The organism is Rhodococcus sp. NBC_00294, from assembly GCF_036163995.1.
In the GTDB taxonomy this organism is placed as follows: Bacteria; Actinomycetota; Actinomycetes; order Mycobacteriales; family Mycobacteriaceae; genus Rhodococcoides.
Map to the genome: position 1 here is coordinate 518,181 of NZ_CP108043.1, position 112,689 is coordinate 630,869.

General features: G+C 68.7%; 118 protein-coding genes, 1 tRNA gene, 1 pseudogene and 1 riboswitch (1 of these 121 cut by a window edge). Of the genes and pseudogenes, 46 read left to right on the forward strand and 74 right to left on the reverse strand.

Features of this window, described 5'->3' with window-relative positions; all coding sequences use genetic code 11:
• The 6 genes in view from OHB23_RS02390 to OHB23_RS02415 are tightly spaced (at most 18 nt apart) and all read left to right on the forward strand, a layout consistent with a single transcriptional unit that may run on beyond the window.
• On the forward strand, positions 1 to 196 hold the end of the coding sequence (locus OHB23_RS02390; protein ID WP_328811573.1) for a metal ABC transporter solute-binding protein, Zn/Mn family. 716 nt of this gene lie to the left of the window's left edge; 196 of the gene's 912 nt are visible here — the last part of the coding sequence; the start codon falls outside the window, past its left edge; the stop codon is at positions 194 to 196.
• A complete protein-coding gene (locus tag OHB23_RS02395; protein WP_222633162.1) occupies positions 193 to 996 on the forward strand; it encodes a metal ABC transporter ATP-binding protein in 804 nt (267 codons plus the stop codon). The genes OHB23_RS02390 and OHB23_RS02395 overlap by 4 nt, the downstream gene beginning before the upstream one ends.
• Before the next feature lie 2 nt (positions 997 to 998).
• Positions 999 to 1,868 (forward strand): metal ABC transporter permease, encoded by an 870-nt coding sequence (locus OHB23_RS02400; protein WP_027506439.1) that lies wholly within the window; start codon positions 999 to 1,001, stop codon positions 1,866 to 1,868.
• A gap of 18 nt (positions 1,869 to 1,886) precedes the next feature.
• Positions 1,887 to 2,642 carry a LamB/YcsF family protein gene (locus tag OHB23_RS02405; protein WP_442973012.1) on the forward strand — a complete coding sequence of 252 codons (756 nt, stop codon included), beginning with the start codon at positions 1,887 to 1,889 and terminating at the stop codon, positions 2,640 to 2,642.
• 2 nt (positions 2,643 to 2,644) lie between these two features.
• Entirely contained in the window at positions 2,645 to 3,232 is a 588-nt protein-coding gene (locus tag OHB23_RS02410) for a 5-oxoprolinase subunit B family protein (RefSeq protein WP_374197690.1), read from the forward strand.
• Positions 3,232 to 4,077, forward strand: a complete 846-nt coding sequence (locus tag OHB23_RS02415; protein WP_328810800.1) for a biotin-dependent carboxyltransferase family protein — start codon at positions 3,232 to 3,234, stop codon at positions 4,075 to 4,077. The genes OHB23_RS02410 and OHB23_RS02415 overlap by 1 nt, the downstream gene beginning before the upstream one ends.
• Here OHB23_RS02415 and OHB23_RS02420 read toward each other — a convergent pair whose 3' ends face one another.
• From OHB23_RS02420 to OHB23_RS02455, 8 genes are all read right to left on the reverse strand, one after another.
• A complete protein-coding gene (locus OHB23_RS02420) occupies positions 4,078 to 4,707 on the reverse strand; it encodes an SOUL family heme-binding protein (RefSeq protein ID WP_328810801.1) in 630 nt (209 codons plus the stop codon). It lies immediately after the preceding gene.
• A 46-nt stretch (positions 4,708 to 4,753) separates the two neighbouring features.
• Positions 4,754 to 5,590 (reverse strand): DUF4436 domain-containing protein, encoded by an 837-nt coding sequence (locus OHB23_RS02425; protein ID WP_056443607.1) that lies wholly within the window; start codon positions 5,588 to 5,590, stop codon positions 4,754 to 4,756.
• 19 nt (positions 5,591 to 5,609) lie between these two features.
• Positions 5,610 to 6,158: a dihydrofolate reductase family protein gene (locus OHB23_RS02430; RefSeq protein ID WP_328810802.1), complete on the reverse strand. Its 549-nt coding sequence runs from the start codon at positions 6,156 to 6,158 to the stop codon at positions 5,610 to 5,612.
• A gap of 216 nt (positions 6,159 to 6,374) precedes the next feature.
• Complete coding sequence (gene rlmB, locus OHB23_RS02435; RefSeq protein ID WP_027506446.1) at positions 6,375 to 7,331, reverse strand: 23S rRNA (guanosine(2251)-2'-O)-methyltransferase RlmB; 957 nt, start codon at positions 7,329 to 7,331, stop codon at positions 6,375 to 6,377.
• Positions 7,331 to 8,737 carry a cysteine--tRNA ligase gene (cysS, locus tag OHB23_RS02440; protein WP_027506447.1) on the reverse strand — a complete coding sequence of 469 codons (1,407 nt, stop codon included), beginning with the start codon at positions 8,735 to 8,737 and terminating at the stop codon, positions 7,331 to 7,333. Before cysS ends, rlmB begins: the two co-directional genes overlap by 1 nt.
• A gap of 11 nt (positions 8,738 to 8,748) precedes the next feature.
• On the reverse strand, positions 8,749 to 9,261 hold the full coding sequence (gene ispF / locus OHB23_RS02445; RefSeq protein ID WP_222638871.1) for a 2-C-methyl-D-erythritol 2,4-cyclodiphosphate synthase: 513 nt from the start codon (positions 9,259 to 9,261) through the stop codon (positions 8,749 to 8,751).
• 10 nt (positions 9,262 to 9,271) lie between these two features.
• Entirely contained in the window at positions 9,272 to 9,952 is a 681-nt protein-coding gene (gene ispD, locus OHB23_RS02450; protein ID WP_056443597.1) for a 2-C-methyl-D-erythritol 4-phosphate cytidylyltransferase, read from the reverse strand.
• A 7-nt stretch (positions 9,953 to 9,959) separates the two neighbouring features.
• Entirely contained in the window at positions 9,960 to 10,448 is a 489-nt protein-coding gene (locus OHB23_RS02455; protein ID WP_027506450.1) for a CarD family transcriptional regulator, read from the reverse strand.
• Between the two features lie 259 nt (positions 10,449 to 10,707).
• On the opposite strand from OHB23_RS02455, the gene OHB23_RS02460 reads away from it, so the two are divergent.
• From OHB23_RS02460 to disA, 3 genes are all read left to right on the forward strand, one after another.
• On the forward strand, positions 10,708 to 11,292 hold the full coding sequence (locus OHB23_RS02460) for a hypothetical protein (protein ID WP_056443593.1): 585 nt from the start codon (positions 10,708 to 10,710) through the stop codon (positions 11,290 to 11,292).
• A 53-nt stretch (positions 11,293 to 11,345) separates the two neighbouring features.
• Complete coding sequence (gene radA / locus OHB23_RS02465; RefSeq protein WP_328810803.1) at positions 11,346 to 12,767, forward strand: DNA repair protein RadA; 1,422 nt, start codon at positions 11,346 to 11,348, stop codon at positions 12,765 to 12,767.
• Between the two features lie 121 nt (positions 12,768 to 12,888).
• Entirely contained in the window at positions 12,889 to 13,980 is a 1,092-nt protein-coding gene (disA, locus tag OHB23_RS02470) for a DNA integrity scanning diadenylate cyclase DisA (protein WP_056444293.1), read from the forward strand.
• Positions 13,981 to 14,152: 172 nt separating this feature from the next.
• Here disA and OHB23_RS02475 read toward each other — a convergent pair whose 3' ends face one another.
• Together OHB23_RS02475 and OHB23_RS02480 are read right to left on the reverse strand one after the other, a co-directional pair.
• Positions 14,153 to 14,866, reverse strand: a complete 714-nt coding sequence (locus OHB23_RS02475; protein ID WP_056443587.1) for a hypothetical protein — start codon at positions 14,864 to 14,866, stop codon at positions 14,153 to 14,155.
• Between the two features lie 42 nt (positions 14,867 to 14,908).
• Positions 14,909 to 15,601: a carbonic anhydrase gene (locus tag OHB23_RS02480; protein ID WP_051613514.1), complete on the reverse strand. Its 693-nt coding sequence runs from the start codon at positions 15,599 to 15,601 to the stop codon at positions 14,909 to 14,911.
• Between the two features lie 69 nt (positions 15,602 to 15,670).
• Here OHB23_RS02480 and OHB23_RS02485 point away from each other — a divergent pair, with 69 nt between their 5' ends.
• Positions 15,671 to 16,543 carry an A/G-specific adenine glycosylase gene (locus OHB23_RS02485; RefSeq protein WP_328810804.1) on the forward strand — a complete coding sequence of 291 codons (873 nt, stop codon included), beginning with the start codon at positions 15,671 to 15,673 and terminating at the stop codon, positions 16,541 to 16,543.
• On the opposite strand, the gene OHB23_RS02490 is transcribed toward OHB23_RS02485, so the two are convergent.
• On the reverse strand, positions 16,475 to 17,263 hold the full coding sequence (locus tag OHB23_RS02490) for an alpha/beta fold hydrolase (RefSeq protein WP_222633169.1): 789 nt from the start codon (positions 17,261 to 17,263) through the stop codon (positions 16,475 to 16,477). The two genes, OHB23_RS02485 and OHB23_RS02490, sit on opposite strands and share 69 nt — an antisense overlap.
• Before the next feature lie 36 nt (positions 17,264 to 17,299).
• Here OHB23_RS02490 and OHB23_RS02495 point away from each other — a divergent pair, with 36 nt between their 5' ends.
• Positions 17,300 to 17,626, forward strand: coding sequence for an antibiotic biosynthesis monooxygenase family protein (locus tag OHB23_RS02495; RefSeq protein WP_027506456.1), 327 nt, complete (start codon positions 17,300 to 17,302; stop codon positions 17,624 to 17,626).
• Positions 17,627 to 17,709: 83 nt separating this feature from the next.
• Positions 17,710 to 19,125: a serine hydrolase gene (locus OHB23_RS02500; RefSeq protein ID WP_328810805.1), complete on the forward strand. Its 1,416-nt coding sequence runs from the start codon at positions 17,710 to 17,712 to the stop codon at positions 19,123 to 19,125.
• On the opposite strand, the gene OHB23_RS02505 is transcribed toward OHB23_RS02500, so the two are convergent.
• The 23 genes from OHB23_RS02505 to dacB form a co-directional block, all read right to left on the reverse strand.
• Positions 19,122 to 19,559, reverse strand: coding sequence for an OsmC family protein (locus tag OHB23_RS02505; RefSeq protein WP_027506457.1), 438 nt, complete (start codon positions 19,557 to 19,559; stop codon positions 19,122 to 19,124). The genes OHB23_RS02500 and OHB23_RS02505 overlap by 4 nt on opposite strands.
• 76 nt (positions 19,560 to 19,635) lie before the next feature.
• Positions 19,636 to 20,388, reverse strand: a complete 753-nt coding sequence (locus tag OHB23_RS02510; protein ID WP_222633171.1) for a VOC family protein — start codon at positions 20,386 to 20,388, stop codon at positions 19,636 to 19,638.
• A 103-nt stretch (positions 20,389 to 20,491) separates the two neighbouring features.
• A complete protein-coding gene (locus tag OHB23_RS02515; protein WP_027506459.1) occupies positions 20,492 to 23,026 on the reverse strand; it encodes an ATP-dependent Clp protease ATP-binding subunit in 2,535 nt (844 codons plus the stop codon).
• A 388-nt stretch (positions 23,027 to 23,414) separates the two neighbouring features.
• Positions 23,415 to 23,768: a histone-like nucleoid-structuring protein Lsr2 gene (locus OHB23_RS02520; protein ID WP_222633172.1), complete on the reverse strand. Its 354-nt coding sequence runs from the start codon at positions 23,766 to 23,768 to the stop codon at positions 23,415 to 23,417.
• A 112-nt stretch (positions 23,769 to 23,880) separates the two neighbouring features.
• Positions 23,881 to 25,413 carry a lysine--tRNA ligase gene (lysS, locus tag OHB23_RS02525; RefSeq protein ID WP_328810806.1) on the reverse strand — a complete coding sequence of 511 codons (1,533 nt, stop codon included), beginning with the start codon at positions 25,411 to 25,413 and terminating at the stop codon, positions 23,881 to 23,883.
• A gap of 22 nt (positions 25,414 to 25,435) precedes the next feature.
• Positions 25,436 to 25,882 (reverse strand): rhodanese-like domain-containing protein, encoded by a 447-nt coding sequence (locus OHB23_RS02530; protein ID WP_027506462.1) that lies wholly within the window; start codon positions 25,880 to 25,882, stop codon positions 25,436 to 25,438.
• Entirely contained in the window at positions 25,882 to 26,418 is a 537-nt protein-coding gene (locus OHB23_RS02535; RefSeq protein ID WP_235579015.1) for a cysteine dioxygenase, read from the reverse strand. Before OHB23_RS02535 ends, OHB23_RS02530 begins: the two co-directional genes overlap by 1 nt.
• A gap of 139 nt (positions 26,419 to 26,557) precedes the next feature.
• Positions 26,558 to 27,352, reverse strand: a complete 795-nt coding sequence (locus OHB23_RS02540) for a type III pantothenate kinase (protein WP_027506464.1) — start codon at positions 27,350 to 27,352, stop codon at positions 26,558 to 26,560.
• Positions 27,352 to 27,792 (reverse strand): aspartate 1-decarboxylase, encoded by a 441-nt coding sequence (gene panD, locus OHB23_RS02545; RefSeq protein WP_328810807.1) that lies wholly within the window; start codon positions 27,790 to 27,792, stop codon positions 27,352 to 27,354. Before panD ends, OHB23_RS02540 begins: the two co-directional genes overlap by 1 nt.
• 103 nt (positions 27,793 to 27,895) lie before the next feature.
• Positions 27,896 to 28,825 carry a pantoate--beta-alanine ligase gene (gene panC, locus OHB23_RS02550; RefSeq protein WP_027506466.1) on the reverse strand — a complete coding sequence of 310 codons (930 nt, stop codon included), beginning with the start codon at positions 28,823 to 28,825 and terminating at the stop codon, positions 27,896 to 27,898.
• 10 nt (positions 28,826 to 28,835) lie between these two features.
• Entirely contained in the window at positions 28,836 to 29,762 is a 927-nt protein-coding gene (locus tag OHB23_RS02555; protein ID WP_027506467.1) for a Rossmann-like and DUF2520 domain-containing protein, read from the reverse strand.
• A 156-nt stretch (positions 29,763 to 29,918) separates the two neighbouring features.
• Positions 29,919 to 31,040 (reverse strand): DUF6779 domain-containing protein, encoded by a 1,122-nt coding sequence (locus OHB23_RS02560; protein WP_328810808.1) that lies wholly within the window; start codon positions 31,038 to 31,040, stop codon positions 29,919 to 29,921.
• Positions 31,041 to 31,119: 79 nt separating this feature from the next.
• A complete protein-coding gene (locus OHB23_RS02565) occupies positions 31,120 to 31,587 on the reverse strand; it encodes a DUF3180 domain-containing protein (protein WP_027506469.1) in 468 nt (155 codons plus the stop codon).
• A complete protein-coding gene (folK, locus tag OHB23_RS02570; protein ID WP_027506470.1) occupies positions 31,584 to 32,111 on the reverse strand; it encodes a 2-amino-4-hydroxy-6-hydroxymethyldihydropteridine diphosphokinase in 528 nt (175 codons plus the stop codon). Before folK ends, OHB23_RS02565 begins: the two co-directional genes overlap by 4 nt.
• Complete coding sequence (folB, locus tag OHB23_RS02575; RefSeq protein WP_328810809.1) at positions 32,108 to 32,473, reverse strand: dihydroneopterin aldolase; 366 nt, start codon at positions 32,471 to 32,473, stop codon at positions 32,108 to 32,110. Before folB ends, folK begins: the two co-directional genes overlap by 4 nt.
• Positions 32,470 to 33,297, reverse strand: coding sequence for a dihydropteroate synthase (gene folP / locus OHB23_RS02580; protein ID WP_051613538.1), 828 nt, complete (start codon positions 33,295 to 33,297; stop codon positions 32,470 to 32,472). Before folP ends, folB begins: the two co-directional genes overlap by 4 nt.
• A gap of 45 nt (positions 33,298 to 33,342) precedes the next feature.
• A complete protein-coding gene (gene folE, locus OHB23_RS02585) occupies positions 33,343 to 33,969 on the reverse strand; it encodes a GTP cyclohydrolase I FolE (protein ID WP_027506473.1) in 627 nt (208 codons plus the stop codon).
• A gap of 103 nt (positions 33,970 to 34,072) precedes the next feature.
• Complete coding sequence (ftsH, locus tag OHB23_RS02590; protein WP_328810810.1) at positions 34,073 to 36,685, reverse strand: ATP-dependent zinc metalloprotease FtsH; 2,613 nt, start codon at positions 36,683 to 36,685, stop codon at positions 34,073 to 34,075.
• Between the two features lie 204 nt (positions 36,686 to 36,889).
• On the reverse strand, positions 36,890 to 38,236 hold the full coding sequence (locus OHB23_RS02595) for an amidase (RefSeq protein WP_328810811.1): 1,347 nt from the start codon (positions 38,234 to 38,236) through the stop codon (positions 36,890 to 36,892).
• A 4-nt stretch (positions 38,237 to 38,240) separates the two neighbouring features.
• Positions 38,241 to 38,795, reverse strand: a complete 555-nt coding sequence (hpt, locus tag OHB23_RS02600) for a hypoxanthine phosphoribosyltransferase (RefSeq protein ID WP_027506476.1) — start codon at positions 38,793 to 38,795, stop codon at positions 38,241 to 38,243.
• A 10-nt stretch (positions 38,796 to 38,805) separates the two neighbouring features.
• The gene (gene tilS, locus OHB23_RS02605) at positions 38,806 to 39,801 is read right to left on the reverse strand and encodes a tRNA lysidine(34) synthetase TilS (protein ID WP_222633179.1); all 996 of its coding nucleotides are present in this window, start codon (positions 39,799 to 39,801) and stop codon (positions 38,806 to 38,808) included.
• A gap of 13 nt (positions 39,802 to 39,814) precedes the next feature.
• Complete coding sequence (locus tag OHB23_RS02610) at positions 39,815 to 40,837, reverse strand: zinc-dependent metalloprotease (RefSeq protein ID WP_027506478.1); 1,023 nt, start codon at positions 40,835 to 40,837, stop codon at positions 39,815 to 39,817.
• Between the two features lie 34 nt (positions 40,838 to 40,871).
• Positions 40,872 to 42,260, reverse strand: a complete 1,389-nt coding sequence (dacB, locus tag OHB23_RS02615; RefSeq protein ID WP_328810812.1) for a D-alanyl-D-alanine carboxypeptidase/D-alanyl-D-alanine endopeptidase — start codon at positions 42,258 to 42,260, stop codon at positions 40,872 to 40,874.
• Between the two features lie 182 nt (positions 42,261 to 42,442).
• Between dacB and OHB23_RS02620 the strand changes: the two genes are divergently transcribed.
• A complete protein-coding gene (locus OHB23_RS02620; protein WP_027506480.1) occupies positions 42,443 to 42,934 on the forward strand; it encodes an inorganic diphosphatase in 492 nt (163 codons plus the stop codon).
• 109 nt (positions 42,935 to 43,043) lie between these two features.
• Positions 43,044 to 43,496, forward strand: a complete 453-nt coding sequence (locus OHB23_RS02625) for a histidine kinase (protein ID WP_027506481.1) — start codon at positions 43,044 to 43,046, stop codon at positions 43,494 to 43,496.
• Positions 43,497 to 43,520: 24 nt separating this feature from the next.
• Here OHB23_RS02625 and OHB23_RS02630 read toward each other — a convergent pair whose 3' ends face one another.
• Entirely contained in the window at positions 43,521 to 44,351 is an 831-nt protein-coding gene (locus OHB23_RS02630) for a crotonase/enoyl-CoA hydratase family protein (RefSeq protein WP_222646831.1), read from the reverse strand.
• A gap of 68 nt (positions 44,352 to 44,419) precedes the next feature.
• On the opposite strand from OHB23_RS02630, the gene OHB23_RS02635 reads away from it, so the two are divergent.
• Complete coding sequence (locus tag OHB23_RS02635) at positions 44,420 to 44,911, forward strand: YbaK/EbsC family protein (protein ID WP_056443532.1); 492 nt, start codon at positions 44,420 to 44,422, stop codon at positions 44,909 to 44,911.
• 3 nt (positions 44,912 to 44,914) lie between these two features.
• Here OHB23_RS02635 and OHB23_RS02640 read toward each other — a convergent pair whose 3' ends face one another.
• Positions 44,915 to 45,331, reverse strand: coding sequence for a hypothetical protein (locus tag OHB23_RS02640; RefSeq protein WP_037186306.1), 417 nt, complete (start codon positions 45,329 to 45,331; stop codon positions 44,915 to 44,917).
• 132 nt (positions 45,332 to 45,463) lie between these two features.
• Positions 45,464 to 46,717, reverse strand: a complete 1,254-nt coding sequence (locus tag OHB23_RS02645) for an aminotransferase class V-fold PLP-dependent enzyme (protein ID WP_328810813.1) — start codon at positions 46,715 to 46,717, stop codon at positions 45,464 to 45,466.
• A gap of 63 nt (positions 46,718 to 46,780) precedes the next feature.
• A riboswitch (SAM riboswitch) is annotated at positions 46,781 to 46,896 on the reverse strand.
• A gap of 163 nt (positions 46,897 to 47,059) precedes the next feature.
• Here OHB23_RS02645 and OHB23_RS02650 point away from each other — a divergent pair.
• Both OHB23_RS02650 and OHB23_RS02655 read left to right on the forward strand, forming a co-directional pair.
• Entirely contained in the window at positions 47,060 to 50,920 is a 3,861-nt protein-coding gene (locus tag OHB23_RS02650) for a Pls/PosA family non-ribosomal peptide synthetase (protein ID WP_328810814.1), read from the forward strand.
• Positions 50,920 to 52,218, forward strand: coding sequence for a M1 family metallopeptidase (locus OHB23_RS02655; protein ID WP_328810815.1), 1,299 nt, complete (start codon positions 50,920 to 50,922; stop codon positions 52,216 to 52,218). Before OHB23_RS02650 ends, OHB23_RS02655 begins: the two co-directional genes overlap by 1 nt.
• On the opposite strand, the gene OHB23_RS02660 is transcribed toward OHB23_RS02655, so the two are convergent.
• From OHB23_RS02660 to OHB23_RS02700, 9 genes are all read right to left on the reverse strand, one after another.
• Positions 52,201 to 53,412 carry an MFS transporter gene (locus OHB23_RS02660; RefSeq protein ID WP_328810816.1) on the reverse strand — a complete coding sequence of 404 codons (1,212 nt, stop codon included), beginning with the start codon at positions 53,410 to 53,412 and terminating at the stop codon, positions 52,201 to 52,203. The genes OHB23_RS02655 and OHB23_RS02660 overlap by 18 nt on opposite strands.
• Positions 53,413 to 53,422: 10 nt before the next feature.
• Positions 53,423 to 54,079: a GntR family transcriptional regulator gene (locus tag OHB23_RS02665; RefSeq protein ID WP_328810817.1), complete on the reverse strand. Its 657-nt coding sequence runs from the start codon at positions 54,077 to 54,079 to the stop codon at positions 53,423 to 53,425.
• A 287-nt stretch (positions 54,080 to 54,366) separates the two neighbouring features.
• On the reverse strand, positions 54,367 to 56,145 hold the full coding sequence (locus OHB23_RS02670) for an acyl-CoA dehydrogenase (RefSeq protein ID WP_328810818.1): 1,779 nt from the start codon (positions 56,143 to 56,145) through the stop codon (positions 54,367 to 54,369).
• A gap of 19 nt (positions 56,146 to 56,164) precedes the next feature.
• Positions 56,165 to 56,737, reverse strand: a complete 573-nt coding sequence (locus OHB23_RS02675) for a methylated-DNA--[protein]-cysteine S-methyltransferase (protein ID WP_328810819.1) — start codon at positions 56,735 to 56,737, stop codon at positions 56,165 to 56,167.
• A complete protein-coding gene (locus OHB23_RS02680; RefSeq protein ID WP_027506491.1) occupies positions 56,734 to 57,201 on the reverse strand; it encodes an RNA polymerase sigma factor in 468 nt (155 codons plus the stop codon). Before OHB23_RS02680 ends, OHB23_RS02675 begins: the two co-directional genes overlap by 4 nt.
• Before the next feature lie 192 nt (positions 57,202 to 57,393).
• Complete coding sequence (locus tag OHB23_RS02685) at positions 57,394 to 58,245, reverse strand: esterase/lipase family protein (RefSeq protein WP_328810820.1); 852 nt, start codon at positions 58,243 to 58,245, stop codon at positions 57,394 to 57,396.
• A 47-nt stretch (positions 58,246 to 58,292) separates the two neighbouring features.
• Positions 58,293 to 59,078 carry a M23 family metallopeptidase gene (locus OHB23_RS02690; RefSeq protein ID WP_231476416.1) on the reverse strand — a complete coding sequence of 262 codons (786 nt, stop codon included), beginning with the start codon at positions 59,076 to 59,078 and terminating at the stop codon, positions 58,293 to 58,295.
• A 62-nt stretch (positions 59,079 to 59,140) separates the two neighbouring features.
• Positions 59,141 to 60,856, reverse strand: a complete 1,716-nt coding sequence (locus tag OHB23_RS02695) for a flavin monoamine oxidase family protein (protein ID WP_328810821.1) — start codon at positions 60,854 to 60,856, stop codon at positions 59,141 to 59,143.
• On the reverse strand, positions 60,853 to 61,425 hold the full coding sequence (locus OHB23_RS02700) for a helix-turn-helix domain-containing protein (protein WP_056443515.1): 573 nt from the start codon (positions 61,423 to 61,425) through the stop codon (positions 60,853 to 60,855). Before OHB23_RS02700 ends, OHB23_RS02695 begins: the two co-directional genes overlap by 4 nt.
• Before the next feature lie 75 nt (positions 61,426 to 61,500).
• On the opposite strand from OHB23_RS02700, the gene speB reads away from it, so the two are divergent.
• Positions 61,501 to 62,442: an agmatinase gene (gene speB, locus OHB23_RS02705; protein ID WP_222638891.1), complete on the forward strand. Its 942-nt coding sequence runs from the start codon at positions 61,501 to 61,503 to the stop codon at positions 62,440 to 62,442.
• Here the strand turns inward: speB and OHB23_RS02710 are convergent.
• Positions 62,406 to 63,059 carry a DedA family protein gene (locus tag OHB23_RS02710; RefSeq protein WP_051613522.1) on the reverse strand — a complete coding sequence of 218 codons (654 nt, stop codon included), beginning with the start codon at positions 63,057 to 63,059 and terminating at the stop codon, positions 62,406 to 62,408. The two genes, speB and OHB23_RS02710, sit on opposite strands and share 37 nt — an antisense overlap.
• 40 nt (positions 63,060 to 63,099) lie before the next feature.
• On the opposite strand from OHB23_RS02710, the gene OHB23_RS02715 reads away from it, so the two are divergent.
• Together OHB23_RS02715 and OHB23_RS02720 are read left to right on the forward strand one after the other, a co-directional pair.
• On the forward strand, positions 63,100 to 63,558 hold the full coding sequence (locus tag OHB23_RS02715) for a hypothetical protein (RefSeq protein WP_222633190.1): 459 nt from the start codon (positions 63,100 to 63,102) through the stop codon (positions 63,556 to 63,558).
• 200 nt (positions 63,559 to 63,758) lie between these two features.
• Entirely contained in the window at positions 63,759 to 64,571 is an 813-nt protein-coding gene (locus OHB23_RS02720) for a GAF and ANTAR domain-containing protein (RefSeq protein ID WP_056443510.1), read from the forward strand.
• Here the strand turns inward: OHB23_RS02720 and OHB23_RS02725 are convergent, their stop codons facing one another.
• Positions 64,572 to 65,318 (reverse strand): 3-hydroxybutyrate dehydrogenase, encoded by a 747-nt coding sequence (locus OHB23_RS02725; RefSeq protein WP_027506496.1) that lies wholly within the window; start codon positions 65,316 to 65,318, stop codon positions 64,572 to 64,574.
• Positions 65,319 to 65,399: 81 nt separating this feature from the next.
• Between OHB23_RS02725 and OHB23_RS02730 the strand changes: the two genes are divergently transcribed.
• From OHB23_RS02730 to OHB23_RS02740, 3 genes are read left to right on the forward strand one after another with little or no spacing between them, the layout of a single operon-like run.
• A complete protein-coding gene (locus tag OHB23_RS02730; protein ID WP_027506497.1) occupies positions 65,400 to 65,915 on the forward strand; it encodes a polyketide cyclase in 516 nt (171 codons plus the stop codon).
• The gene (locus OHB23_RS02735) at positions 65,912 to 66,463 is read left to right on the forward strand and encodes a DUF2231 domain-containing protein (protein WP_027506498.1); all 552 of its coding nucleotides are present in this window, start codon (positions 65,912 to 65,914) and stop codon (positions 66,461 to 66,463) included. The genes OHB23_RS02730 and OHB23_RS02735 overlap by 4 nt, the downstream gene beginning before the upstream one ends.
• Positions 66,460 to 66,636 carry a hypothetical protein gene (locus OHB23_RS02740; RefSeq protein ID WP_155957085.1) on the forward strand — a complete coding sequence of 59 codons (177 nt, stop codon included), beginning with the start codon at positions 66,460 to 66,462 and terminating at the stop codon, positions 66,634 to 66,636. Before OHB23_RS02735 ends, OHB23_RS02740 begins: the two co-directional genes overlap by 4 nt.
• On the opposite strand, the gene OHB23_RS02745 is transcribed toward OHB23_RS02740, so the two are convergent.
• The 7 genes from OHB23_RS02745 to OHB23_RS02775 form a co-directional block, all read right to left on the reverse strand.
• Positions 66,617 to 67,504 (reverse strand): polysaccharide deacetylase family protein, encoded by an 888-nt coding sequence (locus OHB23_RS02745; RefSeq protein WP_056443505.1) that lies wholly within the window; start codon positions 67,502 to 67,504, stop codon positions 66,617 to 66,619. The genes OHB23_RS02740 and OHB23_RS02745 overlap by 20 nt on opposite strands.
• A complete protein-coding gene (locus tag OHB23_RS02750; RefSeq protein WP_027506500.1) occupies positions 67,504 to 68,073 on the reverse strand; it encodes a hypothetical protein in 570 nt (189 codons plus the stop codon). The genes OHB23_RS02745 and OHB23_RS02750 overlap by 1 nt, the downstream gene beginning before the upstream one ends.
• Before the next feature lie 35 nt (positions 68,074 to 68,108).
• Positions 68,109 to 69,236 (reverse strand): TDT family transporter, encoded by a 1,128-nt coding sequence (locus tag OHB23_RS02755; RefSeq protein WP_328810822.1) that lies wholly within the window; start codon positions 69,234 to 69,236, stop codon positions 68,109 to 68,111.
• Between the two features lie 74 nt (positions 69,237 to 69,310).
• Positions 69,311 to 70,198 carry a LysR family transcriptional regulator gene (locus OHB23_RS02760; RefSeq protein ID WP_056443500.1) on the reverse strand — a complete coding sequence of 296 codons (888 nt, stop codon included), beginning with the start codon at positions 70,196 to 70,198 and terminating at the stop codon, positions 69,311 to 69,313.
• Between the two features lie 208 nt (positions 70,199 to 70,406).
• The gene (locus tag OHB23_RS02765; RefSeq protein WP_328810823.1) at positions 70,407 to 71,939 is read right to left on the reverse strand and encodes an AMP-binding protein; all 1,533 of its coding nucleotides are present in this window, start codon (positions 71,937 to 71,939) and stop codon (positions 70,407 to 70,409) included.
• Position 71,940: 1 nt separating this feature from the next.
• Complete coding sequence (locus OHB23_RS02770; protein ID WP_056443486.1) at positions 71,941 to 73,068, reverse strand: DUF5938 domain-containing protein; 1,128 nt, start codon at positions 73,066 to 73,068, stop codon at positions 71,941 to 71,943.
• Between the two features lie 57 nt (positions 73,069 to 73,125).
• The gene (locus tag OHB23_RS02775) at positions 73,126 to 73,929 is read right to left on the reverse strand and encodes an SDR family NAD(P)-dependent oxidoreductase (protein ID WP_042574244.1); all 804 of its coding nucleotides are present in this window, start codon (positions 73,927 to 73,929) and stop codon (positions 73,126 to 73,128) included.
• Between the two features lie 150 nt (positions 73,930 to 74,079).
• Between OHB23_RS02775 and OHB23_RS02780 the strand changes: the two genes are divergently transcribed.
• The 4 genes from OHB23_RS02780 to OHB23_RS02795 all read left to right on the forward strand — a co-directional run bounded on the left by OHB23_RS02780 (position 74,080) and on the right by OHB23_RS02795 (position 76,937).
• Positions 74,080 to 74,724, forward strand: coding sequence for a TetR/AcrR family transcriptional regulator (locus tag OHB23_RS02780; RefSeq protein ID WP_027506507.1), 645 nt, complete (start codon positions 74,080 to 74,082; stop codon positions 74,722 to 74,724).
• A complete protein-coding gene (locus OHB23_RS02785; protein ID WP_328810824.1) occupies positions 74,702 to 75,913 on the forward strand; it encodes an MFS transporter in 1,212 nt (403 codons plus the stop codon). The genes OHB23_RS02780 and OHB23_RS02785 overlap by 23 nt, the downstream gene beginning before the upstream one ends.
• Positions 75,910 to 76,419: a GNAT family N-acetyltransferase gene (locus tag OHB23_RS02790; RefSeq protein WP_328810825.1), complete on the forward strand. Its 510-nt coding sequence runs from the start codon at positions 75,910 to 75,912 to the stop codon at positions 76,417 to 76,419. The genes OHB23_RS02785 and OHB23_RS02790 overlap by 4 nt, the downstream gene beginning before the upstream one ends.
• A gap of 116 nt (positions 76,420 to 76,535) precedes the next feature.
• Positions 76,536 to 76,937, forward strand: coding sequence for an ASCH domain-containing protein (locus OHB23_RS02795; protein WP_027506510.1), 402 nt, complete (start codon positions 76,536 to 76,538; stop codon positions 76,935 to 76,937).
• Positions 76,938 to 77,100: 163 nt separating this feature from the next.
• On the opposite strand, the gene OHB23_RS02800 is transcribed toward OHB23_RS02795, so the two are convergent.
• Positions 77,101 to 77,997 carry a hydroxymethylglutaryl-CoA lyase gene (locus OHB23_RS02800; RefSeq protein ID WP_222646861.1) on the reverse strand — a complete coding sequence of 299 codons (897 nt, stop codon included), beginning with the start codon at positions 77,995 to 77,997 and terminating at the stop codon, positions 77,101 to 77,103.
• Positions 77,998 to 78,134: 137 nt separating this feature from the next.
• Between OHB23_RS02800 and OHB23_RS02805 the strand changes: the two genes are divergently transcribed.
• The 6 genes from OHB23_RS02805 to OHB23_RS02830 all read left to right on the forward strand — a co-directional run bounded on the left by OHB23_RS02805 (position 78,135) and on the right by OHB23_RS02830 (position 85,020).
• Complete coding sequence (locus tag OHB23_RS02805) at positions 78,135 to 78,800, forward strand: GntR family transcriptional regulator (protein ID WP_328810826.1); 666 nt, start codon at positions 78,135 to 78,137, stop codon at positions 78,798 to 78,800.
• The gene (locus OHB23_RS02810; protein ID WP_328810827.1) at positions 78,797 to 80,002 is read left to right on the forward strand and encodes a CaiB/BaiF CoA transferase family protein; all 1,206 of its coding nucleotides are present in this window, start codon (positions 78,797 to 78,799) and stop codon (positions 80,000 to 80,002) included. Before OHB23_RS02805 ends, OHB23_RS02810 begins: the two co-directional genes overlap by 4 nt.
• 38 nt (positions 80,003 to 80,040) lie before the next feature.
• Positions 80,041 to 82,095 carry a hydantoinase/oxoprolinase family protein gene (locus OHB23_RS02815; protein ID WP_307109596.1) on the forward strand — a complete coding sequence of 685 codons (2,055 nt, stop codon included), beginning with the start codon at positions 80,041 to 80,043 and terminating at the stop codon, positions 82,093 to 82,095.
• A gap of 35 nt (positions 82,096 to 82,130) precedes the next feature.
• Positions 82,131 to 84,020, forward strand: coding sequence for a hydantoinase B/oxoprolinase family protein (locus OHB23_RS02820; RefSeq protein WP_037186312.1), 1,890 nt, complete (start codon positions 82,131 to 82,133; stop codon positions 84,018 to 84,020).
• Positions 84,017 to 84,643 carry an isochorismatase family protein gene (locus tag OHB23_RS02825; protein WP_222633202.1) on the forward strand — a complete coding sequence of 209 codons (627 nt, stop codon included), beginning with the start codon at positions 84,017 to 84,019 and terminating at the stop codon, positions 84,641 to 84,643. Before OHB23_RS02820 ends, OHB23_RS02825 begins: the two co-directional genes overlap by 4 nt.
• A 239-nt stretch (positions 84,644 to 84,882) precedes the next feature.
• Positions 84,883 to 85,020: a hypothetical protein gene (locus OHB23_RS02830; protein WP_197027823.1), complete on the forward strand. Its 138-nt coding sequence runs from the start codon at positions 84,883 to 84,885 to the stop codon at positions 85,018 to 85,020.
• Between the two features lie 58 nt (positions 85,021 to 85,078).
• On the opposite strand, the gene OHB23_RS02835 is transcribed toward OHB23_RS02830, so the two are convergent.
• A complete protein-coding gene (locus OHB23_RS02835) occupies positions 85,079 to 86,317 on the reverse strand; it encodes an AGE family epimerase/isomerase (protein ID WP_328810828.1) in 1,239 nt (412 codons plus the stop codon).
• A gap of 95 nt (positions 86,318 to 86,412) precedes the next feature.
• Here OHB23_RS02835 and OHB23_RS02840 point away from each other — a divergent pair, with 95 nt between their 5' ends.
• Complete coding sequence (locus OHB23_RS02840; protein WP_328810829.1) at positions 86,413 to 86,838, forward strand: SRPBCC family protein; 426 nt, start codon at positions 86,413 to 86,415, stop codon at positions 86,836 to 86,838.
• A 6-nt stretch (positions 86,839 to 86,844) separates the two neighbouring features.
• Here OHB23_RS02840 and OHB23_RS02845 read toward each other — a convergent pair whose 3' ends face one another.
• Positions 86,845 to 87,519 carry a hypothetical protein gene (locus tag OHB23_RS02845; protein WP_328810830.1) on the reverse strand — a complete coding sequence of 225 codons (675 nt, stop codon included), beginning with the start codon at positions 87,517 to 87,519 and terminating at the stop codon, positions 86,845 to 86,847.
• A complete protein-coding gene (locus OHB23_RS02850; RefSeq protein ID WP_328810831.1) occupies positions 87,516 to 87,992 on the reverse strand; it encodes a hypothetical protein in 477 nt (158 codons plus the stop codon). The genes OHB23_RS02845 and OHB23_RS02850 overlap by 4 nt, the downstream gene beginning before the upstream one ends.
• A gap of 74 nt (positions 87,993 to 88,066) precedes the next feature.
• On the opposite strand from OHB23_RS02850, the gene OHB23_RS02855 reads away from it, so the two are divergent.
• From OHB23_RS02855 to OHB23_RS02865, 3 genes are all read left to right on the forward strand, one after another.
• Positions 88,067 to 88,561: a hypothetical protein gene (locus OHB23_RS02855; RefSeq protein ID WP_328810832.1), complete on the forward strand. Its 495-nt coding sequence runs from the start codon at positions 88,067 to 88,069 to the stop codon at positions 88,559 to 88,561.
• A complete protein-coding gene (locus OHB23_RS02860) occupies positions 88,558 to 88,947 on the forward strand; it encodes a transcriptional regulator (protein WP_222650631.1) in 390 nt (129 codons plus the stop codon). Before OHB23_RS02855 ends, OHB23_RS02860 begins: the two co-directional genes overlap by 4 nt.
• A 271-nt stretch (positions 88,948 to 89,218) precedes the next feature.
• A complete protein-coding gene (locus OHB23_RS02865; protein WP_328810833.1) occupies positions 89,219 to 89,788 on the forward strand; it encodes a TIGR03086 family metal-binding protein in 570 nt (189 codons plus the stop codon).
• A gap of 9 nt (positions 89,789 to 89,797) precedes the next feature.
• Here OHB23_RS02865 and OHB23_RS02870 read toward each other — a convergent pair whose 3' ends face one another.
• Positions 89,798 to 89,956 (reverse strand): hypothetical protein, encoded by a 159-nt coding sequence (locus OHB23_RS02870; RefSeq protein WP_200933861.1) that lies wholly within the window; start codon positions 89,954 to 89,956, stop codon positions 89,798 to 89,800.
• Between the two features lie 129 nt (positions 89,957 to 90,085).
• Here OHB23_RS02870 and OHB23_RS02875 point away from each other — a divergent pair, with 129 nt between their 5' ends.
• Positions 90,086 to 90,871, forward strand: coding sequence for an SDR family oxidoreductase (locus tag OHB23_RS02875; RefSeq protein ID WP_328810834.1), 786 nt, complete (start codon positions 90,086 to 90,088; stop codon positions 90,869 to 90,871).
• Positions 90,872 to 90,882: 11 nt separating this feature from the next.
• Here OHB23_RS02875 and OHB23_RS02880 read toward each other — a convergent pair whose 3' ends face one another.
• Entirely contained in the window at positions 90,883 to 91,710 is an 828-nt protein-coding gene (locus OHB23_RS02880) for an IclR family transcriptional regulator (protein WP_197027824.1), read from the reverse strand.
• Positions 91,711 to 91,772: 62 nt separating this feature from the next.
• Positions 91,773 to 91,931, reverse strand: coding sequence for a hypothetical protein (locus tag OHB23_RS02885; RefSeq protein ID WP_328810835.1), 159 nt, complete (start codon positions 91,929 to 91,931; stop codon positions 91,773 to 91,775).
• Positions 91,932 to 92,178: 247 nt separating this feature from the next.
• Between OHB23_RS02885 and OHB23_RS02890 the strand changes: the two genes are divergently transcribed.
• The 3 genes from OHB23_RS02890 (at position 92,179) to OHB23_RS02900 (ending at position 94,001) form a co-directional block, all read left to right on the forward strand.
• On the forward strand, positions 92,179 to 92,535 hold the full coding sequence (locus OHB23_RS02890; RefSeq protein WP_328810836.1) for a nuclear transport factor 2 family protein: 357 nt from the start codon (positions 92,179 to 92,181) through the stop codon (positions 92,533 to 92,535).
• Positions 92,536 to 92,590: 55 nt separating this feature from the next.
• The gene (locus OHB23_RS02895; RefSeq protein WP_328810837.1) at positions 92,591 to 93,103 is read left to right on the forward strand and encodes a MarR family winged helix-turn-helix transcriptional regulator; all 513 of its coding nucleotides are present in this window, start codon (positions 92,591 to 92,593) and stop codon (positions 93,101 to 93,103) included.
• Between the two features lie 238 nt (positions 93,104 to 93,341).
• Positions 93,342 to 94,001 (forward strand): sigma-70 family RNA polymerase sigma factor, encoded by a 660-nt coding sequence (locus OHB23_RS02900; protein WP_328810838.1) that lies wholly within the window; start codon positions 93,342 to 93,344, stop codon positions 93,999 to 94,001.
• 8 nt (positions 94,002 to 94,009) lie between these two features.
• Here the strand turns inward: OHB23_RS02900 and OHB23_RS02905 are convergent, their stop codons facing one another.
• The 5 genes from OHB23_RS02905 to OHB23_RS02925 form a co-directional block, all read right to left on the reverse strand.
• A complete protein-coding gene (locus OHB23_RS02905) occupies positions 94,010 to 95,509 on the reverse strand; it encodes an alpha/beta fold hydrolase (protein ID WP_328810839.1) in 1,500 nt (499 codons plus the stop codon).
• Between the two features lie 23 nt (positions 95,510 to 95,532).
• Positions 95,533 to 97,476 (reverse strand): S9 family peptidase, encoded by a 1,944-nt coding sequence (locus tag OHB23_RS02910; protein ID WP_328810840.1) that lies wholly within the window; start codon positions 97,474 to 97,476, stop codon positions 95,533 to 95,535.
• 55 nt (positions 97,477 to 97,531) lie between these two features.
• Positions 97,532 to 98,173 (reverse strand): DUF3159 domain-containing protein, encoded by a 642-nt coding sequence (locus OHB23_RS02915; RefSeq protein ID WP_328810841.1) that lies wholly within the window; start codon positions 98,171 to 98,173, stop codon positions 97,532 to 97,534.
• A 154-nt stretch (positions 98,174 to 98,327) separates the two neighbouring features.
• The gene (locus tag OHB23_RS02920) at positions 98,328 to 99,848 is read right to left on the reverse strand and encodes an alpha/beta hydrolase (RefSeq protein ID WP_328810842.1); all 1,521 of its coding nucleotides are present in this window, start codon (positions 99,846 to 99,848) and stop codon (positions 98,328 to 98,330) included.
• A gap of 38 nt (positions 99,849 to 99,886) precedes the next feature.
• Positions 99,887 to 100,531 (reverse strand): hypothetical protein, encoded by a 645-nt coding sequence (locus tag OHB23_RS02925; protein WP_261781762.1) that lies wholly within the window; start codon positions 100,529 to 100,531, stop codon positions 99,887 to 99,889.
• Between the two features lie 153 nt (positions 100,532 to 100,684).
• On the opposite strand from OHB23_RS02925, the gene OHB23_RS02930 reads away from it, so the two are divergent.
• The 4 genes and pseudogenes from OHB23_RS02930 to OHB23_RS02945 all read left to right on the forward strand — a co-directional run bounded on the left by OHB23_RS02930 (position 100,685) and on the right by OHB23_RS02945 (position 104,358).
• Positions 100,685 to 101,290 carry a TetR/AcrR family transcriptional regulator gene (locus OHB23_RS02930; protein WP_328810843.1) on the forward strand — a complete coding sequence of 202 codons (606 nt, stop codon included), beginning with the start codon at positions 100,685 to 100,687 and terminating at the stop codon, positions 101,288 to 101,290.
• A 152-nt stretch (positions 101,291 to 101,442) separates the two neighbouring features.
• Positions 101,443 to 103,059, forward strand: coding sequence for an MFS transporter (locus OHB23_RS02935; protein WP_222638929.1), 1,617 nt, complete (start codon positions 101,443 to 101,445; stop codon positions 103,057 to 103,059).
• 95 nt (positions 103,060 to 103,154) lie between these two features.
• Positions 103,155 to 103,975, forward strand: a pseudogene (locus tag OHB23_RS02940) (alpha/beta fold hydrolase).
• The gene (locus OHB23_RS02945) at positions 103,972 to 104,358 is read left to right on the forward strand and encodes a VOC family protein (protein ID WP_328810844.1); all 387 of its coding nucleotides are present in this window, start codon (positions 103,972 to 103,974) and stop codon (positions 104,356 to 104,358) included. Before OHB23_RS02940 ends, OHB23_RS02945 begins: the two are co-directional and overlap by 4 nt.
• Positions 104,359 to 104,422: 64 nt before the next feature.
• Here OHB23_RS02945 and OHB23_RS02950 read toward each other — a convergent pair.
• The 3 genes from OHB23_RS02950 to OHB23_RS02960 form a co-directional block, all read right to left on the reverse strand.
• Positions 104,423 to 104,498, reverse strand: a tRNA-Thr gene (locus OHB23_RS02950).
• A gap of 62 nt (positions 104,499 to 104,560) precedes the next feature.
• Entirely contained in the window at positions 104,561 to 105,748 is a 1,188-nt protein-coding gene (locus OHB23_RS02955) for a DNA polymerase III subunit delta' (protein ID WP_285187260.1), read from the reverse strand.
• 11 nt (positions 105,749 to 105,759) lie between these two features.
• Positions 105,760 to 106,713, reverse strand: coding sequence for a DUF808 domain-containing protein (locus OHB23_RS02960; RefSeq protein ID WP_222638931.1), 954 nt, complete (start codon positions 106,711 to 106,713; stop codon positions 105,760 to 105,762).
• 31 nt (positions 106,714 to 106,744) lie between these two features.
• On the opposite strand from OHB23_RS02960, the gene OHB23_RS02965 reads away from it, so the two are divergent.
• On the forward strand, positions 106,745 to 107,872 hold the full coding sequence (locus OHB23_RS02965) for a type IV toxin-antitoxin system AbiEi family antitoxin domain-containing protein (RefSeq protein ID WP_328810845.1): 1,128 nt from the start codon (positions 106,745 to 106,747) through the stop codon (positions 107,870 to 107,872).
• Here the strand turns inward: OHB23_RS02965 and OHB23_RS02970 are convergent.
• From OHB23_RS02970 to OHB23_RS02985, 4 genes are all read right to left on the reverse strand, one after another.
• A complete protein-coding gene (locus OHB23_RS02970; protein ID WP_056443410.1) occupies positions 107,869 to 108,417 on the reverse strand; it encodes a mycothiol transferase in 549 nt (182 codons plus the stop codon). The genes OHB23_RS02965 and OHB23_RS02970 overlap by 4 nt on opposite strands.
• 62 nt (positions 108,418 to 108,479) lie before the next feature.
• Positions 108,480 to 111,428 (reverse strand): type I DNA topoisomerase, encoded by a 2,949-nt coding sequence (gene topA / locus OHB23_RS02975; RefSeq protein WP_222633345.1) that lies wholly within the window; start codon positions 111,426 to 111,428, stop codon positions 108,480 to 108,482.
• Between the two features lie 167 nt (positions 111,429 to 111,595).
• The gene (locus tag OHB23_RS02980) at positions 111,596 to 112,183 is read right to left on the reverse strand and encodes a hypothetical protein (protein WP_328810846.1); all 588 of its coding nucleotides are present in this window, start codon (positions 112,181 to 112,183) and stop codon (positions 111,596 to 111,598) included.
• Between the two features lie 128 nt (positions 112,184 to 112,311).
• A complete protein-coding gene (locus OHB23_RS02985) occupies positions 112,312 to 112,515 on the reverse strand; it encodes a cold-shock protein (RefSeq protein WP_005248460.1) in 204 nt (67 codons plus the stop codon).
• Positions 112,516 to 112,689 lie beyond the last annotated feature (174 nt).

The following is a 112,689-nucleotide window of genomic DNA, read 5'->3' on the forward strand; positions in this document are numbered from 1 at the left end:
CACCGGCAAGGGCGTCGACGTGCTGGTCTACAACATCCAGACGGAGGACGCCGTGACCGAGGACGTGCGCCGCATCGCCGAGGAGAACGGCATCCGCGTCGTCGAGGTCACCGAGACCCTGCCCGCAGGGCAGGACTACGTCTCCTGGCAGCGCACGGCGGCGCAGGATCTCGCCGACGCGCTGGGGGTCGTGTGACCGCTGTCCGACTGACCGGAGCCACCCTCGCCTACGGCGACCGGGTGCTCTGGTCCGATCTCGACCTCGAGGTCGCACCGGGCGAGTTCGTCGCCGTGCTGGGCCCGAACGGCTCCGGCAAGACGTCGCTCCTCAAGGTGCTGCTCGGGCAGGCCCACCTCACCGCCGGCACCGCGACCATCGCCGGCGGTCGATCCTCCGTCGGCTACATCCCCCAGCAGAAGGCCATCGACGAGGGCGTTCCGCTGCGCGGGCGCGACTTCGTCGGCCTGGGGTGGGACGGACACCGCTGGGGCATCGGCTTCCGTGGGCGCCACGCTCGTCGCGAGGCCGTCGACATCGCCGTCGCCTCGGTCGGTGCGGACGCGTTCGCCGACGCGCCGCTGGGGCAGATGAGCGGCGGTGAGCAGCAGCGGCTCCGCGTCGCGCAGGCACTCGTCGGCGATCCGGACGTGCTGCTCTGCGACGAACCGCTGCTGAGCCTCGACCTCGCCAACCAGCAGGTCGTCGCGCACCTGATCGACCAGCGTCGGCGCTCGCACCGCACCTCGGTGGTGTTCGTGACGCACGAGCTCAACCCGATCCTGCCGATCGTCGACCGGGTGGTCTACCTCGTCGACGGCAAGTTCCGCATCGGCACCACCGAGGAGGTGATGACCTCCGAGGTGCTCTCCGAGCTGTACGACACCGACGTCGAGGTCCTGCGCGTCCGCGGGCGGCTGGTGGTCGTCGGTACCGGCGACGCCATGGACGCCCTCGGGAGCGCCGGCGGCATGCACCACGTGGACGAGTCGGAGTAGGCATGGACAAGGTTCTCGACGCCCTGAGCAAGGCATTCGACTTCGGTACGACGGCCGATCTCCTCACCTACGACTTCGTGCAGCAGGCGCTGATCGCCGCGGCGATCCTCGGTGTTCTCGCCGGGGCGCTCGGCCCCCTCATCGTCAGCCGACAGTGGTCGTTCGCCGTCCACGGCTCGTCGGAGCTGTCCCTCACCGGTGCGTCCGCGGCGCTGCTGGTGGGGTTGGCCGTCGGGGTCGGCGCCATCCTGGGATCCGTCATCGCGGCCGTCCTGTTCGCCCTGCTGGGCCGTCGTGCGCGCGAACGCGACTCCGTCATCGGCGTCATCATGAGCTTCGGGCTCGGCCTGTCGGTGCTCTTCCTGTGGGCGTATCCCGGCCGCACCGGCACCAGTTTCTCGCTGCTGGTCGGGCAGATCGTCGGTGTCGGCAGCACGGGTCTCGGCCTGCTGCTCGCGGTGGCGCTCGTCGTCATCGTCGTGCTCTTCGTGGTCTACCGGCCCCTGCTGTTCGCCAGCACCGATCCCGAGGGCGCCGAGGCGCGCGGCGTACCGATGCGACTGCTGTCCATCGTGTTCGCGATCCTCGTCGGTGTCGCGTGTGCGCTCGGCGTCCAGATCGTCGGCGCCCTGCTGGTGCTCTCGCTTCTCATCACGCCCGCGGCAGCGGCGTCCCGCGTCACCGCCAACCCCGTCACGGCGACGTGGCTCTCGATTCTCTTCGCCGAGGTCGCGGCCGTCGGCGGCATCCTTCTCTCGCTCGCTCCCGGGGTGCCGGTCTCGACCTTCGTCACCACCATCTCGTTCGTCATCTACCTCGTCTGCCGGGCGGTCGGTCGACGCACACCGTCCCGCACCGTCGTCCACGCCTGACCCGATACGCTCTTGTGGATGGTCGATCTGAACTCCGATCTCGGCGAGGGTTTCGGCACCTGGACGCTCGGTGACGACGCGGCGATGCTGCGTCTGGTCACCAGCGCCAACATCGCGTGCGGCTTCCATGCGGGTGATCCGGCCACGCTGCTGCGGACGTGCGCCGACGCCGTCCGGTCCGACGTGCGTATCGGCGCCCAGGTGGGGTACCGGGACCTCGTGGGCTTCGGCAGGCGCTTCCTCGACATCACCGCGGAGGACCTGCGCGCCGACGTGATCTACCAGATCGGGGCTCTCGACGGCCTGGCCCGCTCCGTCGGCGGACGCGTGCGGTACGTCAAACCACATGGAGCGCTGTACAACACGATCGTGCACCACCGAGTACAGGCACAGGCGGTCGTCGACGCCGTCGCCGCGTACGACCCCGGCCTGCCCGTCCTGGGGCTGCCCGGCTCGGCCTTCCTCGAGATCGCCGCGCGGGCGGGCCTGCGGACCGTCACCGAGGCGTTCGCCGATCGCGGCTACACGGCAGCGGGAACCCTCGTCTCCCGCCGCGACCCCGGTGCGGTCCTGTCCGACGTCGACGCCGTGGCACGACGCGTGCTGCGGATGGTCACCGAGGGTGTCGTGGACTCCGTCGACGGGGTGACGGTGCCGGTGAACGCCGACTCGGTGTGCCTGCACGGCGACACCCCCGCCGCGGTGGACATGGCCCTGGCCGTGCGTGCGGTGTTGTCCCGCAACGGCGTCACCCTGACCCCGTTCGTGTCGTGAGGATCGCCCCGGCGGGCGACCGCGCCCTGCTGGTCGATCTCGACGACGTCCGCACGGTCGCGGCGCACCACGCCGGGTGGGCCGTCGGGCACCCGGGAATCGCCGAGATGATCCCCGCCGCCGCCACCGTGCTGGTGATCCTCACCGAGGACGCGGAACCCGCACGGGTGTCGGCGTGGCTCCGCGAGACGCCACCGGCGCAGGTGCTCGGCCGCTCCGGTGAGACGATCACGATCGACGTCCGATATGACGGGCCCGATCTCGACGAGGTCTGTGCGACAACGGGACTGGACATCGTCGCCGTACACATCGGTCAGGTGTGGACCGCCGCGTTCTGCGGCTTCTCCCCCGGCTTCGCCTACCTGGTCGGATCCGATCCGTTGTCGATCCCGCGCCGCGCCGATCCGCGCACCTCGGTGCCGGCGGGATCCGTGGCGCTGGCCGGCGAGTACACCGGGGTGTACCCGACCTCGTCGCCCGGCGGGTGGCAGATCATCGGCAGCACCGACGCGGCGCTGTGGGACGTGAACCGGGACGACCCCGCGCTGCTCGCGCCCGGCACGCGCGTGCAGTTCCGCGCGGTGACGTGATGCTCCAGGTACTGGCGACCGGGCCGCTCACCACGGTGCAGGACCGCGGACGCACCGGGTGGTCCTCGCTGGGCGTCGGCACGTCCGGCGCTGCCGATCGACGCTCGCACGACGCAGCGAATCGGTTGGTGGGGAACATGATCGACGCCGCGACGCTCGAGGTGACGCTCGGCGGACTGGTGCTGCGCGCACGCACCGAGGTGGTTCTGGCGGTCACGGGGGCTCCGACCCCGTTCACGGTGGACGGCGTACCGCAGGGGCACGGCGCCGTGGTCGTGGTGGGGTCGGGCGCAGAGATCCGCCTCGACTGGGCACCGGTGGGACTGCGCACGTACGTCGCCGTCCGCGGCGGCATCGACGTGCCCCGGGTTCTGGGGAGCCGATCGACCGACTCCCTGTCCGGTATCGGACCCGAGCGAGTGGCGCCCGGCGCCCTGCTGCCGATCGGTCACGACGCCGAGGACTGGCCTCGGGCTGACGTGAATCCGTACCCGTTCGAGCACCGGACGACCCTGCGGGTGATTCCCGGCCCGCGCGCGGACCGGTTCACCGACGACGCGCTCGACCTGCTGCTCGCCCAACCTTGGACGGTGCGGACGGATTCGGACCGCGTCGGCATGAGACTCCAGGGCGCCGAGCCACTGTCGCGATCGCGGGAGGACGAACTCCCGAGCGAGGGCATGGTGACCGGTGCACTGCAGGTGCCGCCGTCGGGACTGCCGGTGCTGTTCCTCGTCGACCATCCGGTGACCGGCGGCTACCCGGTGATCGCCGTCGTGGCGTCGGCGGATCTCGGATCCGCGGCGCAGTGTGCGCCGGGACAGACGATCCGCTTCAGTGTCTGATCATCGGGAGACAGGAACGGCGATCTCGTTGCGGCGGCGGAACGACACCGTCCAGGGCGGGTCGTAGAACCAGGACATCGGCTCGCCGGTCGTGTCGATGCCGCGGGACTTCAGGATCTCCAGCAGCTCCGTGGTGCGCTCGGCCACGGCCTGCGCACCGCGGTCACCGCTGAACCGCAGCACCGCCACCGTCTCGGCCGGCACCTCCACCAGGCGCACCCGATCGTCCTTCGGCGCCGGCAGAGTGTCCATCGTCCATCGCGACGGCATGAAGAACCGGACGACCCATCCCTCGTCGCTCGCGGCGCGCGACACGGGTGCGGTCATCGCGATGGTCTGCCCGCGCGACGCCGACTGCCCAACGGGAGCCGTCATCGCGATCCTGTCGGGTCCCTGATTGCCCCCGAAGATGTACCCGGCCAGCCGGCGGAAGCCTTCGTTACGGGCGCGTTCCTCGTCGGCGTCCACGACGGTCTCCGCCGCGATCCGGGGTTCGTATCGGCGAATCTCGACCGCCCCCGTGAGCGACTCGGTGGTGTGGGGTGGTTCCTCGGTACCCACCCGAACCCCCACGATTCCCAGTGCGGCCTCGGCCACCTGTGTCACCGTCGTCCTCAGCCGTTCGATCATGACTCGACGGTACGCGCGGACGAGCCCCACCCCGGTCGCGCTCGACCTAGGGACCCTGGCGCCACCACGCGACGACGTAGAGCACCATCGCCGTCACCAGACCCGCCACCACCCACAGCACCACGGTGTAGTCGACCCACGACCCGATCGGCGGGGCGCCGGGGAACAGGTTGCGGATGGGCAGCACCGCGAAGAGCGTCACCGCGAACCACGTCATGATCGGCGGCAGGAACTGCTTGCGGCGGCGCAGCGTCTGGATCGACACGAACAGCGTGCACGACGGCAGGACGACGAGCACGACACAGATCGCGATGTCGAAGATCGTGGTACCCACCGTGCGCGCGACGCGGATGTCGAAGGCCTGCGCCGACGAGGAGTCGATGTCGACGGCCTCCACCGCCCAGGACGTGAGCGAGTCGGTCACCACGATCTCGGCGGGTACGGGCTGCCGGTCCGCGCCGGCGCCGGAGAACACCCGCACCTGGATCGACGACGCGTCGTAGGTGTCGAACGGCCATCGCCGGATGTCGCCGTCCGCGTACAGGGAGACCGGGAGCGGGCCTACACGGGTCCCGCTGGGGAACGTCAGGGTGCCGGCACTCGCGGTCGGCGTCACGTCGACGATCAGGTCGTCGACCAGGTTGCCGTCGGCATCGGTCAACTCGGTCCCCGGATACACGGACACGCGGGCGTCGAGCGAGAAGTTCTCACCGGAGACGGTGTCCACGTCGAGGTAGACGAGCGCGGCGTCGGGTGCGGCCTCACGGAGGTCGGGTCCGTTCGGCGGGCTCCCCAGCGCGTAGGTGAGCACCACCGCGACGTACGCGGCGATCACCACGGCCACCAGGACCACACCGCGCACTCTGCGACCCGCCGCTGTCATGGACAGATGATGACAGGACTCAGGTCTGCGCGTGCGGTTCCACGACGTCGTACTCCGCGCAGAGGAACGCGCCGTTGCGCGCGAAGTCCACGAGTCGGAGATCGAACCGACGCGGGAACAGCGGCCTGCCGGCGCCGAGGGTGACCGGCGCGATCGAGACGACGATCCGATCCAGGTGGCCGGCCTCGGCGAACTGTGCTGCCAGGTCACCGCCACCCACGATCCAGACGTCCTTGCCGCCGGCGGACTCCTCGATCGCCGGCCACAGGTCGGCCACGTCTCCGGCGGCGAATCGAACGTCGTGCTCGGAGTCCGCGAAGTCTCGATGGGTCACCACCCACGCCGGCATGTCGTACGACCACGCCTCCCCGGTCGACTCGTTGTGGTCGAGGACCCAGGCGTAGGTCGTGGCCCCCATGACGATGGCGCCGATGGCCGCGATGAAGTCGCCGTAGTTCATCGGGCCGTGCTCGTCGATGTCCTGACGGAAGAGCCACTCGAGAGAGTCGTTCTCGTCGGCGAGGTAGCCGTCGAGGGTGCTGGCGGTGAAGTAAGTGCTCCGGGTCACAGGACGATTCTGCACCCGACCACCGACACCGATCGAGCTTGCGGCCGGGCACGTTGCGGGGGGTGTGCACACCCTCTCCGGTGAGCGCACACCCCTCACCGCCGACTGCACAGGGTGTGCGGTTCAGGCAACGGGTGTGCGCACCCCATCCGACCCAGATTGGAGCTCAGCTGCCGACCCCGTTCATCGAGTCGGTCCGCGTCCACTGAGCCGGGTTCAGCCCCGGCGCTGCCGTGCGATGCCCGCGAGCACGACACCCGCTGCGACGGACGCGTTGAGCGACTCCACCGGACCGGCCATGGGGATCGACAGGATGCTGTCGCAGTTGTCGCGGACGAGGCGGGACAGACCCTTGCCCTCGGACCCGACGACCACCACGATCGGCCCGGTGCCGTCGAAGTCGTCCAGCGAGGTATCGCCGTCGGCGTCGAGACCGACGACCATGACACCCTTGTCGGCCCAATCCTTCAGCGTCCGAGTCAGATTGGTCGCACGGGCGACGGGGAGACGCGCTGCCGCGCCGGCACTGGTGCGCCACGCGACGGCCGTGACACTCGCGCTGCGTCGCTGCGGGATGACCACGCCGTGTCCACCGAATGCTGCGACCGACCGGACGACGGCACCGAGGTTGCGGGGGTCGGTGATGTTGTCGAGAGCGACCAGCAGCGGCGGCTCCTGACGCTGGCGCGCCTGCGAGAGGAGATCGTCGGGGTGGGCGTACCGGTACGGCGGCACCTGGAGCGCGATGCCCTGGTGCATGCCGTTGGCACTCATCCGATCGAGATCGGTGCGGGAGACCTCCAGGATCGAGATGCCCTTGTCCGCGGCGATCTGGACGCTCTCCTTCAGCCGATCGTCGGCCTCGGTGCCCGACGCGACGTACAGCGCCGTCGCCGGCACTCCCGCGCGCAGGCACTCCAGCACCGGGTTGCGGCCCAGCACGTTCTCCGGACCGTCCTCGGTCTTGCGGACCGGTGGACGGCCGCGACCTGAACCGGACGCGTCCCGGCTGGTCGGCCGTGCGCGCCGGGCGTGCTTGGTGCGCTCGGCCGCCGGCGGGGTCGCGCCGCGGCCCTCGAGGCCCTTGCTGCGCTTGCCGCCGGACCCGACGGTCTGGCCCTTCTTGGTGCCGGTCTTGCGCACCGCTCCGCGTCGACTCGAATTGCCTGCCATTACTTCTCCGTGCCTTCCGGCTGTGCGATCGACCATTCCGGGCCGTTCGGGGTGTCGGTGACCTCCACGCCCGCGCGGGCGAGGCGGTCACGAATACGGTCGGCCGTCGGCCAGTCCTTGCCTGCCTTGGCGGCGCTGCGCAGCTCGAGGTCGTCCGCGATGAGCAGATCGAGCGCCGCCCGTTCCGCCGACGCGTCGGCCGAGCCGGACGCCCAGTGCGGATCGAGGGGATCCACGCCGAGGATCGACGTCATGGCGCGGACGGACGACGCGGCCTCGACGGCCTCGTCCAGCTTCCCCGCGGCCAACGCACTGTTGCCCTCGCGGCGGAGTCCGTGAATCTCGGCGAGCGCCTTGGGCACCGAGAGATCGTCGTCGAGCGCCTCGGCGAACGCGGGCGTCCAGGTACCGATCGGCACCTCGCCCGCGCGCTCCGCGGTCTTCGTCACGAACGCCTCGATGCTCCGGTACGCCGATGCCGCTTCCTGCAGTGCCTCGGCGGAGTACTCGAGCATCGACCGGTAGTGCGCGCTGCCGAGGTAGTAGCGCAGTTCCTGCGGACGCACGGTCTCGAGCATCGTCGGGATGGAGACGACGTTGCCGAGCGACTTCGACATCTTCTCGCCGCTCATGGTGACCCAGCCGTTGTGCAGCCAGTACTGCGCGAAACCGTCCCCCGCGGCGCGGGACTGGGCCAGCTCGTTCTCGTGGTGCGGGAACACCAGATCCAGTCCACCACAATGGATGTCGAACGCGGACCCGAGGTAGGTCTCCGCCATCGCAGAGCACTCGATGTGCCACCCGGGCCGGCCGGGTCCCCACGGGGTGGGCCACGACGGCTCGCCGGGCTTGGCCGTCTTCCACAGCGTGAAGTCGCGCGGATCGCGCTTGCCCGCACCGACGCTCTCACCCTGGTGGACGTCGTCGAGCCTGTGCCCGGACAGAGCGCCGTACTCGCCCCAGCTCCGCACGTCGAAGTAGACGTCGCCGGCGGCCGCGTACGCGTGACCCGCGTCGATCAACCGACCGATCAGCTCGACCATCTGCGTGATGTGACCCGTGGCGCGCGGTTCGGCCGACGGGGGAAGCACACCGAGGGCGTCGTAGGCCGCGGTGAAGGAGCGCTCGTACGTCGCCGCCCACTCCCACCACGGACGGCCGGCGTCGGCGGCCTTGTTCAGAATCTTGTCGTCGATGTCGGTGACGTTGCGGACGAAGGCTACGTCGTAGCCGGCGGCCGTCAGCCATCGCCGAAGAACGTCGAACGCGACGCCGCTGCGCACGTGACCGATGTGGGGATGTCCCTGGACCGTGGCCCCGCACAGATACACCGAGGCGTGTCCGGGGGCCAGCGGAGTGAACTCACGCACGGCCCTGGTCGCGGTGTCGTAGAAGCGCAGGGTCACGACGGCCGATCCTACCGGGGATTCGACTCGCCCTGTACCACGCGAGCGTCGTCCGGGACCGCACTCTCCAGCACGAGAGCGGTGGCGATCGCGGCCACACCCTCGCCGCGGCCGGTCAGGCCGAGCCCGTCGGTCGTGGTGGCCGAGACGGAGACGGGCGCCCCCAGGATGTTCGTGAGCAGTGTCTGCGCCTCCACCCGACGTGGGCCGACGCGCGGACGATTGCCGATGACCTGGACCGCGGCGTTGCCCACGCGCATCGACTGCTGCGCGAGCAGTTCGCGCACGTGCATGAGCATGGTGGCGCCGCTGACGCCGTCCCATTCGGGGCGACCCGTGCCGAACACCGAGCCCAGATCTCCCAGACCGGCCGCGGACAGCAGCGCGTCGCAGAGTGCGTGCGCCGCGACGTCGCCGTCGGAATGCCCGGCACAGCCGTCGGCGTCCTCGAACAACAGTCCGGCGATCCAGCACTCACGCCCCACCTCGACGGGGTGGACGTCGGAACCGATCCCTACGCGCATGGTCTCCCTCTCACGACTGTGTCCGGCGGGCGACGAGTGCGCGAGCCAGGACCAGATCCATCGGGGTGGTGATCTTGAAGGCCTCAGCGTCGCCGACGACCGTGTGCACGTCGACTCCCAGACGTTCGACCAGGCCGGCGTCGTCGGTGGCCGTATCGGGAAAGGAATCGTAGGCACGCCTCAGGGTCACCCCGTCGAATCCCTGCGGCGTCTGCACCGAGCGCAGCGTGGCCCGGTCGACCGTTCCGGTGACCACACCGTCGGCATCGACGGACTTCATCGTGTCGACGACGGGCAGCACCGGCACCACGGCCGACGCACCGGCGCCGACCGCCTCGACGACGCGGGTGATCAGGCTCGGCGGCGTCAGGCAGCGTGCGGCGTCGTGCACGAGCACGATGTCCGCCGCACCGGCCACTGCCAGGCCGGCCCGCACCGAATCGGTGCGCTCGGCTCCGCCGACGACGACGTCCACCGGCAGGACGCAGGACTCGACCAGACGAGAGGTCGTGTCCTGCAAGATGTTCGGGACCACCACGACGACACGAGAAAGGGCGCCGGAGGCCGACAGGCCGTCCAGCGCCCACTCGAGCAGAGTGCGTCCCGCGAGTTCCACGAACGCCTTGGGCATGTTCTCCCCGAGGCGTACGCCCGATCCGGCTGCCGGAACGAGCGCGACGACGTCCGTCACACGCGCGTCAGGACGCCGCGGCCAGAACCTCGTCCAGCATGGAGTCCGCCCTGACCTCGTCGGTTCCCTCGGCGAGTGCGAGCTCGCCGACCAGGATCTGACGTGCCTTCGCCAGCATGCGCTTCTCACCAGCGGACAGGCCGCGGTCCTGCTCACGACGCCACAAATCGCGCACGACCTCGGCCACCTTGTTCACGTCACCCGACGCGAGCTTCTCCAGGTTGGCCTTGTACCGGCGCGACCAGTTGGTGGGCTCCTCGGTGTGCGGCGCGCGGAGAACCTGGAACACCTTGTCCAGACCCTCCTGGCCGACGACGTCCCGGACACCCACGTACTCGGCGTTGTCGGCAGGAACTCGAACGGTGAGATCACCCTGGGCTACCTTGAGAACGAGGTATTCCTTGGCCTCGCCCTTGATGGTGCGTGTCTCGATATTTTCGATCAGCGCCGCTCCGTGGTGCGGGTAAACGACGGTGTCTCCGACCTTGAAAATCATGTGTTCGGTGCCCCTTTCGATATGGCCAGTTTAACACGCCTCCGATCCGGGGTCGTTCCAACGGTGCAGGTCAGGGGCACAGGGCTGGTGGGGACGCTCTTGACAGGGGGCGGGATACATGTATCGAGCAGGCTGTTCGGCCCGCTCCGGCACCGACTGGCGTCACCCGATCCACACGTCCGGACGGCGAACTACTACGCTGCGTGGTGGTGGCCGCCCGTCGGCACAACTCTCGATGACGACCAGTGGAGGACGACCAGTGACCGCATCTACCGCCCGGATCCGGCCGGCCCGAGTCGCGACCGGCGTCGCGCTCGCTCTCGGCACGGTGATCAGCCTCTCCGCGTGCAGCGCCGGGCAGATCTCCCAGACGGCGACGCAGGTCGCCGCGGTCAACGGTAACGGCGCGGACCAGGGCACCGTCTCCCTGCGCAACGTGCATGTCGCCTACCCCTCCTCCGACGAGTTCGTGCTCGAGCCCGGTGGCCGCGCGGAGCTGATCTTCACGGCGATCAACACCAGCGAGACCACACCGGACCGCATCACCGGCATCGAGACCGAGGGTGCCGCCGAGGTCGTCGTCACCGGTGCCACCGGTGGCACCTCCATCGAGATCCCGGCGCAGGCGTCCGTCGCGTCCGGAGTGCCCGCGGACCAGGACCCCACCGCCCCCGAGGGGTCGCAGTCCATCACCGCCGTGATGGAGGACCTCTCCGAGAACGTGCGCCCCGGACTCACCGTCCCGGTCACCTTCACGTTCCAGCAGGCCGGCGACGTCACCGTCAGCGTGCCCGTCGATCCGGGCCCCGTCACCCCGCGCCTCGACGAAGAGGCCAACGGCTGACGGTCCCCCGTCGGCCGAGCATTCCTGTCGGTAGACACCTCTAGTCTTCGCGAGTGGCCAAGACTCGTACCAGTTATCGCTGTTCGGCCTGTCAGCACACCGTGGCCAAGTGGGTCGGCCGCTGCCCCGAGTGCGAGACGTGGGGCTCGATGGACGAGGTCACCCTCCTCGCCTCCGTGTCGTCCCGCCCGGGTGCGAGCGCCGTTCGGGCGGGCGGCGCGTCGATGATCCCGACGTCGCCGGCACTTCCGCTCACACAGGTCTCCAGCACGTCCTCCATCGCCCGTCCCACCGGGGTCGACGAGCTCGACCGCGTGCTCGGCGGCGGCATCGTGCCCGGCTCGGTGGTGCTGCTCGCGGGTGAACCGGGCGTCGGCAAGTCCACCCTCCTGCTCGAGGTGGTCAAGCAGTGGGCCGAGCGCAGCCCGCAGGACATCGCGCTCTACGTCACGGGTGAGGAGTCGGCGGGGCAGGTGCGTCTGCGCGCCGACCGGACAGGCGCCGTGCACGAGCGCGTGTTCCTCGCCGCGGAGAACGACCTGGCCACCATCTTCGGCCACGTCGACCAGGTCGCGCCCACCCTCGTCGTCGTCGACTCCGTGCAGACCATGCAGGCGTCCGACGTGGACGGCGTCATCGGCGGCGTCACCCAGGTCCGTGCCATCACCTCGGCGCTGACGTCCCTCGCCAAGGGCAGCGGCACGGCCGTCATCCTCGTCGGCCACGTCACGAAGGACGGCGCGGTCGCCGGGCCGCGCTCGCTCGAGCACCTCGTCGACGTCGTCCTGCACTTCGAGGGCGACAAGCACTCCACCCTGCGCATGGTCCGGGGCGTCAAGAACCGCTTCGGCGCCGCCGACGAGGTGGGCTGCTTCGAACTGCGCGAGGGCGGCATCCACGGCGTCAGCGATCCGTCCGGCCTGTTCCTGCACCACCGCGCCGACTCGGTCCCCGGCACCGCCGTCACCGTCACGATGGACGGCAAGCGGGCCCTGCTCGCGGAGGTCCAGGCGCTCGTCGCGCCGTCGCACATGCCCACGCCCCGCCGGGCCGTCAGCGGTCTGGACGCAGCCCGGGTGTCGATGATCCTCGCGGTCCTCGAACGTCGCTGCGGCGTGCAGCTCAGCAGCCGGGAGGTCTACGCCGCCACCATCGGCGGTATGCGGACCACCGAGCCCGTCGTCGATCTCGCGTTGGCACTCGCGGTCGCCTCCGCGGCCCGTGACACCGCCCTGCCCCCGGGAATGGTGGTGCTCGGCGAGGTGGGGCTGGCCGGGGAGGTCCGGCGCGTGGTCGGCGTCGACCGGCGCCTCGCCGAGGCCGCGCGGCTGGGGTTCACCTCCGCGATCGTCCCGTCCGACCATCGTCGCGGCGTGAAGGACGACACGGCCGGAGATCCACCGGGCATGCGGGTCGTCCGGGTCACCGACGTCGCCGGCGCGATGCAGGGAGCCTTCGAGCGACGACGGAAGTAGACCACTCGACCCGCGGACGGAACGCCGGTGCGGTGAGTACCGGTACCCTGACTCTGCACCACCGGCAACCGGGAACGACGTGGGAGGGGGACCAGTGACCGACACCGTGACGACTCCGGACATCTCCCTCGGCTTCCCGGTACCCCACTCGTCCCTGCGTGACGCCATCGCCGACCTCGCCCCGGGCACCACGTTGCGCGACGGTCTCGAGCGCATCCTGCGCGGCCGCACCGGCGGACTGATCGTCCTCGGGTACGACGAACAGGTCGAGAGCATCTGCGACGGCGGCTTCGATCTCGATGTCGAGTTCGCCCCCACCCGGCTCCGCGAACTGTCCAAGATGGACGGCGCCGTCGTGTTGTCCACCGACGGTTCGCGCATCGTCCGCGCCAACGTGCAGCTCGTCCCCGACCACACCATCCCCACGGTCGAGTCCGGTACCCGCCACCGGGCCGCCGAGCGCACCGCGATCCACACCGGCTACCCCGTGGTGTCCGTCAGCCAGTCGATGAGCATCCTCAGCGTCTACGTCGGCGGAACCCGGCACGTCATCGAGGGTTCCGCGACCATCCTGTCCCGCGCCAACCAGGCCGTGGCCACCCTCGAGCGGTACAAGGCGCGCCTCGACGAGGTCAGCCGTCAACTGTCCGTCACGGAGATCGAGGACTCGGTGACGTTGCGCGACGCGCTCACCGTCGCGCAGCGCCTCGAGATGGTCCGGCGCGTGTCCGTCGAGATCGAACAGAACGTTCTCGAGCTCGGTATCGACGGGCGCCAGCTCGCCCTGCAGCTCGAAGAACTGGTGGGCGACAACGACTCTGCGCGCCAACTCGTCGTCCGCGACTACCTCGCCGGCAACGACACACCCACCACCGCGGCCGTCGAACGCTCCCTCGCGGCACTCGACCGGCTCACCGACGTCGACCTGCTCGACCTCACGGTGATCGCTCGTGCCTTCGGCTACCCCGGCACCATCGAGGCGCTCGACGCACCGATGAGTCCCCGCGGGTACCGGTTGCTCACCCGCGTTCCGCGGCTGCAGTTCACGCAGATCCACCGACTGGTCGGGCACTTCGGCACCCTGCAGACACTGCTGGCCGCCACCGCAGCCGACCTGCAGTCCGTCGAGGGCATCGGTGGGCTGTGGGCCCGGCACATCAGAGAAGGCCTGTCCCGCATGGCCGAAGCCAGCATCTCGGGGCCCTTCGATTAATCGGCCGGCCTCCGGCCTTCCCGTTCGACCAGTCGGCCGGCCTCCGGCCTTCCCGTTCGATTGATCGGCCGGCCTTCCCGGAGGGGTTTCGTGTTCGCGCTGCGACTGCAGCACCTGCCGGAACGCGGAACTGCCGCGGGAACCGACCTCGCTGAGGCGGAACGGACGTGCGCTACGTGATGTTGAACGTCTCCGGCGCGCTGCGCAGCTGGCCGAGCTGGCCGACCACGCTGTATCCGCCGGGTCCCACCGGGTTCCGCGGCGCCGCGCACCCGGGCTCGGAGGTGGTCGCGGACCACTTCACGGCGAACGGCGCCTGCTCACCGGGCTGCAGCGTGCGGATGTCGGGAGTCGTGGTGGGGAAGCAGTCGACGTTCGACCAGAGTCGCTGACCCTCCAGCGTGTAGACCAGCACCTGCTGCAGGCCCGAACCCAGATCGCGCTCGCACGCCGAGGTTCCGATGTTGGTGACGACGACGGTGAACGCCGGCTCCTGCCCCGCGGGGTAGGACGGCTGATCGGGCGAGGCCTTCACGGCGAGAGACTGATCAGCGCACTGACCGGGAGCGACGGGCGCAGAGGACGTCGTGGCGGACGTGGACGTCGCCGACGACGAGGACGCGGCGTCTCCGCCCCCGCCGCCACCACCGGAACCTCCTGCCGGAGCGGAGCCTCCGGTCGCGGACGCGTCGGGGCGGTACGTCGTGGCAGCGGACGGTGCGAGCGAGGCGGACGCCGCGGTGGACTCGGAATCCTGCGACCCGCCACCGGCGAGCGACACCACCAGCCACACCACGAGTCCGATGACCACCACTGCGCCACCGATCGCGAGCGCGCGGCGTCGCCAGTAGATCTCGGGAGGCAAGGGTCCGTTCGGCTCGAGCACAGGTCAACCGTATGTGCCGACGCGGTGACCGAGCGGCACCTACTACGGCGTGTCGCTCGCCGTCGCCGACGAGGTGAGCAGATCACTCGCATCGGTGCGGTCGGTCGACCCCATCTCGACGTGTCCGATGTCGCCCAGCGCGCCCTGGAACTCCACCTTGCCCTCGGCCAGCTTGTACGTCAGGCCGACGATGGCGAGTTTTCCCGCGGCAACGCGCTTCTCGAGGATCGACGACCGATCGATCAGCAGCTTTCCGGTCTCGAGGACGTGGCGCGCCTCGACGTCGTCGGCGCGCGTGTACCCCAGCCGGTGGGCGTTGAGGACGGACGGCGTGACCCGCTCGACGATGTCGCGGATGAAGCCACCGGGGACGGTGCCCTCGTCCAGCGCGTTGATGGTCGCCTTGACGGCGCCACAGCTGTCGTGGCCGAGAATGACGATCAGCGGCGCTTCGAGGACCTCGGCGCCGAACTCCAGGGAACCCAGAACAGCCGAGTCGACGACCTGGCCGGCCGTGCGGACGACGAACATGTCGCCGAGGCCCTGGTCGAAGATGATCTCGGCTGCCACCCGGGAATCGGAGCACCCGAAGACGATCGCGGTGGGGTGTTGACCGTCGACGAGCGACGCGCGGTGATCCACCCCCTGGCTGGGATGCTCCGGGCGGCCGTCGACGAAACGGCGATTACCCTCGACGAGTGCGTTCCATGCTGAGCGGGGACTCGAATTAGGCATGGACTCATTGTTACCGAAACATGAGTCACCCGCCGGTGGCGGCCCCGACTTCCGGGAAGGATCACAGACATGGACAGCGAGGTTCTGGTCTCGTGGTACCGACGCGAGGCCAGGGATCTGCCGTGGCGCCGTAGCGGTGTCAGCGGGTGGCAGATCCTGATGAGCGAGGTGATGCTGCAGCAGACTCCGGTGGCGCGGGTCGCTCCGATCTGGGTCGAGTGGGTACAGCGATGGCCGGTGCCGTCCGCCATGGCCGCGTCATCGCGGGCCGACGTCCTGCGGGCCTGGGGCAAGCTCGGCTATCCCCGTCGGGCCGCACGCCTGCACGACTGCGCCGCCGTCCTCGCCGAGCACCACGGCGACGAGACGCCGTCGGATGTCGAGACGCTGCTGACCCTGCCGGGTGTCGGGGCGTACACCGCGCGCGCCGTCGCCTGCTTCGCCTACGGGCAGCGGGTCCCCGTCGTCGACACCAACGTGCGGCGCGTCGTCGCCCGTGCGGTCCACGGCCGCGCCGAGCCCGGAAACCCCAGCACCACACGAGATCTCGCAGACACCGAGGCCTTGCTACCCGAGGACGTCGCCACCGCGGCCACTCTGTCGGCGGCACTGATGGAGCTCGGCGCCGTCATCTGCACCGCACGCAATCCCGCCTGCGCGGACTGCCCGCTCCCGTCGTGCGCGTGGGTCGAGGCCGGTCGGCCGGCGCACGACGGACCGCCGAGGAAGGTGCAGAAGTTCGCCGGAACCGACCGGCAGGTCCGCGGAAAACTGATGGACGTGCTGCGCTCCACGATGGGTCCGGTGGAGAAGTCCGAGCTCGATCTGGTGTGGACGACCGATCCCGGCCAACGTGACCGTGCCCTGAACTCGCTACTGGTCGACGGGCTCGTCGAGCAGACGTCCGCCGGCACCTTCGCGCTCGCCGGGGAGGGCTCGTAGGAACGACTCGACAGCGCGCCGGTACTCCCCCGGTCGATCGTCGTGCACAAGATGCCCGGCGCCGGCGACCACCTCGTATGTCGAGTCGTGATGCAGTGCAGCCATTCTCGCCATCTGACCCGCTGGAGTGACCGTGTGCTCCGCCTCGAGCAGCAGCGCGGGAGCACGCACTGCTCGCCACTCGTCCCAGAAGTCGCGTCGTCCCCATTCGTCCGAGATCGCCGCGAACGTGTCCACGTCTCCGTGCAGGTGCAGCCCGTCCGGCGTCCGCTCGAAGGAGTCGAGGAAGTACTGCCCCGCGACGTCACCGAAGTACGCCAGAACCGCGGCCTCGTCGGGGAACGGCTGGGGCCACGCACGGATGACGGCGGCCCACCCGTCGGAGGTGCGACCGCGGAAGTCGGGAGCCATGTCCTCGACGACGATCCCGCGCACCCGCTCCGGTTCGCGCGCCGCGAGGCACCACGCGTGGAGCGCGCCCATGGAGTGACCGATCAGGATCACGGACTCGAACGGCGCCAGCGCCTCGCGCAGCTCGTCGACGAACGCCTCGGTGGTGAGGGTCGCCGGAGCAGCACGCCCGTGTCCCGCCGCCCGGGCGGCGAGCACGTGGCCGTGCTCCCGCAACCAGGGCACCTGCCGCCGCCACGTGTCCGGGCCGCCCATCAGGCCGTGCAGCAGCACGAGGGGCACTCCGGAGCCGCCGTGGTCGTCCAGCATCGCTCGACCGTAACCGTCGCAGGTAGCCTCGGGTCCATGCCAGTGGTCAAGATCAACGCCATCGAGGTGCCCGAGGGCGCCGGCCCCGAACTCGAGAAGCGCTTCGCCGCCCGCGCCGGATCGGTCGACGGCTCACCCGGTTTCCTCGGTTTCCAGCTGCTCCGCCCGGTCAAGGGCGAGAGCCGCTACTTCGTCGTCACGCAGTGGGAGGACGAGGAGTCGTTCCAGGCCTGGTCGGGTGGACCGGCTCGCGAGGCCCATTCCGGTGAGCGGGCGAAGCCGGTCGCCTCGGGTGCCTCGTTGCTGGAGTTCGACGTCGTCCTGGACGTTCCGGCCCGTCGAGACGGACCGGCCGACCGGTAAACCCGGACATGGCTGTAGGTAAGGTCGGTTCTTCACGGCAGTTCGAGCCACAGCAGTTCGAGCGGGAACGAGGTCGGCGACACATGCCCACGTCACGCAGGTACGCCATTCTGGCCGCTGCCGTCACCGCGACTCTCACGCTCGCCGGATGCTCCGCAGGCGTCGATCCGCTGCTCGAGTCGGGAGCCGCGCGCGGCGACGGATCCACGACGGAACCCGCCGACACGACCGCTGCCCCGGCCGCCGGCGCGCCGATCACGGCGGTCACCGACACCGTCCTCGGTTGGATCACGACGCCGGACCCCACCACGCTCGACCCGGCCGCGATCGACTCCTTCGCGGCGCCCGAGCTGGCGCAGGCACTGGCTCAGGTCGGCGGGCTGCTCGGTCCCGTCGCGCAGATCCTGGCGAGTGGCCCCCTCACCGTGGGCGAACGAACCGAGGACGGCCTCGAGTCCACCGTGCGACTGAGCACCGGCCGGAACGCGCCCGTGACGCTGCGACTGCGCGCCACCGAGGACGGCCTGCTGTCCGGGATCCAGGCTCTGCCCGACACCGAGGGCGTCGACTCCTTCGCCTCGTCGGACGCTGCGCTCACCGCTCTCGGTGCCCGCACGTCCTACGTCGCCTCCCGCGTCACCGACGGCACCTGTACTCCCGTTCACAGCCTGAACGCGGACGACTCCCTGCCGCTCGCCTCCGTCGCGAAGCTGTACGTGCTCGGCGCGGTCGCGCGGGCCGTCGACAACGGGACGCTGTCGTGGGACGAGCAGTTGACCGTGACCGACGCACGCAAGTCGGCCCCGTCGGGACAGTTGCAGTTCGCTCCCGAGGGAACACCGGTGACGGTGCGCGAGGCGACCGACGCGATGATCGCGATCAGCGACAACACGGCCACCGATCTGCTGATGGATCGCATCGGACGGGACGCGGTCGAGTCCGAGGTCACCATCATGGGCGCCGCGAATCCTGCGGCGCTGACGCCCTTTCCGACGACACGCGAGTTCTTCGTGCTCGGGTGGGGACGGCCGGACCTGCGGGCGCAGTGGCGCGACGCCGACACGCAGACCCGCCGCGACATCCTGGCCGGAATCGAGAATCGCACCATCGACAGCGAACCCGTCGATCCGGTGACCGCCGACCTCGACTACCAGGGCATCGCGACGAGGCCCGGTACGCCGGACGGAGTCGAGTGGTTCGGCAGCGCGAACGACATCTGCCGCGCGTACGCGGCACTGATCACGGGTCCGCAGAGCGACGTCGTGCGCCAGGTCCTCGCGCTGAACCCCGGCGCCGAGGTCGATCCCGCTCGCTGGCCGTACGTGGGCTACAAGAACGGCAACGCCGCGGGCGACGTGTCCGGGTCGTGGTTGCTGACGGATGCGACGGGCCAGGACTGGGTGGTGGCCACCCAACTGCAGTCCGACGAGGCGATCGGCCCCCTGGACAACGCGTACGCGTTCGCCGTCGTCCAGGGGACGTTCGAGCTGCTGCGTTAGCTCTCGAGAGCAGCGTCGAGCGTGATCTCGACGCCCGTCAGAGCCTTGCTCACCGGGCAGGTCTCCTTGGCGTTCTGCGCTGCCTTCGCGAAGCCGTCGGCGTCCAGACCGTCGACCTCACCGCGCACCGTGATCGTGATGCCGGTCAGCTTGAAGCCGACCTCGTCCGGTCCGAGCGACACCTCGGCGGTGACGTCGAGGCTCTGCGGAGTGCCACCGGCCTCGGCGATGACGGCCGAGAGCTGCATGGCGTAACAGGACGAGTGCGCTGCGGCGATGAGCTCCTCGGGGCTGGTAGTGCCGCCCGCGTCGTCCGCCGCACGCTTGGGGAACGACACGTCGTACGTGCCGACCTTCGAGCTGGAGAGCTCGACCTGTCCCGAGCCTTCCTCGAGTGAACCGTTCCATGCTGTCCGTGCTGTACGAGTAGGCATCAGCCATCCTTGTCGCTGGGGAACTCTTGACTCGTTCAGAGTATCCAGCGGCTGTCGACTTCGAACCGATGCCAGGTCAGACGCTCGGGTCGACGGCGATCACCGCAAGGACGTTGCCGGACGGGTCGGTGAACCACGCGATGTCCGGGCCGTTCCCCCGCATGACACCCTTGTCGTCCTGCGGTGCCCCGTCGTATCGGACGAACTCGACACCTCGCGCTGTGAGGTCGGCGACCGTGGCGTCGATGTCACGCGTCGGGATGTTCAGCACGGTGTGCGTGGCCGGTACGTGATCCGGCTTGGGGTAGGCGAGCATGCTGGTGCGTCGGTCGATGCGAATCCAGGAAGTACCCATCTCGGACGGCAGTACGCGCATGCCCAGGACATTGCGGTAGAAGCGCGTGGTGTCCTCCATGTCTCGGACCGCGATGCCGGAGAACGGCGTCGTCGGAGCGCCCATCTGCGCTTCCATCTCGTCCCGCAGACGGACCAGCTGGATCCAGTTGCCGTCGGGATCCTTCGCGGTGGCGAACAGGTCCCCGTCGCGGCTCTCGAGGGGACTCACCCACTCGCCGCCAAGCGCGTCGATTCGACCGGCGACCGCCTCCGGGTCGTCCGGTTCCACGTTCAGGACGACGCGCGCACCCTCTCGATTCGGGCCCGTCACGTCATCACGCTTGTCGAACATGACGAAGAAGCCGTCGAGGTCGATCACGGTGTACGGGCCCATCGACATCGGCGGCGCCTCGAACACCTCCCCGTACCACCGGGCGAGCGCTTCGGGATCGGGGCTGGACAGGAGCATCGAGTTCACGGTTGCAGTAGCCATACCGGTACAGACCGGGCGGTGCGGCCGAACTCATCGCGAGAGACACCACGAACGCAGAACGGGCGAGACCCGTGAGGGTCCCGCCCGTTGCCGTGCGTACGTACTACTCGGAGCTCTCGCCCGACTTCGCCAGGTCGACGGTCAACTCGTCGGGAAGGCTGATCGGCTTCTTCTCGCCGCGGAAGGTGAAGACTGCGTCCTCGCCCTGTCCTTCGCCGTCCCAGTTGTCGACGTCGACCAGCACGATCTGACCCGGCTCGATCTCGCCGAACAGGATCTTCTCGGACAGCTGGTCCTCGATCTCGCGCTGGATCGTGCGACGCAGCGGACGCGCACCCAACACCGGGTCGAATCCACGCTTCGCCAGGAGCGCCTTGCCCTTGTCCGTGACCTCGATGGCCATGTCCTTGTTCTTGAGCGCAACCTCCACTCGCGCCAGCATGAGATCGACCATCTGGATGATCTCGTCCTTGGTGAGCTGGTGGAAGACGACGATGTCGTCGATGCGGTTCAGGAACTCGGGGCGGAAGTGCTTCTTCAGCTCGTCGTGCACCTTGAGCTTCATGCGCTCGTAGTTGGAGCCACTGCCCTCACCCGAGGAGAAGCCCAGCCCGACGGCCTTGGAGATGTCCGACGTACCGAGGTTCGAGGTGAAGATCAGCACGGTGTTCTTGAAGTCGACCGTACGACCCTGACCGTCTGTGAGACGGCCGTCCTCGAGCACCTGCAGGAGCGTGTTGTAGATCTCCTGGTGAGCCTTCTCGATCTCGTCGAACAGCACCACGGAGAACGGCTTGCGGCGCACCTTCTCGGTGAGCTGGCCACCCTCTTCGTAGCCCACGTATCCGGGGGGCGCACCGAACAGACGCGATGCGGTGAACCGGTCGTGGAACTCGCCCATGTCGATCTGGATGAGCGCGTCGTCCTCGCCGAACAGGAAGTTCGCCAGAGCCTTCGACAGCTCCGTCTTACCCACACCGGACGGGCCGGCGAAGATGAACGAGCCGGACGGACGCTTCGGGTCCTTCAGTCCTGCGCGGGTACGGCGGATGGCCTTCGAGACCGCCTTGACCGCCTCGACCTGGCCGATGATGCGCTTGTGGAGTTCGTCCTCCATGCGCAGGAGACGCGTGGTCTCCTCCTCGGTCAGCTTGAACACGGGTATGCCGGTCCAGTTGCCCAGGACCTCGGCGATCTCGTTGTCGTCGACCTCGGCGATGACGTCGAGGTCTCCGCTACGCCACTGCTTCTCGCGCTCGGCGCGCTGCGCGACGAGCTGCTTCTCCTTGTCGCGCAGGTTGGCAGCCTTCTCGAAGTCCTGCGCGTCGATCGCGGACTCCTTCTCCCGACGAGCATCGGCGATCTTGTCGTCGAAGTCGCGCAGGTCCGGCGGCGCCGTCATCCGACGGATGCGCATACGCGCGCCCGCCTCGTCGATGAGGTCGATCGCCTTGTCCGGCAGGAAGCGGTCGTTGATGTACCGGTCGGCCAGGGTCGCGGCCGCCACGAGTGCGCTGTCGGTGATCGAGACGCGGTGATGCGCCTCGTACCGGTCGCGCAGACCCTTGAGGATCTCGATCGTGTGATCGACCGACGGCTCGCCGACCTGCACCGGCTGGAAGCGACGCTCGAGGGCCGCGTCCTTCTCGATGTACTTGCGGTACTCGTCGAGCGTGGTGGCACCGATGGTCTGGAGCTCACCACGAGCGAGCTTCGGCTTCAGGATGGAGGCCGCGTCGATCGCGCCCTCGGCAGCACCGGCTCCGACGAGCGTGTGCAGCTCGTCGATGAACAGGATGATGTCGCCGCGGGTGTTGATCTCCTTGAGCACCTTCTTCAGGCGCTCCTCGAAGTCACCGCGGTACCGGCTGCCGGCGACGAGCGAGCCCAGGTCCAGCGTGTAGAGCTGCTTGTCCTTGAGCGTCTCGGGAACCTCGCCGTTGACGATCGCCTGCGCGAGGCCCTCGACGACGGCGGTCTTGCCGACGCCGGGCTCACCGATGAGCACCGGGTTGTTCTTGGTACGGCGGCTCAGCACCTGCATGACGCGCTCGATCTCCTTCGCGCGTCCGATGACCGGGTCGAGCTTGCCCTCGAGTGCGGCCTGCGTGAGGTTGCGGCCGAACTGGTCGAGCACCAGCGACGTGGACGGTGTGCCCGCCTCGCCGCGGCTGCTGCCGGACTCGCTGGGCTCCTTGCCCTGGTATCCGGACAGGAGCTGAATGACCTGCTGGCGCACGCGGTTGAGATCGGCGCCGAGCTTGACCAGCACCTGCGCAGCCACACCCTCGCCCTCACGGATGAGGCCGAGCAGGATGTGCTCCGTGCCGATGTAGTTGTGTCCGAGCTGCAGCGCCTCACGCAGGCTGAGCTCGAGGACCTTCTTGGCACGCGGAGTGAACGGGATGTGCCCGGACGGTGCCTGCTGGCCCTGGCCGATGATCTCCTCGACCTGGCTGCGTACACCTTCGAGGGAGATCCCGAGCGACTCCAGAGACTTCGCCGCCACGCCTTCACCCTCGTGGATGAGACCCAGCAGGATGTGCTCCGTGCCGATGTAGTTGTGGTTGAGCATCCGGGCCTCTTCTTGGGCCAGGACGACGACGCGCCGTGCGCGGTCGGTGAACCTCTCGAACATCGCTCTCCCTCACACTGATGACGGGGCAGGCGTCGGACCCTCTAGTCCGAACCTCGAGCCCGACTCTCACTCTAGTTGCCGTGACCTTCGAGTGCCGCTCCGCCGGGGAAGTTCATCCGACGGCGAACGGTGGCTCCCACGCCCTCGGCGCGTCCATCGGGACGACACCGGCACCCTTGTATGCAGTCACAACGCACTGCACCGGAGATTCGTTACCACGAGCGACAGCGGATTCACCGTTCCCGCCTTCGCCCGCAGCGAACGGCCTACTCCTGATCGGCACCCACGGCAATGGGTCGGCGTGATGAGACGTGACGGACATTCCGCCCATCCATTGGAGTCATTGTCATTCGATCGAATGACAATGACTCCGACAGACAGGACAGAATCACGAAGAAAGTTCCCAGGCCCGCACGATCTCGGACGATATGCGGCCCCGCGCGCTGATCTCGAAACCTTGCGTGCGCGCCCATTCCCGTATTGCAGCACTGCGCGCCCGATCGGCCGCTCCGCGTGTCCGCGTGCCCCCGGACGAGCTCGCGGCCGACCCTCCCCCGGTCGTCCGCGTCGACACCCGCCGCGCGTGCTGGATCCACTGATCCATGACTTTCCGCAGCTCATCGGCGTTCGAGTTGGACAGATCCAACTCGAACCACGTGCCGTCCAACCCGATCGACACCGTCTCGTCAGCCGGCACGTTGTCGACGTCGTCGACCAGCGTGACCGTCACCTTCTTGACCATTCGACGCATTCCCCCCTCCGAACACAGCGACACTTTTCGCCGAGCAGGATCGATAATAGCGCGCATTACCGAGGCCTTGCAGCGTACCGAGTGGAATGTTCTATTTCGGGCGTCAGCCGCGGTCGGGACGCACCAATGGAAAGAGGATGGTCTCGCGAATACCCAGCCCTGTGAGCGCCATCAGAAGGCGGTCGATGCCCATTCCCGTACCCGTTGTGGGCGGCATCGCGTACTCCATGGCGGTGAGGAAGTCCTCGTCGAGGACCATGGCCTCGTCGTCGCCGGCCGACGCCAGCCGGGCCTGATCGACGAAGCGCTCGCGCTGCACGACGGGATCGACGAGCTCCGAGTAACCGGTGGCGAGCTCGAAGCCCCGCACGTAGAGGTCCCACTTCTCCACCACACCGGGGATGCTGCGATGGGCCCGGACCAGGGGCGACGTCTCCACGGGGAAGTTGCGGACGAACGTCGGAGTGTGGAGCTGGTCCCCGCAGCTGTGCTCCCACAGCTCCTCGACCAGCTTGCCGTGGCCCCACCCCTTGTCCGTCGGCACGGCGAGACCCACCCGATCGGCCAGCGCACGCAGGTCGCCCGGGCTCGTCTCCGGTGTCACCTCGATACCGACGGCGACCGACAACGACGGGTACATCTCGATGGTGGTCCACTCGCCCGCGAAGTCGTACGCGGAACCGTCCGCGAGGGTGACCTGGAGCGACCCGTACACGGCCTGGACGACTTCCTGCACGAGCTCGCGCGTCATCACTGCGGAGTCGTCGTACGTGCCGTAGGCCTCGTACGTCTCGAGCATCGCGAACTCCGGGGAGTGCGTGGAGTCGATGCCCTCGTTGCGGAAGTTGCGGTTGATCTCGAAGACCCGGTCGATGCCGCCCACGACCGCCCGCTTGAGAAACAGTTCGGGAGCGATGCGGAGGAACAGGTCGATGTCGAGCGCGTTCGAGTGCGTCGTGAACGGTCGGGCCGCGGCGCCGCCGTGCAGCGTCTGGAGCATCGGGGTCTCGATCTCCAGGAATCCGCGGCGCTCGAGCCCGTCACGCAGTGCGCGCAGCGCGGCGACGCGGCGGCGGGCGTTCTCCCGCGCCTCGGGACGCACGATGAGGTCGACGTACCGCTGGCGGACGCGGGACTCCTCGTTCATCTCCTTGTGGGCGACGGGCAGGGGCCGCAGCGACTTGGACGCCATCTGCCACTCGTCCGCCATGACGCTCAGCTCGCCGCGTCGGGAGCTGATCACCTCGCCGTGCACGAAGATCATGTCGCCGAGATCGACGTCCGACTTCCACAGCGCCAGCGCGTCCTCGCCGACACCGGCGAGGGAGATCATGGCCTGGAGCTGCGTGCCGTCCCCGTCCTGCAGCGTCGCGAAGCAGAGCTTGCCGGTGTTGCGCAGGAAGATGACGCGACCGGCCACCCCCAGCTGCTCGCCGGTGTGCGTGTCCGGCTCGAGCGCGGGATGCGCAGCCCGGACCTCGGCCAGCGAGTGCGTCCTCGCGACCGACACCGGATACGCCTCGCGCCCAGACTCCAGCAGCCGGGCGCGCTTCTCGCGGCGGATGCGCACCTGTTCCGGGGTGTCGTCGGTGGGAACGGCGGCGGGGTCGGTGTCTGCTCGTGGTGTCTCGGTCACGACTGCCCAGCCTATAGAGAGGTCAGTGCGCGACGAGAGTGCGCCCTTCGCGCAGGCAGTGCCGTGCGCTCCCCACGACGCCGGTGAGCCCGGCGTCGACGATGGCGCGGTACCCACCGATGACGTCGGACGCTCGCGTGAGCCCCAGTTCCTGCAGCGCCGCGGCGGCCAGCGAGGAGGTGTAGCCCTCGGAGCACAGCACGATCCACTCGACGTCGTGATCCACCGCGATGGCCAGGCGTGCGCTGCTCGTGGGGTCGCACCGCCACTCGAGGACGTTGCGCTCGACGGCCAGTGCCCCCGGCATGGTCCCCTCCAGCGCGCGCTGTGCCTGGGGGCGGATGTCGACGAGCACCGCGCCGCGGGCGACGGCATCGGCCAGCTCGGAGACGTCCGTGCGGCGGTACGTGGACCGTGCGCGCTCGAGCATGTCGTCGATGCTCGATCGGGTGGTGGGTCGAGTCGTCATCACGCGTCTCCCTCGGGCAGGTCGGTCAGGACGGACCGGGTGCGGCGCAGAGCACCGCGCTCGCCGATCTCGTAGTAGGACATGGCCGTCAGCGGCGGCGAGTACGCGTGCACGCTCAGTGTCGGACCGCTCACGGTCACCGGGTCCGATGTCGGGGCCGGTGCGTGGGTGACGTCGTGGACCCACCCCAGCGGGAAGGACGCCTGATCACCCGCATCCAGGCGGCGGTGATGCAGACCCTCACCGTTCCAACGGTATTCGCTGAGCGAGCCGCTCAGGACGGTCAGCGCGCCGAGCGATCCGGCGTGGTCGTGCAGTTCGGTGGACTTGTCCGGCACCCAGCTGATGAGCCACAGGTCGACCAGATCGTCCGAATGTAGACGGGCACACCACCGTTCACCGGCTGGAAACACTCCACCGGGCGGGAGGAGCGCATCATGGCGACCGTCGAGCACGTCCGCCGCACCTTGATCGGTGAGGCGCAGCAGATCGGCGGGACGCAGAGAGGTGGGGGCGACAGCAGAGAGCGAGAGCACGACAGGACTCCAGGGAGGTGTGATGACAGTCAGGGCAGGCGTCAGCCCCGACAACACTCCCGAGCACCCGTGCGATCAGTCACCCCGAAAGTGTGGCACACCGTTCGGCAGCACGCCACCTCGACCGTCGTGGCCTCGATCAGCGGCGACGGGCCTGATTGCGCTCGTAGACCAGCCGCAGTCCCGCCAACGTGAGGTCCGGCTCGATGCGATCGATCGACGAGGAGTCGTCCATGACGAGCGACGCCGTGTCGCCGGTGGCCACCACGACGACGTCGTCGCCGTCGAAGCCGGGCACCTCGCGGCACACCCGGTCGACGATGCCGTCGACGAGGCCGGCGAAGCCGAAGATCGCACCCGACTGCATGGCCTCGACGGTGTTCTTGCCCAGAACACCTCGGGGCCGGACCAGTTCGACCTTGCGCAGCGCCGCCGAGCGGGACGCGAGCGCGTCCATGGAGATCTCGAGTCCGGGTGCGATCGATCCGCCCAGGAACTCCCCCTTCGCCGACACGACGTCGACACACGTGGACGTCCCGAAGTCGACGATGATGCACGGGGCGTCGTACAGGTGGTGAGCCGCGAGGCTGTTGACGATGCGGTCGGCGCCCACCTCCTTCGGATTGTCCACCAGCAGAGGCACTCCCGTGCGTACACCGGGCTCGACGACCACGTGGGGAACGTGCGACCAGTACCGCCCCAGCATCGTCCTGATCTCGCGCAGCACCGACGGGACCGTCGACAGCGCCGCGACACCCGTGATGGTCTCCACGTCGGGACCGAGGAGACCGCGGAACGTCAACGCGAGCTCGTCCGCCGTCATCGACGCGTCCGTCCGCATCCGGCGTTGCCGCGTCAGCCGCGCGTGGTCACCGCTGCCGGTGAACACGCCCAACACGATGTTGGTGTTGCGGACGTCGACGGTGAGCAGCATCAGACCGAGACCGTGTCACGCGTGTCCGCGGTGAGTGTGCGCGGCGAGATCAGTCCGGAGCCGGCCGGGCTGTCCGCCGGATCGGTGCCCACCTGGACGGGGCGGTTGTCGGCGTCGACGAACACCACGTTCGGCGCGTACTCGGCGACCTCGGCCGGATCGAGGATGCCGTAGGCGATGATGATCACCAGATCACCCGGATGCACGAGATGCGCTGCGGCGCCGTTAATCCCGACCACTCCCGAACCACGCTGCCCCGCGATGACGTAGGTCTCGAGCCGAGCACCGTTGTCGATGTCCACGATGGTCACCTGCTCACCCTCGAGCAGCGCGGCGGCGTCGAGCAGGTCCTGATCGACGGTCACCGACCCCACGTAGTGCAGATCGGCGTGGGTCACGGTGGCGCGGTGGATCTTCGAGGTCATCATCGTGCGGAGCATGGTGGGTCCTTACCTGTCTGGAGCCGGGCGGAGTTGCGGGCAGGCCGGAGGCCGGTCGGTTGGGCGGGCGGGCCGGTCGGTCGGTCGGTCGGTCGGAGTGGAGTCAGGAGTGGCCGAGATGGCGTTGTCCGGCTGCGGATTCCGGATCGCGACCCTGGAATCCGGTACCGAGAGCGACGCCCACGTTGTCGAGCAGGCGCGTGGTGCCCACGCGGGCGGCGACCAGCAACCGGCCGTCTCCCTCCTCGGGTGCGTCACGGAGATCGGCTCCGCGTACCTCGAGGTAGTCGACGTCCACCTCCGGCACCGTGTCGAGCACCGACTGTGCCGCCGCCAGAACGGCATCCGAACCACCCTCGGCAGCATGGGTGCCGGCGATCAGCGCTGCCGACAGGGCCACCGCGAGGGACCGCTGGTGCTCGTCGAGGTACCGGTTGCGCGAGGACAGGGCCAGACCGTCGGACTCGCGGACGATGGGGACGCCGCGGATCTCGACGTCGATGTTCAGGTCGCGCACCATCTGGTCGATGAGGACCAGCTGCTGGTAGTCCTTCTCCCCGAAGTAGGCCGTGGTGGGTGCGACGATGCCGAGCAGCTTCGCGACCACCGTCAGCATCCCGGCGAAATGGCCGGGCCGCGAAGCGCCTTCGAGTTCGGCACCGAGCGGACCGGGGTGCACCGTCGTCCGGGGACCGTGCGGGTACATGTCCTGCACACTCGGGACGAAGGCCAGTTCCACCCCGGCTGCGCGCAGCACGTCCAGGTCGGCGTCGAGGGTGCGCGGGTACGCGTCGAGATCCTCCCCCGCCCCGAACTGCAGCGGGTTGACGAAGATCGACACCACGACGACAGCGCCGCTCCGCTTCGCCATCTCCACGAGCTGGACGTGACCGGCGTGCAACGCACCCATGGTGGGCACGAGCGCGACTCGGCGTCCCGCCGAGCGCAGGGCTCGGGTGACCGAACGGACCACATCGGGTGCGTGATGCACCGTCAGTTCACCCGGTGTGTACGCGCCGTCGAGTGCACTCACGGCTGCCTCCTCATTCGTTGTCCCGCAGGACGTTCATCACGGTGTCGTCCGCGCCGGTCCGCTCGGCCGTACGCAGTGACATCGCGCGATAGCCCGCGGCGATCCGCGGGTCGAGATCGGTCAACGCGTCGAGATGCCTGGACACCGTCGCCCCGTCGCCGCGCGCCACCGGACCGGTCAACGCGCCCTGTCCGCTGCGCAGCACGTTGTCCAACGCCGCCGACAGCAGTGGCGCCAGAACCCGCTCCGCCACACCACCGGGACGCTGTTCCACCGGCTGCTGGCCGGGAAGTTCCTCGTGGGCCAACGCGTCCCGCAGCGCGTCGAGGGCGTCGACGACCAGAGTGACCAGGTGGTTCGACCCGTGGGCGAGCGCGGCGTGGTACAGCGTGCGCGCCTCCTCGGGCACACCCACGGGCTCGCCGCCGATCTCGAGCACCAGTCCCTGCGCGATCGCGAGGCCGATCTCGTCGGCCGCCGTGATGCCGAAGCACGCGGTCGCCAGACGGTCGGTGTCCTCGGGTTTGCCGCTGAAGGTCATCGCGGGGTGCACGGCCATCGTCACCACTCCTCGGCCCGCCAGCGGCGCGAGGATGCCGACACCGTTGGCGCCGGACGTGTGCAGCACGAGAGTTCCGGGCGACACCGCATCGGTGCGCGCCAACCCGCGGACCAGCGCGTCCAGTTCCTGATCCGGCACCGCGAGGATCAGCAGTTCACTGCGCCGAGCCACATCCGTGGCCGGCATGATCTCCGCGTCGGGGAGGCGGGTCTCGGCGCGGCGCCGGGACGCGTCGGAGACGGCGGCGCAGCCGAACACGACGTGGCCGACGCGTTCGAGCGCCTCACCCAGCGCGGTACCGACTCGGCCTGCGGACACGACACCGACGGACAGGCGCGCCGGGGCGGGGTCGGACGTGACTCGATCGGGGGACAAGAAGGGTCCTCTCGGGGATACAGTTCCAGTCCCGCTCGGCGGGTACCGGACTCATCGACGCCCACACTAGTGTCCGGCGTCGACCGACCGCCATGCGACGCCGGTCACACCCGCGGCGCAGATCTCACTCGGCGAAGCTCTCACTCGGCGCGGTGTCTACTCGGCACGGCGGCGCCGGCGACCCGATCCTGTCGACGCGTCCGCGGTGCCCATCCCCGCGAGGATGTCCGCGACGGAGCGCCCACTCGAATGTGCTCCCGACCCTGCGTCGACCGGTGCGTCGGACTCGTCGTCCGGATCCGCAGCGCGTCGTCGACCGCCCGACTGCACGGGTGCGACGGGCGCGGGTTCCGGAAGCTCGGGCTCTTCCGGCTCGGGTTCGGGCTCGACGTCCAGGGTCGGCAGCGGATCGGGTTCGGGCTGCGGCTCGGGTTCGGGAAGCGGCTCGGGTTCCGGCAGGGGTTCGGGCTCGGGTTCGGGTTCCGGCAGCGGTTCAGGCTCGGGCTCGGGTTCGGGTTCCGGCAGCGGTTCCGCCTCGGGGGCGACGGGAATGCTGTCGGCGCGGTGACTCGACGGGTTCCACTCGGGGGTGCGCGGCGACTGCGGTGCGGGTGCCGGATGGAAGGTGCCGTCGTGATCGAACTCGCCGCCGATGACCGACGTCTCCGCCGTGACCGGGTCGTCGAAGGGAGTGGCAAAGCCGGGCCGGGAGTAGGTCGGATCGGGGGCGAAGCTCGGCGGGCGGGTGCGCGATCCGGGAACGTACAGACCGGACGGCGCCGGCTCGTAGCCGCTGTAGGAGCGCTCGGCCAGCTCCCGCATCCGCATCGCCTCGCCGGCGATGGCAGCGCGGTCGTCCGGCAACTCGCCGTCGAACAGCATCTCGAGGCTGCGGCGCAGCGACGCGAGTTCCGCTCGGAGAGCACGCATCTCGTCTCCGTCGGCACCGATCTCGGCGCGTACCCGCGACTCGACGCCGAGCTCGTACTCGCGGCGCGCGGCAATCTCCCGCTCCAGCTGGAGCTCGTAGACGGTCTGCAGATCGCGCGCCTTCATCTGATCCACCGCGGCGTCGCGGCGGTACTTCGTCATCGCGAACGCGCCGAGAACGGCGGCCCACAGCGCTGCCACGATGCCCACGCGCAGCAGCGGAACGCTGTCGCTGAGGATCATCAGAACGCTGGCCACCACGCCCAGCAGAACCAGACCGGCGAGAGCCGTGTGGTTGCCGCCGCGTTTCGTGCGACGGTTCGCCTTGCTCCTGCCGGTGTCCGTCATGAATCCCAGGGTAACGGCTCGGGCGGCTGTCGCACTTCACCATGCACGGACGGGGTGTCCGAGGACGGCCGCGATCGGGTCAGTGGGCGGGCTCGTCGGCTCCGTCGTCCGGTGTCCGGCAGCAGTGCTCGAGCCACAGGGCAGCGGCCACGGCGACGATCCCGGCGACGAGGCCGATCAGCGCTCCCGGCGTGTCCTCCGACGCCGCGCGCACCGAGGACCGCAGGGGCAGCAGATGGATCAGCAGACCGGCCCACACTCCCGCCGCCGCTGCACCGACGAGGGCCGCGGCCTTCGCCAGCGCGACGGCGCGCGCGACCGTGATCGGATGCAGCTGGCCGGGCCCGGGGCCGATCCTGCGGGTGCGCAATCGGGACCGCACCAGCAGACCCACGACCACGAGGACGACCGCCACCGGATACAGCGACGCTCCGGCGAACGTCGAGATCGGCGGAACAGACCCGTAGAACGAGGACGCGAGGATCCAGGTGGCCACCACGGCGAACGCCGCGAGCGCGACGAGGTCGCGCACGCGCGTCGGGCTCACGTGGAGTCACCGCCGGCCCGCCCGCAGCGCACCGGGTCCCACAGCCGTGTCTCGGTACGACGCACACCGGCACGTTCGGACTCCGGCAGCTCGGCCAGCAGGTCGCGCACCGATCGGCCACGCAGCACGGCGTCGGGATCGGCGTCCAGCCACGGTGCGAGGACGAAGGCGCGCTCGTGCGCCAGTGGGTGCGGAAGAATCAGCTCGGGGTCGTCGCTGACGACGTCGTCGCACACGACGATGTCCACGTCGACGGTCCGCGGTCCCCAGCGCTGCACCCGCTCGCGGTGAGCGGCCGTCTCCAGTTGCTGTCCCCGTCGCAACCAGCCCCGGCAGTCGGTGTTCTCGTCGTCCACGATCACGACGGCGTTGAGGAAGTCCTGCTGGTCGATGCCGCCCCACGGGGCGGTGGCGAACACGGTCGACACTGCGACGACGGCGTCACCGAGACCCTCGACCACGGCCCGCAACTGCTGTTCGCTGTCCCCGATGTTGCTCCCGATCGAGAGCACCGCGCGGGTCACGCAGACCTCGATCGGCTCACCACGACGGCCACGTCCGTGAAGGTCAGGGGGATCGGAGCCGACGGCTTGTGCAGGGTGACCTCGACGCGTTCCACGCGCGGATCCGTCAGGACACCGTCGGCGATCTCGCTCGCGACCGTCTCGATGAGATCGCGACTCGGCCCCGCGACGACCGCGGCGGCGGCCTCGGCCAACTCGCCGTAGTGCGCCGTCTTCGTCAGGTCGTCCGACGCCGCGGCCGGGGCGAGATCCATGTGGACGACGAGGTCGACGAGGAAGTCCTGCCCGTCGCGCTTCTCGTGGTCGAAGACACCGTGATTGCCGCGCACGGTCAATCCGCGCAGCTCGATGCGATCGGTCATGTCGTGCCTTTCGGTTCGGTCGGGCCGTGCCACTGCCGGTGCACGGCGAGAGCGTCGAGAGTGCCGACGGCGTCGTGGACGCGCACCCCCCAGGCGCCCGCCACGGCGGACAGCACCGAGATCGCGGCCGTCGCAGCGTCGCGGCCGTGCGGAGGGCGAGGCTGCCCGTCGCGGGCGAGCAGAGTGCCGAGGAATCGTTTGCGGGACGCACCCACCAGCACGGGAATGCCCGTGTCGACGAGACGATCGAGTCGGCGGAGCAACGCCCAGTTGTGCTCCGCGTTCTTGGCGAAGCCGAGCCCCGGATCGAGGACGATGCGGGAACTGTCCACCCCGGCGGCGACGGCCGCGTCGACCTGGCGGAGCAGTCCGCTGCGCACGTCCTCGACGATGTCGCCGTAGTCGTGCTCCTCCGCGGCACCCGGTCGGTGGGTCCAGTCGACGGTGGAACGCCAGTGCATGAGCACCCAGGCGACGCCGGCATCGGCGACGACACCCGCCATGTCGGGATCGGCGCGGCCACCGGAGACGTCGTTGACGATGGACACGCCCGCACCGATCGCCGCAGTCGCCACGGATGCCCGCATCGTGTCGACGCTGACGCACACGCCGTGAGAGACCAACTCGGCGATCACCGGTGCGACGCGCTCCGCCTCGACGGACGGGTCGACGCGGTCGGCTCCCGGACGTGTCGACTCGCCCCCCACATCGACGATGTCGACACCCGCGGCGTGCAGTTCGAGGCCGTGCCGCACCGCGGCGTCGACGTCCAGGTAGCGGCCGCCGTCCGAGAACGAGTCGGCCGTGACGTTGACGACGCCCATCACCACGGGCCCGTCCGCGTGCGGAAGCGTGAACACGAGCGGCGCCTATTTGCGAAGGATGAGATCCAGCGCCTCGGACCGGGACACCGCGCTGGACTGGAACACACCGCGCACGGCGGAGGTGGTGGTGCTGGCGCCCGGCTTACGGATTCCCCGCATCGCCATGCAGAGGTGCTCGGCCTCCATGACCACGATGACTCCGCGCGGTTCGAGCTTGCGCATCATCGCGTCGGCGACCTGCGAGGTGAGACGCTCCTGCACCTGCGGCCGCTTCGCGTACAGGTCGACGACCCGCGCCAGCTTCGACAGGCCCGTCACCCGGCCCGACTTGCCCGGGATGTAGCCGACGTGCGCGACGCCGTGGAAGGACACCAGGTGGTGCTCGCACGTCGAGTACATCGGGATGTCTCGCACGAGGACGAGCTCGCGGTGCGCCTCGTCGAACGTCGTTCCCAGCACCTCGTCGGGATCGACGAACAGTCCGCCGAACATCTCCCTGTATGCACGCGCCACTCGAGCGGGCGTGTCCTTCAGCCCCTCGCGCTCGGGGTCCTCACCCACCGCGAGCAGCAGCTCGCGAACGGCCGCCTCGGCGCGCTCCTGATCGAACGTCCGACCGGACACCACGGACACGGGCTCGTCGATCGACTGATCGGCTTGGTTGACGGACACGGGAGGTCCCTTCGCTGACGGACGCGCTGCCGATGGATCAGAGCAGCCGGAGTGATGTGCGGGCGGGTGCGGCCGCACGGACGAGAGGGTCGGACGAGCGACTCTAGCGCGCGTCCGGGCCCTCCCACCGCTGGGTGTTCGGCGGCAGCTGGGGATCCTCGGCCTCGTCACGCGGAGGCTGGTACTGCCCCTCCGGGTTCTGCGGGTTGCGGTAACGCGGCTCGGGCTGAGCCGGCTCCCCCACACCCGAACCGGGGTACTGCCCGTACGGCTGCGGATCCTGGTACGGCTCCTGATAGGGCTGCGGTTCCCGGTAGGCCTGCGGTTCCCGATAGGGCTGCGGCTCCTGGTATGGCTGCGGTTCCTGGTAGGGCTGGGGCTCGTCGTACCCGCGCGGTTCCTGGTACCCACGCGGACCCTGGTAGCCCTGCGGGTCACCCTGACCCTGAGGCTGCCCGTAACCCTGGGGCTGGCCGTAGCCCTGCGGCTGGCCGTAGCCCTGCGGCTGGCCGTAACCCTGCGGCTCCGGGTACCGAGGTGCCTCGTTCTCGCGAGGAGGCCATCCCGGTGCGGACCAGCCGGCCGGTGCGCCGTAGTCGGGCATCGAGGAGCCGGGACGGCCGCCGCGATGTGCGCCACCCTGACCGTTCGGGGTCGACCCGTTCTGGCCCTGCCCGTTCTGACCGTGACCGTTCTGGGCGTGGCCGTTCTGGCCGTTCTGTGCCTGGCCGTTCTGGGCCTGGCCGGCGTAGCTCGGCTCCTTGACGATCGAGACGGGGGGCCACGGCTCCCCGCGCTCGGTCGCGAGCTCGCGCGGCGTCTTCACCGGGGGCTTGGACGACGGAACTCGATCACCGAAGTCGTTGAACGCGGTGATGCGGGGACGCTTCTCGACGCCGGTGAAGATCTTCTCCAGATCCTTGCGCGTGAGCGTCTCGCGCTCGAGCAGCTCGGTGGCCAGGATGTCGAGGACGTCGCGGTAGTCGTTCAGGATGGCCCACGCCTCGGTGTGCGCGGCCTCGATGAGGTTGCGCACCTCCCCGTCGATCTCCCGCGCGACCTCGTGCGAGTAGTCGGACTGGACGCCCATCGAGCGGCCCAGGAACGGATCGCCCTGCTCCTGGCCGTACCGGACGGCGCCGAGCTTGCTGCTCATGCCGTACTCGGTGACCATGGCGCGAGCGATCTTGGTGGCCTGGTCGATGTCGGACGACGCTCCCGTGGTCGGCTCGTGGAAGACGAGCTCCTCGGCAGCGCGGCCGCCCATCGCCATGACGAGGCGCGCGATCATCTCGGAGCGCGTCATCAGGCCCTTGTCGTCCTCCGGCACCGTCATCGCGTGACCACCGGTGCGGCCGCGGGCGAGGATGGTGACCTTGTAGATCGGCTCGATGTCGGGCATCGCCCACGCCGCGAGGGTGTGACCACCCTCGTGGTACGCCGTGATCTTGCGCTCGTGCTCGCTGATGATGCGGCTCTTGCGTCGGGGTCCGCCGATGACGCGGTCCACCGACTCCTCGAGGGCGGCCTCGGTGACCACGGTCCCGTTCTCCCGCGCCGTGAGCAGTGCGGCCTCGTTGATGACGTTCGCGAGATCCGCGCCCGACATGCCGACGGTGCGCTTGGCCAGACCCTCGAGGTCGGCGTCCTGCGCGATCGGCTTGCCCTTCGAGTGCACCGCGAGAATCGCGCGGCGTCCTGCGAGGTCGGGGGCGCCGACCGGGATCTGCCTGTCGAAACGGCCCGGGCGCAGCAGTGCCGGGTCGAGGATGTCGGGACGGTTCGTGGCGGCGATGAGGATGACGCCCGTGCGCTCACCGAACCCGTCCATCTCGACGAGCAGCTGGTTGAGGGTCTGCTCGCGCTCGTCGTGGCCACCACCGAGACCGGCGCCACGCTGGCGACCGACGGCGTCGATCTCGTCGACGAAGATGATGCAGGGGCTGTTCTGCTTGGCCTGCTCGAACAGGTCGCGCACCCGTGAGGCACCCACACCGACGAACATCTCGACGAAGTCGGAACCCGAGATGGTGAAGAACGGCACGCCGGCCTCACCGGCGACGGCGCGGGCGAGCAGCGTCTTGCCGGTTCCGGGAGGGCCGTAGAGCAGCACGCCGCGGGGGATCTTCGCGCCGAGTGCCTGGTAGCGGGCCGGGTTCTGCAGGAAGTCCTTGATCTCGTACAGCTCTTCGACCGCTTCGTTCGCGCCTGCCACGTCCGCGAACGTCGTCTTCGGCATGTCCTTGGTGAGCTGCTTGGCCTTGGACTTGCCGAAGCCCATGACACCGCCACGCCCGCCGCCCTGCATGCGCGACATCACGAAGATGAAGATGCCCAGCAGGATGATCATCGGGAGCAGGAACACCAGGATCGACGTGAACCAGCTGTCCTGCGTCACCTCGGTGTCGTAACTCTCGGCACCCGACGCGGCGACCTTGTCGAAGATCTGCTGCGACGCGGCGTCCGGGTACTGCGAGATGATCTGCGTCTCGTTGCCGGTGGCGTCGTTGCCGCTCTTCAGCGTCAGACGAACCTGCTGCTCACGGTCGTCGATCTGCGCGGTCTGCACGTTCTGGTCGTCGAGCTGCGCGACGGCGACCGACGTGTCGACACTCTTCCACCCCCGCGTGTCGTCGCCGAAGTAGCTGAAGGCGAAGATCACCAACAGGATGCCGGCGACTATCGCCAGGTTGCGGAACAAAGTCTTGCGGTTCATACAGCGTCGCCCTCGATGGCAGTCGGACTCACAGGCAGGTGGTCATGGTTCGCGTCGGTCGGCCGGCAGCAGTTCTCGATCGTTGCCGGTTGCGCACCGGACAAGCCAGGTTACCGCGGATGCGGACGGCCGGGCGGCGCGCACATCTCGGTCAACGCGCCGACACGCGGTGAGGTTCCCGCGCCCAGCTGCGCGTGACGAGTGTTACCGGTCGGCCGCGGTGCGTGGCCAGGGCCGATGCTGTTCGATCTGTGCCGCGAGCGCCAGCAGTCGACGCTCGGACCCGGGAGGGCCCGCCAGCTGCACGGCCAGCGGAGTCCCCGACTCGGGATGGAGTCCCGCGGGCACACTCACGGCGGGCCACCCCAGCAAGTTCCACGGTGCCGCGAAGGGTGCGTAGCGAATGTTGGCCGCCATGTTGGCTGCCCACCCGCGCTCGCTCCACCGGTCCGCACGGATCGGCGGCGCGGCGAGCGCCGGCGTCAGCACCACGTCGACACTCTCGAAGTACGAGCGCATGCGTCGCGTGAGCGTCTCGGTCTGCGATGGCCGCACGAACCGTGCCGCTCGCCGACCCACCGCGATGTGGCGACGGGTTCGCTTCTGCAGCGCCGACACGTCGAGCCCGGCGGCGTCCGCGGCTCCGCCGGCCGTCCAGCGGGCGAGCTGCCCGAGTGGACTGGCCGGGTAGGGCAGCGCTGCCGTGCTGGTGCGGTGCCCGATCCGCTCGAGCTCCCGGGCGACGTCGAGTGCGGCCTGCCGGAAGTGGGGATCCACTCGCACGACGGGCGACGGCGACTCCACGGCGACCCCGATGCGCGTGGTCTCGGGAGCGTCGACATAGGCGAGATCCGGATCGTCCGCCATGACCGAGAGCAGAAGCGCCGCGTCGGCGACGGTCGTGGTCAACGGACCGTTCTCCGACATGCCGAACCACGAGCCGTTGCCCAGTTCGGACGGGACGAGGCCGAGCCCCGGCTTGATGCCGACCAGTCCGCAGTTCGCGGCGGGGATCCGGATGGACCCCATGCCGTCGTTGCCGTGGGCGACGGGCACCATGCCCGAGGCGACCGCGGCGGCGGCGCCACCGGACGATCCGCCCGGGGTGAGGTCACGGTTCCACGGATTGCGGGCGATGCCGTCGGCACCGTCCGTCGCGCCCCACAGGCACAGCTCGGGAACCGAGGTGAGACCGACGACCACGGCGCCCGCGCCGCGCAGGCGCGCGACCACCGGGTGATCCGCGGCGGCGGGAGTGTCGGACGTCGCGAGCGAACCGTTGCGCATCGGGTAGCCCGTCACCGGGACGTTGTCCTTGATCGCCACCGGGACGCCGGCGAGCGGCAGGGCGCGCAGATCCGCTCGGACGGCGATCGCGTCCGCTTCCCGGAGCACCTCGTCGGGACGCACCACGACGAACGCGTGCAGGTCGTCGTTCCGAGCGGCGATGCGGTCCAACGCTTCTCGGGCTACCGCGGCAGGTTGGACCCGCCCGTTCCGGACGTCGTCCGCGATGGACGTGGCGGTGGGGCCGACCTGTTCGCGCGACATTCGATCAGCCTCCGTAGACCCGGGGTTCCAGCAGTCCGATGTAGGGAAGGTCGCGGTAACGCTCGTCGTAGTCGAGGCCGTAGCCCACGACGAACTCGTTCGGGATGTCGAAGCCGACGTTCGCGACGTCGACGTCCACCTTCACCGCGTCGGGCTTGCGGAGCAGGGTGACCACCTCGAGCGACGCGGGCTGGCGCGTGGCGAGGTTCTTCATCAACCACGACAGCGTCAGACCGGAGTCGATGATGTCCTCCACGATGAGGACGTGGCGGCCGTGGATGTCGCGGTCGAGGTCCTTGAGGATGCGGACGACGCCCGACGAGGACGTGGACGATCCGTACGAACTGACCGCCATGAACTCGAGCTGGCTCGGGATCGGCAGTGCGCGTGCGAAATCCGTCATGAACATGATGGCGCCCTTGAGAACTCCGACGAGCAGCAGATCACCCTCGGGAGCCCCCACCGGATAGCGAGCGGCGATCTCCTCGGCCAGCTCGGCGATACGCTTGTCGATCTCCTCTCGGGAGATCAGGATCGATGCGATGTCGCCCTCGTACACGGGTGTCCCTTCACTCGCTCGCGGCCCGGCCGGTCCACCGAACCAGGTCGAGCTTGCCACGTCGTCTCTCGACGACCAACCTCTCGACCGGGCCGCCCCCGGCCACCGCGACGCCGCCCTGCCCGCGCCACGCGCCGACGAGATCGTCCACGGCGCGCACCTGCGCCTCGTTGCGCAACGGCACTCCACAGTCGGCCAGCCACTCGCGGATCACCCGCCGACGGAGTGCACCCGGTACCTCCACGAGGGCGGACACCTCCAGCGCGTCGCCCACGCGGGCGGACACGGCGATGTCCGCGGCGAGTGCGTCGAGAACGGCGCCGTCCTCGCGCAGCTGGTCGGCGGTGCGCGCGAGCGCGGCGGCGACACCGCCGTGCAGGACGTCCTCCAGCAGCGGTAGCACCTCGCCGCGGAGTCGGACCCGAACGAAGGACGGGTCGAGGTTGTGCGGGTCGTCCCACGCGGCGAGACCCAGTTCGGCGCACGCGCCGACGGTGGACTCGCGGCGCACGGTCAACAGCGGCCGACCTCGCGGCGGGTCCCAGGCCGCCATCCCCCGCAGCGATCGGGACCCGGATCCGCGGGCGAGTCCGAGCAGGACGGTCTCGGCCTGGTCGTCCAGCGTGTGGCCCAGCAGGATCGGGCGGTCACCGCGGACCGCGTCGAGAGCGGCGTACCGGGCGCGCCGGGCCGCGGCCTCGGGTCCACCCGCCCCGGTCACCGACACGGTCCTCACCTCGGCGCGGGAACACCCGAGGTCTCGTGCCTGCTCGGCGGCCCTGTGCGCCACCTCGGCCGAACCCGCCTGCAGCGCGTGGTCGACGACCACGGCGTGCACCTGCGCGCCCTCGGCCACACAGGCGGCGGTGAGCGCCAGCGAGTCCGCACCACCCGACAGCCCGACGACGACGGCGCGCTCCGGGCAGTGCTCCCCGAACCAGGCGCGCACCGCCCGCCGCACCGTGAGCAGGTGCGGGCCCTCCGGCATCGGGCGTGCCCCGGTCATGCCGGGACGCCGGTCATCCCAGAACTCGCTGCGTCCACTTCTCCGGCGCCTCGATCTCGGAGAGCAGCGGCAACGTGTCCGCGTCGGTCCACACGGTGTTGAAACGCTCCATGCCGACCTGGCCGACGACGGCGTCGACGAACGCCTTGCCGCGGACGTACTGCGCCATCTTCGCGTCCATCCCGAGCAGCGCGCGGATCACGCGCTGCACCGGATTCTGCTTCCGCGTGCGACGGGCGTCGAAGGCCTTGCGGATCGCCGAGACCGACGGCACCACCGCGGGACCCACCGCGTCCATCACGTGGTCGGCATGGCCCTCGAGCAGCGTTCCGAGCACCAGCAGACGATCGAGTGCCTCCTGCTGCGCGGGTGCCTGCGTCGCCCGGAGCAGGCCGATGATGCCGCCGTCGCCGCCGTCCTGCCCGCGGGACCGCACCGCCGCCGCGAGGCGTCCCACGACGTCGGCCAGGGGCTCGTCCGCGCCGCCCTGCAGCGTGGTGACGTTGTCCTTCATGTAGCCCGCCAGCCACGGCGACGACGAGAACTGCACGCGGTGCGTCACCTCGTGCAGACACACCCACAGTCGGAAGTCGCTGGGCCGCAGGCGAAGCGATCGCTCCACGGAGACGATGTTCGGGGCCACCAGCAGCAGCGTTCCGTCCGGACCGGTGAAGGGGTCGTACTGCCCGAGAATGGCCGTCGACAGGAACGCCAGCATCGCGCCCGCCTGCACGCCGCCGGGCTTGCCGCCGAGGAACGAACTGTCGTCGCCGTCCGAATCACTGACCAGGTGCCGCATCGACTCGGACGCGGCGGCGATCCACTCCGGCCGATCGAGCACGCGCGCCGCCGGGACGGGCAGACCGTCGGCGAGGCCCGTGACCTCGCGCACGGGGCCCTCGGCGCGTACCGACGCGTCGGCCAGTTCGCGCAGCGCCGCGTCCGCGGTGTACCGCGACGTCTTCGGCCCCCGTGGTGCGAGCCGGGCACCCGTCCGGGCGGCCAGACCCCAATCGATCACACCAGTGTCGGACATGCCCTCACCCCTGTTCTCTCTCGGAATCGACCGGTCAGGTGCAGCCGCAGGAGCGGAGCGTCGACGCGAGTGCGTCCAGGGCCGGACGACCGACCTCGGGCGGCCTGTCGTTGGACATCAACGCGAACGTCAACACCCGGCCGCTCTCGTCGGTCACGTATCCGGCCAACGCACTGGCGGTCGAGAGCGTTCCCGTCTTGGCGCGCAGCCACCCCGCGGCCGTGCGGTCACCCGACGCGTAGCGGGCGGCGAGCGTGCCCGTGGCACCGGCGACGGGCAGGTAGTCGAGCATCGGCCGCAGGTGGTCGGTGCCGGACCCGGCGGCCCGGGTGACGAGCGCGCCCAGCACCCGGGCAGGGATGAGATTGTCGACGGAGAGTCCGCTGGTGTCCTCGAGCGTGACTCCGGTGATGTCGACGCCGTTCTTCTGCAGTGTCTCCAGGACGGCGTCCGTGGCCCCGTCGAACGACGCGGGCCGGCCCACCTCCTCGGCGATCTCGCGACCGACGGCCTCCGCGAGCACGTTGTCCGAGAACCCCAGCATCTGCCCGAGCCGCTGCCGCAGAGGCGCGGACTGCACCGTCGCGAGAGATCCGGCACCGGACTGCGCGCGACCGTCCGTCACGACGGCCGGGTCCAGGCCGAGAGCACGCGCCAACGCCCTACCGGCGTCGAGACCGGGAGTGGCGCTGCGCGGCGACTCGTCGACCGTCGGCACCGAGCGACCCCCGTCGAGGGTGATCGGTTCGATGGGTGCGATGTATCCGGCGGCCACGTCGCCGGGGAACCAGCCCTGCGCCTGCGCAGGCCCCGAGTACGCGCCGCCGTCCACGGCGATGGACGTGACGGTCGTGCCGGACCTGCGGATCTGTTCGGCGAGGTCGTCGATGCGGGCTCCCCCGTCGTAGAACCCGGGTCGTCCGACCGGCTCCGCCGTGAGCGTGGGGTCGCCGTCACCGACGAGCACCACCTGACCGGCCGCGTCGCCCGCCACGACCTTGGTGGTCACACGGTGGTCGGCCGGCAGCGCCATCATGGCGGCCGCGGCCGTGAGGATCTTGGTGGTCGACGCCGGCGTCATGGGGGTGTCCGCATCGGCGCTCCACAACACCTCGCCGGTGATCGCGTCCGCGACGGATCCGGTGAAGCGGCCCAGATCGGGATTGCGCAGGGGTGCGGCGAGCACCGCCTCGAGGCCCGCCGGGCTCGGTTTCGGCGCGTCGGGTGAGACCGGAACCACCTGCGGGGCGGGCAGAACGGGCGACGGCTCGGGTGAGGTCGCCACGGGTGTCGAGTCCTCGGAGAGCGTGGGGGTGATCAGCGCGACGCCGACGATCGCCAGCACGAGCACCACGACCGAGGCTCCGATCAGCAGCACGCGCGTGCGTAACGGCGTGCCTGACGGCCGCTTCCCTGAGCTCACGTCTCTCCTCCACTCGCGGGTCCGTGGCCGTTCTCCGGCGATGCACCTCTCCTCGCACCCTATCGACGCGGCCGGTTACTGTCTGACCACCGGCGCGTCCTTCGATGCGCCCGACAGACGACTGCACGACAGTACGTGGCCGCCGAGCAGGTAGCCGGGCCACCGAGCAAAGGACAGTGGACGTGAAGTTCGACGTGACCATCGAGATCCCCAAGGGTCAGCGCAACAAGTACGAGGTCGACCACGAGTCCGGGCGAGTACGCCTGGACCGCTACCTCTACACGGCGATGGGCTACCCCGCGGACTACGGCTTCATCGAGAACACCCTCGGTGAGGACGGCGATCCGCTCGACGCGTTCGTCCTGCTGCCGGAGTCCGTGTTCCCCGGTGTCCTCGTCGAGGCCCGCCCCGTGGCGATGTTCAAGATGGTCGACGAGGCCGGCGGCGACGACAAGGTGCTGTGCGTCCCGGCGGGCGATCCGCGGTGGGACCACATCCAGGATCTCTCGGACGTCTCGCAGTTCGAGCTCGACGCGATCGAGCACTTCTTCCTGCACTACAAGGATCTCGAGCCGAACAAGCACGTCACCGGATCCAACTGGGTCGGCCGCGCCGAGGCCGAGGCGGAGTTCGAGGCATCGGTCGAGCGCCTGAAGAATCAGGGCGACCACTAGAGACCGTCGGAAACCCGGATGCGGTGCTGTCCGCTGATAGCATCGCATCCGCGGTCCCCCGGGCCGTGTCAGGACGAACGAGCCACGACGTAAGGGTGCGGTACCACCGATGAGTGACGCTGTGAGCGACCGGAGAAATCCCACGTCCGAGGCGGTCTCGACCACGACGCAGTTCCCGTCACTGCCGGTGACCGTCGTGCTCGACCGCATTCCGTTGGCCGTCCTCGCCGTCGAGCCCGGCGGCACGGTCGTCTTCGCCAACGAGGCCTTCGACGAACTGATGGGCTTCGACGAGGAGTCCCCCCGGTCGAACGAGACCCTCACACTGCAGGACATCTTCCCGGCCAACGAACCGCTCGGAGTCAACATCGCCGAGACGTTCCTGACCACCGTCGCCACCCGCGCCGACTCGCTCTGGCGCATGACGGACTCGAAGGGCGACATCCTCCAGGTCCGGGCGAGCAAGTCGATCCTGCGCCGCGCTGAGGACTCGGTGGTGCTCGTCGTCCTCGAGGACTTCACCGATCAGCTGTGGAACGACCCGAAGAGCGCCTTCCGCTGATCGGGCCGCTCCACCGGGGTCTCTCTACTTGCCCTGGAACGACGCGGGGCGCTTCTCGAACACCGAGGTGATGGCCTCCGTCAGATCCTCGGACGGCAGGAAAGCAGCGTTCCACGCGGCGACGTACCGCAGCGAATCCTCCACTGCCGCAACGCGACCGTGGTCGAGAACCGCCTTGATCCCGTGCACCACGAGAGGCGGGTTCGCCGCGATCTCGGTGGCCGTGGCACGCGCTGCGGCGAGCACGGCCTCCGCGTCCTCGAACACGTCGTTGACCAGACCGATCTGCTGCGCCCGGGCACTGTCGATGTCCTTTCCGGTCAACGCGAGTTCGCGAAGATGACCGTCGCCGATGATCGCGGGTAGACGGGCGAACGACCCCATGTCCGCCACGATGGCGACCTTCACCTCGCGCACACTGAACTTCGCGTCCGTGCTGGCGTAGCGGATGTCGGCGGCCGAGATGAGATCGATCCCACCGCCGATGCACCACCCCTGCACGGCGGCCACCACGGGCTTGCGGCAGTCGGCCACCGCGTTGATCGACGCCTGCATGCGCTTGATCATGTCGTGGAACGTGCTGCGCGGACCGGCCTGTGCCTTGTCCCCCATGACCGCACCGAAATCGCCTGCCATGGCGGGCAGGTCGAGACCGTAGCTGAAGTTGCGTCCCGAACCGGCGAGCACGATGGCGCGTACCTCGGGGTCCGCGTCGAGCGCGGAGAAGACGAGAGGCAGTTCCGACCAGAAGTCGGGACCCATCGCATTGCCCTTGTTCGGGCCGATGAGAGTCACCGTCGCGACATGGGCGTCGGTCGTCACCGTGAAGGCTTTCCACGCATCCGTGTGTGTCATCCGGTCAGGATAGCCAGCGCTCCCGCTCACCGGATGTCCCGGCGGCGTGGACTGACTATCCTGCGACCATGACGCGGATCCACCATCCCGCTGCGGCACACGTGTCGGACGTTCTGATCGCCCGAGGTCATCACGGCGTGATCGTGACGCAGTCCGAGCCGACGCACACGGCGCGTCAGGCCGCGGCGGTGAGCGGGGTTCCGCTCGGTGCCGTCTGCAAGTCGCTGGTGTTCCTGCTCGACGACGACCCGGTGTTGCTGCTGGTGTCGGGTGCACACAACGTGGACCTCGATGCCACCGGTCGACGTCTCGAGGGCACGCTGACCCGCGCATCGATCGACGTGGTCGAACACGCCACCGGGCAACCGGTGGGCGGGATCGCGCCCGTGGGCCACCCGACGAATCTGCCGACGTTCGTCGACACGGCGCTGGAACGCTTCGAACGGCTGTGGGCTGCAGCGGGTCACCCCGCGACCCTCTTCCGCACGACCTACCCCGAACTGCTGCGCATCACCGCCGGGCTCGCTGTGGACATGGGCCCCGAGACCCGCGAGGGCTGAGCCTCAGGACGCGCGCAGGCGCCGAACCTCCAGGGCGGGTACCACCTCGGTGGTGATCGCCCGGACGACGGACTCCCGCGTCTGCTCCACCACCGGACGCAGGGTCACGCCGTCCGCCACGTCGACCGTCACGATGTCGGCGACGAGGCCTGCCAGACCCGACGCGGTGCCGACGTACTGCAGCGTGCCGGGGCGAGGCTTGCTGTCCGACGCCAGCACCTCGCGGCGGGCGGTCCGGGCGTCGGCGGCGATGTGCACGTCGATGTCCACCACGACACGAGCACCGGGGTGCTCGGCCTTGAGGGTCGCGTAGCGGCTCTGGGCCTCGGAGAGATCGGCGGCGGAGAACCGGACGACGTCCGGGGAGGTACCGGAGACGCCGTCGAGGAAGACGAGGGAGTCGGAAGACACCGTGGTCATGAGTTGTCCAGTCAGTCGTGGGTGCAGCGGTGGCTGTGAGGTGAAGTGAGTCGCACGATCACCGGACCGGACAGGCGCTCGAGGTCGCACGGCAGAGGTCGACGTGTCGTCGACCCCACAACCTGCTCCTCGTCATGATGCTGATGCTAACGATCCGGTGGTGACGCGATCCCGCAGTGAGAGGCACGTCACACGCACCGCCTCCACGAACCGGTCGACATCGTCGGCGGTGGTCCCCAGCCCGATGCTCGCCCGCACGGCACCGTCGGCCGCGCCTACCCGCGAGAGGAGGGGGTGGGCGCAGAACTTCCCGGCCCGCACCGCGATGCCGTGATCGTCGGCCAGCGCGGTGGCGAGTGCACCCGCGTCGACACCGTCGACGGTGAAGGACACGATGCCGACGATGTCGGCGGAGTCGCTCCACAGGCGGAGGACCGACACACCGGCCAGAGCGGTGAGCCCGCCGAGCAGGGCGCCCGTGCACTCCTGATCGTGAGTGGCGATGGCACCGTGGCCGATCGCGCCGATCTCGTCGCACGCCGCGGCGATCGCGACGGCGCCGAGGAGATTGGGTGTGCCGGCCTCGTGCCGCGCCGGGGACGGCGCCCAGTCGATGTCGACCGACGCACCGAGGACGGACACGTGCCGGGTGGCTCCACCGCCCGCGAGGTACGGCTCGGCCACATCGAGCCAGTCACGCCGTCCCACGAGCACTCCCGCTCCGAAGGGCGCGTACAGCTTGTGACCACTGAAAGCCAGGTAGTCGATGCCCGCCGCGGTGATGTCCACGGCGCGGTGCGGAACGAGTTGCGCCCCGTCGACGAGGATGCGGGCACCGTGTCGGTGCGCCAGATCCGCGAGTCGATCGAGGGGCAGGACCTCGCCCGTCACGTTGGAGGCACCCGTGACGGCAAGCAGCGCAGCAGGTCTCGACGCGAGTTCGTCGCCGAGCCGAGTCAGAGTCTCCTCGACCGAGTCCGCCGATCGCACCACCCGGCGGTTCCGCCACGGCAGCAGATTCGCGTGATGCTCGATGTCCAGCACCACCGTGTCCCCGGGAACGCAGCCCGCCAGGAGATTCAGCGCGTCGGTGGTGTTCCGCGTGAACACGACCACGTCGTCGGGATCCGCGCCGCAGAAGCGGTGCACCGTGTTCCGGGCGGACTCGTACTCCCGGGTGCAGACCTGCGACTTGTGGCCGGCGCCGCGGTGCACACTCGCGCAGTGCGGCAACACCTCTCGTACTCGCTCGACCACCGCGTCGAGCGCGGGAGCGCTGGCCGCGTAGTCGAGATCGATGCTGCGAGTGGTGCGGCCGTCGGCACACGTCACCTGCTGGTCGCGGCCGTGCACGGATGCGATGGGGCGCTGCAGAACTGTGGTCATGATGAATCCCTCCGTCGAGGGATCGACGCACGGCACGAGGGCCGCGATCTGACGAGAGGCGTCGATCCGCGCTTGCCGCCTCCGTCGTCGGAGCGCGGCCAGGTCGTCACCCGGAGCACCCCACCGCGGAGGAGGGTTGCCGACCAGCGAGCCGGGGCTTGATGCTGGTACTCGTGACCTGGAAGCAGGATGGCAAACGGTCGCCCGAGTTGTCAACCGGTTCGCCGCACGCGCGCCTGGTCGGCGGAGTTGTTCACCAACCCGCAAACTGGGCGTGCAATAACGTGTCGTCACACCCGCCAGCGTTCCGTCGTCCCTGTTCGATGCGAGAGGCCGTTCGTCTTGTCACTGCAGACCCGTGTTCCCGAGGCCTACCTCCGTTCCTCCGTGGCGGCCCCGGTGCGCACCCTCGTCGACATCCTCGAGGACACCGCGCGGGCATTCCCTGATGCGCCGGCCATCGACGACGGCGACACCACCATCAGTTACAGCGAACTGCTCGACAACATCGACGAGGGCGCTCGGTGGCTGTCCCGACACGGCGTCTGCGCCGGCGATCGCGTCGGGGTCCGCATGCCGTCGGGCAGTTACTCGCTCTACGCGGCGATCCTGTCGGTCATCGCCGCCGGTGCGGCCTACGTCCCGGTGGACGTCGACGACCCGGACGAGCGGGCCGAGCTGGTGTTCTCGGAGGCCGGCGTCACCGCGATCATCGCGGACGGCGGCGTCACCCGAACCGACACCGCGGGGACCGGGCGCCCGGTCGGCCATCCCACACCCGACGACGACGCCTGGGTCATCTTCACCTCGGGCTCGACCGGCAAGCCCAAGGGCGTCGCGGTGAGCAATCGCAACGCGGCGGCGTTCGTGGACGCCGAGGCGCGACTGTTCCTGCAGGACCGACCCATGGGCCCGGGCGATCGGGTGCTGGCGGGGCTCTCCGTGGCGTTCGACGCGTCGTGCGAGGAGATGTGGCTCGCCTGGCGCAGTGGCGCCTGCCTCGTTCCCGCGCCTCGCTCCCTCGTACGCAGTGGCATGGACCTCGGCCCCTGGCTCGTCGCACGTGACATCAGCGTGGTGTCGACGGTGCCGACCCTGGCGGCGCTGTGGCCTCGCGAAGCGCTCGAGGACGTTCGGTTGCTCATCTTCGGCGGCGAGGCCTGCCCGCCGGATCTCGCTGAGCGACTGGCTGTTCCGGGCCGCGAGGTCTGGAACACCTACGGGCCCACCGAGGCCACCGTCGTCGCCTGCGCCGCTCTCATGGACGGTGTCGGACCGGTGCGCATCGGGCTGCCGCTCGACGGATGGGACCTCGCCGTCGTGGGCCCGGACGAGGAGCCGGTCGCGGTGGGCGAGGTGGGTGAGCTCGTCATCGGTGGCGTCGGCCTCGCGCGTTACCTCGATCCGGTGAAGGACGCCGAGAAGTACGCTCCCATGGCGACTCTCGGATGGGACCGCGCCTACCGCAGCGGCGATCTCGTGCGGCTCGAGCTCGAGGGGCTGCTCTTCCAGGGCCGCGCCGACGATCAGGTGAAGGTCGGCGGGCGCCGCATCGAGCTCGGCGAGGTGGACAACGCCCTGCAGGCCCTCCCCGGTGTGAGCGGCGCAGCCGCCGCAGTGCGGACCACCGGCTCCGGAACACCCGTGCTGGTGGGCTATCTCGCCAGCACCGACCCGGACTTCGACCTCGTCCGCGCGCGCGAGCTCCTCGCGGAACAGCTTCCCGCCGCGATGGTTCCGCGTCTCGCACTCGTCGACGAACTGCCCACCCGCACCTCCGGCAAGGTCGACCGCGCGGCTCTGCCGTGGCCGCTGCCCAAGCGTGGTTCGACTCCGGACGACGCCTCTCTCGCCGGGACCGCCGGCTGGGTGGCCGAGCTGTGGAGCGACGTGCTGGGCGCCGAGATCGGATCCCTGGACGCGGACTTCTTCGCTGCCGGTGGCGGATCGCTCTCGGCCGCACTGCTCGTGACCCGATTGCGCGAGCGTTTCCCCGAGATCACGGTCGCGCAGCTCTACGACCATCCGCGACTCGGCTCGCTCGTCGCGTTGCTCGACTCGCTCGTCCCCCCGCCGGTGACCGCGAAGCGCATCGTGGTCCCCACACCCCGGACGGCCCAGGTGGTGCAGGTCCTCGCGACCCTGCCGCTGACGACGTTGACCGGGCTGCAATGGGTGACCTGGCTCGGCATCATGACGAACACGTTCAGCTGGTTCGCTCCCCGCCCCTGGCTGCCGACGGTGTCCTGGTGGTGGCTCGCGCTCGGGTTCCTGCTGTTCGTGACGCCCGTGGGCCGGATGGCGATCTCCGTCGCCGGATCACGGCTCCTCATGCGCGGCGTCACGGAGGGCGCCCATCCGCGCGGCGGCAGCGTGCACCTCCGGCTGTGGACCGCCAACCGGTTGACCGACGCCAGCGGTGCCTCGAACCTGTCGGGCGCGCCGTGGATGGTCTACTACGCCCGCGCACTCGGTGCGACGGTCGGCCGCGACGTCGATCTGCACACCCTGCCTCCGGTGACCGGCATGCTGACTCTCGGTGACGGATGCTCGCTCGAGCCGGAGGTCGATCTGTCCGGCTACTGGATCGACGGCGACGTCGTGCACATCGGCTCGATCGAGGTCGGCGCCGGCGCCACGGTGGGTGCGCGGTCGACCCTGCTCCCCGGAGCCAGGATCGGCCGCCGCGCCGAGATCACTGCGGGATCGGCCGTCTCCGGCAAGGTCAAGGCCGGTCAGCAGTGGTCCGGCTCGCCCGCCGCGAAGGTCGGCAAGGCGATGCACCCGTGGCCGGACGAGGCGCCGCCGCGCGGTCGCGGCTGGGTGCCCGTCTACGGCGTGACGTCGCTGTTGCTGTCGGGACTTCCCCTCCTGTCCATTGCTGCGGGCCTGCTCCTCGTCGCCGTCGGAGTCGCGCACGCGACCACCCTGCCCGGTGCGATCGGCCTCGGGCTGGCGCTGCTCGCTCCCGCCACTGCGGTGTCGTTGCTCGTCTTCGCAGCGGTCACGCTCGTGTCCGTGCGGTTGCTGTCGATCGGGCTGATTCCCGGCCACCACGCGGTACGCAGTCGCATCGGCTGGCAGGTGTGGGCCACCGAACGCCTGATGGACTCGGCCCGTACGTTCCTCTTCCCGCTCTACGCGAGTCTGCTCACTCCGGGATGGCTCCGGCTGCTCGGCGCGACCATCGGCAAGGACGTGGAGGCGTCGACGGTCCTGATGGTCCCGAAGTTCACGACAGTCGGCGACGGTGCCTTCCTGGCGGACGACACCATGATCGCCAGCTACGAGCTCGGCGGCGGCTGGATGCTGCTCGGCGAGGCCAAGGTGGGCAAGCGTGCGTTCCTCGGCAACTCCGGCATGGCGGCCGCGGGTCGACGCGTGCCGAAGAACGGCCTCGTCGCCGTGCTGTCGGCCGCACCCGCCAAGGCGAAGTCGGGATCGTCGTGGCTCGGCAGCCCGCCGGTGCGCCTGCGCCGAGCGCCCAACTCGTCCGACACCACCCGCACCTTCGACCCGCCGCGGCGACTCAAGATCGCCCGCGCCGTGGTCGAGACCTGTCGACTCGTGCCCGTCGTCGTGTCGTTCGGCATCGGGTTCGGCGTCGTCGCCGCCCTGACCTGGATCGCCGGGACGCTGAGCTACTGGGCCGCCGCCCTGCTCAGCGGCGTCGTGTTGCTGATCGCCGGCGCCGTCGCGGCCGGAATCTCCGCCGTCGCCAAGTGGTCGCTCGTCGGCCGCATCGGTGCGGTGGAGCACCCGCTGTGGAGTTCGTTCGTGTGGCGCAACGAAGTGGCCGACACGTTCGTCGAGGTCGTCGCCGCCCCGTGGTTCGCCCGCGCCGCCGAGGGAACCCCGGTGCTGAACCTGTGGCTGCGCTGGCTCGGCGCCCACATCGGGAAGGGAGTCTGGTGTGAGACCTACTGGCTGCCGGAGGCCGACCTCATCACGCTCGGCGACGGTGCCACCGTCAACAGAGGGTGCGTCGTGCAGACACATCTGTTCCATGATCGGATCATGAGCATGGACACGGTGAGTTTGGGGGCGGGAGCCACGCTGGGCCCGCATTGCGTCGCACTGCCCGCAGCGGGAATCGGGGCGGGTGCCACGGTCGGACCGGCCTCGCTGGTCATGCGCGGCGACACCGTCCCCGAGTCGAGCCGGTGGCAGGGCAACCCCATCGCACCCTGGACCGAGAAGTGATGCCGGACTCTCCCATCGACCCGTACCTGCCGCAGAACGGCAACCGCGGGTACTCGGTCGAGCGATACGCCCTCGACCTCGAGTACAAGGTGCAGTCGAACCGCCTGTCCGGCAAGGCCGTCGTGCATGCGGTGGCCACCCGGTCGATCACCAAGTTCTCACTCGACATGGGTCCGGCCCTCACCCCGTCCAAGGTGAGTGTCGCCGGAATGCGCGGTGTCCGGTTCACCCATCGGGGCGGCAAGCTGACGGTCACGCTGCAGCGTGCCATCGACGAGGGCGCCTCCTTCACGGCCACCGTCGCCTACAGCGGCAACCCCGCACCGATTCGCAGCGTGTGGGGTGAGGTCGGGTGGGAGGAGCTCACCGACGGCGCCCTCGTCGCGAGCCAACCCAACGGCGCCGCATCGTGGTTCCCGTGCGACGACCATCCCAGTTCCAAAGCGGCGTTCACCATCTCGATCACTGCCGATTCCCCGTACCACGTCGTCTCGAACGGCACACTGACGCGGAAGTACGTGAAGTCCTCGCGCACCACCTGGGTGTACGACCAGCCCGAACCGATGGCTTCATACCTCGCGACCGTGCAGATCGGCCAGTACGAGAAACACCGGGTCAGCGACTCCCCCGTGCCGATCGACGCGATCCTGCCGGCGCATCTGCGCCAGAACTTCGATCACGACTTCGGCCGTCAGCAGCAGATGATGGAGACGTTCGTCGAGTCGTTCGGCCCCTATCCGTTCGAGTCGTACTCCGTCGTCGTCACCGACGATGAGTTGGAGATCCCCGTCGAGGCACAGACGCTGTCGATCTTCGGCGCCAATCACTGTGACGGCGACCGCGAGTACGAGCGACTCGTCGCCCACGAACTGGCGCACCAGTGGTTCGGCAACAGCCTCACCATCGCGCGGTGGAGCGACATCTGGTTGCACGAGGGCTTCGCCTGCTACTCCGAGTGGATCTGGTCGGAGAGCTCGGGCGGACCGTCCGCGCACCAGGAGGCCACCCGCGCACACAGCCGCCTGTCGTCCCTGCCGCAGGACATCGTGCTGGGAGATCCAGGACCGGAGGACATGTTCGACGACCGCGTGTACAAGCGCGGAGCCCTTGCCCTGCACGCACTTCGGCGCACCATCGGCAACGCGGCGTTCTTCGATCTGATCCGCGAGTGGACCACGACCTTTCGCCACGCCACCGTGGCGACGTCGGACTTCGTCGGGTTGGCGAAGCAGTACGGCAGCACCGACGAGTTCTGGGAGTCCTGGCTCGAGAAGAAGCGGCTACCCCGACTGCCCTGACGGCAGGTGCGACCGCGTTCTCGTCGCGACGAGCGCCAATGACACCGCGGCGAGAACCGCACCGGCCGTGAACAGTTCGGGGTAGGTGATCGCGTCGGGGAACTCCTGCACGAGCAGCGCCAGAATCGCCGGCACCGCGAAGCCGAGGTAGGTCACCGAGTAGAACACCGCGGTGAGTCCGGCCAGATCACGCGGTCCCGCGATGCGCTGCACCTCCTGCAGGCCCGACACCATCGCCATGCCGTAGCCGCACCCGAGCACCGCGGCGGCGAGCAGCGCCATCGGGATCGTCAGCACGTCGGCGGCGACCGAGACCAGCACCATGCCGACGACGATGATGCCCAGCGCGACCAGAACGGCGCGCGCACTCGACGCGGTGTCGATGCGTCGGCCGACGGCCTGGATGGCGAAGCCGGACGACAGCGCGACCACGCCGAGCAGTGCGGAGAACGCGATGGGGAACGCGCCGGAGTGGTCGGCCATCAGACCGGGCAGCACTGCGTACGCGACGCTGGCCGCGCCGAAGACCCACGGCGCCATGGGAAGAACGACAGACACGAACCGACGGTGACCCGCCGACGGGATACGCAGATCGGACAGCAACGAGGCGCCGTCCACCGCACGCGCTCGCGTCTCGGGCACCCCGAGCAGGGCCACGGTGGCCAGTGCTGCCAACGCGACGTGCACCAGGTACGGCAGCACCTCGGGCCACGGCGCCCACTGCGCGAGCACGCCGGCGACCCCTGCGCCCGTGGCGAATCCGCCCGTGAGCGACATGGCGGCACGGCGGGCACCCGAGCCGTCCGCGGACAGCTCCTTCAACCAACTGCCGCCGACGGCCATACCCAGCCCCAACGCGATGCCGCTGAGCACGCGGCCGGTCGCGAGGATCGGGGCCGAGTGCGCGCCGAGGGCGATGACGAGAGATCCCGCGGCGGCGACGGCCGGCGCGGGCACCATGAGCGGCCGCCGTCCGTAGCGATCCGAGAGCGGGCCCCCGATCAGCAGGGCCGGCACGATGCCGACGACGTAGGCGAAGAGGAACACGTCGACGACGACGGGTGAGAAGCCGTGACCCTCGCGGTACATCACGAGGAGCGGCGTGAACTCGTTGCCGCCCCAGGCGACGGCGAGCATGCCGAGCGCCACGGGCAGCCAGATGCGGGTGGTGGTCGTGCGGTCGAGAACGGTCATGGTGGGTCCTTCAGCGGATTCCACGCGGCAGCGCGTGCGTGGCTGCCATGTGGAGGGAGAGGGCGTCGTCGTACGCGGCGACGTCGCCCTGCTCGACGAGTGCGGTGAGACGGGTGTGGTCGCCGATGATCGACGCCAACACGTCCGGATTGCGCGCCACGGAGTTCGCGGTCATGCGGCGCTGCCGGTCACGCAATCCTGAGTAGAAGGTCGACAGCAGGGGGTTGTCCCCGTGCGTGACGACGATGGTGTGGAAGTCTGCGTCCTCGGCAGCGAAGCCGAGGGAGTCGCCCGCCTCCGCGAGAACGCGCTGCCGGTCGAGGCTCTCGCGCAACTGTGCGGCGGCGGAGGCCCGGCTGCCCGGATCCTGTGCGAACGCTTCGAGCGATCCGGTCTCGACGAGTCGACGGGCGGCGACGAGATGGGTGGCCTCGTCGGGGGCGACGGGAACCACGAGGGCCCCGCGCTTGGGGTAGAGCCGCATCCATCCTTCGGCCGCGAGCCTGAGGAAGGCCTCACGGACCGGGGTGCGGCTGGTGCCGGTGCGCTCGGCGATCTGCCCCTCGCTGATCAGCTCCCCGCCCGGCAGCTCGCCGGAGACGATGAGCTCCTTGACCGTCGCGTATGCCCGGTCGGACGACGTCTCGGTTGCATCTGTGTTGCGCACATCTTGTATCTAAGCAGTCGGTACACCGCGTTGCCAGGTGTGTGTGACGGGCATTACGCGGTACGCGCTGCTCGCCGCGCAGCAGTTCGCCACCCGCACCCCTGATCGCGGGTGCACCGAACGATCCGAGGAGCGCAGCGCGGGCGCAGCGCCCGGTTCTCTGCGCACCGTGGAAGGTGCGCGCGGCGACGAGCGGTGCGCCCGGCGAGGCTCGAGCGCACCGCAGTTCGCCACCCGCACCCCTGATCGCGGGTGCACCGAACGATCCGTGGAGCGCGGGCGCAGCGCTACAGAACCGCGGTGTCGAGATCCAGCATCGTGCGGTCCAGGTTCTCGAGCAGGTCGAACTGTGGGCCCGTCTTGGGGAGCTCGTACCGGAAGAAGTACTGCGCCGCGACACGCTTGCCGTCGTAGAAGGCGCCTTCCTTGTCGCCGATCGCCCGGAGCTGGTCGAGCCAGAGCCACGCGACGACCACGTGACCGGTCGCCTCGAGGTACGCGGACGAGTTGGCCAGCGCCACCTCGGCGTCGCCCTGACCCCACAGCGTGCCGGTGACGGCCACGAGGCGATCCACTGCCGCTCGCAGGGCGTCGGCGTACTCGCCCGACATCGCGTCGATGGTCTCCGTGATGGTCTCGACGAGGAGCTGGAGCCCTCGGCCGCCCTGCGCGACGACCTTGCGTCCGAGGAGGTCGAGGCCCTGGATGCCGTTCGTTCCCTCGTGGATGGGGTTGAGGCGGTTGTCGCGGTAGAACTGCTCGACGTTGTAGTCGCGGGTGTAGCCGTACCCGCCGTGCACCTGGATCGCGAGGTTGTTGGCCTCGAGGCACCACTGCGACGGCCACGCCTTGGCGATGGGGGTGAGCACGTCGAGGAGGAACCCGGCGCGATCCGCCGAGTCCTGCTCGCCGGTGATCTGCTCGTCGACCAGCCGGGAGCAGTACAGACCCAGGGCCAGACCGCCCTCGACGTAGGACTTCTGCGCGAGCAGCATGCGACGCACGTCGGAGTGGTCGATGATCGGCACCTGCGGGGCAGCCGGATCCTTGTCACCGACGGGCCGGCCTTGTGCACGGTCCCGGGCGTACGCCACCGAGTGCAGGTAGCCGGTGTAGCCCAGCGCGGTCGCGCCCATGCCGACGCCGATGCGCGCCTCGTTCATCATCTTGAACATGTACGACAGGCCCTTGTGCGGCTCGCCGACGAGATAGCCTGTGGCGCCGCCGTTCTCGCCGAACGCGAGGAGCGTGTTGGTGGTTCCGCGGTACCCCATCTTGTGGTTCAGGCCGACGAGGTTCACGTCGTTGCGCTCGCCCAGCGACCCGTCGGCGTTCACCAGCGTCTTGGGCACGACGAAGAGCGAGATGCCCTTCACGCCCGCCGGACCGCCGGGGATCTTGGCGAGGACGAGGTGCACGATGTTCTCACCGAGTTCGTGCTCGCCGCCCGAGATCCACATCTTGGTTCCGGTCACCGCGTAGGTGCCGTCACCCTGCTCGACGGCCTTGGTGGTGATGTAGGCGAGCGACGATCCGGCACCGGGCTCGGACAGGCACATGGTCCCGTGGAAACGGCCTTCGAGCATGGGCCGGACATAGGCGTCGACCAACTCCCCGCTGCCGTACTCGATGAGGAGATTGGCGTTGCCGATCGTGAGGAAGGGATAGGTCGCGGTGCCGGTGTTCGCGGCCTGGAACCACGCGAGCGACGCCTTCGACACCGTGGTCGGCAGCTGCATGCCGCCGAGCGAGTCGTCGAACTGCCCGGAGATGAGGCCGGCGTCGTTGAACACCTTCAGCGCCTGCTCGACCTCGGGAATCAGGACGACCTTGCCGTCCTCGCCGACGTGCGGCTCGTTCGCGTCCGCCTTCTTGTTGTGCGGCGCGAAGTGCTTCACCGCGATCTGCTCGCTGAGCTCCATCACCGCGTCGAACGTCTCCCGAGAATGATCGGAGAAGCGCTTCCGCTCGGTCAACGACTCGACGTCGAGCCATTCGTAGAGGAGGAACTCGAGATCGCGACGAGACAGAACGAGGTGCGCGGGAACATCAGCAGCGGAGGACATGCGTCGAGAGTAATACCGCCTAGTAGTTCTGTGTCTCGAGCTCGAGCAGAAGCTGCTTGGCGGCCTCACCGCCGGCGTAGCGACCGGGCGTTCCGTCCGACCGCACCACGCGATGACATGGGATGGCCAGGGGCAGCGGATTGCGCGCGCAGGCCGATCCCACGGCGCGGACGGCCTTCGGGCTGGCCGTCTCCGCGGCCACGGCGGCGTAGCTCCGGGTCTCGCCGTAGGGGATGCGCTGGAGATGCGTCAGGACGTCGCGACGGAACCCTGCAGCGAGGCGCAGATCCAGGTCGACGTCGACGACGCGGGACGTCCCGGCGAAGAACGCGTCGAGCCCGCGGACCACCGGGTCGAGCCGGGCCGGCGCTCGGAGCACCCGCGGACTGATGCGGGTGGCCAGCGTCTGCAGGACCGTGTCGTGGTTCTCGACGTCGAAGGCCACACGCACGACACCTCGCTCGGTGGCCGCCACGAGGAGCGTGCCGACGGGTGAGTCGAGGGTGCGGTACGCGACGTCGAGCAGTCCTTCCTCGGCGGCGCGGTGCGTCAGTCGCTCGTGGAGCGCGGTCAGTTCGGCGGCGGTGGTCACAGCAGCTCACTCCTCGTGGTCGTGCGGCGTAGCGTTGCGATGCCGTCGGCACAGGCACGCCGGGCGGCGGTGGTCGAATTACCCAGCAGCGCAGCGACGTCCGCATGAGGGAGCCCCCCGATGTGGTGGTACGCGACGGCCAGTCGCTGAGTGTCGGGCAGGGCCGCGACCGCGGACCACAGGGCGTGGTTCTCGTCGGGCACCATCGTGGCGACGTCCGGAACAGAGTCGGTGGGCACGGGCCGGCGAGCTGCCGCGCGATGAACGTCGACGGCCTTGCGGTGCGCGATGGTCACCAGCCAGGCCTGCACGTTCGCGTCCTCGGGCAGGTCGGGGTACGCCCGGAGTGCGGCGAGGAAGGTCTCCGACCACGCGTCGTCGGCGTCGACGGGACCGACCACGGCGCGACAGACCCGCAGCACCACGGGGCCGTGGGTGGCCACGACGGTCTCGAACGGAAGCATCACGATCAGTAAACGCGTGAGGGCGGCGGAACGTGAGAATCGGCGGGATCGCGAGGTTCAGCGAGCTGCGTGCACACCCCCTGCGTCAACCGCACACACCCTCCAGCCTGCAGCAACGGGTGTTCACCGCACGCCGGCCGTGTGCACACCCCTTCCAGCCGGCCACCGCACCAGCGCGCGCACCCCCGGCGCTCAGCAGGGGCTGGGGACCCGATCGGCGTAGGACCGGTCGAGCCCGCGCTGCACCATCCACAGTGCGCGGGGGTCGGTGGTCAGTTCCATGTGCCCGGCGGTGTTGCTCGGGCAGCCGTCCTGCACCCAGACGTTGTCCACGGTCGCGCCCGGGCCCGCGGCGAGGAAGGTGTTCTCGGGCGGCGTGGTGACGGTGTCCGCGCGGGTGGCGATCACGGTGTAGTCGACGCCCGGGACGGTGTCGCCGCCCGCGTTGAGCACGTCGAGGAACGACGAGCCGACCATCTGCTGGACGAACGACGGTCCGACGGCCGCGGCGGCGACCTCGCCGACCGGCAGTCCGAACTGCTGCGCGAGCGATCCGATGAGCTGCCCCGCCGAGAACGTGGTGCCGTGATTGGTGGCGCCGAGGGTGACGAGGGTGTGCACGGCGTCGGCTCCACCTTCGAACTTCAGGTACTGACGCGCCACGACACCGCCCTGGGAGTGCCCGACGACGTCCACGTCGGCTGCGCCGGTGCGTGATCGGACGTCGTCGACGAAGGCGCGCAGTTCTCGCGCGGACGTGGCGATGTCGTCGCCGCCGTAGGTCTGCAGCAGGTTCTCGCCGGGCTCGGCGCGGTAGCCGTACTCGAGTGTGAAGACGCAGTAGCCCTCCGCCTCGAGCTGCGGAGTGAGGGTGGACCAGGTGTCCGGACCGTCGACCCAGGTGCCGTGCACCAGCACGACGGGACGGGGATGCTCGGGTGAGCAGGAGCCGGCGGTGTCGGCCGCGGCCGGACCGGCGCCGAGAGGTGCGGTGCCCACGGCCACGGCGAGTGCCGTCGCCGCCGTCAGAAGTGCCCGTCTCATGCCCTGATCGTATCCGAGCGTGTTACTGGTGTGACGGATGGGACTCGTCAGTCGCCTTCCGGTCCGAGCGAGATACCGCGGCCGATCAACCACAGTTCGGGATCCACGTGCTTGTCCGCGACGACGGTCTCGAAATGCAGGTGCGGCCCGGTGGAGTCGCCGCGGTTCCCCATCGTCGCGATCTGCTGCCCCGCCGCGACCCGCTGACCGGCCACCGCGACCAGGGTGTCCACGTGACCGTAGATGGACACGGTGCCGTCGTCGTGTCGCACGCGCACCCACAACCCGAAGCCGCTCGCAGGGCCGGCCTCGATCACCTGGCCGTCCGCCACCGACAGGATCGGTGTGCCGATCGGGCCGGCGATGTCGATGCCGTTGTGCATCGTTCCCCACCGCGGGCCGAAACCGGACGTGTACGTGCCGCGAGCCGGTGAGGCGTAGCTACCGATGCGGGCGCCGATCACGGCCGGTGGCAGCTCGTACAGTCGGCGATCCTTCTCCTCGGCGCTCGCCGCCGTCGAGAGCACGGCGATGGCGGCCGCGTACTCCTCCTCCGCCGTGGCGCGGTTGACCTTCGCGATCTGGCGCAGCGGGCCCAGGTTGCGCTCCGGTTCCGCCAGGAAGCTCGGCCGCAGGTCCGCAGCGGGAGCGGCGACCGCCCCGACGGCCGGTTCCTCGGCCGTCGGCCGGGTCAGGTGGAACACGAGCACCGCGACGGCGAGCACGAGCACGATGGCCAGTGCCTGCGCCGAGACGGTCCGCACCGGAACGGTCGCAGGCGTCGTCACGGGCGGCCGATCGGCCGCCCGTGAGCGCGAGAGCAACTGAACCACCGGAGGAACGCTACCGCTCGGTAAGTCCTCCCGGACCGAGATTCACCGCGCCGGTCGACGCATCAGTCCCCGAGGCGGAGCGGGGCGATGCTCTCGAAGACGTCACCCGGCCCGGGATTGTCCGGATGTGTCGATCCGCCGAGGTGGTTCATGACTCCCCACACCGCGTTGAGCGCGGTCTGGATGGCGCCCTCGGCCCATCCCGCCGTCCACGAGATGTCGTCGCCGGCGAGGAAGATCCCGCGATGCCGGGAGGCGAGCTCGTCCTGCACGAAGTGCGAGAACAGGCGTTCCTGATAGCGATAGTGGCCGGGCAGGTTGGCCTTGAAGGCACCCATGAAGTGTCGCTCGGTCTCCCACGACAGCGTCACCGGATCGGAGGCGATGTGGCTGCGGAAGTCCACCCCGGGATAGATCTCCTCGAGCGATCCCAGCATCAGCGTCAACCGCTCGTCGGGTGAGAGCGGCAGCAGCTTCAGCGAGTCGTCGCTCCACGTGTACGACAGACAGATCACGCCGGGCCGATCGTCGCCGTGATCGAGGAGATACGTTCCCCGACTCAACCGGTCGGTGAGGGTCATGCTGACCAGTTCCCTCCCCGTCTCGGGGTCGACGTCCTTCCAGAACGGTCGGTCCACGAGCACGAACACCTTGGTCGACCCCATGTAGTGGGTGCGTTCGACGGCCGTCCAGTGATCGATGGGCAGCAGGTCGTCGTCGGTGTCGATGGTGTTGAGGAGCATCCAGCTCTGCGCGGTCACGACGACCGAGGCGAACTCGTCCGTCCGGCCCGAGGAGTCGGTCACCGCGAAGGTGTGGTCGCCGGTGGCGTCGTCGGTCCGTCGCCGGATCTCCGTGACACCCGGGCGGGGTGTGCCGCCGTGCAGCGACGCGACCGAGGTGCCCGCCGGCCAGTGCGCCGCGTCCGACACGGCCTCCGACCACAGACCACGTGGCAGGCGGCTGGATCCGCCGACGATGCCGCGGTGGTGATCGTCCGCCTCCGTGGCCACGACGCGCAGGATCTCGAGTATCGAGTTCGGGAAGTCGGTGTCCCAGCCACCGGTGCCGAAACCGACCTGGCCGAACAGCTCTCGACGCGCGAACGACGCGAAGTGGGGGGATCCGACGAGGAACCCGTAGAACGTCGTGTCGTCGAGTCGCACCACGAGGTCGTTCCAGATGCGCTTCACCGCCGCCGCGTCCCGAGCGCGGATGGCGCGCTGGAGAGGGACGAGTTCGGACTGTTCCTCGAGCGTGCGCTGCCACGCCCTGGCCACCTCGGCGTACTCGTCGGGGAGATCGGTCAGCTGCCGCGCGTAGTGACTGGTGCCCTTGAGGTCGATGACGGTGCTGGGCGTCGCCTCGGCGAGCGGGTTGGGGAACGGGGTGGTCTCGATGCCGAGGTGGTCGAGGTAGTGGAACAGGGCGGTGGACGACGGCGGGAACCGCATCGCGCCCATCTCGGCGACCGTGTCCTCGTGCCCCTCGAACGGGACCGAGTGCATGCGGCCGCCGATCCACCCCGCCTCGTACACCACGGGTTCGAGTCCCATCCGCAGCAGCTCCCGGGCGGCGACGGTGCCGGCGAGACCGGCCCCGACGATGGCGACGCGGGTGCCGCGGCGCTCCGGAGGGACCGACCCGAGCCCGGCCGGGTGCGCGAGGAAATCGTCGTAGGCGAAGGGGAAGTCGGGGCCGAACATGGTGACCGGCTGCTCACGGTCCCCTGCTGATCGCTCGTGGACCGAGCTGTCGGGAGTGACGGGCGTGGTCATGGGGTCGTCTCGATTCTGGTTCTGTCGTGGCGGGAGGGCAGGGACGGCGTCAGGACCCACAGCACAGTGGTGTCGACCTCCGCGCGGAAGCTGTGCCGACGACGAGGATCGAAGGTGAGCGCGTCACCGTCGTCGAGTTGCACGGTGCGCTCGTCGAGCGTCAGGATCAGCCGACCGGTGAGCACCAGGACGAACCCCACCTCGGCCGGCAGTTCGTACGACTCGTCGCCGCTGCCTCCTCCGCGCTCGATCCTGCCGTGGATGACCTGCACGCGCTGTTCGCCCGCCGGGGTCAGCAGGTACTCCGTCTGGGCATGACCCCCGAGGGCGATCGGGGGGTACTCGCCGGCGCGGACGACGTCGCCGTGCGGAACGTCGTCGAACAGCGACCCCATGGGAATCTCGAGCGCGTCGCACCAGCGCACCAGGACGGCGACGGACGCGGACGCGCGGTCGTTCTCGACCTTGGACAGGTAGCCCTTGGTCACACCGACGGTCGACGCGAGCGCGTCGAGAGTGAGACGACGGGCGGCCCGGGCCTCCCGCAGCCGGTTTCCGATGGTGGACACGCCGCGATCATGCCCTGCTCCGCGTCAGGAAACAAGTGTTGACCAACCGCCTGAAGTGAGGAAACATCACTGCTCATGACCGACATCAGGGGACCTCTGGACGGCTCGCGATACCCGCGGTACATGGAACCGTCGACCTTCGCGCGGCTGCCGCGACTCGACGAGGTCTCCCGGGCGGACGTGAGCATCGTCGGAGTGCCCTTCGACTCGGGCGTGAGCTACCGGCCGGGCGCGCGCTTCGGTCCCGGCCACATCCGCGCGTCGTCCAAACTGCTCCGGCCGTACAACCCCGCGCTGGACGTGTCGCCGTTCGCGCACCGCCAGGTGGCCGATGCCGGCGACATCGCGGTCAATCCGTTCGATATCGCCGAGGCACTGACGACCGTCGAGCACGCGATCACCGATCTGCGCAAGGACGGCAGCACGGTCCTCACTCTCGGTGGCGACCACACCATCGCGCTGCCGATCCTGCGCGCGCTGCACCGCGACCACGGGCCGATCGCCGTGCTGCACTTCGACGCGCACCTCGACACGTGGGACACGTACTTCGGTGCACCCTTCACGCACGGGACACCGTTCCGACGGGCCAGCGAGGAGGGACTGATCGACCTCGAGCGGTCGCAGCACATCGGGATCCGCGGTCCGCTGTACGGCAAGAAGGACCTCGAGGACGACGCCGTCCTGGGGTTTCAGATCATCCGGTCCGACGACTACGAGATGGACGGGGTGGCCTCGATCGTCGAGCGGATGCGCCGCCGTCTCGACACGGGCCCGGTCTACGTCTCCGTGGACATCGACGTCCTCGACCCGGCCCACGCCCCGGGCACCGGCACACCCGAGGCGGGCGGCATGACGTCGCGGGAACTGCTGAACACCCTGCGCGGGTTGGTGGGAGCGAACATCGTCGGTGCGGACATCGTCGAGGTCGCGCCCGCGTACGACCACGCGGAGATCACCGGAATCGCCGCGTCACACGTGGCCTACGAGCTGCTGTCGGTGCTCGCGCTGGGATCGTAGGCCCGCGCCGCGCCCTTCTCGGAGCGATGAGCCCGGACGCGCCACACGATCAGCGCGATCACCACCACCGCGACCACGATGATCGCCGCGTCCCGTCCCACCGTCTTCGCGACCTGTTCGTACGAGTTGCCGGCGACGAATCCGAGCACCACGAACCCCGTCCCCCAGACGAGCCCACCGAGTGCGTTGTACGCGAGGAACTTCGGGTACGGCATACGCGACATCCCGGCCAACGCCGGCATCACCGCTCGGAAGAAGGCGACGAACCGGCCGAGGAAGACGGCCGTCCCGCCCTTGCGCGCCAACAGGTCCCGCGCCTTGTCCAGCTTGTCGCGACGCTTGTCCAGAATCTTCATGGCCAACAGTCGTGGGCCGAAGTGCTTGCCGATCTCGAAGCCCACCGAGTCACCCACCACGGCCGCGACGACCACGACCGCCGCCATCGCCACGACACTCACGTGGTCCTGACTCGCCGCGACACCGCCGATGACCGCGGCCGTCTCTCCCGGGATCACGAAACCGACGAAGATCGCGTCCTCGAGGAACACCAGCAGGAAGACGATGAGGAACACCCAGATCGGTGCGATGTCCAGCAGGCGCTCCATCACGGAAGTCATACGACCATGATGGCCCACAACCAGTGAATCGAGGTTCGATGTGGCTCCACGCAATCCGCACGCCATCGCGGACGGCATGATCGTGCGCAGTGTCACACGCCCGGATCGGGTCTTCCGGGTCAGCGGCGATCCTGGCGGGACTCGGGTCAATTTCGTGGCGCTGTCGCCGGGCACGCGCACCGTGGTGAACGGCAGCCCTCGCAACTACCGTCCCGAGACACCGGCCGAGGAGTTCGAGCGACTCGCGGACGCCGGGCGGGACGACGTGATCGAGGACGTCCGTCAGACCGAGCCGGCCGACGACGAATCGGCGGGTACGAGCGCCGTGGCGGACGAGCCGACCGACGACGATTCCGTCGCCACACTGTGCGTACGCATGCAGGATGCCGTCGCGCGCGTCGCCGACGGCGAGTGCGACCCGGACGACGCCGCCGCGATCGTCAGCGCCGCGGCCGCGCTCAATGCCGCCGTGATCGAGGAGCACGCACGCCGCGGCTGAGCCCACGACACGAAGAACCCCACCGGTGCGCAGGCACACAGTGGGGGTCTCCGAGACATCGGCGGGCTTCTTCACTCGACGGCTCTGGCACTTCGTGATGTCCGGACAACACGAGTACCTGATGCTTGCGATACCCGCTGGCCACCGAACTCAACCGGAGTCGCTGCTGGTGTCCCCGCGTCGTGCGATGATTCTCAACCGTGGAGAGCAGGGACAGCGCCGTGGCGGCGACAGCGGACTCGGAGCGCGCGGAGGCGGACGAGTCGACGTCGCGTGCGGCGGAGTTGGTCACCGAGGTGGCCACCGGGTCGGTCGCTCCCCGTCGACTCGCGGCCATGCTGAGCGTGGTCGGCGGCAGCGTCCGCGACGACGACCATCTGGCGGTGCTGCTGAAGCGCACCGCGGAGATCGCACACGAGGCCGTCGACGGTGCGTCCAGCGTCGGTGTGAGCATCCTGTTCGGCGGCCTGACGTACACGGCCGTGCACACCGACGACCGCACGCTCGAGGTCGACCGCCATCAGTACGAGATCGGTGAGGGTCCGTGCCTCGAGGCCGCCCGGACCGGAGAGATCGTGCGCGTCGACGTCGATGCGGCGCAGCAGCGCTGGCCGGAGTTCGTACACGCTGCTCGCGAGGAGGGCGTGCGCTCGTTCCTCGCCGCGCCCCTGCACACCGCCGACATGAAGCTCGGATCGTTCAACCTGTACGGCACCGCCCCCGACGCGTTCGGGTCGATCGACGAGTCGATCCTCGAGCTGCTGACGTCCACCGTGTCCACGGCGATCGGCGACTACGCGCGCGTGCGGTCGGCCCGCGAGGTCGCGTCGGGCCTGCAGGACGCACTCGAGCACCGCGCCCCCATCGAGCAGGCCAAGGGCATTCTCATGGCGCTGCACGGCGTCGACAGCGACACCGCGTTCGGCATGCTGTCCGCGGAGTCACAGCGTGCCAACCGCAAGCTCCGTGACATCGCCCGCGACTTCGTGGAGAGCGTCTCGCGCGGCGAGTGATCAGCTCGCGCTCCAGCCGCCGTCCATCGTGTACGACGCGCCGGTGATCATCGACGCCTCGTCTCCGACGAGGAAGGACACCAGTGCGGCCACCTCCTCCGGCTCCACCATCCGCTTGATCGCACTCTCGGTCAGCAGCACCTTCTCGAGCACCTCGGACTCGTCGATACCGTGGACGCGCGCCTGATCGGCGATCTGCTTCTCCACGAGGGGTGTTCGCACGTAGCCGGGGTTGACGCAGTTGCTGCGGACGCCCCGCTCGGCGCCTTCGAGAGCGGTGACCTTCGACAGTCCCTCCAGCGCGTGCTTCGCCGTGACGTACGCCGACTTGTTGGCCGATGCCCGGATGCCGTGCACGGACGACATGTTGACGATGCGTCCGTACCCGGACTCGTACATGTGCGGCAGAGCGGCACGCACCAGCAGGAACGGTGCCTCCACCATGAGTGTCAGGATGCGGCGGAACATCACCGGGTCGAAGTCCTCGATCGGCGACACGTGCTGGATTCCCGCGTTGTTCACCAGGATGTCGGTCTCGAGGGTGAGGTCCGCGAGCGCGTCGACGTCGGAGAGATCCACCTGCCACGCGTCTCCCCCGATCTCGTGTGCCAGCGCCGTGGCGGCGTCACCGTCGAGGTCGGCGACGGTGACCCGAGCGCCGTTCGCCGCGAGGGCGCGGGCGATCGCGGCCCCGATTCCGCTGGCACCACCGGTGATGAGAGCCGATCGTCCTGTGAGGTCCGTCATGGTCACGAGTCTGTGCCCGTCGCGCTCCGTCTTCAATGACGACCTGCGCACCCGCTTCCTGCACAAGTGCAGACTGGACCCATGACCGACGAACGACTCGAGTTTCAGCGCGTGATGCCGTTGCCCGCGGCGGACATCTTCGACGTGCTCTGCGATCCCGACGGCCACGTCGCCATCGACGGCTCGGGCATGTTGATGAGCGCGGACGGCGCACCCGTGACGTCCGCGGGAGACACCTTCGTCGTGCACATGGATCGCGAGGCACTCGGCGACCTCCCGATGGGTACCTACGACGTCGAGGTCACCATCGCGACCTTCGAGCGCGATCGGGACATCTCGTGGACGATCGTCGGCACGGTCCGACCGCCCATCGGCCACCGCTACGGGTACCGGCTCGCGCCGCACTCCTTCGAGGACGGCACGGAGGGCACCCTCGTCACGTCCTACTACGACTGGTCCGACATCCATCCCGACTGGCGGGAGCGTGACATATTCCCCGTGGTGTCCGGATCGTCCCTGCGCGTGACCCTCGGCATTCTCGAGCGCACCGTGCGTCGCGGTTACCCTCGACCGCTGCGGGTATCCGACACGGTATGAATCTCACACCGCTGTTCCACCCGCTCGAGAAGGCGACGTTCCTCGATCCGGTCAGCGACCCCGTCGCCGGGAAGCTCCGATCCGCTCTCGAGGGGACGAAGGTCGACGGCCTCCTCCGTGGGACCTTCGTCGGCCACCCGATGCATCCCATCATGGCCTACTCCTCGGTCGGATTGTGGACCAGCGCAGTCTTTCTCGATGTCACCGGTGGAGACTCCGCGGCAGCGCGGCGCCTCATCGGTGCCGGACTGGTGACCGCCCCCACCGCACTGGTGACGGGGTGGGCGACGTGGTCGACGCTCAACGCGGAACAGCGACGAGTGGGTCTGATCCACGCGAGCACCAACGCCGTAGCCCTGGCTCTGTTCACGGCGTCGTATCGCCGGCGCGCGAAGGCAGCGGACGCGTCGTCGCCGCCGGACACCACGTCGAAGGCGCTCGCACTCGCCGGATTCGCCGTCGCCGGTCTGGGCGGCGCTCTCGGCGGTCATCTCGGGTACAACATGGGAGCGGGAGTCGCGGCACGGGCACTCCCGGCGGGCGTGTGAGTACCGACGAGGTGTTCGCCCAGTTGCGAGCACGCGGTGTCACGGCCGAGGGTGCACGGCGCTTCGCGGACGGCAGTGCCGAGAACCTCGATCCGGAGGCCCTCGCGGCACTCACCGAGGCGAACCTCACCGAGGCGCAGCTGCACGACTACGTCACGCAGGCGGCGGAGTGACCGTCCGATAGTGCTCGGCGATGTCGCCGGCGGTGGTGAACCAGACACCGTCGGCGTGCGACGTCAGGTGATCCAGCGCGCGACGAAAGCGTCTGAGCCGGTGCGGTTGCCCGGTGAGGAACGTGTGGGTGGAGATGGCCAACACGCGCGGTGCGCGCCGCGACTGCTCCTTCAGCTCGTCGAACGAGTCGACGACGATGTGCTCGAAATCCTCCGCGGACCCGTGGTGATGGACGAACACCGGAAGGTCGTTGACCTCGTGCGGGTACGGAACACTCAGTAGAGGTCCACCGCGCGTGGCCATCCACACCGGCTGGTCGTCGATCGGCCAGTCGAGCGTGTACTCGAATCCCTGCTCCGCCAACAGGTCCTCCGTCACCCGGCTCGGGTTCGCGCCGGGGCTCATCCAACCCCGAGGCGGCGAACCCTCGTGTGACTCGATCGCCCGTCGTACCGCCTCGATGGTGCGACGTTCCGCGTCCTCGTCCTGCTGGTTCGGCTGCTCGGCGTTGGTGCGGCCGTGGGCGACGACGTCCGCGCCGAGTGCGCGATACGCCGCCACCAGATCGGGAGCGTGCTCGTAGATCTCGGCGTTGACGAGCAGAGTCGGACGAATTCCGCTGTCGCGCAACGTGTCGGCCAACGCGAAGCCGCCCGCCCTGTTGCCGTACTCGCGCCAACCCCAGTTGTAGGTGTTCGGCTGGTCCATTCCCGGCGTCCATCCCAGCCCGGGAGCTCCGTCGTCGTACGGGAAGTGCTCGCAGTTGACGGCGACGTACACCGCGAGGGACGCGCCGCCCGGCCACGAGAACGACGGACGGGACGTGATGGGCGAGTACGGGAATCGGCCGTGCGAGGGCAGTGCCATCACTCGCCCCGACTCGTACGGATCGCGGCGCGGAGGCCGTCGAGATAGGGCTCCATGTCGGTCTCCGACGTCAGCGCCACCGCCTCGACAGGGTGGTGCCGCGCCTCGATCACCACACCGTGGTCGCCCACCGTCGCCGACGCCCACCACCGTTCCTGCCCGCCGTGCATCTCGAAGTCGGTGTCCGCGCCGTTCACCGGCACGACGACGCGACGCGCCTCCGTCGCCGCGATGGCCTCACGTCGCCGCTTGTACTCGGGCGACATCGGCGTCAGACCGATCGCCGACAGCATCGCCTTCAGCGCCGTGCGGTGCGCGTCCTTCGTGGTGGTGGTGACCTCGACGAAGGGACCGTCGATGTCGTCGCCGTCCCAGTCGACCTCACCGTGCCGCAGTGTCACGCTGGTCAGTACGTCGTTCTCCCGCGACCACGGGCCCATCACCCGCACCCCGTTCCACCCGTTCACCGTGTAGGTCGGGAAGGTGGTCGACTCGGCGCGGATCTGATCCTCGATCGCGCGTTGCTGGGTCCAGAACTCGTCGGGCGTGAGGTGGCCGGTGATCTCCATGCCTCCAGTGTGCCCACTTCGCCGTCGTGCGACTCTCACGCCGGAAGAAACACCCGGCCGCGATACGCCTCGCGCACCGTCCTCGTCGCCACCGTCGTCCACGCCGTCACCAGCACGGCGAACAGCACGACCGCCAGTGCCTCGACGACGGACGACTCCAGCGCGCGCCCCAACGCCGCCGCGCCGGTGACGCATGTTCCGACCGGGAAGGTGAACGACCACCATGCCAACGAGAAGCGCAGTCCTCGGCGCACCGCGTGCACGGTCAGCGCCGTGGCCAGGGCGAACATCATCGCTCCGAAGCCGCCCATCACCATTCCGAAGAGGATTCCCGCCGCACGCAGGACCACCGCCACCTCGCTCCGGTCACCGGTGAACACCATCGCCGCATCGGCACCCAGGAGGTTGGCCGCGGTGACGGACTGGCCGATGACGCCGAGAGTGATCCATATAGTCGGTGCAGCCTGGACCGGGAGGACGGCGCCGTGCAGCAGTCGACCGAGAACCGCGGTCGTCACCATCAGCCCGGTCACGAGTGCCAATCCGAACAGCGCGTAGCAGCCGACGAGCATCGCGAGCCGCCACTGCCCGTCGGCGATGTGCGGGAGGAGAAGTGCACCGGTGGATGCCGAGACCATCGGCGGCACCACGGGCATCAGCCATGCCGGGAGCGCGACCGTGTCGGCACTGCGGCCGCGGGTGATCATCACGTACGGGACGACGACACTGGTCGCGAGCCCCAGCGCGGTACCCACCGTCCAGAGGACGACGAAGATCGAGGTGGCCAGGCTCTGCCCGATGATGTCCACGCCGAGGAGGCTCGTGCCGGCACCGACGGTGAGCAGGGCCATGGGCGGCGCGCCGTAGAACTGCATCATGACCGGGTGGGCCGCGTGGGCCTGCGCGACGCGGCGGTGCGCGAGCCAGTGCGCGGCGAACAGGGTCGACACGACGACGAGGACAGTCGAGGCGAGCAGCCACATGACGACGGCTGCCATGTGGAGCACGACATTCTGCACGGGCAGCGTTGCTGCGGCAGTGGCGACGATTCCGGTCCCCATCACCGATGCGAACCAGTTCGGCGTGATGTGCTCGATCACGCTGCCGGGCGAGTCGAGATCGCGGAGCAGCCCGTGCGATGTCGCGGTCCGGAAGGTCGTCATGCCTTCACAGTGCGCCGGGACGGCGACGATCAGTAGTGGTCGTGCTCTTGTCACCCCACAAACGCTGTTTGTGGCTACTGCCGGGCAATGTCGAGGAAGTCGCGACGTGGACCGCGCAGTGCTGCAGACAGGCTCCAGACCGCGCGCAGCTCACGCGTCATCGAAAGACCGGGAACGTCGATGCGCACCAACGCGCCACTCCGCAGCTCCCCCTCCACCGCGAGGGACGACACCACCGCCGGCGCATTCGCCGATATGGCAGCAGACTTGACAGCGGTGACGGAGTTGAGCTCGATGAGCGGCGGAACCGTCGGGCGGACGGCGCTCTCGTACGTGGTGCGGGTTCCCGACCCCGGCTCCCGTTGCACCAGAGCCGTCGTCTGCAGCAGCTCCATCGACGCCGCACGTCTGGTCGCCCACGGGTGGGACGGTCCCGTGACGATGATCAACTCGTCGTGCGCGACGACGGCGACCCCGAGCCCGGCCGGCACGTCGGGCCCTTCGACGAAGCCGATGTCCGCGCGCCCGTCCAGCACCTGCTCGGCGACCTCCGCCGAGTTCATCAGTCGCATCTGCACCTGGACGTCGGGCGACTGTCTGCGCATCGACAGCATCCACGCCGGCACAAGGTGCTCGGCGACGGTCATACTCGCGGCAATGGTGAGCGTCGCATTGCCCTCGCGCAGAAGCGATGTCACTCCTGTCGCGAACTTCTCGGCCGAGTCGAGGATGCCGCCCGCCCACTCCATGACCGCGACGCCCTCGGGGGTCAGGGCGACACCGCTCGTCCCGCGATCGAAGATGCGGACACCGATGTCCCGTTCCGCAGCACGCACTCGCGCGCTGACCGCCTGCTGACTCAACCCGTGTTCGCGGCCCGCTGCCGTCATGCTGCCCAACCGGGCGACGGACACCATCACATCGAGGGCTCCGAGGTCCGGTACCCGCGGCGACAATGGCATCCGCCCACCGTAGCGACTGCGCCGGTGGGCTCGGGCTCCTGGCAGGACGTACCGTCAGGTCCGTTGACGGTAGACCCAGCCTCCCGCCGCGTCCAGAGGGTCGAGGTGGATTCGCTGACCCGACCCGTATTCGCTGATGTTGCACAACGTCAGCGAAGCCCAGCAGCGTCAGCACATGTCACGCGTGGCGCTCACGCGACCCACGGCATCACGTCGTCATGGTCGCCCTGACCTCGTTCTTGAGGATCTTTCCCACCTTCGAGCGCGGCAGGACGTCCCAGATCTCGATCTCCTTGGGCGCCTTCACACTGCCGACGCGGGACTTGACGAACGCGATGATCTCGCTCACCTCGGCGTCCTGACCCGAGCGCAGTTCGACCGCGGCCACCACCCGTTCTCCCCATTTCTCGTCGGGAAGTCCCACCACGGCCGACTCCTTGACCGCGGGATGCGCGAGCAGTGCCTGCTCCACCTCGGCCGAGTAGACGTTAAAGCCGCCCGTGATGATCATGTCCTTCGCGCGGTCCACGACGTAGAGGAAGCCCTCGTCGTCGAGGTATCCGATGTCGCCCGTGTGGTGCCAACCGTGAGCGCCCACCTCTGCCGTCGCCGCCGGATTGTCGTGATAGCCGTCCATGACCAGGGGACCGCGCACGACGATCTCGCCACGCTCACCGGTGCCGACGAGGTCGCCCTTCTCGGTCATGATCGCGACCGTGGTCAAGGGTGTCGGACGACCGGCCGAGGTGAGCCGTTCCGTCGCCACCGTGCCGTCCGGACGAAAGTGGTCCGCCGGCGCCAGGGTGGCGATCATGTTGGGCGCCTCGGTCTGTCCGAACAGCTGCCCCAGCACGGGCCCGATGCGCGTGAGCGCTTCCTCGAGCCGCGTCGGCGACATCGGCGCCGCCCCGTACCAGAGGCAGCGGAGAGACGACAGGTCCCGATGATCCAGATCCGGGTGGTCGAGCACGCCATAGATCACCGTCGGAGGCAGGAACGCATGGGTGATGCGGTGCCGTTCGATCAGCGCCAGGAACTCCCCGATGTCGGGGGCCGCCATGATGACCACCTCGCCGCCGAGACTCAGGATCGGGAACGTCAGCACACCGGCGGAGTGTGTGAGCGGCGCCAGCGCGAGATACCGCGGACGCACACCGAAGGGATAGCTCATCAGCGCGAGCGCCGTCGAGGTCATCATGTTGTCCTCGGTCAGCCGCACCCCTTTCGGCTTTCCCGTGGTGCCGCCCGTTCCCGCCAGCATCGCGAGCCCGCGCGGCGGCCGCCTGTCCGCGTCGAGCTCGCCGCGGTGTTCGGCGAGCCACGACTCGAACGGGATCGACCACTCCGTGTCACCGTCGAGGCAGACCAGTCGCACGAGGTGCGGCAGATCGCCTCGGATCCGGTCGACCAGATCGGTGAATCGGCTCTGGAAGAACAGAGTTCGGCATCCGAAGAGATCGAACAGCTGGCGGTTCTCGTCGGCCTCGTTCCGCGGATTCACCGGGCACCACACCGCGCCGGCGCGCGAGATGCCGAACACGCACGTCAGCGCCAGCGGGTCGTTACCGGACAGGACGGCGACGCGATCGCCGGCCTCGACACCGTCGTGTTGCAGCGCCGCGGCGATCTCGACCGACCGGTCGTACACCTCACCGTAGGTGGAGGTGTCACCCCCGGCCGTGAGGCACGGTGCCCCACGGCCGAGCGAGACGCCCTTGTCCAGGTAGTCGGAGAGTCGCATCTCAGCGGTGCACGGAGACGATCGGGTCCAGGACCAGACCGAACGCCCGCAGCGTGCCGAGCAACTCGCGATGACCGAACGCCTCACAGCTGGAGGCGAATCCGACCTTGCGCGGAGCTCCCTGCAGGAGTGCGGCAGCCCCGTGTGCGTTGAGCAGCGCGGTCTGCTTGTAGTTGCAGTTGCCGTGGATGACGCAGTGTGCGCGGCCCAGCGGACCCGATGCGTACACCGAGTCCAGCGAGGTGTTCAGGCGCGGGTTCTCCCGGGGCGGCATTTCGCTGCGGATCGCGGACGACTGCTCGTCGATGATGCGGTACTTCTCCTCGTCCGACTTGCCCTCCATCTGTTCGAGCGCGGCGGCCACCAACAGCGGAACCGCCTTCATCAGAGGCGGATTGAAGACACCGCCGAGAGCCTTCGCGGTGGTGACCCGCGGGTCGTTCTTGAACCAGACCGGATGCGACGTGCCGCCCCACGGCAACGCCAGGCCGAGATCGTGCTGACCGGGAACGCTCACGGTGTAGAGCCCGGCGTCGGCGGGCCACTCGACGTACTCGTTCTCCTCCAGGTAGTACGCCTTGGAGAACGCGGCGTTGGTGAGGATGGTGTTGGTCGAGGCGACGGTGGGGTGCCCCTTCCAGAACACCTGGATGTCGAGGCTGTTCAGACCCGGGTTCTCCAGGCAGATGTTCGCGGCGATCTCACCGATGGAGTACATCTGCGCGAGGCCCGGCGTGAGAACCAGTCCCTGCGAGGCGAAGTCGGCGCTGTACTGCGCCTCGGCGTCGATCATCCAGTTCTGCTCGCCGTTGGTGTCGGTGTAGTGCGCACCGATGGCCAGGCAGGCCTGCGCCACCTCGTGGCCGTAGCGGGCGAACGGTCCCACGGTGTTGAGGACCACGGTCGCGCCGCGGAAGGCCTCGGTCAGCGCCTCCACGGTGTGCTCGACCTCGACGATCTCGTGCTCGACGGTGTCGATACCCGGCACGGCACTCACGGCATCCTTCAGGCGGGCGTGATCGCGGCCGGCGGCCAGGAAGGGAATGTTGTACTCGCGCAGATACTCACAGATGAGCCGACCCGTGTAGCCGGACGCTCCGTAGACGACGACGCGCTTGTCAGTGGGCATGGTTGATCTCCTGGTTCGAAGTGGGGTGGTCGAGAGCCGTGCTGGTGGGGCGGCAGGTCACATGCCCATGCCGCCGTCGACGGGGAGCCCTGCGCCGGTGATGAACTTCGCGGCGTCGGACGACAGGAACACCACGGCGTCCGCCATGTCGTCGACCTGGCCGAGTCGACCGAGGGGCGTCAGTTCCACGACGGTCTGCACTGCCGCCTCGACCGACGGGAACAGGCCGAGTTCCGCGGTGTCGACCGCGAGCTTGTTGCCCATCGCGGTCGGGGTCAGTGCCGGATAGATGCAGTTGACGCGCACGCCGTAGCCGAGCTTCCCCGACTCGGCCGCGGCCACGCGGGTCAGCCGGTCGATACCGGATTTGGTCGCCGAGTAGAGGCTGATGCCCGGGAACGCGATCGTGGCGGCGACCGAGGCGATGTTGACCACCGATCCGCCCTTGCCGGCCTTGCCACCGGGGCGCATCGCGCGGAATGCGTGCTTCACGCCGAGTGCGGTGCCGATGACGTTGACCTGCAGCATCGCGGACGCCGCCTCGGCGTCGAGATCGGCGATGAGACTGGTGACCTCGATACCCGCGTTGTTGACGACGATGTCGAGGCCGCCCAGTGCGCCGATGGTCGACTCGACCGCCGCCTCCCAGGCCGCGTCGTCCGTGACGTCGAGCTGGACGAACTCCGCTTTCGCTCCTGTGGCCCGCAGCGCCTCGACCGTCTCCTGACCACCCGCGGCATTGATGTCGGCGATGGCGACGGACGCTCCTGCCGCCGCGAGAGCCTGCGCCATTCCCGCGCCGAGGCCCTGCGCACCGCCTGTGACCAGTGCCGTTCGTCCGGTCAGGTCGTAACTCGTCATGTCCGCTCTCCTTGTTCGAAGCGTTCTTCGCGTGGAATCACATCCGCTGTTCGATGTGATGCAGGCAACACTAGGGACAAGTCTTGACAGTCGTCAAGAAAACTCTTGACGACTGTCAAGAGTTCCTCGATGCGGCGGTATGCTTTCCGGGTGACCCAGACCACCGACCCCCGACTTCGCGTCGAGGAGCGCTCTCGAGACAAGTTCGAGGCGCGTCGCAGCGAGCTCGCACTGGCGACTCTCGCGACGTTGGCGGAACTCGGTTACGCCCGCACCAGCCTCCGCGAGATCGCTCAGAACTCCGAGTACTCGCACGGCGTCCTGCACTACTACTTCTCCAACAAGCTCGATCTCATCGCGCATGCCGTGCGGCAGTACGAGGAGATCTGTGTGACGCGGTACGACGACGTCGTCGCCGGGGCCGAGTCCGCCGAGCAGCTGCGACGCTCGTTCACCGAGACCTTCTTCGGCACTCTGCTCGCCGACGCGGCGATCCACCGCCTCTGGTACGACCTGCGCAATCAGAGCCTGTTCGATTCCTCCTTCCGCGCCGACGTCCTCGAGATCGAGTCCCGGCGCGAGGAGATGATCTGGCGCGTCGTCGCCCGGTACTGCGAACTCGTCGGAGCGGCGCCTGTTCTCACGCCGGCCACCGCCTACATCACCATCGACGGCATCTTCCAGCGCGCCCTGCTGAACCAGATCGCCGAGCGCCACCCCGACGTCGACGAGGGCCGGGCTCAACTCGACGCCGTCTTCGACATGGTGACCGGTGGCGTTCCCTCCTCCCACTGACGACCGCGCCGCGGATCCGCTCGGCTATCTCGGCATCGTCCGATTACCCGGTGCCGCACGCGCTTTCCTCCCCGCACTGCTCGGCCGCCTGGCCTTCGCGATGGTCGGACTGGTCATCCTGTTGGCGGTGCAGCGTGCCACCGGATCGTTCGCGGTCGCGGGTTCCGCGACGGGTGCGTTCGGTGTCGCCAATGTGGTGGCGTCACCGTATCGGGCACGTCTCGTCGACCGCATCGGTCAGCGGCGAGCCCTCGTCTCGATGGCCGTCGGATTCGCCACGGCCCTGGGCACTCTGGCCGTTCTGACGTACGTCGATGCCCCGGCCTGGTCCCTCGTGCTCGGCAGTCTGGTCACCGGATTCTTCCCTCCCCCACTCGGCGCCTCGATGCGTGTCGTCTGGAGCTCGCTGACGCCGCCGGGGCCGACCCGCACCCGCGCCTACAGTCTCGATGCCGTGAGCGAGGAGTCGATGTTCACCATCGGTCCCCTCCTCGGCGCCACCCTCGTCACCGCCCTGTCCCCGTCGATCGCACTCGCCGCCACGGGATGCGTCGCCGTCGTCGGCACGGTCGGCATGACCACCAGCCGGCACTCGCGCGGACACGGCCCGCGCACGACAGGGACCACTCCCTCGTCGCGCCCACTCCGACGGCCCGGCTTCGTCGGTGTCCTGACAGCGATGGCAGGGGTCGGGGCCGTCCTGGGAACCGTGGAGATCGCCGCCACAGCCTTCGCCGCGAAGCAGGGAGCCATCGGATCGGCCGGAACTCTTCTCGCGGCGCTCGGAGCCGGAAGTGTCTGCGGTGGACTGCTGTACGGGCGCCGGAGCTGGGCCGGCTCGCTGACCCGTCGACTTCTGACGACGGTCCTGATGATGGCCGTCCTCACCTCCGTGCTGGCGCTGGTCTCGACCACGGTGCCGCTGCATGTCGGACTGTTCCTGCTGGGCTTCTGCATCGCACCCGCCCTGGTGACGGGGTACCTGCTGTCCGATCACCTCACCACCGCCGACGTGCGCACCGAGGCGTCGAGCTGGATCAACACCGCGGTGAACGCGGGCGCTGCTCTCGCCTCCGCGGGTATCGGCGTGGTGGTCGACTCCCGTTCTCCCGGTACAGGATTTCTGGTCGGTGGCGCCGCGGCGGCTCTCCTCCTCGTCCTGGCAGCGGTGACGAGGCCGCGCTCGTGACCATCGTCGCCGTCACCGCGCGGCTCAGGCTGCGCACTTACTCCCCGGACGACGAGCACCGGCTCGACTTCTACACCGATCCCGAGGTCTGCCGGTACCTCATGCACGAGCCGTGGACGGCGGAGGACGCACGGATCGCAGTGCAGAGACGGTGCGAGCGAACGAGTCTCGGCACGGGGGCACTGGGGGTTGTCGTCGAGCTGAACGGCCGGGTGATCGGCACCGTCTCCGCATGGTTCGTCGCCGAGGACACTGTCGAACTCGGGTGGACCTTCGCGCGCGACGTCTCCGGCCACGGCTACGCCACCGAAGCGGTGCAGGCAGTGCTCGACGAGGTACTCGCTCTGGACCGGGTCCGGCGCGTCACCGCGGAGATGGACGCGCGCAACGCAGCCTCCGCACGTCTCGCCCAGCGCGTGGGATTACGCGACGAGGAACTGCGCCTGCAGGACTGCTGGTGCAAGGGTGAGTGGACGGACACGCTCGTGTACTCGCTGAGCCGCTGACCTCGACCGGCCTCCGGCCTTCCCGCTGACCGCACAGGTTCTCGTAGGTGTTGCAGCGTCCGCAGCAACCGGGAACGTCCGCGGGAACCCCGACCCGCGTGCGCCATACTCGAGGAATGGCCGACATCGACTCTCTCCCCGTGGCCGAGTTCGCCTTCCCCGGGCCGCTACGCGATGCCCTCGTGTCGGCGATAGGCGCAGGCCGCAAGACGGCGACCACCTCACTGCGGGTGGAGTACGAGAACGAGCCGCTGCCCCGAGTGGGCGAGCGTCACAGAGTGATCGACTCCGGCGGCGCCACTGCCTGCGTCATCGAGATCACCGACGTACGCGTCAGCGCTCTCGGCGACGTCGACGATACGCATGCCGTCGCGGAGGGTGAGGGTCACGCCGACGTCGCCGCATGGCGTGCCGGGCACGAACGGTTCTGGCGATCCGACGAGATGGCGGACACGCTGGCCGGCCTCACCATCGACGACTCGACTCTCGTGGTCCTCGAACGGTTCCGGGTCGTCTGAGCCTCCGGCCTTCCCGCTGAGAAACGGCCGGCCCCCGGCCTTCCCGAGTCACGGCCGGCCTCCGGCCTTCCCGCTGGCCTTTCGTGTTCCCGTAGGCGTTGCATCTACCGCGGGAACACGAAACGCCCGCGGGAACACGAGTCACGGCCGTCTTTCCCGCAGGTCACCGCGGAGGAAAGCCACCCGCACGCCCGAGGAACCCCGGCACGTCCTTGCCCAGCGCCGAGCCGAGCCAGGTCGCGGCGTCGACCAGCACGTCCATGCTCACTCCCGTCTCGACGCCGGAGCGGTCGAGCGCGTAGATCAGGTCCTCGGACGCGATGTTCCCGGTGGCGGCGGGTGCGAACGGGCACCCACCGAAGCCGCCGATGCTGGCGTCGAGGGCCTGCGCCCCCATCTCCAGTGCGGTCAGCGCGTTGGCGTAACCGGTGTTGCGCGTGTTGTGGAAGTGCCAGCGCTGCGGGATGTTCGGAGCGTTCCGGGTGGCGAGCTCCGCCAGTCGACGAACCTGCGCCGGCACTCCCACGCCGATGGTGTCGGCGAGGGCGATCTCGGCCGGTGCGCATTCGGCGATCCGCGCGACGAGTTCCCCGACTCGCGCCGGATCCACCTCACCGCTGAACGGGCACCCGAACGATGCGGCGATGGTGACCGTGCCCGGCACGCCCGCAGTACGCGCATCCGTGATGATGTCGTGCGCCGCCGCCACCGCCTCGTCGACGGAGCACCCCTGGTTGCGCTTGCTGAACTCCTCCGTCGCGACGACCACGACGTTGACCTCGTCGACGCCGGACGCCAGAGCGCGGTCGAGTCCACGTCGATTGAGCACCAACCCGATGTACGAGACGGAGCCGTCACGCGGGACGCCTGCCATGACCTCCTCGGCGCCGGCCATCTGCGGCACCCGCTTCGGGTTCACGAAGCTCACCGCCTCGATGCGCGTGGCACCCGAGGCGACGCTGCGCGTGATCAGTTCGATCTTGTCGTCGACGGAGAGGACAGCGTCCTCGTTCTGCAGTCCGTCACGGGGACCCACCTCGACAAGTTGCACCGCAGTCATGGGCCCATCCTGCGCCGACACGCCGTTGTATGCAATAGCGGATCGGAAACGAGAGTTTTACGACGATTACCGGGACACGCCATCGCCATGGGCCTACATTGTGAACAATTCACCACCGACCACAGGGAGTCGCATCCATGGCGAGAGCCGTCGACCGCGTCTACGCGCACATCCGCGACAGCATCGTGTCCGGGACGTATGCGCCCGGTGCACGTCTCGGAGAGGTCGAGATCGCCGAACTCACCGAGACCAGCCGGACACCGGTGCGTGAGGCGCTGCGACAGCTCGAGATGGAGGGACTCGTCGAGGTTCTGCCGCATCGCGGGGCTCGGGTGTACCGGTGGACGGCGGACGACCTCGAGGAGATCTACGACCTGAGGATGACGCTCGAGGCCATGGCCGCGGCACGGGCGGCCTCACGTATCGGCGAGAAGGACGTCGACCGACTCGCCGAGCTGTGCGACCTCATGGAAACCGCGGCCGGGGACGGAGCGGATCAACGCCTGGACCTGATGGCGCAGCTCAACGACGAGTTCCACGCCATCGTGCGCACTGCCGCGGCCAGCACCCGCCTCATCTCGATGCTCGGAGCGGTGATCCAGCTGCCGTTGGTGATGCGCACGTTCCATCGCTATGCCCCCGTCGATCTCGCACGCAGTCACGCCCACCATCGCGACCTGGTCGCGGCTCTGCGCGCCGGCGACGAGACGTGGGCGGACTCGGTGATGCGCGCCCACGTCCGCGCCGCCAAACATGTTCTGCTCCAAGCCCTCACGACCGACGAGACGAAGGAGTCCTCATGAGCGAGGCCCCCACCGGCCCACTGTCCGATCTGCGTGTCGTGGAGATGGGTCAGCTTCTCGCCGGCCCCTTCTGCGGACAGTTGCTGGCCGACTTCGGCGCCGAGGTGATCAAACTCGAGCCGCCCGGCACCGGCGATCCGATGCGCCAGTGGGGTCGGGAGAAGCCGCACGGCAAGTCCCTGTGGTGGCCCGTCGTCGCGCGCGGCAAGAAGTCCGTGACCTGCAACCTGCGCAGCGCCGAGGGTCAGGACCTCGCCCGCCGGATCATCGCGGACGCCGACATCGTGGTGGAGAACTTCCGCCCCGGCACGATGGAGCGTTGGGGCCTCGGGTTCGACGCACTGCGGGAGATCAATCCGCGCCTCATCATGGCCAGGGTCACCGGGTACGGCCAGAACGGCCCCTACGCACCGCGGGCGGGCTTCGGGTCCATCGGCGAGGCCATGGGCGGAATCCGGTACGTCACCGGCAATCCCGAGATGCCGCCGTCTCGTACCGGCATCTCCCTCGGTGATTCACTGGCCGCCGTGTTCGCCACGATCGGCGTCCTCACCGCGCTGCATCACCGGGAGAACACCGGACGGGGGCAGCTCGTCGACTCGGCCATCTACGAAGCGGTGCTCGCCATGATGGAATCCCTGCTGCCCGAGTGGGAGATCGGCGGGTATCAGCGTGAGCGGACCGGCTCCGTGCTGCCGAACATCGCGCCCAGCAACGTCTATCCCACCCTGGGCGGCGAGATGATTCTCGTCGCGGCCAACCAGGATTCGGTGTTCGGCCGACTGGTCACCGCGATGGACCGGACCGACCTGATCGAGGACGCCCGCTACCGCGACCACGAGGCGCGCGGGAAGAACATGACCGAGCTCGACGACATCGTCGGGGCCTGGACGTCCGCCCTCGACACCGACACCGTGCTCGACCTCCTGCACGAGGCGGGCGTTCCCGCCGGCCGCATCTACACGGCGCGGGACATGTTCGACGATCCGCACTTCGCCGCGCGCGAGGCCATCGTGCGTCTGGCGCACCCGGACTTCGGTGAGATCCCCATGGCGAACGTCGCACCGAAGCTCAGCGACAGTCCCGGCTCGGTCCGGCACGCCGGACCCGAACTGGGAGAACACAACTCCGACATCTACGGACGACTCCTCGGAGTCACGGATTCCGACCGGGCGGCGCTCGCGGGGCGCGGCATCATCTGACCTTCGCTCCTCTCACCCTCACAGCACGGGAGAACACCATGCGTTATCGACTCGGCGTCGACGTCGGCGGCACCTTCACCGACGTCTTGCTTCTCGAGGAGACGACCGGCACCACCTTCAGAGCCAAGACACCGTCCACCCCTGCGGACCAGTCGATCGGTGTGCTCAACGGCATCGCGAAGGTCTGCGCGGAGGCCGAGATCGAGCCGTCGGAGATCGGGCAGGTTCTGCACGGCACCACGGTCGCGACCAACGCCATCCTGCAGGGACGTGGTGCGCGCGTCGGGCTCGTCACCACGGACGGGTTTCGGCAGGTGCTGCAGATCGCGCGCTCCTTCGTCCCGGGCGGGCTCGCGGGGTGGATCATCTGGCCCAAGCCGGAACCGCTCGCGGCGCTCGAGAACACCGTCGAGGTGGTCGGGCGACTGGCTGCCGACGGGTCGGAGATCACTCCTCTCGACGAGGAGCAGGCCCGCGCGCAACTGCGTCGACTGGCCGGTGCGGGCATCGAGGCGCTGACCATCTCGTTGATCAACTCGTATGCGAACGACTCGCACGAGAAGCAGGTCGCGGCCTGGGCGGAGAGCGAACTGCCCGGCATTCCGGTCTCCATCTCGAGCCAGGTGCTTCCCGAGATGCGCGAATACGAGCGCACTCTGACGACGGTGGCCAACAGCTACGTGCAGCCGGAGGTCTCCCGCTACGTGCGGAACCTCGACCGGTCGCTGCAGGACAAGGGCATCACGGCGCCGCTGTCGATCCTGCGCAGTGACGGTGGCCTGGTGCAGTCGGCCAAGGCGGCCGAGTCACCGGTGTCCCTGCTGCTGTCGGGCCCGGCGGGAGGCGTCACCGGCGCGGTGTGGTTCGCCGAGCAGGCCGGCTACTCCGACTTCCTGACCTTCGACATGGGCGGCACGTCGACGGACGTCGCACTGGTCCTCGGCGGTGAGCCGCGGATCGGTCGTGAGACCAAGGTCGGCGACCTCGCTGTGCGCGCCACCAGTGTGGACGTCCGGACGGTCGGTGCCGGCGGCGGGTCGATCGCCCATGTCCCCGAGCTCACGAAGGCGCTGCGGGTGGGTCCGCAATCCGCGGGAGCCGACCCCGGGCCTGCGGCCTACGGCAACGGCGGCACGGAGCCGACGGTGACCGACGCCAACGTCGTGCTGGGGTACCTGCCTGCCGCCCTCGCGGGCGGTGAGGTGAGCCTCGACGTCGACGCGAGCAGGACGGCAGTGGCGACCATCGCCGACGCCATCGGGCTCGGCAGTCCCGAGGAAGCGGCGTCGGGCATCGTCGACATCGTCAACGAGAACATGTTCGGCGCACTCCGACTGGTGAGCGTGCAGCAAGGCTACGACCCCCGCGACTTCGCACTGGTGTCGTTCGGTGGCGCAGGTCCGCTGCACGCCAACGCACTCGGGCGTCTCACCGGCGCGTGGCCTGTCATCGTCCCGCCGTCTCCCGGCGTCCTCTGCGCCTACGGAGACGCCACCACCTGCGTCCGCGACGAGAGCGCTCGCACGATGATCCGTGCGTTCTCCGACACCGACGACGCCGAGCTGCGCACCGCCCTGGCGGAACTCGCGACGTCCGCGGCCGCACGACTGTCGGCCGAGGGCGTGCCCGCGGATCAGCAGACGGCGAAGTACCAGGTGGATCTCCGGTACCAGGGCCAGGGCTTCGAGATCCCCGTGGATCTCGACGCGAGCGCACTCGAGTCCGGCGATCTGCTGTCCACTCTGGGAACGGCATTCGACACCGAGCACGAGCGTCTCTTCTCGTTCCTGTTGAAGAACGAACGCGAGGTCATCAACCTGCGCGTCACGGTCAGCGGGCCGCGACCGGACGTGGCCTTCCAGCCGCTCGAGGAGGGCGGTGCGGATCCGTCGGCCGCACTGGTGTCCACGAACGACGTGTGGATGGACGGCGAGTACGCGAAGGCCGGCATCTACGACCGGGCGAAGTTGCTGGCAGGCAACGTCGTCGAGGGACCCGCCGTGATCACCGAGATGGACTCGACCACGTTGGTCCTCTCCGGTCACGCCGCGACGGTCCATTCCAGCGCCAGCCTTCTCATCGCTCCCCGCTGATCCCCTCTCGCCCGGAACTCATCTCAGGAGACCTGATGGCCACGATCATCGAGACCTCGACCACGCCCTTCACCACGGTTCCCGTGGATCCGATCACGCTCGACATCATCGAGAACGCGCTCCGCAACGCCCGATACGAGATGGACGAGGTGCTCTTCCGTACCGCACTCTCACCCGGTATCCGCGAGCAGCACGACGAGTTCCCGCTCATCGCCGATCCGAGCGGGAAGATGGTCGTCGGGCAGTTCGGTCTGTCCGTGCCCGACTTCCTCGACAATTTCAACGGCACCGTCGGTGAGGGCGACATCCTCCTCACCTCCGATCCGTACGCGTGCGGTGCCGCCATCAGCCACGCCAACGACTGGCTCATCGTGCTGCCGATCTTCCACAGCGGCCGCGTCGTCGGATGGTCGTCGATGTTCGGCCACATGTCCGACGTCGGCGGAAAGACCCCGTCGTCGATGCCCACCGACGCGCACACCATCTTCGAGGAGGGCGTCATCATCCCGCCCTTCAAGCTGTACAGCGAGGGGCAGCTCAACGAGACCGCGCTCGACATCATCCTCAACCAGGTCCGCAAGCCCGACTGGAACAGAGCCGATCTCAACGGTCTCGTCGCCGCGTGTTCGACGGCGTCCCGGCGCATCGTCGAGTTGTGCGACAGATTCGGTGTCGACGTCTACCTGTCCGCCCTCGACGCACTGCTGGACCGCAACTACCAGGCGATGAAGGTGCTGCTCGCGATGCTCTTCGTCGACGGTGAGACCATCGAGTTCAACGACTTCATCTGCGACGACGGATGTGGTTACGGACCTTACGAACTCGCGATCACACTGACCCGGCACGGCGAGAAGATCCACCTCGACTTCAGCAAGGCGGCGCCGCAGGCGGTCGGTCCGATCAACTACTTCATCAACGAGAACCTCGTCCGGATGTTCTTCGGGATCTACGTCATCACCGTGGCGGATCCGCAGATCCTCTGGAACGACGGCTTCTATCCGCTGATCGACGTCACCATTCCCGAGGACTCGTTCTGGAAACCGCGCTATCCCGCGGCGCTCAACGGCCGCAACCACGGCATCGGGCGGGTGTTCGACCTCTTCGGTGGGCTCCTGGGCAAGAACAATCCGGACATCCTCAATGCCGCCGGGTTCTCGTCGTCACCCCACTTCATGTACTCGGGCCACTACGACGGCGGACCGCGGGACGGTGAGTGGTTCCAGCTGTACTCCATCGGTTTCGGCGGCATCCCCGGCCGACCGATGGGTGACGGTCCGGACGGACATTCGCTGTGGCCGTCGTTCGTCAACATCCCCTGCGAGTACCTGGAGTCGTACTACCCGCTGCGCATCGAGCGGTGGGAGACGGTCACCGACACGGGCGGCGCCGGTCTGCATCGCGGCGGCAACGGCGTGGACGTGGCCTACTACTTCGAGGAGCCGGGCACCATCGCGATCCACGACGATCGCTGGCTCACCTATCCGTGGGGTGTGAACGGCGGCAAACCCGGTGCACGCGGACGCAAGTGGCTGATCCGCGCGTCGGGTGAGACGGAGATCCTCCCCAGCAAGATTCACGACGTCGAGGTGTCGCGGGGCGATGTGCTGCACTTCGTGACGTGGGGTGGCGGCGGCTGGGGTGACCCGCTGACGCGCGATCCCGAGCTGGTGGCGCTCGAGGTGCGTCGCGGCCTCGTCAGCGCCGACGGCGCTCTGACCGGCTACGGCGTTGTCTGCGACGCGGACGGTGTCATCGATGCCGACGCATCCGCGGGCCGACGCGAGAGCATGGCAGCCGAGCGGGGCGAGATCGAGGTGTTCGACAAGGGTCCGTCCCTCGAGGTCATCCTCGAACGGTGCGAGGAGGAGACCGGTCTGCCGGCGCCGCGTCCGCCCGTCAACGTACGGAAGGCGGTGCGCGCGTGACGGACACGCTCGGGTCGTATCGCGAGTCGGGTTTCGCCGGCGATCTCGGACCGGGGCGCAGCGCGGCGCTACTGGTGATCGACGTCGTGCAGGCGTACCTCGTCGACGGGTCGCCCCTGCGCGCTCCCGTGGAGGACGCCGTCGCCGCTGCCGCGACTCTCGTCGCGGCAGCCCGCGACGCCGGGGTACCGGTCGTCTTCACTCGCGTGAGCTATCAGGCCGGCGGCGCCGACGGCGGGCTGTTCATAAGGAAGATCCCGGCGCTGAGCGTGTTCGAGGAGGGCTCGGATCTCGGCGACTTCCCGTCGGCCCCGCGGCCCGCAGCGGGCGAGACCGTCGTGACGAAACAGTACGCGAGTGCCTTCTTCGGCACGTCGCTCGCCGCGACCCTCACCGCACGCGGTGTCGACACCCTCTACATCTGCGGCCTGACCACCAGTGGCTGCATCCGCGCCAGCGCCACCGACGCTCTGCAACACGGATTCCGGCCACTCGTGGTCGCGGACGCATGTGGTGATCGGGAGGCGGGGATGCACGAGTCGAACCTGCTCGACCTGCGTGCGAAGTACGCGGACGTTCTCACCCTCGACGAGGCGGTGGGGCACTGGGGACGGTCCGGATGACTGCGTCACATCCACGGCACTCGTCGTTGCCACCACGGCATCGATCGCGGTCGCTCCGATTCGACTGTCGCCGAGCGTAAGCGAGTATCGAGGGTGTCGACGGCGACCGCGAGGCGATGAGCGCGCCGTCCGCCGTTGTGCAGCAGCCCGGCGAGACGCGCCCGGGCATCGGTCGGAAGGTCACCGTCACACATCGGACACCCCGTGGGGCCGGTCCATTCCCATGCACGTGACACGGGGTGGGCGCCACCGCGAGCGACGCGCCGTTCCGTGCGCTCGACGTGGTCACGCCACTCGTCGAGGTACCGGAGCGCCGCGCCATCGCGCCGCGGTCGAGAGGGACGGTGCCGGCGAATTCCCTCGTCGGCGGTACGTGATGCCATGTCGATCCCGATGCAGTAGGGGAACCGTGCGACGACGCGGACGGGCATCGGGTCACCGTGGATCGAGCATACCGCCGCTCAGCACCGCCGCAAGGCTCGATCCCGTGGGATACCGACTGATCCACACCGCCTGGGCTGCGTGGTAGATGTCGGGCTTCCCGCCCCACACACTCGTCGCCACGGCGTTGTGCTCGTCGAGTTCGTGGTGCCACGATCCGCGCGCTCGGTCGACGTAGCAGTCGGCTGCGTGATCCCACCACGCGCGATAGTCGTTCTCGTAGTGCCCTTCTCCGGTCCACCGCAGCAGGGTCGCGGCGGCGGCGATCGCCTCGCACAGCACCCAGTGCAATCGCTGGGTCACGACGGGCCGGCCGGTCCAGTCGGTCGTGTAGACGAAGCCGGGCGTCGACCCTTCCTGCCATCCGTCGGCAGCGGCGCGCCGATACAGCGATCGAGCGACGTCCACGTGGTCGTGGCCGCGCGCGCTGGTGGCCACGAGGGAGACCTGCAGCATCAGGCGCGACCACTCGAAACCGTGACCGACCGTCGCACCGTAGGGCTTGAACTGATCGGCCGGACTGTCGGAGTTGTACTCCAGCAGCGGTTCCCACTCGGTGGTGAAGTGTTCGGGGATGCGCCAGTCGTTGGCCTCGGACCACTCGATGACGCTGTCGCAGATGCGAGCGGCCCGCTCGCGCCACACCGTGGGGGCGCCGGCGTCCACTGCCGCGAGCATCGCCTCCACCATGTGCATGTTCGCGTTGATCCCGCGATAGTCGTCCAATTCCGACCAGTCGGCGTTCCAGGTGTCCACGCACATGCCACTGCGGTCGTCCCAGAACCGGGCATCGACGACGGCGAGTGCCTCGGCGAGCAGTGCAGGTCCGCGAGGGTGACCCGCCGCGGTGGCCGTCGACGCCGCGAGAACGACGAAGGCGTGCGTGTAGGCCGACTTGGTCGCGTCGTCGGTCGACTCGACCCAGCCGTCGTGTCGGTCGTCGCGCAGCACCGTCAGGAGTCCGTCGAACAGTCGGTCGGCTCTGCGGCGAGAGTCCGGATGCCCGAGCAGCGCACCGAGGTACTGCACGTGCACCATGCGTGCGGTGATCCAGGTGAACACCGGCCGCGTCAGGTCCGGCTCGCCCGTGTCGTCGAGCCACGCCGCGCCTCCCGACGGGTGATCGAGAGTGCGGCCGAAGTCGAGCAACCGGGCGGATTCGCCGTCGAGCCACGACCTGTGGGACGGAAGCGTCGGCCAGGAGGGACCCGCAGGCATCTCGTTCGAGGACACCGCGTCACCCTACGAGACCGTCGGCGCCTCCCGGCTCGGAACAGCGGCACCGGTGCTGACATGATCGGGTCCCGCATCGAACAGGAGTCCCTCTGATGGCAGCACCCACGCGCGTCCACGTCACCCACACGTTCACGTCCGCACCGGATGTCGTGTTCGCAGCCCTGTCGGAGCACGAGAACCTCGGCCCCCTGTTCGGAGCGAAGATCACGCGTGTTCGTGACGGAGACAGCTCGCGCAACGGTGTCGGCTCCAGGCGCGCACTGAAGCTCGGCCCGCTGCCCGCCTTCCACGAGACGACGATCGTCTCCGAACCGAACACCCTCATCGAGTACAAGATCACCAAGGACTCACCGCTGCGCGGACACTGGGGCACCCAGCGCCTGACCCCGACGACCGACGGCGGCACCGCTCTCGACTACACCATCGGATTCGACGCTCCGGTTCCCGGCCTGGCTCTCGTCGTCGCGAAGGTTCTCACCTCGACCATCTCCGCCAAGATCGGCAACCTCGTTCCCTGACGAGGGTCAGAAGGTCTCGTTCCAGTCGCGAGCGAACATGAATGCACCGGCGGTGCCCCAGCAGGTCACGCCGAAGTCGACGTCGGACGAGCACACCACTCCGGACGTCGAGAGAACCTCGCCGTACTCGAGCACTCGAGGTGCCGGGCTCGTGTAGATGCCCTGCGTGGTGCACAGATGGTGTGAGCCGGCATCGTCGACACGGACCGCGTACTTGTCGTTCGGCGCATTCGTGCACATCGGGCCGTCGACCGGCTGCACACTCGTCACCGCTTGGCATCCGACCTGGCCCGCGGGTGAGCCACCGGCCCAGATCCCGCACTGCACGTTTCCGCTGGGCGTCGTGAAGTTGGTCAGGCCAGGGGCGGTCTGGAACAGGGCCGGGTCGACCGTTCCCGACTCGGGGCTCGGACGCGGCTGATTCCAGGGAAACAAGTCGGACACCTCCTCCGGGGTTCGCCGCGGCGAGGTGGCAGTGGACTCTCCCGACACCTGTGCACCGGGTGCAGGAGGCGTCGCCGACTCCACCGCCGGTGTCGTGGTGGTCGGCTCCACCGTCGACGTGGCCACCGTGGTCCCCGCAGCCGGCGCATCCGTCGCGGAATCCCCGCCGGAACACCCCACCAGAGCCGACGCACACAGTGCAGCGATCGGAACGACGAACGTCCGCATCGCCGTCATCGGGCCGGCACCTCGAAAGTGGGGCTCGGCGTGTGCGGGGTGTTCGTCCTGAACGTGACAGTGACCGGTCCTGCACCCGTGTCGATGTCGAGATAGGGGTTGGTCACGTTGGGGCCCTGGAAACGCCAGCTCGCCACTCGGTGTTCGGCGGTACCGCGAGCGCCGGTGTCGTGATTGTGCCAGTCCGCGTACATGGTCACGTAGCACTCGTAGTCGGCCAGCCCCACCCACGCGGGGCTGTACAGATGGGTCGTGAAGTCAGCGTGAATCTCGTCAGGGGTGTAGCCGCTGGTCACTCTGACATCGACCGTTCCCGCAAGGCACTGGGGAACCTCGGCGAGGGTGTGGATGCGCTGCTCCGGTGAGAAGTACATCGGTTGCGCACCGGCGTTCACGGTGCCACCCACCGTGACGACTGCCGTCAGGGCGCCGGTGACGACGACGGCGCGAGTGCTGATCGGATGCTTCTTCATGACCCTCCTCGAGTGGACTGCACGGCCCGTCGAACGTAACACTTTCCAGCACGGAAAGTGTTAGTGTTTCCGTCATGGAAAGCCATCGGTCGCCAGACGATGCTCGCGCCCTGCTGAGTGAGATCCATGCCGACCGAGTCGTTCTCGCCGACCGTCTCGCGGCGCCGACGTGGTTCTATCCGACCTTCGCGGCACTGACCGCCCTGTACGTCGGTACACCGTCGCTGCCCGACGGCCACGTGCGTTCGGTGTCGACGTCCGTTCTGGTCGCGGCCGCGATCGTGACGACGGTGCTCTATCCACGCCTGACGGGGGTACGCCCATCAGGAGTGGGTGTGGTCGGGTGGTGTGTTCTCGGTGGGCTGCTGGTGACCGTGCTCGGATCGTTGAGCGTCTCCTACGGTCTGGTGGCATCTCTGTCCGCGTGGTGGGTCCTCGTGCCACAGGCGCTGTGTTTCGTGCTCGTGCTGTTCGGCGGCCGCCTGTTCGACCGCGAGTACCGCCGCCATCTGCACGCAGACGACGTCCGACGCCCGTCCGGCCGGGCGCACTCCGGACCACGGTCGTGACCGAGGATCGCGGCCCCGAACCACGATTCGATGCCGTCATCCACGCACCGGTCCGGCTGCGCATCTGCGGGCTTCTACGCCGAGTCGACGAGATCGATTTCGCCATCATCCGCGACACCCTCGAGATCAGCGATGCGTCTCTGTCCAAACATCTCCGAGCTCTGTCGGACGAGGGCTACGTGTCGACGAAGAAGACGACGTCACTCTCCCGCGGCGACTCGCGACTGGTGACGTGGGTCGAGCTGACCCGGGTCGGTCGCGATGCTTTCGATTCTCACATCGCAGAACTCGGACTCATCGCGCACGGTCGCCCGGAACAGTCGACGGCTCGGCAACCACTGTCGACGAGACTTCCCCACTTCGGACCGACACCCGAATTCGGCTGACGACCGCACGGCGCCGTCGCCTGATCCACGTCGTATCCACGTTGTTCACGCCGACGTCGACTCACCCGCCGTTCGAGTTCACCGGGGCTCGATATCAATGACCCGTCACCGTCGAACAGCGCAGCGGCACAAACAGAATTCGGGTCGCATCCTGTGCGCGGGGAGACCGGTGACGCAACGATCCGAGCGCCCGCCGACACGGGCACCCTGCTCGGCTCGGGCTCGCTCGCGCACGATTGACGTGAGGGCGACGACGGTGCACAGTGCGCGCATGACACTGCCGCGCGAGACCGCCGACCGTCACCGCGCCGTCGCCGCGACCTTCACCACGCTCGTCGAGTCCACGTCGGCCTGGGATGCCCCGGCGCCCGTGGACGGCTGGACCGTACGTGATGTTGTGGCGCACCTCGTCGAATGGTTTCCGGCGTTTCTGACGACGGCCACCGGGCTGAAACTCGATCGTGGGCGCTCACCACTCGAGGACCCGGTCGATGCCTGGCGTGTCCACAGCGACGCCGTGCAGAGAGTGCTGGACGGGCCGGACGCCGCGACCCCGTTCCACCATCCGATGATCGGCGAGATGCCACTTCCCGCGGCGGTCGGCCAGTTCTACGTACCCGACGTCTTCATGCACTCGTGGGACCTCGCCGCGGCCGGCGGGCAGGACCTCTCACTCGACGCCGACTACTGCGCCGAACTGGTCGACGGCATGCGGCCGATCGAGGAGCTCATGCGGTCGTCCGGCCAGTACGGGCCGGCTGTCGCCGTACCCGACGACGCCGACGATCAGACGAGGCTTCTCGGATTCATCGGGCGCGATCCGCATTTCCTCGGGCGCTGAGGCGCCGCGTCAGTCCTGCACTTCGTCTCGCTCGTGCTGCGTTCTCTGCTCGAGCTCGTCGTCGTCGAGATGGCTCGGTGTCTTGGCGTGAGCCCGGCGGTCCGGGTGCGCGTCCTCCGTGGGAACCAGGACGTCGTCGAGTGTGGGTTCGTCGTGTGGATCGGTCATGAGTGCGGCGTGCCCGCGGACGAATCATTCAAACGTCCCCGTTCTCACTCCGCGATAACGACCCTGGACGCCCCAGACCGTGCAGGTGTGATCTGGATGAGAATCATTCACCGAGTCACGGAGGTCTCCATGAGCCAGAACCCACGCGTCGCCGTCGTCACCGGAGCAGCCCGAGGAATCGGCAAGAGTATCGCCGAACGCCTGGGCCGAGACGGTCTTCACGTCATCGTCGCCGACCTGCCTGGTTCGAAGGACGGTGTCGACGAGACCGTCGAGACGATCGTCGGTGCCGGCGGTATGGCCACGGGCGCCGCGGTCGACGTCGTGGACGAATCCTCGGTCGAATCGTTGGTGCGTTCCGCGGTGGACGCGGGCGGGCGCCTCGACGTCTTCGTCGCGAATGCCGGAATCGCCCAGGTCGAGGAGCTGCTGAAGTACGACAGCGCCGACTTCGACAAGATCTTCGACGTCAACGTCAAAGGCGTCTTCAATTCCTACCGAGCCGCGGCCAACCAGTTCATCGCGCAGGGCGACGGCGGCAAGATCATCGGCGCGGCCTCGATCGTCGCGTTCCGACCCTTCGCACTTCTCGGCCCCTACTCGGCGACGAAGTGGGCCGTACGCGGTCTCACCCAGGCCGCGGCAATGGAGTGGGCCGAACACGGCATCACCGTCAATGCCTACGGCCCCGGCATCGTCGGCACGGCGATGTGGGATCTCATCGACGAGAAGCTCGCCGCGAAGCACGGCCAGCAGAAGGGCGAGGCGCTCGCCGAGAACGCCCAGTCGATCCTGCTGGGCCGAGTATCGGTGCCCGACGATGTGGCGAAGCTCGTGAGCTTCATGGCATCTCCGGATTCCGATTACGTCACGGGCCAGACGATGCTCGTGGACGGTGGCATCCAGTTCTCCTGACACGGACGAGGTCAGCCGGTGCGCAACCACCGGCTGATCTCGTTCGCCGCGGACCGCAACGCGTGCTCCACCTCGGCCGCCCGTCGACGGTCCACTTCCCGATCGGGGGTGCTGATGGCCACGGCTCCCATGACCGCACCCGACGCATCATGGACGGCCACTGCAGCGCACGCTTTCGTCGGAACGAATTCCTCACGCTCCCATGCCACCCCACGACGGGACACCTCGGCGAGGTGGTGTTCCAGTTCGTCGCGGTCGGTGATGGTCGTGGACGTGAGCCGTTCGGTGCCATGGGTGTCGAGGTATTCGGCTGCGTCCTCGCGCGACATCGCAGCGAGCAGGATCTTGCCGAAGGCAGTCGCGTGCCCGGCCTCGTGGAAACCGAAGTTCAGCGGCGTGATGCGGGGGTGGGTGGCGCAGTCGGCGACATGCGCCACCACAACGTCGGACCCGCGGTAGACGGCGAAGTAGCTTGCCGTCCCCAGTGTCTCGTGCAGCTTCGAGATACGCTGCCGCACCGGCACAGGCACGCCGACCTGGCGATGCAGGCTGACACCGAGACGAGCCAACTTGTATCCCAGCTCGAACCGCTGTCGCGCTCGGAGGTGAACGAGGTAGTCGCAACCGACGAGTACCTGCAGCAGACGGTAGGTCGTGGGCAGCGGGAAGCCCAGCACCTCGGAGACCTCCTTGGCGGTGGCGCCGCCGCGATCGGCCACCACCTCGAGCACGGCGAGGGTCTTCTCCACCGTGGCGACTCCGCCGGCTCCGGCGCGCCGCAACCGCGTCGGGACGTCGGGGGTCGGGGGATCACGGGGAATTCGATCGTCGTCGAGCACACCCCCATCGTCTCTCAGCACCGCCGCAGGGGGCGGAAGATCGAGCCCACGGGTTTCGTCGATCACGGAACTCGACGGGCGCGACGGTCCAACTCGCGGCGCACCCGGGTGCACTCGTTGGAGACCGACACGACGTCGTCCGGTGGCGCGTCGCGGGCAATGGCGGAACGGCGGTCCGTCACCAGCCGCTCGTACCGTTCCTGCAACAGATCGGTGGACATCTCCGCATAGTTCATCGCCCGACTCAGCTCTGACCGCGAGGGTGACCCGGCAGGTCACACCACACTCTCGATCTCCACGATCAGGATCCATCACCGGAGGTCGACTCGGGCATGAATGGCAGATCCCCCACGGACGGTCCATTGACCCGTTCCATTGTGGCGCCACCCTCTCGCGACGCGGTTGACGTGGAGACCGGCCGCGCCTAATTTGGGTGAACCTTCACCCATATGGAACTGGAGCCCAGCGATGGCAGAGTCGATCGAGCAGCTGATGCACGCCAACCTCCTGCAGGTCTTCGGCGAACGGGACCCCGCGGCGAGGCGGGCCGCCATCGCGCGGACGTACACGGAGGACGTCGTCTTCTCCGATGCCGAGGCTCGGGTGCAGGGCCACGACGCACTCCATGCCAAGGTGCAGGCGATCCTCGACGACGCACCGGGATTCGTGTTCACCGCGGACGGCAGCGTTCACCTCATGCAGGACGCCGGCTACCTGGCGTGGGCACTCGGACCCGAGGGCTCCGATCCCGTCGTCCGCGGAGCCGATGTCGGCATCGTTCGCGACGGCCTCCTGGCACAGGTCTACACCGTCATCCTCACCTGAGGTCGGTGGCCGCCTCGATGCGGGCCGTCCGTCGTCGGCCGGGTACAACAGGACGATGACCGAGTACGACGTGGCATCCGAGTCTCCCTACGCCTTTCTCGGCGAGGAGGAGACACGGGCCTGGTACGCCTACATGAAGGTGCACCTGCGGCTGCGCTACGAGATGGATCACCAGCTGCGCGGCGATCACGGCATCTCCCTGGCCGACTACGACGTACTGGTGGCGCTGGTCAGCGATCCCGAGCGCACGCTCTCGGTGTCCGACCTCGCCACCCGCATCGGCTCCGAGCGCAGCAGGGTCTCGCATCAGCTCCGCAGCCTGAGCACACGGGGACTCGTGACCCTGGCGACCGACCCCGACGACCGTCGAGTGACCCGAGTTGCACTGTCCGACAGAGGTGACGACACCCTCGCCGATGTCTCGCCGCGACACATCGACTTCGTGCGGTCCGTCTTCTTCGATGCCCTCACTCCCCCTCAGGTGCAGGAGATGTCGACGATGTTCGAGGGCATCTACGACCAGTTGATCCGACACGGGACACTGCCCCGGCCTGTCGACCATCCGTGAGTCACCCGACGCCGATCAGTCGGAGTCGGAGGGGAACCCGGGAGAGCAACGACACATCCGATCTCACGGCGCTTCTCACGGGTTACCGACCCTCGAACACTTCCTGACACCGAGACTGGCGCGATTCACGAACTCCTGGTCGCCCGCTGCTCAGGAAACGGACCGCACGGCGCACGACGCGAGATACGCGGTGTCCGTTCATGCGAGCGTCGGGGCCCGCATGATGCAGAATCAGCCCATGACCACGGCGGAGTACGCATCTCCGCGACGAGCGCGCCCACCATTCCTCGATGTCGATCGGTCCGATCGTGCAGCGACCGAGGCGAAGGCCGCTGCGCTGGACCGAGACCTTCGCGACCGATGCGGTGTCCTGCTCGGCCTGATCGCCTCCGGGGACGACCGCGCGATGGTCGAACTGATGCTGGTCACTCGACCCGTGGTGTTCGCAGCGGCGTTGCGAGTTCTCGGAGACCGTGCGCGCGCCGAGGACACGGCTCAGGAGACGTACTTCCAGGTGTGGACCTCGGCCGGAACGTTCGACTCCGACCGAGGGACACCTCACGCCTGGTTGGCGACTCTCGCGCGCCGACGAGCGATCGACCGTTCGCGCTCCGACACGGCGTCGGCGAGGCGGGACACGGCGTACACCGCATCGCATTTCGACCGCGCTCACGACGGCGTCTGGGAAGCGGTGTGGACGAACGCCGACAACGATCTGCTGACGAAGGCGCTGATCGAACTGACCAGTCTGCAGAGAACCGCTGTCGACCTGGTCTACTTCCAGGGCCTGTCGTGCCGCGAAGCAGCCGAGCGGCTCGGCGTTCCGCATGCCACCGTCAAGACCCGCGTGCGAGACGCCGTGCTGCGCTTGCGACTTCACCTCGCGCGCACCGCCTGAGCGAGCGCTCAGAGGGTGCAGCGAGTCCCTGCCTCGGGTGTGGCCAGCTCGACGAGATAGTCGGCCACGATGTCGTTCACGCAGGCATTCGCACCGGAGATCGCGACGGTGTGCTGCTCGCCGTCCACGGGGAGCAGCGTTCCGCCCAGAGTGTCCGCGAGGTTCACACCTCCTTCGTAGGGCGTGGACGGATCACCGGTGATCGAGATCGTCAGAGTGTCGGGAACGCGCTCGACATCCTGTGCGTAGGGAATTCCGAGTGTCGGCTCGGCCGGCCAGAACTCGCACGGATCACGAGCCCCCTCCGGACCGAGTCCCGCGTCCGTGAACGGCGCGATCTCCTGAATTCTCCGTTTGAGCTCGACTTCCTCCTCCGGTGTGTTGCGGTCCTCGTCCATGCAATTGACGGCGTAGAGCGCTTCGCTGAAGTTGGGGTGGGTGCCGTCCTCGTCGCGGCCGCCGAACACGTCGAGGATCTTCAGCAGCGTGTCTCCCTGTCCCGCAGTGACCTCGGCTATTCCTCGGATGATGACAGGCCACACCGTCGAGTCGTAGAGTCCCGCGACCACCGCTCCGTATGCAGCGTCGAAGTCGAGGCGCCGACCGCTCTCGGTGACGATGGGATCCTCGACGAGAGGCCTGACGATGTCCTGGAACCTCTCGACCGCCCTGCTCGGATCGGGGCCCAGCGGACAGTCCGGAGACGCCGCACAGGACGCGGCCATCTCGTCGAACGAGCGCTGGAAGCCGGTGAACTGGTCGACTCTGCGGTCGGCCGTGCTCTGAGCGGGGTCGATGGCGCCGTCCAGGACCATGGCGCGCACGTTCTGAGGGAACATCTCGGCGTACACCGCTCCCAGTCGCGTTCCGTAACTCTGACCGAGGTAGCTCAGTTTCTCGTCGCCGAGCACCTCTCGCAGAATGTCCATGTCCCGCGCGGCATCTCGAGTTCCCACCGTCGAGAGGACGTCGTCGCCGCCCGAGCGCTCGGCGCAGCGTGCGACCAGGCGACGCGAGTCGTCCTCCGTCAGCGTTCTCGAGCCGGTCAGCACCGTGGTGTACGCCTCGCCGGCGTCGTTCTCGGCATCGGTGAAACAGTCGATCGCCGGTGTCGACGCACCGACCCCGCGAGGATCGAAGCCGATCAGGTCGAAGTGTTCGGTCACGCGACTGTCCGCCAAGGTCGTCGCACCCGCGGCGGCCATGCTCATTCCCGGCCCACCGGGCCCACCCGGATTGAGCAGCAGTGACCCGATTCGCTCACCCCGCGCGGGTGCCTTCAGCAGGGCGATCTGCGCCGTCCGACCGTCGGGATCGTCGTAGTCCAACGGCACGGTCACGCGAGCGCACTCGAAGGTCGGGTCGGCGGCGAACGCAGTGGCATCGGCCGACGTCACCGCGTACCCGTCGCACGATTCGAAGGCCACGTCCTGGTCGTGAACACTGCTCAGATCCGGCTCGGTCCGCGGTTGCGCACACCCGGCGAGCACCAGCGCAGTGACTGCCACGGTGACTCCTGCCGTTCTGCGGCTCACGATAGCGACCCGCTCGGTGCGTGGACGGAGGAGGGACTCGCGGAATGTTCGCGCCCACCAAGGTGCTGGGCGAGGAACCGCTCGACCTCGCGGTAGAACGCGATGGTGTTCTCGGGGTTGACGAACCCGTGTCCTTCGTCGTCGAAGACGAGGTAGTCGACGTGGACCCCACACGAGCGGAGGGTGGCGACGACGTTGTCGGACTCGGCTCTGGTGACACGAGGGTCGTTGGCTCCCTGCGCGATGAGCAGGGGCGCCGTGGACGCGTCGAGACGGCTGATCGGGGACCGCGCGAGCATGTCCGCTTCCTGCTCCGGGTCACTCGGGTCGCCGACGAACCGGTACCAGTTGTTGACCAGGCTGGCCCGGAGAAAGGACGGTTGTGTCCTCATGAAGTTGGCGAGGTCCGAGATGCCGACCAGATCGACCGCCGCGGTGAACACGTCGGGGGTGAAGGTCGCGCCGACCAACGCGGCGTACCCGCCGTACGAGCCGCCCATGATCGCGACGCGCTCACGATCGGCGTACCCCTGCTGTACGGCCCACTCCACCGCGTCGACCAGGTCGTCGTGCATCGCGCCCGCGAATTCCCCCACCGCGGCGTTGGTGTGAGCCTTCCCGTAGCCGGTGGAACCGCGGAAGTTGACCTGCAGCACGGCATACCCGCGGTTGGCGAGCATCTGCACGACGGAATCGAAGCCCCACGAGTCGCGATACCAGGGGCCGCCGTGCACGAACAGCACCAGCGGCAGCGCGGTCGGGTCGACGCCGAGAGGCAACGTCAGGAAAGACGGCAACGCACGCCCGTCGCGCGCCTCGATGGTCACCGGTTCCATCGGCGCCATCGCGGTCGGCTCGAGATGCGGGTACGGACGGAACAACTGGCGGCTCGCACCCGTGGTGTGGTCGTAGAGAAAGGTGACAGCGGGATCCCGATCGTGCACGAAGCTGACGGTCCAGCGCAGTCCGCTCCGGTCCGAGGACAGTGCGCCGACATCGCCGTCCGAGAGCTGTTCGAGTGCTGCCAAAACCTCTCCGAAGCGCTCGTCGAGGACCCGTATCTCCTGACGCTCGCCCAGGTATCGCACCCCGAGCAGGTCGCCGGTCTCGGCGTCGCATATCAGGGGCGACGATGTCTGTTCGACAGCGCGGCGGGCTGCGTCGAGTTCCAACGTCGGGTGCGAGTCGACGACGGTCTCCTCGCCGGTGTCGAGGTCGACGCGCACGAGGTGAGTCAGATCGCGCCCGCGGGTCGAGCCCATCCACAAGCCTGTACCGTCCGGGGTCATCTCGGTCGGGGTGATCCCGATCGGGTAGTCCGTGGCGTCGATCGACGCGATCGGAGTCCGTGTTCCCGACGGGGTGACCCGGGACAGGAGCAGGTGGCCGTCGTCGGTCGTCTCCTGCTCGACGAGCATGTCGCCCTCCGCGAGCATCAGCAATCGGTCCGTTCCGGCGCTGCGCCCGATCATGGTGATCTCACCGGTCGCGACGTCGATCCTGTGGAGGTCGAACTCGGCAGGGTTCCGCGCGTTGAGCATCACCGTGTAGCTGCCTGTACTCCCGCGCACCGGCAGGAGTCCGACAGCACGAGCGCCGGGGAACGGCGTGAGATCGACGGCGGGACTGCGGGGATCGTCGAGATCGACACGGAACACGTGGTGGTTCTCGTCGCCTCCACTGTCCTGCAGGTACAGCAGCCACCGGGGGTCGTCGGTCCACTCGAACTTCATGACGCTGCGGGTCTCGTCAGCGCTCACGCATCGTGCATCACCCACGGCGGAGAGATCCGGGGCGATGTCCTGCACCCAGACGTTGAGCCTGTTCCTCCACGGTGCGAGGAAGGCGATTCTGTTGCCTTCCGGAGAGATTCGGGCACCGACCGCGGCGGGCGGGCCGAAGAGGTCGTCGATCGCGATCAGATCGGGTGCAGTGGTCATGGGAGGTCCTTTCCTCTGGTGGGGCGGGTGTCGAACTGTCTGTCGGTGGTGTCTCTCAACGGACGAAGTGCGTGGTCGAACGCCGGAACGCCCAGACGGTGACCACCACGGCGACCGCGAACAACGGCGCACCCATCCCGATTCTCGCGACGGCGAGCCAGCCGGTGGCGTCGGTGTCGTACAGCCAGTCCTGCACGAGGTACCGGGCACCGAAGAGCACCGCGAAGGTGAGAGTGGCGACGTCGTGGGCGCGGCGCACCGAGGAGTTCTGTCGCCAGGCATATCGGTTGCCGTGCAGCGCGTTCCACAGCAGGCCGGTCACCGGTCGGCGGATCAGCACCGATGCGAGTACCACGACGCCGGCCACCAGGCTGGTCCAGATGCCGAGGAGGAAGTAGCCGCTCGCACTGCCACTCATCGCCGCGACGGCGCCGGCGGCGAGAACGCCGACGAGACCGCCGCTCGCCCCGGCGATCGACTCACCACCTCGGACGCGATGGACGGTCAGTCCCAGTGCGACGAGCACCGCGGCGCCGATCGCGACCGGCAGCGTCCAGACGGCGTTCGCGACGACGAACACGATCACCGGTATCGCGGTGCGGATCATGCCGCTGGTGCCACCCAGACTGTCCACCACCCTCGCGCCGGCATCGGTGGTCGGTGCGTCCTGCGTGCTGTCGTGCGGCGGGTTCGTCATGTCGCCCTCCTTGCGCCTCGGTCGATCCGGTCGAATGTGTTCATCGACAACCAGAGTCGTCGAGCTGACCGACCGCTGCCAGTGCCTGCGTGCACCGGATACGGTGACACTGTCATCGACCGGTCATGACAGATGTCACGGCGTCAGCCGGTGCTCACTGCGTCGCCCGAGGACACTGGGCGTCCTTCTCCGGCATGGTGCCGTCGACGAGATAGTCGGTGACCACCTCCTGCGCGCAGGGGTTGGTTCCGAGTGCGAAGACACCGTGCCCACTGCCGTCGACGGTGAGCAGCCGGGAACGATCTCCGAAGCGCTCGTCGAGCAGTTCACCGCCGCGCAAGGGCGTGACCGGATCACGTCGATGCTGCGCGATGAGGATGTTCGTCGGTCCGTCGGAGTCGATGGAGACCGGGGGTTCGGTCGGGGCATGGGCCCAGAACGCGCACGGCATGATGTTCGCCGCCGCTGCGCCGAACAGCGGGTAGTCGACCCTGTCGGTGGCGACGGCATTCTCGTAGGTGGTCACGTCGTGCGGCCACTCGACGTCGTTGCAGGTGACCGCCAGGAAGACGGACCACGAGTTGTCGCCGGCCGACGGCACCGGAGCCCCCTGCGGAAGGTCCCCACCCTGACCCGCCGCGAGGCCGTCCCGGTACGAGACCCACGCATCGGCCGCAGTCTCGTACGTCGCCGGGTTGTACAGCGTGACGAAGGTGGCGAGCCGGAACGAGCGACCGTCGACCCCGTTCACGGGCGTGGCATCGAGCCTGGAGGCGATGTCGAAGTACGTCGCCCGCACCTCGTCCTCGGTCGCACCGAGACCGTATCGGTCGTGACGCTCGGCCATCCACCGGGCGAGATCCGGGAAGGTGTCTTCCATTCCTCGGGAATAGCGCCGCATCCCGGCTCGATCGAGATGGGTGTCACCGATGTTGCTGTCCAACACGATTCGGTCGGTGCTCTCGGGGAACATCGACGCATAGGCCGCGCCCAGCGCCGAGCCGTAGGAGTAGCCGAGGAAGCTCGCGGTGTCCTCGCCGAGAGCAGCTCGGACGCGGTCGAGGTCCCGCGCCATGTTCGCGGTGCTCACGTGGCGCAGCAGGCCGTCGTCCTCGGCGGCGCACCGGCGCGCGACTTCTCTCGCAGTACGAACCTGCTCGTCGAAGGCAGCCTGGTCGTACGCGTACGGCGGGACTGCGCCGTAGTAGTGCAGGTCGTCGGTGAAGCCGCAGCTGATGGGACTGGAATGGCCCACCCCACGGGTGTCCATGCCGATGAGGTCGTAACTGTCCAGCACGGACTGCGGCATGCCCCGATTCACCAGGAACGTCGGTTGGTCGAGCCCCGTACCACCGGGGCCGCCCGGGTTGAGCAACAGCACCCCTCGCCGTTCCTCCGGCTTCTGGGAGGGCAGCCGAGAGATCATGACGTCGATCTGTCCAGCGTCGGGGTCGTCGTAGTCGATCGGCACGGGCACCGACGCGCACTGCAGGCGCGACGGTTCCTCCGCTGGGTCACCGACGTCGTCGGGACATGAGGCCCACTCGAGGTCGGGCATGGAATATGGTTGCTGCACTGCAGTATCGGGCTGAGACGCGGTGGAGGTCGTCGAGCAGCCGACGAGAACGAGGCTGATCGCGGCCACCGCAGCAGTACGCGTGTCGTATCGGTTCACGGGATGTCCATTCGGTAGCAGGGGTGGCCGACGGCCGATCAGTTGCCGGCGGCGTCGAGCCAGTGATAACGCAGTCGCAGAGCGCGTTCCGTGCTGCCCACGGCGGCACCGACGGTGGAGGCGACCGTCGACCACGTCGGCAGATCGATCGGTGCGGCGATGACACCGACCGACTCGGCGATCGGCGGAATTCGAGACACCGTCTCGACGAGATACACCGCGAGCGACAGGACTCCGCTGAGAACGAGGGCGATCGAGACGACGCCGATGACCGAACTCGCCGCGGGGTGCCGCCTGTCGAATCGGGCCCGGCGCCCTTCGGCCGAGCGAGGGTCGGGGCTCAGCTGCCGCTCGCTCCCGTCAGCGGAGACGAGATGGCACCGCTTGACACCGAAACCACTCATCGCGACCTCGATGCGGCCGTCCTCGACGGGGAACGCGGCGGGCAGTGCCGACCGTGCTTCGCACAGACCGTCTCTGTACAGATCGGCCGTGACAGAACCGGAGGCCTGGTCCTGCCAGTGCCTGATGTCGACGGACCATTCCGGCTCATGGGGGCCCGACGGTGGGAGATGAAACAGCGCACGTCCCAGCAACTGCCACCATCGGAACGGCTGCAGTGCTCGCCCGTCGCCGGGTCGCACCCGACGAGCCGCGCGGCGGCGCCTGACTCGATCGAACATGATTCGCTCCTCTTCCGCCGGCCGTGCCGCTAGCACGCTGTACTGTCGCGAACGATGGCGACGACGCTAGCACACCGTGCTAGCACATTGTGCTGGTCGCGTGATCGGTCCTGCTCAGAGCAGGAACGAGCGCAGAGGAACAGAGGGGACGCGATGCCGACACCGGAGGAACCCGGCCCGGACACGCGGGCGCGGATACTCATCGCTGCCTGCGAGATGATCGGTGAGGACCCGGCGTCGACACTCAGCGTGCGATCGGTCGCCGCGCGCGCCGGAGTGAGCATGGGTTCTCTCCGTCATCACTTCCCCACCCAGCGCGCACTGCGCGAGGCCGTTCTCGCCACGATCTACGACGTGGTGACACCGGACGCCGACGTCATCCACGACCGATCGATACCGGCTCGGGATCGCCTCGTGCGCTGCCTCGAGCAGGTCCTGGTGCCTGCCGTCGGTGCGCAGGCGCGGCGCGCGTTGATCAGCACCGTCGAGGCGTTCGCAGTACCCGAACCCACCGCAGACATCCGAGCCGCCTACGCGTCCTTCGCCGAGGAAGCGCACCGGAGAGTCGAGCAGTGGCTCGACATTCTCGCCGCCGAAGGTGCAGCGCCACAGGGTGATCAGTCGCTGAACGCCGCGTTCCTCAACACGGTTCTCGACGGCCTGTTCTGGGACCGGGCGATGCCCACCGATCCCGCCACGCTGCACCGAGCGACCGCCATTCTCCAGCATGCAGTGGATGCGGTCCTCACGCCGCCGTGACCACGTCGAGGATGTGGCTCGGGCTTCATCCTCACCGCGAGGAGGCGGATGGACGACCCGTGCTGCGCCGTCTCGACACCGCCCGGTGGTCGTGATATGCCTGGCGGCATCGTCGCCACCGCGCACGCATCGACCGACCGGAAGGTCCACCCATGACCGCCGACCTCGCCGCAGGCCCCGACACCCACTCGTCCTCAGCATGGGCGCCGCTGCGTGGCAGGGTGTATCGCACGCTGTTCATCGCTCAGCTGGTGTCGAACATCGGCCTGTGGATGCAGACGGTGGGATCACAGTGGTTCCTGGTGGAGCAGAACAGCAGCGCGACCGTGGTCGCCCTCGTGCAGACGGCCAGCCTGCTGCCCACCTTGTTCTTCGCCCTCCTCGCCGGCGGACTCGCCGATCTGCTCGATCGGCGCAGGTTGTTGATCGCGATCAGCACGTACACCGCCGTCGCCGCGACGGCCACCGCGGTGCTCGCCTTCACCGACGTGCTGACCCCGATGATGTTGCTGGCGATGACGTTCCTGCTGGGGTGCGGCTCCGCGCTGTCGTCTCCCGCATGGCAGGCCATTCAGCCGGAACTGGTCCCGGCCGAACAGATCCCGGCAGCATCCGCCCTGGGCGGCGTGACCGTGAACGGTGCGCGCGCCGTCGGCCCGGCCATCGGCGGCGTGATCGTGGCTGCGGCCGGACCCGCCGCGGTGTTCGCCATCAACGCCCTGACGTTCGTCGTCATCATCGGCGCGCTCGTCTGGTGGCGTCGGCCCGCAGACGACCGGTCCGTCGACCGAGAGCGCCTCGGCAGGTCCATGCTGACCGGGCTGCACTACATGCAGTCCGCACCGATCGTGCGCCGGATCCTGCTGCGCTCGGCCCTGTTCGCCTTCCCGGCATCGGCGCTGTGGGCCCTGCTGCCCCTGGCCTCGTCGCGCCACCTGCACTTCGGCGCGTCGGGGTACGGGCTCGTCCTGGGAATGCTCGGTGTCGGCGCAGTGTCCGGCGTGGCGCTCTACCCGCGGTTGCGACAGTCGATGTCGGGCAACGCCGTGCTGGCACTGTCCGCGGTCACCTATGCCGTCGGCGTCGTCTCCGTGGCCTACCTCCCCGCCGGCGCGGCCGTCCCGTTGCTGCTGCTGTCGGGCGCCGCGTGGATCGCCACCCTGACCACACTCAACGCGGCGATTCAGCTCTCTCTCGCGCACTGGGTGAGAGCTCGGGGGATGTCGATCTACCTGTTGGTGTTCATGGGCTCCCAGGCGCTGGGCTCGTTCGTCTGGGGTCTGGTCGCGTCGCACGTCGGTTTCGCTGCGGCGCTACTGATCTCGGCGGTGCTCTTGGTGGTCACCGCCGCCAGCGTCACGGTCCTGCCTCTGCGCGCCGACACCGGCACGCTGCCGCGCGGGGTGTCTACGGCGTGGCCGACACCGATGGTGATGTTCGAACCCGAACCCGACGACGGCCCCGTGGTCGTCTCGGTGACGTACCGGGTGCGGCCCGACTCGACGACCGACTTCGACCGCGCCATGGCGGCCGTCGGGAAAGCTCGCCGCCGGACCGGCGGGTACTCCTGGGCACTGTTCAGGAACGGCGAGGACCCGTCTCTGCGTGTCGAGCAGTTCACCGCCCGGTCGTGGGGCGATCTCGAGCGGCAGCACCGTGAGCGCTGGACCGAGTCGGATCACCAGCGGATGACCGAGGCTCTGTCCTACACGGTGACCGGTACGACCGAGAAGGAGGAACACCTGTTCGGCGTACCGGCCGACCGGTAGTGCGAGACCCCGGCCGGACGTGACGACCCCCGGTCAGGCGTGCAGGAACCTTGTCGTCAGCCACTGATCGGAACCCACGAAACCTGGAGGTCGCCATGCCTTACATCACCACCACCGACGGAACCGAGATCTACTACACCGAGCAGGGCACCGGAAAGCCCGTGGTGCTGAGCCACGGATGGCCGCTGTCGTCGGATGCCTGGCAGGTCGAGCTCAAGCTGCTCGCCGACGCCGGCTACCGGGCCATCGCCCACGATCGCCGCGGACACGGCCGGTCGTCCAAGACCTATTCCGGCAACGACTGGACACCTACGCCCGTGACCTCGCCGAGCTCGTCGAGGCTCTGGATCTGCAGGAACTGACGTTGATCGGCCACTCGACCGGCGGCGGCGAAGTCGTCCGCTACGCCGCCCAGCACGGCGGATCCCGCGTCGCCCGCGTCATCACTGCCGGCGCCGTCCCGCCCATCATGCTGAAGTCGGAGTCCAACCCGGAGGGCACCCCGATCGAGGCACTGAACGACATCCGCGACGGCGTGCTGACCGACCGCTCGCAGTTCTACCAGGATCTCGCGCAGCCGTTCTTCGGCGCCAACCGTGACGGCGCCGCGGTCTCGCAAGGCGCGATCGACGACTTCTGGCGTCAGGGAATGCTCGTCAACCTTGCTGCCGCCTACGACTGCGTGAGAGCGTTCTCCGAGACCGACTTCACCGAGGATCTGAAGGCGCTGACGGTCCCGATCTTCATCGCCCAGGGTGACGACGACCAGATCGTCCCCATCGCGGCGGCGGCCCTGAAGTCCATCGACCTCGTCCGGGACGGCACGTTGAAGGTGTACCCGGGCGCACCGCACGGCATCTACGGCGACTACCAGAAGGCCCTGGACGCAGACATTCTCGACTTCCTCGCCCGATGACCACCCCCCTCGCCCTCGGGCCCGTCGGCAACGTCTTCTACTTCGTCGACGATCTCGAGGCCGCAGTCGAGTGGTACTCCGCCCGGCTGGGTCGCACACCGATTCAACGGGGCGGGGCACTGGTGGCCTTCGACATCGACGGGGTGCGGCTCACGCTGCACGAGAACGACGACTACAACTCGTCGGGGCCGGCCGGAGTCTCCGCCTACTGGACCGTGACCGACGTGGATGCGATCGTCGCGGACTGCACAGCCCACGGAGCCGTTGCACACCGGGGACCCAAGACGGTCTTCACCGGTGAACGTCTGTGCCAGCTGCTCGATCCGTTCGGCAATCTGTTCTCGGTGCGACAGGCTCCCGCAGAGATGGATGTCAACGGCTAGGACAGGGGATCAGAGACCAGAAAAGCGGCCACGCGTATCGCGAGGCCGCTTTTTCTGAACTGTGTGGAGCCGCCTAAGAGAATCGAACTCTTGACCTTTTCATTACGAGTGAAATGCTCTACCGACTGAGCTAAGGCGGCGCGGCTCCCTGAGGAGCCATCGCAAGTTTAACCGGTCCCCCCGCCCGAACCCAAAACGGGGGTCAGCGGGCCGCCGCGCCCAGTGTGGCGACCATCGCGTCGACCGCGAACTTGGGCTTGACGTTCATCTCCAGGGCTTCGCGGCACCGGAGGATCGCCTCGATGCACTGCAGCAACGACTCGGGAGTCGATACCGAGGCGAGGCCGCGGGCCTGGTCCTCCATGTCGGGGTGCGTCATCGTCGACGAGGCGCCGTACGACTGTGCGAGAGCGTCGCGGTACAGCCCGGCGAGGTCGATCAGCGCCCGGTCCAGCGAGTCTCGACCGGTACGAGTGCGCCTCGACTTCTGCCGCTGTTCCAGTTCCTTGAGCACGCCGGCGGATCCTCGCAGCGCGCCCGCTGCACCCTTGCCGGTGCCGCCGGCGCCGAGTGACGTCCGCAGTTCGTCGGTCTCCCGCTCGTCGCGGTCGGCGTTGATCTGCACCGCGTCGGACTCGGCGGCCTTCACCAGTTCCTCGACCACCGCGTACTGGGTGGCGGGGCGGAGCGCCGCCTTGGCGATGCCCAGTGCCCGCTGCCGTCGCTCGCGTGCCTCGGGGTCCGTCGCCAAGCGGCGCGCGCGGCCCACGTGTCCGCCGCCCACCGAGGCGGCCCACGCGGCGGTCTTCTCGTCCAGGCCGTCGTTCTCCCGCAGTACGCGTGCGATGTCCGCGGGTTTGGGCGTCACCAGAGCCACGTGCCGGCAGCGCGAGCGGATGGTGACGGCGATGTCCTCCGGATCCACGGACGGTGCGCAGAGCAGGAATATGGTGCGGGCCGGCGGCTCCTCGACCGCCTTGAGGAGCGCGTTGTAGGCGCGCTCGCCCAGCCTGTCCGCGTCCTCGATGACCACGATCTGCCACGTCCCCGTGGTGGGGCGACGCGCTGCCATCTGCACCACCTCGCGCATCTCCTTGACAGAGATGCTGAGGCCCTGCGGCACGATGCGGCGCACGTCGCCGTGGGTGCCGTGCATGGTGGTGGTGCAGGCGTGGCAATGGCCGCACCCGATGACGTCCGGATCCGTGCACTGCAGCGCAGCCGCGAAGCAGACAGCGGCGATGGAGCGGCCGGACCCGGGAGGCCCGGTGAAGAGCCACGAGTGCGTCATGCGGGAACCGATGTCACCCTCACGCGCAGCCGCCGCCGCGTCGGACAGCTCGGCGACCACCTCGTGCTGACCGACCAGCCGTTCGAACACTCCCGCCATGGGAGGAGAGCTTAGTGCTCCTGTGCGACAGCCCCACCGCGACGCTTGGCCAGCAACGAGGACACCCCGGTCATCACGGCCACGACGATGGAGCCGACGACGAGACCGATCAGCGCGGATGCCAGCGTGTTGACGATCCAGGCCAGCACACCCCCGATACCGGCGACATCGTGGACCGCGTCCTCCATGTGGTGGACGAACTCGTAGATCGGGTGGAACCCCAGCTCGTCGATGCCGTTGAGCAGGATGTGGCCACCGACCCACAGCATCGCCGCGGTGCCCACCACGGACAGCACCGCCATGACCTTGGGCATGCCCTTGACCAGACCGCGCCCGACGGTCTGCGCGATGCCCGACGAGGTGTCGGCCAACCGGAGACCGATGTCGTCCATCTTCACGATGAGACCGACCACGCCGTAGACGAGGACGGTGATCACCACGGCGACGACGGCCAGGATGATCAGTCGGCTCCAGAAACCCTCGGCGGCGATGGTGTCGAGCGCGATGACCATGATCTCGGCGGACAGGATGAGGTCGGTGCGCACGGCTCCGGCGACGACGGTGTCCTCGTCGCGAGGCCCGTCCTCGTCGTGATCGTGAGCGCCGTGTCCGGAGACGGCGCCCCAGATCTTGTGCATCGCTTCGTAACTGAGGTAGGCACCGCCGACCATGAGGATCGGCGTCAGCAGCCACGGCAGGAACTGGCTCAGCAGCAGCGCGATCGGCAGGATGATGAGCAGCTTGTTACGGAGCGACCCGAGGGCGATGCGCCGCACGATGGGGAGCTCACGTTCGGCGGCGAGGCCGCGCACGTACTGCGGCGTCACGGCGGTGTCGTCGATGACCACACCGGCAGCCTTGGCCGTCGCCTTGCCGGTCGCGGCACCGACGTCGTCGATCGACGCCGCCGCCAGCCTGGCAAGCGCTGCCACGTCGTCGAGCAGGGCTACGAGTCCGCCGGCCATCAGTACTCCCGAAGTAGGTCAGTGGTTCGAAGTGAGAGTACCGCTCCGGGGGTGGGCTCGGCCGCGCATCTCGCAGCAGTTCGCGCAGGCCCTGGACCGTCGCGAACTGCCGAGAGGTGCGCGTACGTTCTCCATCCCCAGCCTGTGGATCACGGCGGACGACTCGACGGCCACATCGCGCACCCTTCGATACATGTCTCTGATCCCCCGAGCCGATCTCCGACGACGCGGCGTGTCCGACGGTGAGGTCCGCGCTGCTGTCCGGTCCGGTTCGATCGTTCCCGTGCGCCGCGGCGTCTACGTCGATCCGGCGACGACCGACCTGTCCGACGACCGCACCCGCCGACTGCTCGAGCTACGCGCCGCCGTCCTCTCCTCCGACAGCGATCTGGTGGTGAGCCACAGCTCGGCAGCGCTGGTCCACGGCATCGACCTGTGGCCCGACATCGATCGTCGAGCACACCTGACGGCGAATCGATCCGGCGGTGGTCGGGCCGGCACGTCGCGCGTCGTGCACGCATCGCCACTGCACCCGGACGACGTGACGACGGTCGACGGGGTGCGTGTCACCTCGCTCGCCAGAACAGTCGTCGACCTCGCCTGTAGTCGGCCGTTCGAGTCCTCGGTCTGCTCCGGCGATGCTGCTCTGCGCCGAACATCGGCGGACGATCTGGCTGCGACGCTGGCCCGAGCGCACGGTCGTCGCGGGATCGACAGGGCGCGGCGGGCCATCGCCTTCATGGACGGTGGCGCCGAGAGCGTGGGTGAGTCTCGGAGCCGGGTCTACCTGCACCGGCACGGCCTCCCCGCTCCTGCGCTCCAATGCGACGTCCTCGACGAGCGCGGACGCTTCGTGGGACGGCCGGACTTCCTGTTCGACGGAGTGATCGGCGAGTTCGACGGGCTCGCGAAGTACCGCGAGTACGGGGATGCAGCGGATGTGGTGATCGCCGAGAAACTGCGCGAGGACCGGTTGCGCTCACTGGAGTGGCGGATCGAACGGTGGACGTGGAACGACCTGGCGACGTCGGCTCTCGCCGATCGTCTCCGGGCAGCGCTCACAGCAGCAGAAGGACGCGCACCCCTCGGCAGTACGCGCAGGCACGGGACGGTCGCGAACTGCGGGGAGGTGCGCGTCCAGGACGGCAATCGCGCCTAGAACTCCAACCCCATGTCACCCGCCACCACACCCATCGTCGACTGCCCGTCCAGAGCCTCGCGGAGGATGTCGGCGTGCCCGCTGTGGTGGGCGATCTCGCGCAACAGGTGCAGCAGTACGCGCCGCGCCGTCCACCAGATGCGCTCCGGCGCCCACGGTGCGGTGGGTTGCGGGATCAGGTCGTCGAGGTTGCCGAGCGCGGCGATGCACTGCTCGAGAGCTCGGCCGGCGGAGTCGAGTTCGGCCAGCACCTGTTCGATCGACTCGGGCACCTCGGGCTCGCCCGATCCCGAGAAGTCGACGGTCGAGTTCTCGTCGCGCTCCTCGAGCATGGTCACGTTCCCGCGGATCACCGACGCGACGTGCGCGATCAGCGAGGCGAGCGTGAACTCACTGACGGTCGTGCGCCGACGCGCCTGCTCATCGGTGATCCCCCGCGCCGTGATCGCGAGCATCCCGCGCTGATCGGCCAGGATGGTGACCAGATCGAGCTTCTCGCCCGTGACGTCGACCGACGGCCCCACGGATGTGTACGTCCCCGCCATGATGTGCCCCTCTCCTCGTGTGTGAGGAGAAAGCTAAGGGCAATGGCGGACAGGTGCGGTCCTCAGGACTCGGCGGGCGGCGTCTTCTTCGCAGCGGTCTTCGTGGCGGCCGCCTTCTTCGCGGGAGCCTTCTTGGCCGGCGTCTTCTTCGCTGCCGCCTTCTTGGCGGGAGCCTTCTTCGCCGGCGCCTTCTTGGTGGCCTTCTTCTTCACGGGCCCGCGAGCGCGACGATCCGCGAGGAGTTCCATGGCCCGCTCGTCGGTGATGGTGCCCACCTCGTCGCCCTTGCGCAGGCTGGCGTTGGCCTCACCGTCGGTGACGTACGGACCGAAGCGGCCGTCCTTGATCACCATCGGCTGACCACTGACAGTGTCCACACCGAGTTCGCGCAGCGGCGGCGTGGCCGCACCCTGACGTCCGCGCCGCTTGGGCTCGGAGTAGATCTTCAGAGCCTCCTCGAGGGAGACGGTGAAGATCTGGTCCTCGGTGGCCAGCGAGCGGGAATCGGTGCCCTTCTTGAGGTAGGGACCGTAGCGCCCGTTCTGAGCCGTGATCTCTTCCTTGCTCTCGGGATCGACGCCCACCACGCGCGGCAACGACAGCAGCTTCAGCGCGTCGTCCAACGTGACCGTCGCGAGATCCATCGACTTGAGCAACGAACCCGTTCGCGGCTTCGGTGCGGTCGCTTTCTTCGCGGCCTTCTTGGCGGGAGCCTTTTTCGCCGCCTTGGTGGCCACGGCGGTGCCGCCGCCCCCGTCGGACGAATGCTGTTCCACCGGAACGATGTCCGGGGTGGGCTCGGGCTCCTCGGGGATGACCTCGGTGACGTACGGCCCGAATCGTCCTTCCTTGGCGACGATCTCGTGACCCGACAGCGGGTCGACACCGAGCTTGCGACCCTCCTGCGGAGTCGCGAACAGCTTCTCGGCGAACTCGAGCGTCAGCTCGTCCGGCGGAAGGTCGTCGGGCAGGTTGGCGCGCTGCGAGATCGGATCCCCGTCGGGATCGTCCGGGTTCTGCACCATCCGTTCGAGGTACGGGCCGTAGCGACCGACGCGGACGTGTACGTCGCGACCTTCGGAGTCGTCGAACAGGTGGATCGAGTTGATGACGCGGGCGTCGATGTCCTCGAGGTTCTGGCCGACCATCTTCTTCAGTCCGCCGGACCGTGCGACCGACCCCTCCGTGCCGTTCTCACCGCCGAAGTAGAAGGCGGACAACCAGTCTCCACGTCGTTCGCGGCCACCGGCGATGGCGTCGAGGTCGTCCTCCATGCCTGCGGTGAAGTCGAAGTCGACCAACCGGCCGAAGTGCGCCTCCAGCAACGCGATCACGGAGAACGCCACCCACGACGGCACCAGGGCGCTACCGCGCTTGTAGACGTATCCGCGGTCGAGGATGGTCTTGATGATCGACGAGTACGTCGACGGGCGACCGATGCCGAGTTCCTCGAGCGTCTTGATGAGCGACGCCTCGGTGAAGCGGGCCGGTGGGTTGGTGGTGTGACCGTCGGGATCGAGACCGGTGGCCGTGACCGCCTGTCCCTGCTCGAGAACCGGCAACCGGGACTCGGCGTCGTCGGACTGTCCCCCGGCCTGGTCGTCGACACTCTCGACGTAAGCCTTGAGGAAGCCGGCGAACGTGATGGTGCGTCCCGACGCGGCGAAGGTGCACTCCTCACCGGTACCCGCGGTGCCCGAGATACGCAGCGACAGAGTGGTTCCGCGCGCATCCGCCATCTGGGAGGCGACGGTGCGCTGCCAGATCAGCTCGTACAGCCGGAACTCGTCGGTGTCGAGCGAGCTGTGCAACTGACCGGGAGTCGCGAAGGAATCACCCGCGGGGCGGATGGCCTCGTGCGCCTCCTGGGCGTTCTTGACCTTGCGGGTGTACTGCCGCGGGGTGTCGTGCACGTACTCGGGGCCGTACAGCTCGGTGGCCTGACGACGTGCGGCATCGATCGCCGACGCCGACAGGTTCGTCGAGTCGGTACGCATGTAGGTGATGTAGCCGTTCTCGTACAACCGCTGTGCGATACGCATGGTGCGCTCGGAGGACATGCGGAGCTTGCGCCCGGCCTCCTGCTGCAGGGTCGAGGTCATGAACGGCGGGTACGGACGACGCGTGTACGGCTTGGACTCGACCGACGCGACGGTCAGATCGACACCGTCCAGAGCCTCGGACAACCGGCGTGCGCGCGCCTCGTCGAGAACGGTGACGCCCTCGGACTTGAGTTTGCCGTCGGCACCGAAGTCGCGTCCCGACGCGACACGAGAGCCGTCGACGTTGACCAGGCGCGCACCGAACGCCCGCGGCGTCGCCTCGGCGCCGGCGTCGAGCTGCGCCGAGATGTCCCAGTACTCGGCCGATCGGAACGCCATGCGCTCACGTTCGCGCTGCACGATGACACGTGTGGCCACCGACTGGACGCGGCCCGCCGACAGCTTCGGCATGACCTTCTTCCACAGCACCGGCGAGACCTCGTAGCCGTACAGGCGGTCGAGGATGCGGCGCGTCTCCTGGGCGTCGACGAGGTCGGTGTCCAGTTCGCGGGTGTCGGCGGCGGCGGCGAGGATGGCCGGCTCGGTGATCTCGTGGAAGACCATCCGTCGAACCGGAATCTTCGGCTTGAGCGTCTCGAGGAGATGCCACGCGATGGCCTCGCCCTCGCGGTCGGGGTCGGTGGCGAGGTAGAGCTCGTCGGCGTCCTTGAGCAGGCTCTTGAGCTCGGCGACCTTGCCCTTCTTCTCCGGGCTGACGACGTAGAGAGCCTCGAAGTCGTGGTCCACGTCGACACCGAGACGAGCCCAGGACTCGCCCTTGTACTTGGCCGGAACGTCTGCAGCACCACGCGGGAGATCTCGGATGTGCCCGACCGAGGCCTCGACCACGTAGTTCTTGCCCAGATAGGGCGCGATCTTCTTGGCCTTGGTGGGTGACTCGACGATCACGAGACGCCGAAGCCCGGACGCGCCGGACGACGAGTTCCCCGTGCTGTCTCCTGCTGCCACCTGCTGCCGAACCTTCCTGGTCCCCGCGAGAGGGAACCCGTTCACCTGCGTCGATACCCCGAACCGTTCGAAGCCGACACACTACAGAGTGACACACACGTGCAACTCGTATGTGACACCGCGGCCCATCGACCATCGGTGACCTCCGTCCGAGTCCCCCTCTTCCTCTACACGAGGACGGGCCACCCGCCCGCGGCGAGAGCGCCCGGTGGCGGCTCGCCGATGTTCTCGATGAGCCTGGTCACCCGACGTCGACCGGTGATCCGGAGTGCCGGCGTCCCTCCGTGGGTTCCCACCAGAGTCGGCGCCACACCGGCGCGCATCAACGACTGGGCGAGCACCGGATGCGTGTCGGGGGCGTGCGGATCGAGTCCGAGGACGAACCGGGCGCCGCCTGCCTCCTGCCGTCCCGCCGCGACCACCCAGGCCCGCAGGGCGCGCGGTCCGGGCACCCAACCCCCGGGCACCGCCTTCACCGCTTCCCGGACCCACTCCGCGGCGAGCGACGCCAGCTCGGGCACCGGCTCGGTCCGGACCAGTGGCCGTCCCTCGTCGGTCGTCGTGATCTCGGCGTCGAAGCCGCACGACTCGATCAGGTCGGCCACCGCGTGGGCACGCCAGGTGGCGTCGACGACGACGGAGATGCGCGTGCGCCCGGACACGATCACGGGCTGACCCTGCGCAGCCAGCAGCCCGGCGAGGTCGGCCGCGTCGGGCGGCGTCGACTCGGCGGAGAAGAAGGACAACTGGCTCACGATCGCGACAGTAAGCCACGAACGCCCCGCCGGCGTGGTGTCCGCGACGCAGTGTCACGGAAACGAGACGTCCCCCGCCACCTCGGAAGGCGACGGGGGACGTGTCGGTAGAGACTGTCCGATCGAGATCAGACGGCGCGGACGCCCGTGGCCTGGGGGCCCTTGGTGCCCTGTCCGACCTCGAACTCCACGCGCTGGTTCTCCTCGAGGGTGCGGAAGCCGCTGCCCTGGATCTCGGAGTAGTGGACGAAGACGTCAGCGGAGCCGTCCTCGGGTGCGATGAAGCCGAAGCCCTTTTCGGCGTTGAACCACTTCACAGTTCCCTGTGCCATGCTTGTCTATCCTTTTCTTGAACACCGGATGCGATGAACGGCACTTACAGTCCATCGGGCCGGTTCCGACCGCTGTGATGATCCCCCCCAAGAGTCACCCCGTGGGCAGAGCTTCACGCACCGCGCTCGCAACATTAGATCCTGCGAGCGTGAAAACGAACACAGAAGCTGCGA

Coding starts and splice junctions, on each gene's coding strand:
- OHB23_RS02400 (WP_027506439.1), top strand. CDS start 999: ATGGACAAGGTTCTCGACGCCCTGAGCAAGGCATTCGACTTCGGTACG.
- OHB23_RS02405 (WP_442973012.1), top strand. CDS start 1,887: ATGGTCGATCTGAACTCCGATCTCGGCGAGGGTTTCGGCACCTGGACG.
- OHB23_RS02415 (WP_328810800.1), top strand. CDS start 3,232: ATGCTCCAGGTACTGGCGACCGGGCCGCTCACCACGGTGCAGGACCGC.
- OHB23_RS02420 (WP_328810801.1), bottom strand. CDS start 4,707: ATGATCGAACGGCTGAGGACGACGGTGACACAGGTGGCCGAGGCCGCA.
- OHB23_RS02425 (WP_056443607.1), bottom strand. CDS start 5,590: ATGACAGCGGCGGGTCGCAGAGTGCGCGGTGTGGTCCTGGTGGCCGTG.
- rlmB (WP_027506446.1), bottom strand. CDS start 7,331: ATGGCAGGCAATTCGAGTCGACGCGGAGCGGTGCGCAAGACCGGCACC.
- ispF (WP_222638871.1), bottom strand. CDS start 9,261: ATGCGCGTAGGGATCGGTTCCGACGTCCACCCCGTCGAGGTGGGGCGT.
- OHB23_RS02455 (WP_027506450.1), bottom strand. CDS start 10,448: ATGATTTTCAAGGTCGGAGACACCGTCGTTTACCCGCACCACGGAGCG.
- OHB23_RS02480 (WP_051613514.1), bottom strand. CDS start 15,601: ATGCCTAATTCGAGTCCCCGCTCAGCATGGAACGCACTCGTCGAGGGT.
- OHB23_RS02485 (WP_328810804.1), top strand. CDS start 15,671: ATGGACAGCGAGGTTCTGGTCTCGTGGTACCGACGCGAGGCCAGGGAT.
- OHB23_RS02490 (WP_222633169.1), bottom strand. CDS start 17,263: ATGCTGGACGACCACGGCGGCTCCGGAGTGCCCCTCGTGCTGCTGCAC.
- OHB23_RS02495 (WP_027506456.1), top strand. CDS start 17,300: ATGCCAGTGGTCAAGATCAACGCCATCGAGGTGCCCGAGGGCGCCGGC.
- OHB23_RS02500 (WP_328810805.1), top strand. CDS start 17,710: ATGCCCACGTCACGCAGGTACGCCATTCTGGCCGCTGCCGTCACCGCG.
- OHB23_RS02505 (WP_027506457.1), bottom strand. CDS start 19,559: ATGCCTACTCGTACAGCACGGACAGCATGGAACGGTTCACTCGAGGAA.
- OHB23_RS02510 (WP_222633171.1), bottom strand. CDS start 20,388: ATGGCTACTGCAACCGTGAACTCGATGCTCCTGTCCAGCCCCGATCCC.
- OHB23_RS02515 (WP_027506459.1), bottom strand. CDS start 23,026: ATGTTCGAGAGGTTCACCGACCGCGCACGGCGCGTCGTCGTCCTGGCC.
- OHB23_RS02520 (WP_222633172.1), bottom strand. CDS start 23,768: ATGGTCAAGAAGGTGACGGTCACGCTGGTCGACGACGTCGACAACGTG.
- OHB23_RS02530 (WP_027506462.1), bottom strand. CDS start 25,882: ATGACGACTCGACCCACCACCCGATCGAGCATCGACGACATGCTCGAG.
- OHB23_RS02540 (WP_027506464.1), bottom strand. CDS start 27,352: ATGCTGCTCACCGTCGACGTCCGCAACACCAACATCGTGTTGGGCGTG.
- panD (WP_328810807.1), bottom strand. CDS start 27,792: ATGCTCCGCACGATGATGACCTCGAAGATCCACCGCGCCACCGTGACC.
- OHB23_RS02560 (WP_328810808.1), bottom strand. CDS start 31,040: ATGACGGACACCGGCAGGAGCAAGGCGAACCGTCGCACGAAACGCGGC.
- folB (WP_328810809.1), bottom strand. CDS start 32,473: ATGACCGATCGCATCGAGCTGCGCGGATTGACCGTGCGCGGCAATCAC.
- folP (WP_051613538.1), bottom strand. CDS start 33,297: ATGGGCGTCGTCAACGTCACGGCCGACTCGTTCTCGGACGGCGGCCGC.
- ftsH (WP_328810810.1), bottom strand. CDS start 36,685: ATGAACCGCAAGACTTTGTTCCGCAACCTGGCGATAGTCGCCGGCATC.
- OHB23_RS02595 (WP_328810811.1), bottom strand. CDS start 38,236: ATGTCGCGCGAACAGGTCGGCCCCACCGCCACGTCCATCGCGGACGAC.
- tilS (WP_222633179.1), bottom strand. CDS start 39,801: ATGACCGGGGCACGCCCGATGCCGGAGGGCCCGCACCTGCTCACGGTG.
- OHB23_RS02610 (WP_027506478.1), bottom strand. CDS start 40,837: ATGTCCGACACTGGTGTGATCGATTGGGGTCTGGCCGCCCGGACGGGT.
- OHB23_RS02625 (WP_027506481.1), top strand. CDS start 43,044: ATGAGTGACGCTGTGAGCGACCGGAGAAATCCCACGTCCGAGGCGGTC.
- OHB23_RS02630 (WP_222646831.1), bottom strand. CDS start 44,351: ATGACACACACGGATGCGTGGAAAGCCTTCACGGTGACGACCGACGCC.
- OHB23_RS02635 (WP_056443532.1), top strand. CDS start 44,420: ATGACGCGGATCCACCATCCCGCTGCGGCACACGTGTCGGACGTTCTG.
- OHB23_RS02640 (WP_037186306.1), bottom strand. CDS start 45,331: ATGACCACGGTGTCTTCCGACTCCCTCGTCTTCCTCGACGGCGTCTCC.
- OHB23_RS02645 (WP_328810813.1), bottom strand. CDS start 46,717: ATGACCACAGTTCTGCAGCGCCCCATCGCATCCGTGCACGGCCGCGAC.
- OHB23_RS02655 (WP_328810815.1), top strand. CDS start 50,920: ATGCCGGACTCTCCCATCGACCCGTACCTGCCGCAGAACGGCAACCGC.
- OHB23_RS02660 (WP_328810816.1), bottom strand. CDS start 53,412: ATGACCGTTCTCGACCGCACGACCACCACCCGCATCTGGCTGCCCGTG.
- OHB23_RS02670 (WP_328810818.1), bottom strand. CDS start 56,145: ATGTCCTCCGCTGCTGATGTTCCCGCGCACCTCGTTCTGTCTCGTCGC.
- OHB23_RS02680 (WP_027506491.1), bottom strand. CDS start 57,201: ATGCTTCCGTTCGAGACCGTCGTGGCCACCCACGGCCCCGTGGTGCTG.
- OHB23_RS02685 (WP_328810820.1), bottom strand. CDS start 58,245: ATGAGACGGGCACTTCTGACGGCGGCGACGGCACTCGCCGTGGCCGTG.
- OHB23_RS02695 (WP_328810821.1), bottom strand. CDS start 60,856: ATGACCACGCCCGTCACTCCCGACAGCTCGGTCCACGAGCGATCAGCA.
- speB (WP_222638891.1), top strand. CDS start 61,501: ATGACCGACATCAGGGGACCTCTGGACGGCTCGCGATACCCGCGGTAC.
- OHB23_RS02710 (WP_051613522.1), bottom strand. CDS start 63,059: ATGACTTCCGTGATGGAGCGCCTGCTGGACATCGCACCGATCTGGGTG.
- OHB23_RS02725 (WP_027506496.1), bottom strand. CDS start 65,318: ATGACGGACCTCACAGGACGATCGGCTCTCATCACCGGTGGTGCCAGC.
- OHB23_RS02730 (WP_027506497.1), top strand. CDS start 65,400: ATGACCGACGAACGACTCGAGTTTCAGCGCGTGATGCCGTTGCCCGCG.
- OHB23_RS02735 (WP_027506498.1), top strand. CDS start 65,912: ATGAATCTCACACCGCTGTTCCACCCGCTCGAGAAGGCGACGTTCCTC.
- OHB23_RS02745 (WP_056443505.1), bottom strand. CDS start 67,504: ATGGCACTGCCCTCGCACGGCCGATTCCCGTACTCGCCCATCACGTCC.
- OHB23_RS02750 (WP_027506500.1), bottom strand. CDS start 68,073: ATGGAGATCACCGGCCACCTCACGCCCGACGAGTTCTGGACCCAGCAA.
- OHB23_RS02755 (WP_328810822.1), bottom strand. CDS start 69,236: ATGACGACCTTCCGGACCGCGACATCGCACGGGCTGCTCCGCGATCTC.
- OHB23_RS02760 (WP_056443500.1), bottom strand. CDS start 70,198: ATGCCATTGTCGCCGCGGGTACCGGACCTCGGAGCCCTCGATGTGATG.
- OHB23_RS02765 (WP_328810823.1), bottom strand. CDS start 71,939: ATGCGACTCTCCGACTACCTGGACAAGGGCGTCTCGCTCGGCCGTGGG.
- OHB23_RS02770 (WP_056443486.1), bottom strand. CDS start 73,068: ATGCCCACTGACAAGCGCGTCGTCGTCTACGGAGCGTCCGGCTACACG.
- OHB23_RS02775 (WP_042574244.1), bottom strand. CDS start 73,929: ATGACGAGTTACGACCTGACCGGACGAACGGCACTGGTCACAGGCGGT.
- OHB23_RS02795 (WP_027506510.1), top strand. CDS start 76,536: ATGGCCGACATCGACTCTCTCCCCGTGGCCGAGTTCGCCTTCCCCGGG.
- OHB23_RS02800 (WP_222646861.1), bottom strand. CDS start 77,997: ATGACTGCGGTGCAACTTGTCGAGGTGGGTCCCCGTGACGGACTGCAG.
- OHB23_RS02805 (WP_328810826.1), top strand. CDS start 78,135: ATGGCGAGAGCCGTCGACCGCGTCTACGCGCACATCCGCGACAGCATC.
- OHB23_RS02810 (WP_328810827.1), top strand. CDS start 78,797: ATGAGCGAGGCCCCCACCGGCCCACTGTCCGATCTGCGTGTCGTGGAG.
- OHB23_RS02815 (WP_307109596.1), top strand. CDS start 80,041: ATGCGTTATCGACTCGGCGTCGACGTCGGCGGCACCTTCACCGACGTC.
- OHB23_RS02820 (WP_037186312.1), top strand. CDS start 82,131: ATGGCCACGATCATCGAGACCTCGACCACGCCCTTCACCACGGTTCCC.
- OHB23_RS02840 (WP_328810829.1), top strand. CDS start 86,413: ATGGCAGCACCCACGCGCGTCCACGTCACCCACACGTTCACGTCCGCA.
- OHB23_RS02845 (WP_328810830.1), bottom strand. CDS start 87,519: ATGACGGCGATGCGGACGTTCGTCGTTCCGATCGCTGCACTGTGTGCG.
- OHB23_RS02850 (WP_328810831.1), bottom strand. CDS start 87,992: ATGAAGAAGCATCCGATCAGCACTCGCGCCGTCGTCGTCACCGGCGCC.
- OHB23_RS02855 (WP_328810832.1), top strand. CDS start 88,067: ATGGAAAGCCATCGGTCGCCAGACGATGCTCGCGCCCTGCTGAGTGAG.
- OHB23_RS02865 (WP_328810833.1), top strand. CDS start 89,219: ATGACACTGCCGCGCGAGACCGCCGACCGTCACCGCGCCGTCGCCGCG.
- OHB23_RS02870 (WP_200933861.1), bottom strand. CDS start 89,956: ATGACCGATCCACACGACGAACCCACACTCGACGACGTCCTGGTTCCC.
- OHB23_RS02875 (WP_328810834.1), top strand. CDS start 90,086: ATGAGCCAGAACCCACGCGTCGCCGTCGTCACCGGAGCAGCCCGAGGA.
- OHB23_RS02885 (WP_328810835.1), bottom strand. CDS start 91,931: ATGTCCACCGATCTGTTGCAGGAACGGTACGAGCGGCTGGTGACGGAC.
- OHB23_RS02890 (WP_328810836.1), top strand. CDS start 92,179: ATGGCAGAGTCGATCGAGCAGCTGATGCACGCCAACCTCCTGCAGGTC.
- OHB23_RS02895 (WP_328810837.1), top strand. CDS start 92,591: ATGACCGAGTACGACGTGGCATCCGAGTCTCCCTACGCCTTTCTCGGC.
- OHB23_RS02900 (WP_328810838.1), top strand. CDS start 93,342: ATGACCACGGCGGAGTACGCATCTCCGCGACGAGCGCGCCCACCATTC.
- OHB23_RS02910 (WP_328810840.1), bottom strand. CDS start 97,476: ATGACCACTGCACCCGATCTGATCGCGATCGACGACCTCTTCGGCCCG.
- OHB23_RS02915 (WP_328810841.1), bottom strand. CDS start 98,173: ATGACGAACCCGCCGCACGACAGCACGCAGGACGCACCGACCACCGAT.
- OHB23_RS02925 (WP_261781762.1), bottom strand. CDS start 100,531: ATGTTCGATCGAGTCAGGCGCCGCCGCGCGGCTCGTCGGGTGCGACCC.
- OHB23_RS02930 (WP_328810843.1), top strand. CDS start 100,685: ATGCCGACACCGGAGGAACCCGGCCCGGACACGCGGGCGCGGATACTC.
- OHB23_RS02935 (WP_222638929.1), top strand. CDS start 101,443: ATGACCGCCGACCTCGCCGCAGGCCCCGACACCCACTCGTCCTCAGCA.
- OHB23_RS02945 (WP_328810844.1), top strand. CDS start 103,972: ATGACCACCCCCCTCGCCCTCGGGCCCGTCGGCAACGTCTTCTACTTC.
- OHB23_RS02955 (WP_285187260.1), bottom strand. CDS start 105,748: ATGGCGGGAGTGTTCGAACGGCTGGTCGGTCAGCACGAGGTGGTCGCC.
- OHB23_RS02960 (WP_222638931.1), bottom strand. CDS start 106,713: ATGGCCGGCGGACTCGTAGCCCTGCTCGACGACGTGGCAGCGCTTGCC.
- OHB23_RS02970 (WP_056443410.1), bottom strand. CDS start 108,417: ATGGCGGGGACGTACACATCCGTGGGGCCGTCGGTCGACGTCACGGGC.
- OHB23_RS02985 (WP_005248460.1), bottom strand. CDS start 112,515: ATGGCACAGGGAACTGTGAAGTGGTTCAACGCCGAAAAGGGCTTCGGC.